Origin of the sequence: Acinetobacter sp. 8I-beige, from assembly GCF_902505955.1 — a bacterium.
Lineage (GTDB): Bacteria > Pseudomonadota > Gammaproteobacteria > Pseudomonadales > Moraxellaceae > Acinetobacter > Acinetobacter johnsonii.
In genome coordinates this window covers 1076416-1191758 of the sequence record NZ_LR732790.1, presented here as the reverse complement: position 1 = coordinate 1191758, position 115343 = coordinate 1076416, and the positions used below count along the sequence as shown (strand labels likewise).

General features: G+C 41.0%; 112 protein-coding genes and 1 pseudogene (2 of these 113 only partly in view). 40 read left to right on the top strand and 73 right to left on the bottom strand.

Annotation, left to right across the window (positions count from 1 at the left end):
* Nucleotides 1-1063, top strand: the 3' portion of a protein-coding gene (locus GVX98_RS05670; protein ID WP_078388861.1) for an acetyl-CoA C-acetyltransferase. The gene continues 455 nt to the left of window position 1, outside the view; 1063 of the gene's 1518 nt are visible here — the last part of the coding sequence; its start codon lies off the left edge, out of view; its stop codon occupies nucleotides 1061-1063.
* 129 nt (nucleotides 1064-1192) lie between these two features.
* Here GVX98_RS05670 and GVX98_RS05665 read toward each other — a convergent pair whose 3' ends face one another.
* Both GVX98_RS05665 and aceI read right to left on the bottom strand, forming a co-directional pair.
* Entirely contained in the window at nucleotides 1193-2308 is a 1116-nt protein-coding gene (locus tag GVX98_RS05665) for an OmpW family protein (protein ID WP_004984775.1), read from the bottom strand.
* A gap of 235 nt (nucleotides 2309-2543) precedes the next feature.
* Nucleotides 2544-2969 (bottom strand): chlorhexidine efflux PACE transporter AceI, encoded by a 426-nt coding sequence (aceI, locus tag GVX98_RS05660; protein ID WP_004984778.1) that lies wholly within the window; start codon nucleotides 2967-2969, stop codon nucleotides 2544-2546.
* A gap of 99 nt (nucleotides 2970-3068) precedes the next feature.
* Between aceI and GVX98_RS05655 the strand changes: the two genes are divergently transcribed.
* The 4 genes from GVX98_RS05655 (at nucleotide 3069) to GVX98_RS05640 (ending at nucleotide 7057) form a co-directional block, all read left to right on the top strand.
* Nucleotides 3069-3956 carry a LysR family transcriptional regulator gene (locus GVX98_RS05655; RefSeq protein ID WP_004984780.1) on the top strand — a complete coding sequence of 296 codons (888 nt, stop codon included), beginning with the start codon at nucleotides 3069-3071 and terminating at the stop codon, nucleotides 3954-3956.
* Nucleotides 3957-4048: 92 nt separating this feature from the next.
* Entirely contained in the window at nucleotides 4049-5035 is a 987-nt protein-coding gene (gene tal / locus GVX98_RS05650; protein ID WP_159127486.1) for a transaldolase, read from the top strand.
* A gap of 70 nt (nucleotides 5036-5105) precedes the next feature.
* Complete coding sequence (gene leuE / locus GVX98_RS05645) at nucleotides 5106-5756, top strand: leucine efflux protein LeuE (protein ID WP_159127485.1); 651 nt, start codon at nucleotides 5106-5108, stop codon at nucleotides 5754-5756.
* A 125-nt stretch (nucleotides 5757-5881) separates the two neighbouring features.
* On the top strand, nucleotides 5882-7057 hold the full coding sequence (locus GVX98_RS05640) for a benzoate/H(+) symporter BenE family transporter (RefSeq protein ID WP_010326831.1): 1176 nt from the start codon (nucleotides 5882-5884) through the stop codon (nucleotides 7055-7057).
* A 66-nt stretch (nucleotides 7058-7123) separates the two neighbouring features.
* Here the strand turns inward: GVX98_RS05640 and GVX98_RS05635 are convergent, their stop codons facing one another.
* The 3 genes from GVX98_RS05635 to GVX98_RS05625 all read right to left on the bottom strand — a co-directional run bounded on the left by GVX98_RS05635 (nucleotide 7124) and on the right by GVX98_RS05625 (nucleotide 9127).
* Nucleotides 7124-7681: a TetR/AcrR family transcriptional regulator gene (locus GVX98_RS05635; protein ID WP_159127484.1), complete on the bottom strand. Its 558-nt coding sequence runs from the start codon at nucleotides 7679-7681 to the stop codon at nucleotides 7124-7126.
* A 5-nt stretch (nucleotides 7682-7686) separates the two neighbouring features.
* On the bottom strand, nucleotides 7687-8031 hold the full coding sequence (locus GVX98_RS05630; RefSeq protein WP_005401176.1) for a multidrug efflux SMR transporter: 345 nt from the start codon (nucleotides 8029-8031) through the stop codon (nucleotides 7687-7689).
* 82 nt (nucleotides 8032-8113) lie between these two features.
* Nucleotides 8114-9127 carry an alpha/beta hydrolase gene (locus GVX98_RS05625; protein ID WP_159127483.1) on the bottom strand — a complete coding sequence of 338 codons (1014 nt, stop codon included), beginning with the start codon at nucleotides 9125-9127 and terminating at the stop codon, nucleotides 8114-8116.
* Nucleotides 9128-9429: 302 nt separating this feature from the next.
* Here GVX98_RS05625 and GVX98_RS05620 point away from each other — a divergent pair, with 302 nt between their 5' ends.
* Nucleotides 9430-9873 carry a universal stress protein gene (locus GVX98_RS05620; protein WP_004696902.1) on the top strand — a complete coding sequence of 148 codons (444 nt, stop codon included), beginning with the start codon at nucleotides 9430-9432 and terminating at the stop codon, nucleotides 9871-9873.
* A gap of 85 nt (nucleotides 9874-9958) precedes the next feature.
* Nucleotides 9959-10402, top strand: coding sequence for a universal stress protein (locus GVX98_RS05615; RefSeq protein ID WP_004696899.1), 444 nt, complete (start codon nucleotides 9959-9961; stop codon nucleotides 10400-10402).
* 67 nt (nucleotides 10403-10469) lie between these two features.
* Here GVX98_RS05615 and GVX98_RS05610 read toward each other — a convergent pair whose 3' ends face one another.
* Entirely contained in the window at nucleotides 10470-10685 is a 216-nt protein-coding gene (locus GVX98_RS05610) for a hypothetical protein (RefSeq protein WP_004696898.1), read from the bottom strand.
* Between the two features lie 246 nt (nucleotides 10686-10931).
* Entirely contained in the window at nucleotides 10932-13541 is a 2610-nt protein-coding gene (gene pepN, locus GVX98_RS05605) for an aminopeptidase N (RefSeq protein ID WP_159127482.1), read from the bottom strand.
* 424 nt (nucleotides 13542-13965) lie between these two features.
* Between pepN and GVX98_RS05600 the strand changes: the two genes are divergently transcribed.
* The 3 genes from GVX98_RS05600 (at nucleotide 13966) to thiM (ending at nucleotide 16460) form a co-directional block, all read left to right on the top strand.
* Nucleotides 13966-14223: a hypothetical protein gene (locus GVX98_RS05600; RefSeq protein WP_004696895.1), complete on the top strand. Its 258-nt coding sequence runs from the start codon at nucleotides 13966-13968 to the stop codon at nucleotides 14221-14223.
* 186 nt (nucleotides 14224-14409) lie between these two features.
* On the top strand, nucleotides 14410-15573 hold the full coding sequence (locus GVX98_RS05595) for a hypothetical protein (protein WP_078390407.1): 1164 nt from the start codon (nucleotides 14410-14412) through the stop codon (nucleotides 15571-15573).
* A gap of 11 nt (nucleotides 15574-15584) precedes the next feature.
* A complete protein-coding gene (gene thiM / locus GVX98_RS05590) occupies nucleotides 15585-16460 on the top strand; it encodes a hydroxyethylthiazole kinase (protein ID WP_159127481.1) in 876 nt (291 codons plus the stop codon).
* Nucleotides 16461-16484: 24 nt separating this feature from the next.
* On the opposite strand, the gene GVX98_RS05585 is transcribed toward thiM, so the two are convergent.
* Entirely contained in the window at nucleotides 16485-17216 is a 732-nt protein-coding gene (locus tag GVX98_RS05585; protein ID WP_159127480.1) for a hypothetical protein, read from the bottom strand.
* A 244-nt stretch (nucleotides 17217-17460) separates the two neighbouring features.
* The gene (locus GVX98_RS05580; protein ID WP_004696888.1) at nucleotides 17461-18987 is read right to left on the bottom strand and encodes a TerC family protein; all 1527 of its coding nucleotides are present in this window, start codon (nucleotides 18985-18987) and stop codon (nucleotides 17461-17463) included.
* Nucleotides 18988-19526: 539 nt separating this feature from the next.
* On the opposite strand from GVX98_RS05580, the gene GVX98_RS05575 reads away from it, so the two are divergent.
* Nucleotides 19527-19844 carry a hypothetical protein gene (locus GVX98_RS05575; RefSeq protein WP_004696886.1) on the top strand — a complete coding sequence of 106 codons (318 nt, stop codon included), beginning with the start codon at nucleotides 19527-19529 and terminating at the stop codon, nucleotides 19842-19844.
* A 153-nt stretch (nucleotides 19845-19997) separates the two neighbouring features.
* Nucleotides 19998-20462: a MarR family winged helix-turn-helix transcriptional regulator gene (locus GVX98_RS05570; protein WP_004696885.1), complete on the top strand. Its 465-nt coding sequence runs from the start codon at nucleotides 19998-20000 to the stop codon at nucleotides 20460-20462.
* A gap of 5 nt (nucleotides 20463-20467) precedes the next feature.
* Here the strand turns inward: GVX98_RS05570 and GVX98_RS05565 are convergent, their stop codons facing one another.
* The 4 genes from GVX98_RS05565 to GVX98_RS05550 form a co-directional block, all read right to left on the bottom strand.
* Complete coding sequence (locus GVX98_RS05565; protein WP_004696883.1) at nucleotides 20468-21130, bottom strand: SOS response-associated peptidase family protein; 663 nt, start codon at nucleotides 21128-21130, stop codon at nucleotides 20468-20470.
* 260 nt (nucleotides 21131-21390) lie between these two features.
* Nucleotides 21391-23553 carry a malate synthase G gene (locus GVX98_RS05560; protein ID WP_159127479.1) on the bottom strand — a complete coding sequence of 721 codons (2163 nt, stop codon included), beginning with the start codon at nucleotides 23551-23553 and terminating at the stop codon, nucleotides 21391-21393.
* Between the two features lie 362 nt (nucleotides 23554-23915).
* Complete coding sequence (gene zapE, locus GVX98_RS05555) at nucleotides 23916-25067, bottom strand: cell division protein ZapE (RefSeq protein ID WP_004984806.1); 1152 nt, start codon at nucleotides 25065-25067, stop codon at nucleotides 23916-23918.
* An 85-nt stretch (nucleotides 25068-25152) separates the two neighbouring features.
* Nucleotides 25153-26160 carry an AraC family transcriptional regulator gene (locus tag GVX98_RS05550; RefSeq protein WP_159127478.1) on the bottom strand — a complete coding sequence of 336 codons (1008 nt, stop codon included), beginning with the start codon at nucleotides 26158-26160 and terminating at the stop codon, nucleotides 25153-25155.
* A gap of 148 nt (nucleotides 26161-26308) precedes the next feature.
* Here GVX98_RS05550 and GVX98_RS05545 point away from each other — a divergent pair, with 148 nt between their 5' ends.
* Together GVX98_RS05545 and GVX98_RS05540 are read left to right on the top strand one after the other, a co-directional pair.
* Nucleotides 26309-27814 (top strand): NAD(P)/FAD-dependent oxidoreductase, encoded by a 1506-nt coding sequence (locus GVX98_RS05545; protein WP_159127477.1) that lies wholly within the window; start codon nucleotides 26309-26311, stop codon nucleotides 27812-27814.
* A 45-nt stretch (nucleotides 27815-27859) separates the two neighbouring features.
* A complete protein-coding gene (locus tag GVX98_RS05540) occupies nucleotides 27860-28768 on the top strand; it encodes a lysine exporter LysO family protein (protein ID WP_004984813.1) in 909 nt (302 codons plus the stop codon).
* Nucleotides 28769-28895: 127 nt separating this feature from the next.
* Here the strand turns inward: GVX98_RS05540 and pyrF are convergent, their stop codons facing one another.
* The 28 genes from pyrF to GVX98_RS05400 form a co-directional block, all read right to left on the bottom strand.
* Complete coding sequence (pyrF, locus tag GVX98_RS05535) at nucleotides 28896-29591, bottom strand: orotidine-5'-phosphate decarboxylase (RefSeq protein WP_171056743.1); 696 nt, start codon at nucleotides 29589-29591, stop codon at nucleotides 28896-28898.
* A 223-nt stretch (nucleotides 29592-29814) separates the two neighbouring features.
* Complete coding sequence (locus GVX98_RS05530) at nucleotides 29815-30180, bottom strand: lipopolysaccharide assembly protein LapA domain-containing protein (protein ID WP_004696867.1); 366 nt, start codon at nucleotides 30178-30180, stop codon at nucleotides 29815-29817.
* Nucleotides 30181-30197: 17 nt separating this feature from the next.
* On the bottom strand, nucleotides 30198-30503 hold the full coding sequence (locus tag GVX98_RS05525; protein WP_004696865.1) for an integration host factor subunit beta: 306 nt from the start codon (nucleotides 30501-30503) through the stop codon (nucleotides 30198-30200).
* A 161-nt stretch (nucleotides 30504-30664) separates the two neighbouring features.
* Complete coding sequence (gene rpsA, locus GVX98_RS05520) at nucleotides 30665-32341, bottom strand: 30S ribosomal protein S1 (RefSeq protein ID WP_004696863.1); 1677 nt, start codon at nucleotides 32339-32341, stop codon at nucleotides 30665-30667.
* Between the two features lie 113 nt (nucleotides 32342-32454).
* On the bottom strand, nucleotides 32455-33138 hold the full coding sequence (gene cmk, locus GVX98_RS05515; RefSeq protein WP_159127476.1) for a (d)CMP kinase: 684 nt from the start codon (nucleotides 33136-33138) through the stop codon (nucleotides 32455-32457).
* A 17-nt stretch (nucleotides 33139-33155) separates the two neighbouring features.
* Nucleotides 33156-33587, bottom strand: coding sequence for an SRPBCC family protein (locus GVX98_RS05510; RefSeq protein WP_078388689.1), 432 nt, complete (start codon nucleotides 33585-33587; stop codon nucleotides 33156-33158).
* A gap of 75 nt (nucleotides 33588-33662) precedes the next feature.
* Entirely contained in the window at nucleotides 33663-34163 is a 501-nt protein-coding gene (gene tadA / locus GVX98_RS05505) for a tRNA adenosine(34) deaminase TadA (RefSeq protein ID WP_004984825.1), read from the bottom strand.
* Nucleotides 34164-34168: 5 nt separating this feature from the next.
* Nucleotides 34169-35290 (bottom strand): enoyl-CoA hydratase/isomerase family protein, encoded by a 1122-nt coding sequence (locus GVX98_RS05500; protein WP_159127475.1) that lies wholly within the window; start codon nucleotides 35288-35290, stop codon nucleotides 34169-34171.
* On the bottom strand, nucleotides 35287-36000 hold the full coding sequence (gene ung / locus GVX98_RS05495; protein WP_004696856.1) for a uracil-DNA glycosylase: 714 nt from the start codon (nucleotides 35998-36000) through the stop codon (nucleotides 35287-35289). The genes GVX98_RS05500 and ung overlap by 4 nt, the downstream gene beginning before the upstream one ends.
* Nucleotides 36001-36041: 41 nt before the next feature.
* Complete coding sequence (locus tag GVX98_RS05490) at nucleotides 36042-36638, bottom strand: 6-carboxytetrahydropterin synthase (protein WP_159127474.1); 597 nt, start codon at nucleotides 36636-36638, stop codon at nucleotides 36042-36044.
* 122 nt (nucleotides 36639-36760) lie between these two features.
* Nucleotides 36761-37711, bottom strand: a complete 951-nt coding sequence (gene gspK, locus GVX98_RS05485; RefSeq protein ID WP_159127473.1) for a type II secretion system minor pseudopilin GspK — start codon at nucleotides 37709-37711, stop codon at nucleotides 36761-36763.
* Between the two features lie 78 nt (nucleotides 37712-37789).
* On the bottom strand, nucleotides 37790-38410 hold the full coding sequence (gene gspJ / locus GVX98_RS05480; RefSeq protein ID WP_004984837.1) for a type II secretion system minor pseudopilin GspJ: 621 nt from the start codon (nucleotides 38408-38410) through the stop codon (nucleotides 37790-37792).
* Nucleotides 38407-38808 carry a type II secretion system minor pseudopilin GspI gene (gene gspI, locus GVX98_RS05475; RefSeq protein ID WP_159127960.1) on the bottom strand — a complete coding sequence of 134 codons (402 nt, stop codon included), beginning with the start codon at nucleotides 38806-38808 and terminating at the stop codon, nucleotides 38407-38409. The genes gspJ and gspI overlap by 4 nt, the downstream gene beginning before the upstream one ends.
* 34 nt (nucleotides 38809-38842) lie before the next feature.
* Nucleotides 38843-39412: a type II secretion system protein gene (locus GVX98_RS05470; RefSeq protein WP_159127472.1), complete on the bottom strand. Its 570-nt coding sequence runs from the start codon at nucleotides 39410-39412 to the stop codon at nucleotides 38843-38845.
* A 12-nt stretch (nucleotides 39413-39424) separates the two neighbouring features.
* Nucleotides 39425-40039, bottom strand: a complete 615-nt coding sequence (locus GVX98_RS05465) for a TetR/AcrR family transcriptional regulator (protein ID WP_004696845.1) — start codon at nucleotides 40037-40039, stop codon at nucleotides 39425-39427.
* A 45-nt stretch (nucleotides 40040-40084) separates the two neighbouring features.
* Nucleotides 40085-40858, bottom strand: coding sequence for a TatD family hydrolase (locus tag GVX98_RS05460; RefSeq protein WP_159127471.1), 774 nt, complete (start codon nucleotides 40856-40858; stop codon nucleotides 40085-40087).
* A 26-nt stretch (nucleotides 40859-40884) separates the two neighbouring features.
* Nucleotides 40885-41226, bottom strand: coding sequence for a PilZ domain-containing protein (locus tag GVX98_RS05455; protein WP_004984850.1), 342 nt, complete (start codon nucleotides 41224-41226; stop codon nucleotides 40885-40887).
* A 14-nt stretch (nucleotides 41227-41240) separates the two neighbouring features.
* Nucleotides 41241-42224: a DNA polymerase III subunit delta' C-terminal domain-containing protein gene (locus tag GVX98_RS05450; RefSeq protein WP_159127470.1), complete on the bottom strand. Its 984-nt coding sequence runs from the start codon at nucleotides 42222-42224 to the stop codon at nucleotides 41241-41243.
* Between the two features lie 19 nt (nucleotides 42225-42243).
* The gene (gene kdsB, locus GVX98_RS05445) at nucleotides 42244-43005 is read right to left on the bottom strand and encodes a 3-deoxy-manno-octulosonate cytidylyltransferase (RefSeq protein ID WP_159127469.1); all 762 of its coding nucleotides are present in this window, start codon (nucleotides 43003-43005) and stop codon (nucleotides 42244-42246) included.
* A gap of 8 nt (nucleotides 43006-43013) precedes the next feature.
* Nucleotides 43014-44018 (bottom strand): tetraacyldisaccharide 4'-kinase, encoded by a 1005-nt coding sequence (gene lpxK, locus GVX98_RS05440; protein ID WP_159127468.1) that lies wholly within the window; start codon nucleotides 44016-44018, stop codon nucleotides 43014-43016.
* Between the two features lie 3 nt (nucleotides 44019-44021).
* Nucleotides 44022-45749, bottom strand: coding sequence for a lipid A export permease/ATP-binding protein MsbA (gene msbA, locus GVX98_RS05435; protein WP_159127467.1), 1728 nt, complete (start codon nucleotides 45747-45749; stop codon nucleotides 44022-44024).
* Nucleotides 45749-46171, bottom strand: coding sequence for a biopolymer transporter ExbD (locus tag GVX98_RS05430; protein WP_004696832.1), 423 nt, complete (start codon nucleotides 46169-46171; stop codon nucleotides 45749-45751). Before GVX98_RS05430 ends, msbA begins: the two co-directional genes overlap by 1 nt.
* 8 nt (nucleotides 46172-46179) lie before the next feature.
* Nucleotides 46180-46833, bottom strand: coding sequence for a MotA/TolQ/ExbB proton channel family protein (locus GVX98_RS05425; RefSeq protein ID WP_151835658.1), 654 nt, complete (start codon nucleotides 46831-46833; stop codon nucleotides 46180-46182).
* A gap of 36 nt (nucleotides 46834-46869) precedes the next feature.
* On the bottom strand, nucleotides 46870-47757 hold the full coding sequence (locus tag GVX98_RS05420; RefSeq protein ID WP_004696828.1) for a ParB/RepB/Spo0J family partition protein: 888 nt from the start codon (nucleotides 47755-47757) through the stop codon (nucleotides 46870-46872).
* Nucleotides 47754-48536, bottom strand: a complete 783-nt coding sequence (locus GVX98_RS05415; RefSeq protein ID WP_004984859.1) for a ParA family protein — start codon at nucleotides 48534-48536, stop codon at nucleotides 47754-47756. The genes GVX98_RS05420 and GVX98_RS05415 overlap by 4 nt, the downstream gene beginning before the upstream one ends.
* A gap of 25 nt (nucleotides 48537-48561) precedes the next feature.
* Nucleotides 48562-49194: a 16S rRNA (guanine(527)-N(7))-methyltransferase RsmG gene (gene rsmG, locus GVX98_RS05410; RefSeq protein WP_004984861.1), complete on the bottom strand. Its 633-nt coding sequence runs from the start codon at nucleotides 49192-49194 to the stop codon at nucleotides 48562-48564.
* Between the two features lie 84 nt (nucleotides 49195-49278).
* Nucleotides 49279-49968, bottom strand: coding sequence for an N-acetylmuramate alpha-1-phosphate uridylyltransferase MurU (gene murU / locus GVX98_RS05405; protein ID WP_087013459.1), 690 nt, complete (start codon nucleotides 49966-49968; stop codon nucleotides 49279-49281).
* Nucleotides 49965-50981 carry an aminoglycoside phosphotransferase family protein gene (locus tag GVX98_RS05400; RefSeq protein WP_159127466.1) on the bottom strand — a complete coding sequence of 339 codons (1017 nt, stop codon included), beginning with the start codon at nucleotides 50979-50981 and terminating at the stop codon, nucleotides 49965-49967. Before GVX98_RS05400 ends, murU begins: the two co-directional genes overlap by 4 nt.
* Nucleotides 50982-51102: 121 nt before the next feature.
* Between GVX98_RS05400 and GVX98_RS05395 the strand changes: the two genes are divergently transcribed.
* On the top strand, nucleotides 51103-53562 hold the full coding sequence (locus tag GVX98_RS05395; protein WP_159127465.1) for an LPS-assembly protein LptD: 2460 nt from the start codon (nucleotides 51103-51105) through the stop codon (nucleotides 53560-53562).
* Nucleotides 53562-54866 (top strand): peptidylprolyl isomerase, encoded by a 1305-nt coding sequence (locus tag GVX98_RS05390; protein ID WP_004696818.1) that lies wholly within the window; start codon nucleotides 53562-53564, stop codon nucleotides 54864-54866. Before GVX98_RS05395 ends, GVX98_RS05390 begins: the two co-directional genes overlap by 1 nt.
* A gap of 111 nt (nucleotides 54867-54977) precedes the next feature.
* Here the strand turns inward: GVX98_RS05390 and hfq are convergent, their stop codons facing one another.
* The 4 genes from hfq to tsaE form a co-directional block, all read right to left on the bottom strand.
* Nucleotides 54978-55496 carry an RNA chaperone Hfq gene (gene hfq, locus GVX98_RS05385; protein ID WP_062032896.1) on the bottom strand — a complete coding sequence of 173 codons (519 nt, stop codon included), beginning with the start codon at nucleotides 55494-55496 and terminating at the stop codon, nucleotides 54978-54980.
* Nucleotides 55497-55589: 93 nt separating this feature from the next.
* On the bottom strand, nucleotides 55590-56534 hold the full coding sequence (gene miaA, locus GVX98_RS05380; protein ID WP_159127464.1) for a tRNA (adenosine(37)-N6)-dimethylallyltransferase MiaA: 945 nt from the start codon (nucleotides 56532-56534) through the stop codon (nucleotides 55590-55592).
* Nucleotides 56535-56540: 6 nt separating this feature from the next.
* On the bottom strand, nucleotides 56541-58481 hold the full coding sequence (mutL, locus tag GVX98_RS05375) for a DNA mismatch repair endonuclease MutL (RefSeq protein WP_159127463.1): 1941 nt from the start codon (nucleotides 58479-58481) through the stop codon (nucleotides 56541-56543).
* On the bottom strand, nucleotides 58474-58950 hold the full coding sequence (tsaE, locus tag GVX98_RS05370; protein ID WP_058951858.1) for a tRNA (adenosine(37)-N6)-threonylcarbamoyltransferase complex ATPase subunit type 1 TsaE: 477 nt from the start codon (nucleotides 58948-58950) through the stop codon (nucleotides 58474-58476). The genes mutL and tsaE overlap by 8 nt, the downstream gene beginning before the upstream one ends.
* Before the next feature lie 121 nt (nucleotides 58951-59071).
* Here tsaE and GVX98_RS05365 point away from each other — a divergent pair, with 121 nt between their 5' ends.
* The 3 genes from GVX98_RS05365 to GVX98_RS05355 all read left to right on the top strand — a co-directional run bounded on the left by GVX98_RS05365 (nucleotide 59072) and on the right by GVX98_RS05355 (nucleotide 60968).
* Nucleotides 59072-59986 carry a pseudouridine synthase gene (locus GVX98_RS05365; protein WP_159127462.1) on the top strand — a complete coding sequence of 305 codons (915 nt, stop codon included), beginning with the start codon at nucleotides 59072-59074 and terminating at the stop codon, nucleotides 59984-59986.
* A 112-nt stretch (nucleotides 59987-60098) separates the two neighbouring features.
* Entirely contained in the window at nucleotides 60099-60434 is a 336-nt protein-coding gene (locus GVX98_RS05360) for a type II toxin-antitoxin system RelB/DinJ family antitoxin (protein ID WP_159127461.1), read from the top strand.
* A 93-nt stretch (nucleotides 60435-60527) separates the two neighbouring features.
* On the top strand, nucleotides 60528-60968 hold the full coding sequence (locus GVX98_RS05355; protein ID WP_126036826.1) for an N-acetyltransferase: 441 nt from the start codon (nucleotides 60528-60530) through the stop codon (nucleotides 60966-60968).
* Between the two features lie 10 nt (nucleotides 60969-60978).
* On the opposite strand, the gene GVX98_RS05350 is transcribed toward GVX98_RS05355, so the two are convergent.
* Nucleotides 60979-61716, bottom strand: coding sequence for a pseudouridine synthase (locus tag GVX98_RS05350; RefSeq protein ID WP_159127460.1), 738 nt, complete (start codon nucleotides 61714-61716; stop codon nucleotides 60979-60981).
* Nucleotides 61717-61852: 136 nt separating this feature from the next.
* Between GVX98_RS05350 and GVX98_RS05345 the strand changes: the two genes are divergently transcribed.
* Together GVX98_RS05345 and GVX98_RS05340 are read left to right on the top strand one after the other, a co-directional pair.
* Nucleotides 61853-62311 (top strand): DUF441 domain-containing protein, encoded by a 459-nt coding sequence (locus GVX98_RS05345; RefSeq protein WP_004696797.1) that lies wholly within the window; start codon nucleotides 61853-61855, stop codon nucleotides 62309-62311.
* Between the two features lie 247 nt (nucleotides 62312-62558).
* Nucleotides 62559-63779 (top strand): MFS transporter, encoded by a 1221-nt coding sequence (locus GVX98_RS05340; RefSeq protein WP_159127459.1) that lies wholly within the window; start codon nucleotides 62559-62561, stop codon nucleotides 63777-63779.
* Nucleotides 63780-63865: 86 nt separating this feature from the next.
* Here GVX98_RS05340 and GVX98_RS05335 read toward each other — a convergent pair whose 3' ends face one another.
* The 3 genes from GVX98_RS05335 to GVX98_RS05325 form a co-directional block, all read right to left on the bottom strand.
* Nucleotides 63866-64849, bottom strand: coding sequence for an ion transporter (locus tag GVX98_RS05335; protein WP_159127458.1), 984 nt, complete (start codon nucleotides 64847-64849; stop codon nucleotides 63866-63868).
* Between the two features lie 101 nt (nucleotides 64850-64950).
* Nucleotides 64951-66666: an AAA family ATPase gene (locus GVX98_RS05330; protein ID WP_010326869.1), complete on the bottom strand. Its 1716-nt coding sequence runs from the start codon at nucleotides 66664-66666 to the stop codon at nucleotides 64951-64953.
* 128 nt (nucleotides 66667-66794) lie between these two features.
* On the bottom strand, nucleotides 66795-68759 hold the full coding sequence (locus GVX98_RS05325) for a hypothetical protein (RefSeq protein ID WP_159127457.1): 1965 nt from the start codon (nucleotides 68757-68759) through the stop codon (nucleotides 66795-66797).
* A 239-nt stretch (nucleotides 68760-68998) separates the two neighbouring features.
* Here GVX98_RS05325 and GVX98_RS05320 point away from each other — a divergent pair, with 239 nt between their 5' ends.
* Together GVX98_RS05320 and GVX98_RS05315 are read left to right on the top strand one after the other, a co-directional pair.
* Nucleotides 68999-70210 (top strand): iron-containing alcohol dehydrogenase, encoded by a 1212-nt coding sequence (locus GVX98_RS05320; protein ID WP_159127456.1) that lies wholly within the window; start codon nucleotides 68999-69001, stop codon nucleotides 70208-70210.
* 192 nt (nucleotides 70211-70402) lie between these two features.
* The gene (locus GVX98_RS05315; protein WP_159127455.1) at nucleotides 70403-71374 is read left to right on the top strand and encodes an alpha/beta hydrolase; all 972 of its coding nucleotides are present in this window, start codon (nucleotides 70403-70405) and stop codon (nucleotides 71372-71374) included.
* A gap of 29 nt (nucleotides 71375-71403) precedes the next feature.
* Here GVX98_RS05315 and GVX98_RS05310 read toward each other — a convergent pair whose 3' ends face one another.
* Nucleotides 71404-72579, bottom strand: a complete 1176-nt coding sequence (locus GVX98_RS05310) for a transcriptional regulator (protein ID WP_005401132.1) — start codon at nucleotides 72577-72579, stop codon at nucleotides 71404-71406.
* A gap of 198 nt (nucleotides 72580-72777) precedes the next feature.
* Between GVX98_RS05310 and GVX98_RS05305 the strand changes: the two genes are divergently transcribed.
* The 4 genes from GVX98_RS05305 to eutC all read left to right on the top strand — a co-directional run bounded on the left by GVX98_RS05305 (nucleotide 72778) and on the right by eutC (nucleotide 78253).
* Nucleotides 72778-74289 (top strand): aldehyde dehydrogenase family protein, encoded by a 1512-nt coding sequence (locus GVX98_RS05305; RefSeq protein ID WP_005401131.1) that lies wholly within the window; start codon nucleotides 72778-72780, stop codon nucleotides 74287-74289.
* 293 nt (nucleotides 74290-74582) lie between these two features.
* Entirely contained in the window at nucleotides 74583-76028 is a 1446-nt protein-coding gene (gene eat, locus GVX98_RS05300; RefSeq protein WP_004984902.1) for an ethanolamine permease, read from the top strand.
* 13 nt (nucleotides 76029-76041) lie between these two features.
* Complete coding sequence (locus GVX98_RS05295; protein WP_159127454.1) at nucleotides 76042-77427, top strand: ethanolamine ammonia-lyase subunit EutB; 1386 nt, start codon at nucleotides 76042-76044, stop codon at nucleotides 77425-77427.
* 10 nt (nucleotides 77428-77437) lie between these two features.
* Nucleotides 77438-78253, top strand: coding sequence for an ethanolamine ammonia-lyase subunit EutC (gene eutC, locus GVX98_RS05290; protein ID WP_078425000.1), 816 nt, complete (start codon nucleotides 77438-77440; stop codon nucleotides 78251-78253).
* 64 nt (nucleotides 78254-78317) lie between these two features.
* Here eutC and GVX98_RS05285 read toward each other — a convergent pair whose 3' ends face one another.
* Both GVX98_RS05285 and GVX98_RS05280 read right to left on the bottom strand, forming a co-directional pair.
* Nucleotides 78318-78914: a 2-hydroxychromene-2-carboxylate isomerase gene (locus tag GVX98_RS05285; RefSeq protein WP_159127453.1), complete on the bottom strand. Its 597-nt coding sequence runs from the start codon at nucleotides 78912-78914 to the stop codon at nucleotides 78318-78320.
* An 11-nt stretch (nucleotides 78915-78925) separates the two neighbouring features.
* Complete coding sequence (locus GVX98_RS05280) at nucleotides 78926-79693, bottom strand: SDR family oxidoreductase (RefSeq protein ID WP_159127452.1); 768 nt, start codon at nucleotides 79691-79693, stop codon at nucleotides 78926-78928.
* A gap of 94 nt (nucleotides 79694-79787) precedes the next feature.
* Here GVX98_RS05280 and GVX98_RS05275 point away from each other — a divergent pair, with 94 nt between their 5' ends.
* On the top strand, nucleotides 79788-80351 hold the full coding sequence (locus tag GVX98_RS05275; RefSeq protein WP_159127451.1) for a TetR/AcrR family transcriptional regulator: 564 nt from the start codon (nucleotides 79788-79790) through the stop codon (nucleotides 80349-80351).
* 116 nt (nucleotides 80352-80467) lie between these two features.
* Nucleotides 80468-81169 (top strand): glutamine amidotransferase, encoded by a 702-nt coding sequence (locus GVX98_RS05270; protein ID WP_159127450.1) that lies wholly within the window; start codon nucleotides 80468-80470, stop codon nucleotides 81167-81169.
* Nucleotides 81170-81275: 106 nt separating this feature from the next.
* Here GVX98_RS05270 and GVX98_RS05265 read toward each other — a convergent pair whose 3' ends face one another.
* From GVX98_RS05265 to tkt, 4 genes and pseudogenes are all read right to left on the bottom strand, one after another.
* Nucleotides 81276-81872, bottom strand: a complete 597-nt coding sequence (locus GVX98_RS05265) for a YceI family protein (RefSeq protein ID WP_004696771.1) — start codon at nucleotides 81870-81872, stop codon at nucleotides 81276-81278.
* A 123-nt stretch (nucleotides 81873-81995) separates the two neighbouring features.
* Nucleotides 81996-82444, bottom strand: a pseudogene (locus tag GVX98_RS05260) (GNAT family N-acetyltransferase).
* Between the two features lie 116 nt (nucleotides 82445-82560).
* Complete coding sequence (locus GVX98_RS05255; protein ID WP_159127449.1) at nucleotides 82561-82776, bottom strand: hypothetical protein; 216 nt, start codon at nucleotides 82774-82776, stop codon at nucleotides 82561-82563.
* 115 nt (nucleotides 82777-82891) lie between these two features.
* Complete coding sequence (gene tkt / locus GVX98_RS05250) at nucleotides 82892-84880, bottom strand: transketolase (RefSeq protein WP_159127448.1); 1989 nt, start codon at nucleotides 84878-84880, stop codon at nucleotides 82892-82894.
* Between the two features lie 719 nt (nucleotides 84881-85599).
* On the opposite strand from tkt, the gene metK reads away from it, so the two are divergent.
* On the top strand, nucleotides 85600-86766 hold the full coding sequence (gene metK, locus GVX98_RS05245; protein ID WP_159127447.1) for a methionine adenosyltransferase: 1167 nt from the start codon (nucleotides 85600-85602) through the stop codon (nucleotides 86764-86766).
* A 95-nt stretch (nucleotides 86767-86861) separates the two neighbouring features.
* Here metK and GVX98_RS05240 read toward each other — a convergent pair whose 3' ends face one another.
* On the bottom strand, nucleotides 86862-87107 hold the full coding sequence (locus tag GVX98_RS05240; RefSeq protein ID WP_005401120.1) for a hypothetical protein: 246 nt from the start codon (nucleotides 87105-87107) through the stop codon (nucleotides 86862-86864).
* Nucleotides 87108-87421: 314 nt separating this feature from the next.
* Between GVX98_RS05240 and GVX98_RS05235 the strand changes: the two genes are divergently transcribed.
* Nucleotides 87422-87634, top strand: a complete 213-nt coding sequence (locus GVX98_RS05235) for a hypothetical protein (protein ID WP_004984928.1) — start codon at nucleotides 87422-87424, stop codon at nucleotides 87632-87634.
* On the opposite strand, the gene GVX98_RS05230 is transcribed toward GVX98_RS05235, so the two are convergent.
* Together GVX98_RS05230 and GVX98_RS05225 are read right to left on the bottom strand one after the other, a co-directional pair.
* Nucleotides 87596-88237 (bottom strand): LysE family transporter, encoded by a 642-nt coding sequence (locus tag GVX98_RS05230; RefSeq protein ID WP_159127446.1) that lies wholly within the window; start codon nucleotides 88235-88237, stop codon nucleotides 87596-87598. The two genes, GVX98_RS05235 and GVX98_RS05230, sit on opposite strands and share 39 nt — an antisense overlap.
* A 132-nt stretch (nucleotides 88238-88369) precedes the next feature.
* Nucleotides 88370-88951, bottom strand: coding sequence for an FxsA family protein (locus tag GVX98_RS05225; protein ID WP_035327338.1), 582 nt, complete (start codon nucleotides 88949-88951; stop codon nucleotides 88370-88372).
* Between the two features lie 122 nt (nucleotides 88952-89073).
* On the opposite strand from GVX98_RS05225, the gene ruvC reads away from it, so the two are divergent.
* The gene (gene ruvC, locus GVX98_RS05220) at nucleotides 89074-89619 is read left to right on the top strand and encodes a crossover junction endodeoxyribonuclease RuvC (protein WP_004984936.1); all 546 of its coding nucleotides are present in this window, start codon (nucleotides 89074-89076) and stop codon (nucleotides 89617-89619) included.
* Nucleotides 89620-89622: 3 nt separating this feature from the next.
* Here the strand turns inward: ruvC and GVX98_RS05215 are convergent, their stop codons facing one another.
* The 5 genes from GVX98_RS05215 to GVX98_RS05195 all read right to left on the bottom strand — a co-directional run bounded on the left by GVX98_RS05215 (nucleotide 89623) and on the right by GVX98_RS05195 (nucleotide 93894).
* Nucleotides 89623-89949 (bottom strand): hypothetical protein, encoded by a 327-nt coding sequence (locus tag GVX98_RS05215; RefSeq protein ID WP_159127445.1) that lies wholly within the window; start codon nucleotides 89947-89949, stop codon nucleotides 89623-89625.
* 107 nt (nucleotides 89950-90056) lie between these two features.
* A complete protein-coding gene (locus GVX98_RS05210) occupies nucleotides 90057-90887 on the bottom strand; it encodes a hypothetical protein (protein WP_159127444.1) in 831 nt (276 codons plus the stop codon).
* A 142-nt stretch (nucleotides 90888-91029) separates the two neighbouring features.
* A complete protein-coding gene (gene hemL, locus GVX98_RS05205) occupies nucleotides 91030-92328 on the bottom strand; it encodes a glutamate-1-semialdehyde 2,1-aminomutase (RefSeq protein WP_159127443.1) in 1299 nt (432 codons plus the stop codon).
* 43 nt (nucleotides 92329-92371) lie between these two features.
* A complete protein-coding gene (gene thiE, locus GVX98_RS05200; RefSeq protein WP_159127442.1) occupies nucleotides 92372-92992 on the bottom strand; it encodes a thiamine phosphate synthase in 621 nt (206 codons plus the stop codon).
* A 518-nt stretch (nucleotides 92993-93510) separates the two neighbouring features.
* Complete coding sequence (locus GVX98_RS05195) at nucleotides 93511-93894, bottom strand: DUF962 domain-containing protein (RefSeq protein WP_159127441.1); 384 nt, start codon at nucleotides 93892-93894, stop codon at nucleotides 93511-93513.
* Nucleotides 93895-94180: 286 nt separating this feature from the next.
* Here GVX98_RS05195 and GVX98_RS05190 point away from each other — a divergent pair, with 286 nt between their 5' ends.
* Nucleotides 94181-95641 carry a CYTH domain-containing protein gene (locus tag GVX98_RS05190; protein WP_159127440.1) on the top strand — a complete coding sequence of 487 codons (1461 nt, stop codon included), beginning with the start codon at nucleotides 94181-94183 and terminating at the stop codon, nucleotides 95639-95641.
* A gap of 395 nt (nucleotides 95642-96036) precedes the next feature.
* On the top strand, nucleotides 96037-97497 hold the full coding sequence (locus GVX98_RS05185; RefSeq protein ID WP_159127439.1) for a CHAD domain-containing protein: 1461 nt from the start codon (nucleotides 96037-96039) through the stop codon (nucleotides 97495-97497).
* Nucleotides 97498-97568: 71 nt separating this feature from the next.
* Here the strand turns inward: GVX98_RS05185 and GVX98_RS05180 are convergent, their stop codons facing one another.
* Nucleotides 97569-98201 carry a hypothetical protein gene (locus GVX98_RS05180; RefSeq protein ID WP_159127438.1) on the bottom strand — a complete coding sequence of 211 codons (633 nt, stop codon included), beginning with the start codon at nucleotides 98199-98201 and terminating at the stop codon, nucleotides 97569-97571.
* A gap of 114 nt (nucleotides 98202-98315) precedes the next feature.
* On the opposite strand from GVX98_RS05180, the gene GVX98_RS05175 reads away from it, so the two are divergent.
* Complete coding sequence (locus GVX98_RS05175; RefSeq protein ID WP_004696747.1) at nucleotides 98316-98711, top strand: DUF3144 domain-containing protein; 396 nt, start codon at nucleotides 98316-98318, stop codon at nucleotides 98709-98711.
* Nucleotides 98712-98832: 121 nt separating this feature from the next.
* Nucleotides 98833-99897, top strand: coding sequence for an amidohydrolase (locus GVX98_RS05170; RefSeq protein WP_159127437.1), 1065 nt, complete (start codon nucleotides 98833-98835; stop codon nucleotides 99895-99897).
* 90 nt (nucleotides 99898-99987) lie between these two features.
* Here the strand turns inward: GVX98_RS05170 and GVX98_RS05165 are convergent, their stop codons facing one another.
* The 3 genes from GVX98_RS05165 to GVX98_RS05155 all read right to left on the bottom strand — a co-directional run bounded on the left by GVX98_RS05165 (nucleotide 99988) and on the right by GVX98_RS05155 (nucleotide 105280).
* Nucleotides 99988-102765, bottom strand: coding sequence for a pitrilysin family protein (locus tag GVX98_RS05165; RefSeq protein WP_159127436.1), 2778 nt, complete (start codon nucleotides 102763-102765; stop codon nucleotides 99988-99990).
* A 146-nt stretch (nucleotides 102766-102911) separates the two neighbouring features.
* A complete protein-coding gene (locus GVX98_RS05160; RefSeq protein WP_159127435.1) occupies nucleotides 102912-103739 on the bottom strand; it encodes a PhzF family phenazine biosynthesis protein in 828 nt (275 codons plus the stop codon).
* A gap of 152 nt (nucleotides 103740-103891) precedes the next feature.
* Nucleotides 103892-105280, bottom strand: a complete 1389-nt coding sequence (locus GVX98_RS05155) for an L-cystine transporter (protein ID WP_159127434.1) — start codon at nucleotides 105278-105280, stop codon at nucleotides 103892-103894.
* A gap of 159 nt (nucleotides 105281-105439) precedes the next feature.
* On the opposite strand from GVX98_RS05155, the gene GVX98_RS05150 reads away from it, so the two are divergent.
* Together GVX98_RS05150 and GVX98_RS05145 are read left to right on the top strand one after the other, a co-directional pair.
* Entirely contained in the window at nucleotides 105440-106045 is a 606-nt protein-coding gene (locus GVX98_RS05150; protein ID WP_159127433.1) for a flavin reductase family protein, read from the top strand.
* A gap of 108 nt (nucleotides 106046-106153) precedes the next feature.
* On the top strand, nucleotides 106154-107356 hold the full coding sequence (locus tag GVX98_RS05145; RefSeq protein ID WP_159127432.1) for a YbfB/YjiJ family MFS transporter: 1203 nt from the start codon (nucleotides 106154-106156) through the stop codon (nucleotides 107354-107356).
* A gap of 216 nt (nucleotides 107357-107572) precedes the next feature.
* Here GVX98_RS05145 and GVX98_RS05140 read toward each other — a convergent pair whose 3' ends face one another.
* From GVX98_RS05140 to icd, 3 genes are all read right to left on the bottom strand, one after another.
* Entirely contained in the window at nucleotides 107573-108124 is a 552-nt protein-coding gene (locus GVX98_RS05140; protein ID WP_159127431.1) for a M23 family metallopeptidase, read from the bottom strand.
* Between the two features lie 350 nt (nucleotides 108125-108474).
* Nucleotides 108475-108648, bottom strand: coding sequence for a hypothetical protein (locus tag GVX98_RS16735; RefSeq protein ID WP_004696738.1), 174 nt, complete (start codon nucleotides 108646-108648; stop codon nucleotides 108475-108477).
* 283 nt (nucleotides 108649-108931) lie between these two features.
* Nucleotides 108932-110185: an NADP-dependent isocitrate dehydrogenase gene (gene icd, locus GVX98_RS05135; RefSeq protein WP_005401098.1), complete on the bottom strand. Its 1254-nt coding sequence runs from the start codon at nucleotides 110183-110185 to the stop codon at nucleotides 108932-108934.
* 197 nt (nucleotides 110186-110382) lie between these two features.
* Between icd and GVX98_RS05130 the strand changes: the two genes are divergently transcribed.
* On the top strand, nucleotides 110383-111171 hold the full coding sequence (locus GVX98_RS05130) for a pseudouridine synthase (RefSeq protein ID WP_159127430.1): 789 nt from the start codon (nucleotides 110383-110385) through the stop codon (nucleotides 111169-111171).
* Between the two features lie 34 nt (nucleotides 111172-111205).
* Here the strand turns inward: GVX98_RS05130 and GVX98_RS05125 are convergent, their stop codons facing one another.
* The gene (locus GVX98_RS05125) at nucleotides 111206-112246 is read right to left on the bottom strand and encodes a DUF2971 domain-containing protein (RefSeq protein ID WP_159127429.1); all 1041 of its coding nucleotides are present in this window, start codon (nucleotides 112244-112246) and stop codon (nucleotides 111206-111208) included.
* Nucleotides 112247-112371: 125 nt separating this feature from the next.
* The gene (locus tag GVX98_RS05120) at nucleotides 112372-114603 is read right to left on the bottom strand and encodes an NADP-dependent isocitrate dehydrogenase (RefSeq protein ID WP_159127428.1); all 2232 of its coding nucleotides are present in this window, start codon (nucleotides 114601-114603) and stop codon (nucleotides 112372-112374) included.
* 513 nt (nucleotides 114604-115116) lie between these two features.
* Between GVX98_RS05120 and uraH the strand changes: the two genes are divergently transcribed.
* Nucleotides 115117-115343: the 5' portion of a hydroxyisourate hydrolase gene (gene uraH, locus GVX98_RS05115; protein WP_058951816.1), read on the top strand. The gene runs 172 nt beyond the window's last position; only the first 227 of its 399 coding nucleotides appear in the window; its start codon is at nucleotides 115117-115119; its stop codon lies beyond the right edge, outside the window.

Sequence of the window (115343 nt, the reverse complement as noted above, 5' to 3'; positions counted from 1 at the left end):
ATGTGTACTAAACACTGCACTTGCACCAGAAACACCTGCTTACGATATTCAACAAGCATGTGGTACTGGCTTACAAGCAGCTTTCTTAGTTGCCAACAAAATCGCACTGGGCCAAATTGAAGTGGGTGTGGCTGGTGGTGTAGACACGACTTCTGATGCACCAATTGCATTTGGTGATGGTTTACGTAAAGCATTGCTTGAACTCAACATTGCAAAAACGGGTAAAGACCGTTTAAAAGCTTTAACTAAAATCAACCTAAAAGACTTGATGGATGCGCCAAAAAATGGTGAGCCACGCACAGGTCTTTCTATGGGTGATCACCAAGCGATTACTGCGCTTGAATGGGGTATTGCACGTGAAGCACAAGACGAACTTGCTGCATCTTCACACCAAAAAATGGCTGCGGCTTACGAAGAAGGTTTCTTCGATGACCTAATCACACCATTCTTAGGTTTAGAGCGTGACAACAACTTACGTGCTGACTCTACTGTTGAAAAACTTGCTAAGCTCAAACCAGCTTTTGGTAAAGGCGATGCGCGTACCATGACCGCGGGTAACTCAACCCCACTTACGGATGGTGCATCTTGTGTGCTTTTAGCGTCAGAAGAATGGGCCAAAGCAAACGGTCACGAAGTGCTTGCTTACTTAACCTTCCAAGAAACGGCTGCTGTTGATTTCGTTGAGAAAAAAGAAGGCTTATTGATGGCACCTGCTTATGCAGTTCCACGTATGCTTGAGCGCGCTGGCATTAAACTTCAAGACTTCGACTACTACGAAATTCATGAAGCATTTGCATCGCAAGTTCTTTCAACGTTGAAAGCTTGGGAAGATCCAAAATTCTGTAAAGACCGTTTAGGTTTAGATGCTCCACTCGGTTCAATTGACCGTACTAAACTCAACGTAAAAGGTTCTTCACTTGCAGCAGGTCACCCATTTGCCGCAACGGGTGGCCGTATCATTGCTACTGCTGCGAAGCTGATCAACCAAAAAGGTTCAGGTCGCGTACTGGTTTCAATTTGTGCTGCTGGTGGCCAAGGTGTAACGGCAATTATTGAAAAATAATTAACTGTTTTCACTTTTGAAAAAAAGACCCTTGGAAATTGTACTTCCAAGGGTCTTTTTATTTTTTATAGCTGAAATGAAACATTATGGTTAGAAAAAGCATTCCTAAATGCTTTTTCGCTGATTAGATTAAAAACGATAACCTACGCCAAGGTAAGTAATTAAAGGATCGATATCGATTTTAGTAGAAGAATGAATTAAACGATTTCCTGTATTTCTATCTATAACATCGATCGTCGTTTTATTATTTAATTTTGAATATGAAACAGACGCCACGCCGTACCAATTAGAAGTTATGTCATATGTTGCACCAAGACTTACGATTGGAGCAAAGGCATCTTCAGATTTTACTTTTACATAAGGAGATGCACTTGATTGCCCCCGATCTAGAGCGGCTCCAGCTTTCCCATCTAGAATATTTTGAATCATATGGCCTGCTGCCACTAAGTCAGCCTTGGTTTCTCCATTCACTTTAATGCTACCAAAATGTGCATACATGATGCCTAAGCCAACATATGGGCGGAATTTATTTATCCCAGACTTACCAAACTGATATTGTGCTTCAAATGCAGGAGTCCAAGCACGGACTGTCGCAACTTTAGACTTACTTCCTAAATTTGTAATTGGAATATCTTGTGCTAAAGGCAAATCAAGACCTATACCTGTATGGCCTATACCTGACATAGGCGCTAATATTTCTCCTTTTCCTTTAATATCGACTTTTGGCGGTATTCCTCCAATCAGCTGTAATGAAACATTATCATTTACATAATAATTCATCATTAAACCGAGCGTATCTGCATCTTGAACTTCAAGGCCACTCCCCCCTGCTGTCCATTGTTCTAAACCGTATAAGTCTGCACTACCTGACAAAGCATCTTTTAAATAGACCTCATCTGTGCCATTCACATTTTTTAACTCAAAGAACTGGCTCAATTCAGGTTCGTTCGGATTTTCTTTATACATATCTCCAAGCATATTAAGAATACTTTTCATAGCATCTGCATTTACATCCGAAGGATCAATTGAATTAACAACAGCATTCAATGAGACCGATCCAATATTTGCATTCCTACCATTTGCAATTGGAGTCGAAATATTAAATGGATTGGCCTTTCCTTGAGGCATAGCATGTAACCACCCCGCAGAAACAGAAAACCGTTTAAAACTTCCACCTGTAGCTGAAAAGCCTGACTGTGTAACACTCAGTAAAGCTATAGATACAACTAAAGCGCCTATTTTCATCGTCTAACTCCTTGTACGATATATTTTTTATTAAGTTTTATAAAAACACTTCTTTGTTTTTATATTTAGAAGTTATGTAATAAATGGAGTTATTTATATGATCAAATTGTGATCAATTTTTATCTTTTGTTAAAATATAAAGTATTTAATATCAATAAAGGCCTTACTTTATCAGATGGCCTTACTTTATCAGATAAGGCCTTTATGACTAATTAATGGATTTTTTAATTAATTATTAATGATATTTTGGTTTGTAGCCTAACTGTTCTTCTAGGCAGTCATAACACCACTGGAAAATAAAGGTATAAACCAAAATACACATGGTTAAACTAAAGTCGAGCACGATGGCTTGCCAAATACTCATTTGCATTGCATATGCGACCATTGGGATGGTTGCAAACATCAAACCACCTTCAAAACCAATCGCGTGAAGAACACGCACACCGATGGTTCTTTTTAGCTTTCTTTTCGCTTCAAACTTTTCAAAAAAATGGTTAAACACCATATTCCATATGACCGAAGTGACAGCCATGGCAATACCGAGTACACCTGTGACTTCTAAAGGCATATGGAATATGAAACTTAAGGCAACAGCAATGATCACCAATAGGATGATTTCATAGCTGAGCGCATGAATAATCCTTCTTTTGGAAATCAACATTTTTAATTACTCTTTCATGATTGGATGTTGGCTATTTTATTTTTATAATATTGATTAATCGAGTTAGGTTCTTTCAATAAAACTGAAAGATAGGAAATTATGAATATCAATCAAGAGCAACTTATTATTTTTAAAACCGTAATTGAGTCAGGCTCATTTTCAGCTGCTGCACGCAAGTTGGGTAAAGTACCATCGGCCGTGAGTATGTCAATTGCTAACTTAGAAATAGACTTAAACTTACAACTCTTCTTACGCGAAGGACGTGAGCCCACAGCAACAGCGCAAGCCCTGACCTTGTATGAAAAGACCGAGCAACTGCTGACCGAAATGAATCAATGGAAGCAACATGCCTATGCCCTAAGCCACGGTTTGGAGTCCTCGCTCAACATTGTAGTGGTATCTGAGCTTCTACATATGCAATGGATCGACTACATCGCAATATTAGAAGCCGAATTTCCCAGTCTACAAATCAATATTTTTTCTGCACCTCAAGAAGATGCGCAGAAAATGTTACTCAATGGCACAGCACAACTGGCACTGATGTTTGAACGTGAGCAACTGGAAAGCAGCGAACAGTTTGTAGAATTAAAACTCGAGACTTTAGTTCCCGTCGCCAATAAAGATTTTATTCTGGCGCAATTTCCACAAGTCAGTTTTGAACAAATTCAACACAGCCGTCAAATCGTGGTTGCCAGTCGTGATAAAAGCATTAAGCCAGAGTTGCTGTATTCCAAGCAGTATTGGCGGACAGACAACCATCACTCTGCTTGCGCCTTAATCATGCAAAACTTTGGTTGGGGCGTTTTACCCTTAGAAATGTTGAATGAAAACCCTCAGCTCAAAAAGCAGCTCAAAATATTAGATTTGCTGGATTTCACACCAAAGTTTGAATATTTTGTGGACTTGGTCTGGAGTCGTGAAAGTGAATTGGGCGCGGCTGCACGTTTTTTAATCCAACACATCCGAAATCAGCGTAAAAAAGTATAATTACTGCTGTTAAAACGTCCGAATCCACTTGGGTTAAAAGCAGTTTGTGTTATAAATAATTTACGGGTAATAACTTTAAGAACGAACGATCAATGACACAAACCGCATTAAACCAATTAAAAAGCTTAACCACCATTGTTGCCGACAGTAGCGATTTAGCGGCGATTAACCAATTTCGCCCGCTCGATGCAACCACCAATCCTTCTCTAATTACAGCAGCTGCAAGTCAACCTGAAAATAAAGAGTTGATTGAAGATGCTTTCGCTCAAGCCAAAGCGGAAGGCTTTGAAGATGACTTACTTATTGAACGCACAATCGACATTCTTACCGTCAAATTTGGTGTTGAAATTCTCAAGTTGATTGAGGGTCGTGTTTCCACAGAAGTGGATGCCGCGCTGTCTTATGATACCAATGCCACCATTGAAAAAGCCAAAGAGCTGCTGGCGTTATATAAAAACTACGGCGTAGATCAAGATCGTATTTTAATTAAAATTGCTTCGACATGGGCAGGTATTCAAGCAGCGAAAGTGCTGGAAGCTGAAGGTATCCATACCAACTTAACGCTTTTGTTTGGTGTGCATCAAGCACATGCTTGTGCGGAAGCGAATGTCACTTTAATCTCACCTTTTGTTGGACGTATTTTAGATTGGTACAAAAAGGCCGAAGGCGTGGACAGCTATCCCGTTGAAAAAGACCCTGGCGTACTGTCTGTGAAGCAAATTTACCAGTTCTATAAAGCACATGGGGTTAAAACAGAAATTATGGGCGCAAGCTTCCGTAGTATTGACCAAGTGTTGGGACTAGCTGGCTGTGACCTGCTGACTGTTGCACCTAATTTATTGGCTGCACTTGAACAAGACACGCGTGAAGTCAAAGCACAACTGTCAGCAAGTGATATTGCACCAGCGACAACTGCACTTAACGTACTCGGTGAAACTGAGTTTAGAGATCAAATTGAACATGACCTCATGGCAACGCAACTGCTACAAGGGGGTATTGATGGATTTATTAAAGCTCGTCAACAGCTGAACACACTGTTACGTCAGTCTTTTGGTTTAGATGAAGAAATTTCAGCTTAACTTGATTTTTCTTCTTTTAAAAGCCGATTTTGTTATCATGCAACATCGGCTTTTTTATTGAGAATACGTTGTGTTTGGTATTATCGACATCGGTACTTATATCATCGGTACAATTCTAATTGTGATTTTGCCAGGCCCAAACTCTCTTTATGTGATGTCCATTGCCTCACGATTTGGTATTAAGACAGGTTACTGGGGTGCATTAGGTGTTTTCACAGGTGATTTGATCCTCATTCTATGTACCGTGCTGGGTGCAGCATCTCTTTTACATGCTTTTCCTTGGCTGTTTATTTTATTAAAAATTGTAGGCGCACTCTATCTGTCATATTTAGGCATAAAACTCTTGATTGCAGGAGTCAAAACCTGGAGCTCTAGCCCACAACAGCTTGCAGCAAGTACAGATCAGAGCACTTTACAAAACTTACATCCTTTTCGTTCAGCGCTAACCATTAGCCTTTTAAACCCAAAAGCTATTTTGTTTTATCTGTCTTTTTTTGTGCAGTTTGTCGACCCAAATTATGCCTACCCAGCACTAAGCTTTGCCTTACTTTCTATTATTCTGCAAATCATCAGTATGGCTTATCTCAGTATTCTAATTTTTTCAGGTATTAAGCTGGCGAGCTATTTCAACCGACAGTTTAAAGTTGCCGCCGTTGCGGTGGCGACCGTCGGTCTGCTGTTTTGTGGCTTCGGCTTAAAACTGGCACTTTCCACACTGTAATTTTCGTGAATAATCTCATTATTTTCGATAAAAAATCCATCATGTGCTGTTTTCTTTTTCAAGAACCAGCGTATGATCCTTGAACAATAGTAATTTTCACTCATTCAAATTATGTTTTGATCTTCATGCAAAAATTATTTCAAGATTTCTCAGTTCCAGCAGTATTCGCAGGTTTTATTACCTTCCTCATTGGCATTAGTGTGTCTTCAGTCTTGGTCATTCAATCCGCCCAAGTCTTAGGTGCAAATACCGCGCAAATCAACTCATGGTTCTGGGCTTTAGGTCTGGGTATTGGTTTGAGTGGCCTGCTTTTATCTTGGAAACTTAAATATCCTGTATCGACCTCATGGTCTACGGCAGCACTGGCCTTAATTATTGCGACAGGCAGTGGTTATAGTTTGCATGAAGCGATTGGCGCATTTTTGGTCTGTGGTTTAGTTACTGCCATTTTGGGCTTTTTCGGTATCTTTGAAAAAGTACTGACGTATATCCCGCAAAGCCTAACCAGTGCCATGCTGGCAGGTGTGTTATTGAAGTTTGGTATTTCATTGTTCGCCAGTATGCAAGACCATTGGGGTTTTATTTTATCCATGCTGGCGGCTTATATTGTTTCTAAGCGACTTACCCCACGTTATTGCATTGTCATTACAGTGATTGCAGGCTTGTTACTCTGCCCGTTATTCTTAGACTTCCATACTCCTCAAATCACATGGAGCCTAGCGCAACCTGTTTGGATGGCACCTGAGTTCAGCATGTCTGCTATTTTAGGTTTAGCGCTGCCTTTGTTTGTGATCAATATGGCATCGCAATACTTACCGGGTATTGCCATGATTAAAAGCTATGGCTATAACCCCCACGTCAATCAACTGATTGGATGGACGGGTACCGCTCAAGCCTTACTCGCACCCTTTGGCTGTTATAGTGTCAATACCGCAGCAATTAGTGCAGCTGTCAGTTTAGATGAACAAGTTCACCCTGATCCATCAAAACGTTATATTGCGGGCATGAGCTGCGGTTTCTTCTATATCTTAATGGGACTATTCGCCGCCACCCTGACCAGCCTTTTACTGTCTTTCCCTGCGATTTTTATTACAGCATTGGCTGGTATTGCTTTGTTTGGCACGATTAGTCATAACATCGCGATTGCATTTGAAGCGGTATCAGACCGTGAGGCAGCCCTCATGACGTTCTTATTCAGCGCATCTGGGGTACAGTTCTTTGGCATTGGCTCTGCCTTTTGGGGACTACTCTTTGGTTTTGCAGTTATGCTTATATTTAAGTTTAAAGCCAAAAAAGTTTAAGCCCTCATATAAAAAAGCACCCTCGATGGGTGCTTTTTTATTTTCAAATATTGCTAACTTGAAAAATTAATGCTGATAACTTCGTTGAATCAATTCTTGCTTAAGTTGCATGGTCTCAGACAAATTTTCCACCTCGGTAAATGCTGTGAGCCAAATGCCATCTGCAGCATAGCGCAAAATTTTAAGCTCCAAGTCATTGTCTGTATCCTGATGTCGCGCTAAACGTTTTTCTAGCCACTCAATCCAATACTCATTAAAGGTCCGATCCGTCAGCATAATCATCGAAATAGCTGACCAAGAATGCTCTAAGCCTAGCACCTGCCTTTCCAAAGTAATCTCGATATAGGCTCGGGTAAAGCAACCATAACGATCACGGTCTTGACTAATCAACTCATCGACTACACGATCTAATTGTTCAAGCTGTTCCACAACCATCGCTTCTAGTAGCTTTTGTTTGTTTGGAAAATGATGAAAAACACCACCCTTACTCACGCCAACCAAATCAGCCACTGCTTGTATGGAAACCCCAGTCACGCCTTTTTCAGCAGCCAAACAGATCGCATGTTGTAGAATACTTTGGCGAACCTGTTCCGGTGCCTTTTTACGTGGACTTGCTTGTTGCATCGAACTTAATGCCCTGTTGAGTTTGAAAATAAGTTAATTACGACCACACCAGAAACAATCAGTGCAATACCGATCATTGCTGCAAAATCTAGACTTTGTCGGAAAACAAAGTAACCAATCAGAGCGGTTAAAACAATACCAACACCCGCCCAAATCGCATAAGCAATACCCAATGGAATCACTTTAATCACTTGAGACAATAAATAAAATGCCAACGAAAATAAAACTACCACCGCCAGTGAAGGCAATAGCTTGGTAAAACCTTCCGACTTTACCAAAAAAGTTGAACCAATCACTTCAGAAATAATTGCCATCGCCAGCAAAGCATAAGCCATTAATATAGGATTCATCAGAAACTCAACAACAAACATACCAATCGGTCGGTATGTTATTGAAATAGCAAAAACTAAACAAGGCTTTCTGCATACTTTTTTATTTTGTTTCAGTCGGTATTGAGGTCTGTTTTATAAAATCAATGGTTCGATCAAAGGTGATCTGGCTGGCTTGTTTACTCATCATAAACTGATATTCATGCACCAAAAACTCCTTAGAGTCTGGATAAAAAGCCTCCGTGACTGCAACCTGATGCTGCTTCAACACCTCGACGAAAGGTAAAGACTGGCTCTTGGTTAAAAAGTCTTTATTTCCTCCACTGATAAAGACAGATGGATACTGTGGCGTAATATGTTCACTGGTTGAAATTGACTTTAAAAACTCTGCATCCTCTTTACGCTCCCCTGTATAAGCTTGTACCAAGTTATAAACGCCCCATTCAATAAGCCTGAGTTCCTCAGGAGTCGTGTTTACAAAGCGATATAAGTCATAAATACCACAATGCAAAATTAGCCCTTTAAGCTGTTTCGGCTGAATGCTCGGCTTAAAATTGGATGCTTGAGCAAATGCGGGATTCGTCAAAAGTGCAGCATAATGACTGGCAATATTGGCTCCAGCAGAGTCTCCTGCTAAATACAGTTGGTTCGGGTTAATATGATACTGAGCAGCATTCAATTGTAAGAAATTCAGTGCATGATCGACTTGCTGCAACTGAGTGGGATAAATAGCCTCCGGTGCAAACTGATACTGTACCGAGACCACGTTAAAGCCTTGATTAGCTAGAAGTTTGAAATAACCTCGCGCATGCTCTTTCGACCCCGAAACCCATCCGCCGCCATGAATCCAAACCACCGTGGGCACTGTGTTTAATTGTTCAATATTTTGGGGTTGATAGATATCAACATTCAGCTCAGGGCTAGCTTGATATGGAATATTATTATGTACGATGACATCGGGAGGCGCAAAGCGATCTAGCATTTTCATTTGAATATTGGTCGCTGTATTGAACGTTCCCTCAATCAGTTTGGTATTCTTTTCTACACTTTGACACGCGCTCAGTAGCACAATCATGAAAGCAGTACTAAGTACTTTTATTATTGATTGAAAAATCATACTGTTCGGCTCCACCCTTTTTTCAAATGATTCTAATACAATCTCTATCGCATCGCATAATTAAACAGGTCTCATTTCAGCCTCATTTAAACACTAGAAGCATCTTTTAAAGAATATTGCTTTAAATCTGAAACTTGAGTTTTTTACTCAAGATTTTGGACACGTAAATTGGCTTTTTTTTGAATTATTTTCTTTAAATTTCATGAATTTTCAATTTTTAGCCCGATCAAAATTGAACATTTAATGGCAGTGTGTTATCAATAAATTAAGAACTAAATCTTATACAAAAAGGAGTCCCTCTGATGGCTTACCAACATATTTTAGTCCCTGTTGACGGTTCACAAATTTCTTTTTCTGCGGTTAAACAAGCGGCTGAAATTGCCAAAGTTTTTGGCAGTCAACTTACATTGATTAGCTTAGTTGCTGAAGACCCACTCAAAGATGCTGATTTTTACTATACTTCTCCAATCATGAAAGACTATTTCATACAAGCCTATAACAATGCTGAGAAAGCCCTTCAGGATGCGGTTCAAATTGCACAAGAACAAGGTGTAACGGCACAGTCTAAAATCATCAAAGGTGAAGTCTCTGAAGATGCTGTGGTCGAAGCGGCCGCTTCACTAAAAAATGACTTGATTGTGATGGGTTCACATGGCCGTAAAGGCTTTCAAAAATTCCTATTAGGCAGCTTTGCTCAAGATGTTCTCAAGTCTACTGAGCTCCCAGTTCTCATTGTTAAAGCTTAATCAACTATAACGCGTCTTTATATGAATTGATTTCGCATGTACTGCAAAATAATCCGCAAAAAGACGTACCCTTAAGGAGAAAATAATGAGCTACAAACACATTTTGGTTGCCGTCGATGAATCACCGATGTCTTATGCTGCTGTTGAACAAGCACTTGAGTTGGCCAAAGATTTAAATAGTCGTGTGACGCTCATGAGCGTGATTGCAGTTGATCCATTTGTTGGTGTTGACTTCTATAAAGTTGCACCAGCCATCACCGACTATTTCCTACATGCTGAAAAAGTCGCTCAAGACCGTTTAGCCGAAGTAAAGCTCTCATTTGACCGCGATGAAATTGAGGTGGATACCAAAGTGATTCGCGGCATCTCTCCTTCTGAAGGTATTATTCATGTGGCCGATGAAGTCGGTGCAGACCTAATTTTGATGGGCTCACATGGCCGTACAGGCTTTAAAAAGATGATGTTAGGTAGTGTGGCGCAAAATGTTCTCACACAGTCTCCGATACCTGTGCTGATCGTAAAAGTTTAAGCATTTATTTAAAACAAAAAAGACTGCCGAAGCAGTCTTTTTTGTTTGGCAGAACTCGTTCACTTTATTAGCTTTTACTAATCTGCTGATGCAAATTTTGCAAATAATGCTCTGCTGCCGACTGTTGCATAAAAGTTTTTTGAAATAACCCCGAAGCCTGATGGTTATGCGGACTATATTCAACATTGACTTGAAATGTTCCCAGTTCAGCACTTTTCGCAATACGAATAGCAATAATATGAACGGTATTTAAATAAAACCCATCTTCAATTTTAACTAACATATCTGTTTACACTCTACATGTTTGTCTGCCCAATAGCCTGTATACATAAGCCGAAAAAAATACAGAATATTGAGCTAATCATCTGTTATGCCATAACATTATACCCATAAAATGCGATTCATTTCACACTATTCACATGAATGTTCATTATTTAGAAAAATACCAATGTGCACTCTTCATGCTGTTATTCTTCAGTTCGCATAAAAAAGCCAGTCAGTAGACTGGCTTTTTTTATGTGTAGATCAGTTAAATACTTAACATGCCACTCAAAGTCTCACTGACATTTTTAGATTTCACTAGTGGTTTTAAAGCCTCAAGCTTTGCTTTCACTTCGCTACGCTGTGGCTCTGCCAATGTGTACCAACGTGACAAAACCTGAAGTAAACGAGAGCCAACAATTGGGTTTTTCTCATCTAAATATTTTGCCAGTCCAATGAAATGATCCACACCAAAACTCCATGTGTTCACTGGGTTTGCATTTAAGCCACCGCTCACTGAACGAATACGGTTCGGCACGCCCAAATCATAATCGGCATGCGAAGTGAGGTATTGAATGGTTTCCGTCGTAGCACAAGGATGTGCCGCTTGAAGTGTGAACCACTGATCTAGTGACAAAGCCTCATCTTTAAACCGTAGGTAAAAATCACGTAAAGCCGCTTCTGCTTGCGGTGCATCATTCCAAACCAAGACACGTAATGCGCCTAAACGCTCAGACATATTGCCTGTAGCTTCATATTGCTGATACGCCAGTTCAAAAGCACTTTCATCGCCTTGACGCGCCATCATACTAAGCATGATGTTTTTCAGCGCACGGACACCCATGGCTTGTGAGAACTCTTTTTGCAAATCTGGGTCTAAAGCCAAATAAGTGTCTTTACAGAACTCACCTAACTCACGTGCTAGTTTTTCAATTAAAGCATTACGCTGTTCTTGAATCTTCACAGGTTCGTAGTCGGTGTCGATACGACTACCCAAATAACCTTCGCTTGGTACATCAAATAAACGTGATGCCAAGAGTGGATCTTGTTCAACAAGATCTGGTAGCGTGTTTTTAATGGCTTGAATATAAATATGCGCATCATGACCATTGAGTAAAATACGCTCAAGCAGTGTTTGCGTTGCTTGCCATTGGTTAAAACCATTGGTTTCGTATTGAATCAGGAACGCCAACTCTTCATCGGTATAGTTAAATTCTAAGTTGACGGGCGCAGAAAAATTACGCAGTAATGACACGACAGGTTTCGTGCTTAAACCACTAAACACAATGCTGGCTTGGTCTTGATCGAAAAGATACACACCGTCTTTGACTGCATTTTCAAATAAACTGTCTGAGTTTAAAACCAATTGCTCACCTGTTGCAGCATCGAACAGTGCTAAAGCGACAGGAATTGGAACAGCTTGTAGGTTCGGATACTTAGTATGTGCTTTTAAACTTTGCTTAAAATTTAAGGTATAAGTTTGTGCAGCAGCATCATAATGCCCCTCAGCTTCTAACTTGGGTGTACCCGGTTGGTTATACCATGTTAAGAAATTGGATAAATTTACGCCTGAACCTGCGCTTAAAGCGGCTACCCAGTCTTCAACTGTCACGGCCTGACCATCATGGCGTTCAAAGTATTCATCAGTTCCTTTACGGAATTTTTCTTTGCCTAATAAGGTTGCCATCATGCGGTTAATTTCCGCACCTTTTTCATAGACCGTTGCAGTATAAAAGTTATTGATTTCCACAAAATGGTCTGGACGCGGTGGATGAGACAATGGGCCTGAATCTTCTGGGAACTGATGCGCTTTGAGTACCGCAACGTCATCAATACGTTGAACCGCAGCAGACTGCAAATCTTCTGAGAAAGATTGATCACGGAAAACCGTTAAGCCTTCTTTTAAACACAATTGGAACCAATCACGGCAAGTAATGCGGTTGCCTGTCCAGTTATGGAAATATTCATGGGCAATGACCGACTGTACACGCATAATCGCTGCATCTGTCGTGTATTCTTCATCCGCCAATACACATGATGTGTTAAAAATATTGAGACCTTTATTTTCCATCGCCCCCATGTTGAAAGCACTGGTAGCCACAATCATATAGTTGTCTAAGTCATAGGGGCGACCATAGTGTTCTTCATCCCAACGCATTGAATGCTTTAAGGCTTCCATTGCAATATGACATTTCGGAATATCTTTTTCTTCGGCATATATTTCCAAAGCCACATCACGGCCTTCAGAGGTCACATAACGGTCTTTTAAAACAGCCAAATCACCAATCACACAAGCAAACAAATACGCTGGTTTTTTGGTTGGATCTTGCCAAATGGTATAGTGACGACCTTCGCCTGCCTCGCCCGCTTCAATCAAGTTACCATTGGCAAGGAGCACTGGATATTTTTTGTCAGCTTCTACACGTGTGGTAAAGACTGAAAGGACATCAGGACGGTCCGGGTAAAAGGTAATTTTACGGAATCCTTCAGGCTCATTTTGGGTAACAAACAAATCTGATGCGGCTTGGTATAAGCCTTCAAGTTGTGTATTTGACTCAGGATGAATGATCACCGATGTCTCAAGCTTGATCTGATTTGGTGCATTACGAATCACCAACTGCTCTGCATCAAGCACATATTGCTCTTGGCTAAGTTGCTGACCATTCAGCACTAAACTTTTCAGCTCTAAATCACGACCGAGTAAAACCAAATCACCCTCAGTTTGGCGCGTCAGCTCCAGTACAGCATCAACTTTGCTATGCTCATCATAGACTTGAATATCGAGGTGAATGCTATCTACTAAAAAAGATGGTTTTTGATAGTCTTTTAAATAGACGGTTTGATCTGCTTCAATAATTGGATTTGCCGCAATATTCATGTCATGTCCTAATGCTATTGGTCTACAGCTTTATATTGTGTATGTTTTGATCATACGACAAGTTTGCCGTACTGTCTGTGTATGTTGAATGATATTTATATGGGCACGTTGAACAGGCTTTTCAATTCTATTGTTCTTATCCCGCGCATATGACTGCACCAAGTGAATAATAAACAAACAACTCCTCACATCGTGCCGTGCTTGTCTAGCAATATTTGCACCAGCCTTTAGACTTGCACAGTGCCATTAGCTCTCTACCATTCAAACGCTGAGAAACTTAAAGACATCGATAAGATATAAAGCCAGCTCTTTTCAAATATCTAACTTAATTTTCAAATCGGCTACATTTTGTGCACAGTTTTTGCTTGTATCTAGATATGCATAGCGCATGATAAAACCTAAGCAAAACAAATAGAGGTGTGAGATGTACTTAAAAGACCATATCGTCCGCGTCGAAAATATAAAAATGCTGCAAGCAATGCATGCTGCAAAAATTGATCATAAAGTCATTGCCCTGTTCATGAGCTGTGAAGGAATGCCTTTACAAGCACACGATGTCAGTAGCATTTTAAATCACTACGACACACTAGGGAGTAAAAAGTTGCCGAGCAAAAAAGTTCAAGCCATGATTGAAGCTAAAAAATTAGGTATGGAAGATGACTCTCTACCTTGCCCCGTTTAAATTCTACTTCTACAAAAAATACGGTGCATGCCGTATTTTTTTTGCCCTATATTCGCCACTGCGTTGCTTCACCCGTCTAGCGTTTACAAAGCACCTCTGCTTGTTCAATTACACTGCAATTTACAACGCCTTTCTGAAATTTTAGCGTGTATAATTTGAGAAAATCCTGAGTCTCAAATTCATCTTATGTCGCTTCAAATTTTGCACAAACAACTTGATGAAAGCACGCCTTGTCCACTTTGTCAGGCGGCCATGTTTTGGGTGGATGCTGAACAATACGACAAAGAAATTAACTTTCATGAATGTAGCCACTGCCAACATCGTGTTTTTAGCAATTCAAATCTAAATTGCCACTGCGACAGTTGCTTAGCACAGCGCAAAAAAATATTGAAAGAAACTCGTCAGCAAGAACAGCGTAAAACCAAAACCAAAACCAAGGACATTTATGAGTTTGAACTGGGTCAACTCAGTTTTATGCATAAATTATTTTTATTGGCCCTGTTAGATGACTACGCACAAGAACATACACAACATCAAGAGTTTATTGATTGGGAACAGATCAAATATTTTAGTATCACCCCCAATTATCTATTTCAAAATAGTCTCGTCAAACAACTGGTAAAAGAACAGATCCTCGTTGCCAAAGATTTTGCCAGTGAAGCCCACCAGTATTATATTAATGTGCGTTTGGACGGCTATTCTGAACCCAGCCTATTTAGTGTTACGCAGCAGTTACGCTACTGGTTTTATGAAAATCTTAGCCTTGGTGTGCCTTTTAAGACTGCGGATGAAGTCAAAAATGCCTTGTACCAATTACTCTATCAGGAAATTATCCAATTTATGCAGTTTTACTGCCGCACTTGGGGCATTCAAATTGCAGGAAATAACAGCTTCCAAGTGTTTTGTTATCGTTTACTCGATGTACTCGCGGTCGGACAAATTTATTATTTAATCCAAACTGCATTGGAGTATTTATATGAACGTAAAGCCTTACAACCCAGAAATGAAAACTTCATCAATACCAACTTGTTGAAAAAAACCTTACAACAATACCGTGAACGCAGTGTGGCTGAAAAATGGGAAACTTCAACGCTGCCTCGACCGCATAACCTACCATTCAGCAAAATGAGCGAAGTCTTATTTTTCCGATTTTTAGGCTATGACGAAGCCATTTTCTTTCAGCCTGTCTCTCGTTCATGGCAAAAAATTGAACCACGTTTGAGTTTCTACTCACAAAAACGCTGTATGTACTGCGGTTCAAATGAGCTCACCGTAGATTATGATGCCGACCAATATGTGACTTTATTTTGTCGCAAATGTAAGCATCAAGACCACTATTTCACCAAATAAGGGCATCCACTATGACCCAGCTTTTAGACCTGTCCTTGCTTAACACAAAACAATCGATTCAAGACCAAACCGATGTCTTGGTGGCATATGTTGCTGAAGCTTGGACTGCCCTGCAAACGCAACAACCTTTGGTACAATGTATCACCAACAGTGTGGCTGCCAACTATGCAGCCAATGTTTTATTGGCTGCGGGCGCCTCACCTGCCATGATTGATAATCCCTTTGAGGCGGAAAGTTTCACTCGTATTAGTGCGGCGCTCAGTATTAACCTAGGTACGCCAACCTCTGAACAGATGCAAGCCATGCAAATCTCGGCACAAACCGCACAGCAGCAAAACATACCTTGGGTATTAGACCCTGTAGGATATGGGCCATTTTTAAAATGGCGCTCTGAAATGGTAGATCAGCTTTTAGCTTTTCAACCTACCGTTATTCGTGGCAATGCATCGGAAATCAGCACACTTGCAGGGAAGCAGATCGAAACCAAAGGCGTTGACAGTACGGCAAGCAGTGCCGATGTCTACCATCAAGCAAAAACACTTTTAGCACAGGCTGAAGTCATTGCCATTTCTGGCGAGTTTGACTACATTCTCTCAAAACAACTTGATGCTGTAATCCAAGTCAATGGTGGTTCGCATTTACAACCCAAAATTACTGCTACAGGTTGTGCCCTTGGTGCATTAATTGCAGCCTATAGCGCAGTCACCAATCCTGTCATTGCAGCGCTGTGTGCGCATGTCCACTTTGCCATTGCGGGGCAACTTGCTTATACCCAAAGCCAAAGCACAGGAAGTTTTAATGTAGCGTTTATGGATCACATTCATCAAATGAAAGCTGAAACCATTTATGAATATGCGGATATACAGCTTATCCGCACCTCAGCCTAAATAAAGTATGGCGAGAGTTTCTGCTTAAGCAACTTCTCGCCCTAAAAGCACGTTCATCGCCGCTTCCAGCAGAGTCAACAGATCTAATTTACAGATACACATCAAGCCCATACCAATAAAATAATCAGGCGTATGTTGCATATAAAAGTTGATATGACGGCTGGCCCGATTTCGAAGCCGTATCAATTGTTCAGGCGTGGTCTGTGGCAGTACACAAGGATGCACAAACACATCATCACTGCGTTGTTGCACATTCACATGACGGTTTTGTATGAGATCAAGAACCTGTAAATAATCCTCAGGCATTGGCACTTCTGCACGTGGATAAAAACGTTTTGAACGTGAAACAAACAGCCGATATACTTTTGGCTGCATCAAACTCGAAACAAACCATAACTGACGCGTAGGATATTTTAAACGATAACCTAAAGTTACTCGAATTGCAGATAAAAGTGTTTTGTTTTGATTTCGGTAGTCAGGTAAAAAAGCTGCACGCGAGCTAAGAACATATAAGGGTTGATGCGCTGTCTTAAGCTTCAAGATGGCAATAATATTTTGCCCAACTATTTTTCCGCGATGATAAAAACGAATAATTGGTAATGCCACTACATCAGGGTTATACAACAATTGATGCAGTTCTGCTGGGATTGTATTTGGGAAAATTTGTCGATCAAAATTTTCAAGCTCTTCAAATAGAACTTGTTTTTTCTCTACTGAAAGCTTTTTAAAATCAACGACCTTTTCCATAAGTTGCATGAAGTGTTTCCATTCTTATTTTGATCACTTATTTTACTGCTATAGTCTAAATGCAATGCTTTGATGACCACAGGGATAGAAAAAACTGTCTTCACCAACCAGGTAATTTCAAATACGAAATACGACAGCCCAATTGCGGGCATAGAATAACTGCTTTTTATTTAAGTGCATAGCGCTTATTTTATAAGCAGAAAAAATGCCAGCACAAAGCTGACATTTTTCTCACAATCTAGTTTTGCAATGATTAAGCAGTACGATAGGTGATATTGACTGTCTTAATTCGATTTGAATCCAACTCAAGCACTTCAAAGTGAACACCACGGTAGTCCAATTGAGTTCCAACGTGTACATCACCGTGGGTTTTATCTAGGATTAAACCAGCAACACTAATATAGCCCGCATCTTCTTCAACCAAATCGATCATCCCAAGTTCCAGTTCAAGCTGATATAAATCCAGCATGCCTGTCGCCTTCCACGTCTGATCATCAACCTTCACCAAATCAAGTTGCTCATCGGCATCGGGGAATTCACCAGCAATCGCCTCAAATACGTCAAGCGGTGAAACAAGGCCCTGCACATTACCAAACTCATCGCTCACCAAAACCAATGAACCTTTAGACGTTCTTAACGTATTAATCGCATCAATGACTTTCATTTTTTCAAAAATGTAAATTGGGCGATGACGTTTGATCAGGTCTTTCAATTGCTCTTCATCATCTAAGACATCGAGCAATTCTTTGGCGCGCGCAATGCTGATCACTTTATCTAAGCTACCGCGGCACACAGGAAATAAACTGTGCGGCACAGACAATACCTGTTCACGAATTTTCTCAGGTGAATCATCAAGATTGACCCACGAAATTTGACTACGCGGTGTCATGATCGACGCGACTGAACGTTCAGCCAATGTCAGTACACCACCAATCATATAACGCTCTTCATCCGCAAAAGTTTCTTGCGCTTGAAGCTGATCAGGGTCTTCAGCTTGGAGCTTGCCGCCCATGAGTTTTAAAATAGAATCCGCAGTACGATGACGCAGTGGAATTTTCGCTTCATGTTTTGCCGCATTGCGCTCACCAAACTGGTTAAAGGCTTCAATTGCAATGGCAACACCAATACCCGAATAGATATAACCTTTAGGAATGTGGAAGCCAAAACCTTCCGCAATCAGGCTGATACCAATCAACAGTAAGAAGCTTAAACACAAGATGACCACAGTCGGATGACGGTTTACAAAAGTCATTAATGGTTTCGACGCCAACAGCATGACCACCATGGCAACGACCATAGCCACCATCATCACATTAATGTTGTCGACCATACCAATCGCTGTAATCACCGAATCCAGTGAGAATACCGCGTCAAGGATCACAATCTGTGCCACAACTGCGGTGAAACCCGCATAAACCACATTGGTGGTCAGCTTAACTTCTGGCTTACCTTCAATTTTTTCATGCAATTCGGTAACGGCTTTATAGACTAGGAATAAGCCACCAAATAAAAGAATCAGGTCTCGCCCAGAGAATGTCCAATCCAACACAGTAATCAGCGGTCGAGTCAACGTGACTAACCAAGTGATGATAAACAACAAGCCCAAGCGCATTAAAAGTGCAAGCGAAAGACCAATGACACGCGCTTTATCGCGTTGCTCAGGAGGAAGTTTTTCAGCCAAAATGGCAATAAAGACTAGGTTATCAATACCTAAAACAATTTCTAATATAATAAGCGTAAGTAAACTTACCCATATTCCCGGATCTAATAAAAATTCCATTATTTCATTACCCCAGAATTATGTTTCTGTTTTAAAAGCATAGACCTGCACGGCGACGGATCCATATTTGTGACCTGTTCAACTAAAGATGAAATAATTATGCCTGAGATGTTTGGCTTGTAATAATTTTTTTATGGTTTTTAACAAAATTTTAATATTCGACCACTTATTATGCAAAAAATACATAAAAATATCGAAATCACTGTTTGAAATTTTGTCACTTAATGCCAATTGTCGCATTCTATAAAGATTAGACGCCACGGTCATTTTTTAGTTTTTCTAATTAAATCCATCGCAAATAAAAACCAAATAATTGTTTTTATTTAATTATTTATTTTAATAATAGTTAAAAAATATCAATTCACTACATTTATGATTTCCACAAATGACACTTTTTGTTAAAAACACTAGTTCACAAATCCATTTTTTTCACTAAAATGAAACACGACCAGCATTGTTGTAAAAGTGGTCAATCACCCAAACCAAGGATGCGCGGATTGACAATCCGATCAAAGTAATCGAAGACAGGATTCATCGCTATGAACAATGAAAAAGCATTGACCTTCAATAAGACGTCAAAAATGCTTGCCAATACTAGCTATGAAGGCGCATATCTGCATTTAGACTCCTCATTTGATCAGCATCAAGTTAAAGTTGTGGTTTCGCATAATAACCAAAAGTTTGAAATGCACTTGCCTATCGTTCTACAGGACGGTGTTCCCATGGCTAAACTCTCTTTAGATTCTCACCAGAATGCTGAAGTCGAAGATGAAGTTGTACAATTTGCTCAAAGTATTGTGAGCTTCCATCAAGATAAAGACGGCTATACCCTGTCTCTTCTAAACAACCACGCTTAACTTTTCTTGATTACTGGCCAAGGCTTTCTTTTAACAGATTTCCTTTATGATGACAAATCCAGTAATTTTGTATTGATAAGTGTATGAGTGTTCACATAAAATGTGTTCAAATGATCTATAAAATAAAAATACGATTCACGGGGAATCCGTCATATGACCAAAAAGTACAGTAAGTTCCTACCAGGTTCTGAAGATTTTTCTTTAGAAAGTTTTCCATTTTACTGGGTAACACAAGTACATGCACAGTATGTACTCAATGTCGATCACGCTTTAAAAAAGTATGGTTTAGATAACTCACGTCGTCGTATTTTACTGGCTCTAGATTCAAAGCCACATGCCAGTGTTTCTGATTTGTCTGACATGGTGGTCTCTAAAATGTCGACAACCACCAAAATTGTTTATCGCTTAAAGGATGAAGGATTGGTTGAAACTTATTCTTGTGAAGATGATGCACGTATCACCCGTGTTCTTCTCACCGAAAAAGGTGTTGAAATGACCAATAAGATCAATGATCTCACCAGTGTTGTGCTTGAGCAATCATTTGAAGGCTTAACGCCTTTGCAAATTGAAAAAATGATGGAAAGCTTAAAACACGTGTTTAAAAATTTAGCTCGCTAAACCGTTTAAAAGTCGAAAAAGTTGAGTTGGGGACTCTCTTTTTCGACTTTTATTTTCGGCACATGTGAACATTCAAACTCTTCAACAGGAAAGCCTTGTACAAAGGATTGAATATTTGGTGATTTCCAGCTGAGCCAGTCCTCTAAGCGTTCATGTGGAATCACGATCACTGAGCGCTTCACATCCCCCGGCTCATGAAACTCCCGCATCATTGGATGATCTATGGCATCCATCGTAATCATGGTGGCTGAACGGACTACCTCGCCTGCTATACGACAGATTTCATATAGTGCAGCAACAAAAATGACCTGCCTATCCTGTCGTCTGACACCCCATCTCTGCGGCTTTTGTTCTATATATTTGGACTCATAAAATTCAAAAACGGGAATCACCCCAAACTGATATTTGGAAGTCGCTTCAATAAAACTGGCCTTTTGCAGAAGTGTCTCACTTCGAGCATTATAGGTTTTGCTTGCAATACTCTTATCTTCAGCCCATTTCGGTATTAAACCAAAATGTACCTTACGCCACTCAAATCCTAAATTTGATTTGAACAATAAAGGCAACTCATAACCAGGATAGACTTCTTCGACATAATCAAAAGGAATTTCAGGGAGACCAAACTGTTGTACTTGAGCAAGGGTTAGAGGTTTAAAATTAGCGCACATGGATTTTCATCCAACTTGATGGTTAACAATAGTATGATGAGCTTTATATAGTGAATTGTATAAGGCTTTTATCCGCAGCGTCTAGTCGAGATACTTATTTCACACTAGGCTTAAACCCATTCATAGCTCTAAGCAAGCGCCAATCTATAGATCACTATTACCCAAAATTAAATCAGTCTTATTGTTTTTCTCCATAGACATAGTGCGACTTATTTCAGCCAATAAAAAAGCCTCCGAAGAGGCTTTTTTAGCTTTACAGATTAGTCACCTGTATAACCTTTTAACTTCAAACGTGCAGCATGCAGAAGTGGCTCTGTATAACCTGATGGCTGCTCACCGCCTTTAAACACTAGGTCATACGCTGCTTTGTATGCATAACCATCGAAGCTTGGCGCCATAGGTGTGTAAAGCGGATCGTTTGCATTTTGTTCATCAACGATTTTCGCCATACGCTGCATCACTTCTTCAACTTGCGCTGCAGATACGATGCCGTGACGCAACCAGTTTGCAACGTGTTGAGATGAAATACGTAAAGTTGCACGGTCTTCCATTAAACCAACGTTGTTGATGTCTGGAACTTTCGAACAACCTACACCCAAGTCAACCCAACGTACAACATAACCCAAGATCCCTTGAAGGTTATTTTCAAGCTCTTTGGTTTTCTCTTCTTCAGTCCAGTTGGTATCTGTTGCTAAAGGCGGTGTTAACAAATCATCTAAAGATAAAGGCTCTGTATTCAATAATTCTTTTTGACGCTCAGACACGTTGCACTGGTGGTAGTGAATCGCGTGAATGACAGCACCAGATGGAGATGGAACCCATGCACAGCTTGCGCCCGCTTCTGGATGTTCAATCTTGGTTTTATACATGTCTAAAAGCATGTCTGGTTTTGGCCACATGCCTTTACCAATTTGTGCTTTACCACGTAAGCCCGCTTGAAGACCGATCATCACGTTACGGTTTTCATATGCTGGGAACCAAATTTGTGATTTCACTTCGCCCTTACGAACGAATGGACCTGCTTCCATAAAGGTATGGATTTCATCACCTGTACGGTCCATAAAACCTGTATTAATGAAGATCGTACGGTCTTTCGCTTGAGCAATACAGTTTTTCAAGTTTACAGAAGTACGACGCTCTTCATCCATGATACCGATTTTTAACGTTTTTGCAGGCAGGCCAAGCGCTTGTTCTGAACGCTCAAACAACTCAACCGCAAAAGCAACTTCTTCAGGACCATGCATTTTAGGTTTTACGATGTACATTGAACCTTTACGAGAGTTCTTGTTTTCGTTTTCACCTTTAACGTCTGCAAAAGACAAGAGCGGAGTGATTAATGCATCCATGATACCTTCGTAGATTTCAGCACCATCTACAAGAATCGCAGGGTTGGTCATGAGATGACCCACGTTACGAAGAAGCATCAATGAACGGCCATGAAGTTTCGTTTCACCACCGATCAAGTTTTTGTGTGTACGGTCTTTATTCAAAGTACGCGTAACAGTTTTACCATTTTTCTCGATAGACTCTGAAAGCGTACCCTTCATCAAACCTAACCAGTTACGGTAGCCTTCAACTTTCTCTTCTGCATCTACAGCAGCGATCGAATCTTCTAAATCCTGAATAGTCGTTACAGCAGCTTCAAGAACTAAATCTTTTACGCCAGCGGCATCTGTTTTACCAATTGGGCTGTTCGCATCAATTTCAATCACAACGTGTAAGCCGTTGTTTAAAAGTACGATTTCTGTTGGTGCAGCTTCATCACCATTGAAACCAACAAATTGTGCTTCTTTAGCCAAAGTCGATGTTGAACCATCATTTAACGTCACAACTAACTTTTTGCCTTCAACTGCATATTTTGTCGCATCAGCATGCGAACCATTTGCTAATGGGAAGGTTTCATTTAAGAAGTTTTTAGCAAATGCAATAACTTTGCCGCCACGTACAGGGTTATAACCTTTACCCTTTTCCGCGCCACCGTCTTCTGGGATCACGTCAAAACCGTAAAGTGCGTCATATAAAGAGCCCCAACGTGCGTTTGCAGCATTTAGGCAGTAACGTGCATTACGCACAGGTACCACCAATTGCGCACCAGCCAATAATGCGATTTCTTCATCTACATTTTCTGTGCTGATTTGGAAATCTTCTACTTCTGGTACTAAGTAGCCAATTTCAGTAAGGAAAGCTTTGTAAGCTCCAAGTTCAAATTTGTTGTTGCGGTGCCATTCATCGATCTTCGCTTGAATGTCGTCACGCTTAGCCAATAGTGCTTTGTTCTTTGGGCTAAGATCGACAACGACTTGTTCAAAGTTTTTCCAGTAAGTTTCACTGTCCAAACCTGAACCTGGAAGTGCTTCATTTTCGATGAAATCGTAAAGTTCTTTAGCAATCGCTAACTTGCCTTTTTGAATACGTGCAGTCATTGTCTTTCCTGATATTGCTACTTTTTATACAAGAGATTCTAGTATACCGATTTAAACTTGGCTGAATAGTAATATCACCGTGCGAAATAGTGATCATTTTTTATTTAATAAAGTATACAAACTACCAAATAAAATACTGCTCAAGGCACAAGCATTATCAATTTACAAAATGCTCTTTAGTAGTTTATTAAGTTTTTGAAATGCCGAAATTAGACTTAAGTGCAGTTTTGTATATTTTTTACACTTAAAACCAATATTCTCCCTATTTTCAATCCTGATTAAGCCATGATTATTCAAAAAAGTCGATAAATTAATCGATGAAAATGCACATAAAAAAAGCACCCTTTTGGGTGCTTATATTTTTAAATTTCTTCTTGTTGTTTACTTGCTTCAGCTTGTATTTGTCGATGCGCTTCATTCAAGTAATCATCTGATTGCATTTCCAATAAACGTGAACGCGTGCGTTCAATTTCAAAGGCTAATTTATCACCAGAGTACAAATCGATAATTGTATCTTCTGAGGTTAAAATCAGTTTTACCCCACGGTCATAAAACTCATCGACCAGATAAATAAAACGACGCGTCCCTTCAGAAAGATAATCGGTCAAATGCGGAACATTACTCACCAACACCGTATTATAAATATTTGCAATTTCGATAAAGTCAGCAGGACTACGTGGTTTTAAACACAGCTCTGAATACTCACACCATAAAACATCTTCAGTATGCCCGACCGTTTCTACAATACGATTATTAATAATAATCGGCTCATCTGAAATGCTTTGGGTCTGTGTCAATGCGCTAAAACGCTGTGCAATCCAACGTTGGTGCTCATGTGTTAAAGGAGATTTAAAGAGTTGCGCTTGTTTTAAAACACGTAAACGGTAGTCCACGCCTGCATCTACATTTAAAATCACACACTGCTGTTTCACCATTTCAATGGTTGGAATGAAACGATCACGGTGAATGCCGTTTTTATACAAACCATCTGGCGCAATGTTTGAGGTTGCCACCAAGGTAATGCCACGTGCAAAAAGCTTTTGGAACAAATCACTGAGAATCATGGCATCCGTAACATTCGAGACGAAGAACTCATCGAAACAAATGACCACTGCTTCTTTATAAATTTGATCCGCAACCGCATCTAAAGGGTTACGCTGACCTGAAAGCTTGTTGAGCTCACGATGTACATGTTGCATAAAATGGTGAAAGTGCATACGTGTTTTACGACGAAATGGAATTGAGTCATAAAACTGATCCATCAACCATGTTTTACCACGGCCTACACCACCCCACATATACACACCACGGGGAGAAGTTTGACGACGGAAACGACGGAATGCTTTTTTAGATGCCTTAAAACGTTGAATTAATTCATGCCAAACGCGATCCAGCTCATGAACGGCCTGAGCTTGTGCCTCATCAGACATGAACTGCCCAGATGCTAAGGCTTGCGCATAGCGCTCTGCAGGAGATAAAGGACTGAATGCGGTAGGTGAATTAAAATCTGACATATCATTTAATACTGTTTTTAGGCTATATCAATTATAGCGGAGTGGAAAAGTTAATATATAACACTTTGGCATAATTATGCTTAGGCTATTTCCCATATTGTCGTGGACTGTAACCAAACCACCGTTTAAATGCATGATTAAAGGCTGCAGGCTCCGAGTAACCCAATAACTCTGCAATCATTTCAATGGAATATTCCTGATATTCCATCAAATGTAGTGCACGATCTTTCATTAATTGCTCACGAATTTGTTTATAACTGCTATTTAACTGTTGCAACTGATGTCTTAAGGTTCGCTCTGGCAAATTCAAAGCTTGCGCGGTTTCAGCCATGGTCGGCAGTAAACCTCGTTGCAACTCCAAATAATCTTGTACACGTTGAATCAGACTCGGTTGCTCTGCCGTTTCTTCCAAACGCTGCAATTCCACCTGACATTTGCCTGCATAAACGTTAAATGTCATCAAATCTGCTGAAGGAATTGGTACATTTAAAACCCACTCATCAAACCAAAATTCAGCTTGCTGCGTACCAAAACTCACTTGCTGACCATAAACCTGCTGGTAGAGCGCCAGTTTTTTCGCATCTTCAGGTCGTGCAATCGGTAATGTAATTCGAATCTCAGGTATCTCCAGCCCAATCATCTTATAAATATCTAGTAAAAACTTATAGGTTCCCGCTATTTCAGAATGTGCACGCAACTGTCCCACAGGTGTTTGTAGGTCTCTCGGTAAATAACACAGTGCAACTTGATCATTTTGTTTTTTCAAACCCAATAAGCCACTCAAATGCGTCAAACTTTGATAACGAATACCTTGCTCTAAAGCGGTGTGTGTCGTTGGACTGGTCATCAATAACATCAGTAAGGGGCCATATCCTGCCAAAACATAATGCTGACCAATAAACAAGCCTTGCTCAGGCTCAATATCCTCTGCAATGATTTTCAAAATATCCCACTCTAGAGCAGGATGAATGATCGCATTCGGATCAAGCGACTCCACACGTAAGCCAATGCTTTGTAACTTTTGATCGACTGCGACTCCTGCTTTACGCATTCCTTGAATCAAATACATCAAGCCAAGTACAGAACGTTTCATAATCAATTAAAAGCAAAATATTGGCCTATGTTTTACTACAGCCACCTAGCGTACAACAATTGCCGAATCTATCAATTTTCTTGTCAGGGCTATCATAGACCTTCTGGATAGTTGCTCTACAATAAAGTAAAACAAAAAGGAAAAACAAATGCAGGCAGCAAATTCAACAACCCCTCAGGTAAAAATCGCCATTATTGGTGCAGGCTTTGGTGGCTTAGCGATGGCTATTCGTCTTTTACAAAACAATATTCGTGATTTTGTAATTTTGGAAAAAGCCAGTGTAATAGGTGGCACATGGCGTGAAAACCAATATCCGGGCGCTGCTTGTGATGTACAGTCACATCTCTATTCCTTGTCTTTTTCACCCAAGACCGACTGGTCTAAACGTTATGCTGAAGCACCTGAAATTTATCAATACATGCAAACACTTACCGCTGAGCATCAATTGCAGTCTTATATCCGCTTTAACACCGAAGTCTGTGCTGCACATTACTTAGAAAATCAGTGTTTATGGCAACTTACTCTCAATCAAAATAAAACTCTAACCGCTCAATTTGTCATTTTCGCATCTGGTCCGCTGCATGTACCACAAATTCCGCGTATTGCGGGTATCGAGAAATTTAAAGGCAAAGTTTTCCATTCATCACAGTGGGATCATGACTATAACCTCAGCAATAAAAATGTTGCCTCTATTGGCACTGGGGGGAGCGCGATTCAATATATTCCTGAAATTGCAGAAAAAGTGAAGCAACTCTACGTAATACAAAGGACAGCTGCATGGGTTATTCCTCGGGATGAACGTCGTTATTTACCCATTGAAAAAACACTGTTTAATCGATTTGATTGGTTTCGAAAAATTCATCGAGCTCGTCTGTATTGGACAAATGAATCTCGTGTAGTTCCCATTATGAAACCACAGGTCATGAAATATGCACAAAAACTAGCAGAAGCCTATATTCGCCATCAAGTCAAAGACCCTGTAACCGCAGATAAGTTAATTCCCAACTATATTATGGGTTGTAAACGCATTTTGGTCTCCAACAAGTATTACCCAAGCTTTAACCGTAAAAATGTTGAATTGGTTACCGATGATATTTTGGAATTAACTGAGGACAGTATCATCACCAAAGATGGGAAAAAGCGTGCAATTGACTGCCTCATCTATGGCACAGGTTTTGTGACTGACCCACGTATTTATCTTAAATCCTTTAGCTGTACAGGACTGAATCATGTCGAGCTTACAGACGCATGGAAAGATGGGGCCGAAAGTTACTATGGAATTAGCACCAAAGGTTTCCCAAACTTATTTCAGCTTTTAGGGCCTAATACGGTCTTAGGTCATAACTCGGTTATTTTTATGATTGAGTCACAAGTAAATTACATTCTACAGCTCATCGAGATGGCACAAAAAACCCAATCTCAAGCGATCGTTGTGAAAGCAGATATTCAAGATCAATTTAATCAGCATTTACAAAGTCAATTTACAGATACCATTTGGCAATCTGGCTGCGTCAGCTGGTATCAACAAGCGGATGGGAAAAATTTCTCTTTATGGCCCAGCTATACATGGAAGTATTGGCTAAAAACACGAAAAGCCAATCCAGCAGACTATCGTTTTTTAAATTCTAAGCAAGATAGTCAAGCAATAAATTAAGATCGCGGTCATAATAAGTTAGTATTTATTCACACTTTATTTGACATGCAATCGTTTTGGTTGATTTTTCAGCTTCTTATTTGTTTAGCACTTGGATTTGTTTTGGCGCGTCGTTTACCCAAATGGCTTGAACGACTTGCCTTTCAAATCCTGCCCTATTTTACGTATATTCTCTTAATCGCAATTGCGATTGAGTTTTCAACGACTTTGCATAGCATTGCCGAACCTTGGCAGATACTCAATCATGCAGCGCTTTTAGCAGTTATGACCAGTATCGGTGCTTTCGTCTGTTGTTACATATTATTTAAACTTTTGGGCTACCAACCGAGTCATGGCAAAGTATCCATGAGCCTTGTGAGCAAGTCATTAATCAATATCAGTTATGCATTTATCGCACTGGCCTTGGGTTATGGCTTGGCAGAGCTATCTTCAGGTTTCGGCTATACACTTCATATCAGTACATGGAACTTGTTACTGGTTTTCATGTTCCTGATCGGGCTTGATTTGGCCTATTCACCACTTGATCGCTCATGGTTGAACTGGAAAATACTGCTCGTTCCACTTGGTTGTATTCTGGGTTCAATTATCGGGGCGTTTGTAACAGCCTATTTTGTGCCGAGCATTCAACTAAAAGACTTGATTATGTTATCTCAAGGTTATGGTTTCTACTCCATGACTGGCATTGTGGTCACAGAGTTAAAGAATGCACATTTAGGCAGTATTGCACTGATGAATGATTTGTTCAGAGAAATCTTTGCGATTGTGTTTATGTATATCATTGGCTGGCGTTACCCCCGCTCTGCGATTTCATCTGCAGGTGCTACAGCAATGGATGTTACACTACCGATGGTCAAACAAGCCTGTGGGAATGACTTTATTCCACATGCCATGGTGAGCGGTTTCATCCTGTCAGTTTTGGCACCAATTGTCGTCAGCGTATTGGCTGCACTATAAAGCGTAGCGCTCTATTCAATGCTGTCTTTTTATTTTGCTATTGCCACTTCGCTCACCAACAATTCTTTTTAAAATTTAATCCATAAAAAAGCCTTTCGAATGAAAGGCTTTTTAGATTTCTAGTCGCTTAAAGCGTCGCTAAAATATCTTTGAGCATCTGACACGGGTTTGCAGACTGTGTAATTGGTCGACCAATCACTAGGTGTGTTGCACCGTCTAACATTGCTTGTTTTGGCGTTACAATACGCTTTTGGTCATCCGCACTTGAACCCTCAGGGCGAATGCCCGGCGTCACCAAGGCAAACTCTGAACCCAAAGCCTCACGCAGCATTTTTGCTTCTTGCGCTGAACATACCACACCATCTAAACCACTGTCTTTAGTCAGTTTTGCTAGACGCTTGACTTGTTCAAATGGTTCAATATCTAGACCAATATCGGCTAAATCTTCACGGCCCATCGAGGTTAACACCGTTACTGCAATTAGTTGAGTATTATAATTGCCAGCCTTTAAGCGCTCAACACAGGTTTCCATCATTTTACGGCCACCTGAAGCATGGACGTTTACCATCCAAACCCCCATATCTGCAGCAGCACATACCGCTTGCGCAGTCGTATTTGGAATATCGTGAAATTTTAGATCTAGAAAGACTTCAAAGCCTTCACCATGTAAAGCTTTAACAATAGATGAGCCTTCATGGGTAAATAATTCTTTACCGACTTTTACACGGCATAATTGAGGGTCTAATTGCCCAGCAATCGTCATTGCGTCATAATGACTTTTTGCGTCTAAGGCAACAATAATACTCATGGGGAGACCCTTCAAACTCACAAAATTATGGCATTATACGGATTAAGCCTAAAACGACCAAGACTATTTTTCTAAAAACCATTTAAAATTCAAACTAAGTTCTTTATTCATATGCTTTTTATATAGTTATCAATATTTTAAAGCACAATAAAAAACGCCTTTGGCTATATATCCAAAGGCGTTTAAATCAAACTTTCTTCAATACTTCTAAGATAGAAATCTTACTTCATATTGTGGCTTAAAGCGGTGTAGATGGACGATCATTAGGATTGATATCTAACACTGTTTTTTCATGTCTTGTATGTGCTGCAGCTTCAGCAGCAGCCAACTGAGCGGATTGAATCTGCTCTTTACGAAGGTGATCAATGTCTTTACGTAGTCGCTTAATTTCCCAACCTTTCTGGAATACACGAAATACCTGAACACCAATTAACAAACCCAACACAATCCCTAAAGCCATTGTTAATAATAACAATAGGCCTAAACGCATTGCTGGAACCTGTATAAACAACAGATCAACGGTTAGCTCAGTTCCGTTTTGTAGCACTAAAGCTAGGCAGTAGCCAAACAGTACAATTAATAATGCGAATAATACGTAACGCATAAGCACCCCAATAAATTTTATTCGCCTGCAGTCTCGTTTACTGCATCACGTAATGCTTTACCTGGTTTGAAATGTGGAACAGCTTTAGCAGCCACTTCTACCGACTTACCCGTTTTAGGATTACGCCCAACACGAGGTTCACGGTGATGGAGTGCAAAACTACCAAAACCACGAATTTCAATACGATTATCAGAAGACAAAGATGCAATCATTTGATCAATCATAATCTTAACAGCTTCTTCCACTAATGGCTCTGCTAAGTGCGGGTTTTTAAGAGAAATACGCTCTATTAAGTCAGACTTATTAAGTGCTTCAGTAGTCATCTGCGACCTCTTTAATTATCAAGCTACCTTGTAGATAGATTGATAATAACCTGTTTAAATACAAAACGGTAGCGTAATAAGTGAATACTACGCTACCGTTTATTGTATTTGTGTAAAAAGTATTAGTTAACTTACATTAACAATACAATTCAAACATCTACTTAGTTGCCCATTTGAGCTTTGATCAAATCACCAATAGTCTTAGGACCATTGTCTTGACCAGTAGTTGCTGTCTTCAAGTTAGCAACTGCTTCTTTCTCTTCAGCTTCGTCTTTCGCTTTGATAGACAAGTTGATAGAGCGAGATTTACGATCTACGTTGATGATTTTCGCTTCAACTTCTTGACCAACTTCAAGGAACTTAGTTGCATCTTCAACGCGGTCGCGGTTGATTTCAGATGCTTTAAGAGTCGCTTCAACTTCGTCAGCTAACTTAAGTGTTGCGCCACGAGCGTCAACAGCAGTTACAGTACCTTTTACAAGTGCACCGCGTTCGTTAGCAGCTAAGAAATCGTTGAACGGATCGCTGTTCATTTGCTTGATGCCAAGGCTGATACGGTTGCCTTCAGCGTCTACAGACAAGATAACCGCTTCAACTGTGTCACCTTTCTTGTAACGACGGATAGCTTCTTCGCCTTGCTCGTTCCAAGAAATATCAGACAAGTGAACTAGACCATCGATACCGCCTGGTAGACCGATGAAGATACCGAAGTCAGTGATTGACTTGATCGTACCTGAAACTTTTTCACCTTTGTCGTGGTTCTTAGCAAACTCTTCCCATGGGTTAGCACGAGTTTGTTTGATACCAAGAGAAATACGACGACGCTCTTCGTCAACTTCAAGAACCATAACATCAACTTCATCACCAATCTGAACAACTTTAGATGGGTGGATGTTTTTGTTAGTGTGGTCCATTTCAGAAACGTGTACTAAACCTTCAACGCCTTCAGCGATTTCTGCGAAACAGCCGTAGTCAGTTAAGTTAGTTACGCGAGCTTTAACGATTGAACCTTTAGGGTAACGATTCATGATCGCTAACCATGGATCTTCGCCTAATTGCTTAAGACCTAAAGATACGCGGTTACGTTCTTTGTCAAACTTAAGTACTTTAACAGTAACTTCTTGACCAACTTCAACAACTTCTGATGGGTGCTTGATACGTTTCCAAGCCATGTCAGTGATGTGAAGAAGACCATCAATACCGCCAAGGTCAACGAATGCGCCGTAGTCAGTAAGATTTTTGATAGTACCAGTAACTGTTTGACCTTCTTCAAGCTGAGCAAGAAGAGCTTCACGGTCAGCTGAAGATTCAGCTTCCATAACAGCACGACGAGATACAACAACGTTGTTACGTTTAGCATCAAGTTTGATTACTTTGAATTCTAACTCTTTACCTTCTAAGTGAGTAGTATCACGAATAGGACGAGTATCAACTAAAGAACCTGGAAGGAACGCACGAACTGGACCGATGTCAACAGTGAAACCGCCTTTAACTTTACCAGAGATAACACCAGTAACGATTTCGCCGTCTTCAAAGATTTTTTCAAGTTTAGTCCAAGTTTCAGCACGTTTCGCTTTTTCACGTGATAAAACTGTTTGACCCATGCCGTTGTCAAGCGCTTCAACAACAACATCAACAGTGTCGCCAACTTGAACTTCAAGTTCGCGTTGTTCATTTAAGAATTCAGCGCGGTCAACAATACCTTCTGATTTAAGGCCAGTGTCAACTGTTACCCAATCAGAATCGATGTTTACTACAACGCCTTGGATGACAGCACCCTTTTCAACGTTGAGGTTTAATTCGCTTTCTTCAAAGAGGGCTGCAAAAGATTCGGTCATGATATACCTGATAAAGTCAGCGGTCTTGGATCAGACAAGGCCGGTTTAGTTAAGCGTCTACATAGTCCATTTTGAACTGATCAAGCTATGCTTCTGCTGAATATAAAAATTCGTTAGTTTGCTAATTGCTTATCGATATAAGCCGTCATAAGCTGAAATACCTCATCAATGTTCAATTCAGAACTATCAATGATGTAGGCATCAGCTGCTGGTCTGAGTGGAGCAACTTCGCGCTCCATGTCACGTTTATCACGCGCCTCAATATTAGCTAAAATATCGTTTATTTTAGCATCCAGCCCCATACCCTGCAACTGCTTTACTCTGCGTTCAGCACGAGATTGGGCTGAAGCGGTTAAATAAATCTTGGCTTGAGCCTCTGGAAAGATAGATGTTGCCATGTCTCGGCCATCTGCAACCAAGCCTGGCGCTTGTGCAAAAGCATGCTGACGATCGACTAGCGCAGCTCTAAGCTCAGGAATTGTTGCAACTTTTGATGCAAACTCACCAACTCGCTCAGTTCGAATGGTTTGACTAACATCCTCACCATTGAGCAAGACTTGTGTGCCTTGTGCAGAACTTAAAAATTGTATGTCTAAATGTTTAGCAATTTCGACACACTGACTCAGTTCGCCTGACAAAGCATCCAACAAATCCTGTTGATGCAATGACAGGCCCAACAAGCGATATAACGCTCCCGAATCAAGTAAATGGAATTGATAATGGGCTGCTATTTTTGCAGCCAGTGTGCCCTTACCCGAACCACTTGGACCATCAATTGTGATTATTTGAACTGTCATTGCTTACCCAAAGTTTGTTATACAGATTTAGCGAGTTTTGAAAAACCTAGTTTAATCGCAGATTTAAGCTGTGCAAGGATTAATTTACTTACAAAAGGTGCACGTGCCTGTAATTCAATCGTATAGGTCACTAAAGTTTTATTCGAGTCAATCGGCTCAAACTCAATAATACCCAAATGATGTTTGATGAGTGGATTTTTAATAATCTTGTATTCAATACGCTCATTCACATTCATTAATGTGATTTGCTCTTGTAGTGGTTTAATTGGACCAAAACCCATACGACGTACAGAACCAAGTCCATCTGGACGTTCTGGATCTGCCGAGTCTTTCACTCGCACCACTTGAACTGGTGCAAAAGCGACGTTATAGGTTGAGTGTTTAGAAAGTAAATCAAACACCTGCTCTATGGGTGCATTAAATTCTTTTTTAATCTGAATATTGTTCATGATTGTTCCAGCGCCTTATTTGACAATAATTATTGTCATTTCATTTTACATGAAATTATTATTTTACGAATTCATTCATCCCTTTTCTTGTAGACGGGATAGTCGCTTTTGTTCGCGGCGCATTTTAAAAAAGTGACTGAGCTGCTGCGAGCATTGCTCATGTAAACAACCTGACTCAACCAAGAACTGATGATTGTAATAGCCTGTTTCAAATAATTTACGTGCACTTATAAGAGAACCCGCTTTCGGCTCTGTCGCACCAAATACGACTTTTGAAACACGTGCATGCACCAAAGCGCCCACGCACATGGTACAAGGCTCGAGCGTCACGTACATGACCGCATCATCAGGCAAACGATAGTTTTGTGTATTTTGACAGGCATCGCGCAGTGCTTGAACCTCAGCATGTGCGGTAGGATCATTTAGCGTAATAGGCGCATTAAAGCCCGAACCAATAATTTTATTTTGACTCACAATGACTGCCCCAACCGGGACTTCACCTTTTGACGCCGCAATAGCAGCCTGCTCTAAAGCAAGCTGCATCCATTCACTATCTGTTTTTAAAACATCAGTCATAAAGATTAGATTACATCATAATGTTTAAGGAGTTCATTCCAGCTTTCAATACTCGTTGTTGGTGGATTACCAGCGAAAATACCCTTTAAGCTATTACTAGCCCCTTGTTTCCAGGCTGGCGATAAGTCTTTATCCACTAAACGCGCACGCACACCCTCAACAAAGTCTGCATGACGAATTTTCCAGTCCGAAATTTGCGTTTCAAGCTCAAACACTTCATTCCAAGAATGAACCTGCTTGCCCCACTGCCATAGCAACCATGTTAATGCAGCCGTTGTTGGTGAGCCTTTTTGTAAGTTCTCACTGGCTTGACGAAGCCAATCGCTACGCGCATCACTTAAACCAACAATAGCATCATAATCATGCTCGAAGTTCACACCACGACATACACTATGAATGACATCCAAAGAGTTCTGTAATGGACCTGGGCCTACCGGACGGTGCATACTGTTTAATGTGTCATCAATGGCTCTAAAATCACCTGCTGGATAATGACTCCAGTCTATATTGATGACTTTCTCAAGCACCGTATTACGCTGCGCATCACAGATGTGTGTTGCCCAACCAATACCATATGCGCCCGCAGCCGTCATGATTGAACCCGTTAAGCCCGTGAACAAACCAATTGCACCACGATCCGCCAAGAAACGCGTTGCACCCACATCTGGGTACAAACCAATATTAATTTCAGGCATCGCTAAACGTGAATGCGGTGTCACCAAACGAAATGGCGCTGCCATAAACAGACCTAAACCACCGCCCATGACATAGCCTTCACCCCATACCAAGACAGGCTTAGCATAGTTGTGTAGTAATAAATCTAACGCATATTCTTGCTCAAAGAACTGATTAGCTGTTTCAACTTCATCGTTAATCACCAGTTGACGAAGTTTACGTACATCACCGCCCGCACAGAACGCTTTTGGTGTGGTTGAATCCAACCAAATGGCTTTTACTGCATCATCGCTATGAAAATCTTGAAACACTTCAAATAAAGCTGAAACAATCGTTTCATCTAAAGCGTGAAGTGATTTTGGTCTATTCAGACGAACAATGCGCCAACCATTTTTTGCTTCTTCTACAATCAAATCTGGATGGTAGTTTTTAGAAACGGAAGAATATGTCATGCGTCCAGCTGCCAATCTATAGGCTCAATGCCATGTTGTTTAAGATAATTATTGGATTTTGAAAAAACTTTACAACCGAAGAATCCACCACGGTTTGCTGCCAAAGGTGACGGATGTGCCGCCTTTAACACCAAATGCTTTTCTTGATCAATCCGTTGTCCTTTCCGCTGCGCATATGCTCCCCAAAGAATAAAAACAATATGCTCACGCTGTTCATTTAAAACATCAATCACATGATCGGTAAAATCTTCCCAACCTTGTTTTTGATGTGATGTGGGTTGACCAGCTTCAACGGTTAATACACTGTTCAACAGCAAAACGCCTTGCTGCGCCCAACGAGTTAAATCCCCATGTTTAGGAATATCAATTCCTAAATCTTTATTTAACTCATGGAAAATATTACGTAAAGATGGTGGTAAAGCAAGCCCCTTTTGCACAGAGAAACTGAGCCCATGTGCTTGATTCGGCCCATGATATGGGTCTTGTCCGAGTATTACCACTTTTACATTCGCCAAAGGCGTCGTATTAAATGCATTAAAAATCAGCGCATTTGGCGGATAAATCACTTTATTCGCTTTTATTTCTGTAACAAGAAACTGCTTTAACGCATCCATCTTAGTACTAAGCAAAAAGTCACTTAATCCATGTTTCCAACTGGCATCCAGCTGAATTTTATCAAGCTTGGTTTGCTGTTGTTCTGTTAAAGACATACTTGCGCCTTATTCCCTTACTGTATATTCCGTGACAAATTTCACAGTTTCACTTGCAATTCTACATTCGGATTGTGAAATTGGATACCTTCTTTTAATTTGGTATACATTTCAGTGTCCGCCCATTCCGCTTGGATTTGTTCTGAAAACTCGATCTGGCTTAAATCTAAAAGCCCCATCTGTACATTTTCAATATCTTCAATAAAACTCTGCGCATAGCCCGTATCGGTCTCATGCACAATCACCGAGTACACCTCTACATCGCCTTCACCGTTTTGAGTCACGGTCGATGCGAGTACTTGTTGTGCAAGATAAAAGAAAATACGTGAAAATTGTTCAGCCGATGGCGAAACAGGTAGCGACACCCAACGTGCACTAAATGTTTTACATGCTTGGATATATTCTGGATCATCGTTTTGCCAAAAACAAATCGCATGATCAAAAGAGTCATAAAGGTCTTTAATCACCCCTTTCAGCAAGCCAAAGTCATAAACCATTTGACCATGATCTAATTTCGATGCTCTGAGGAGTAATTCAACTTTATAACTATGACCATGAATGGAGCGTTTACAACGATCCGATGTACAATTGCGTACAATATGGGCATTTTCAAACTTAAATAACTTACGAATTAACATATGCCGTAATGCAATCAAACTTTCTGAGAATTGACTTTAATTATAAAGCAAAAGTAAACCTATGCTCATTTATTTTATTGTTCAATCCAATTGGTAAATCATATCAGCCTTACATTTAGCCTTTAAAAAGGTGACATACTGCGATAAGCCACATATACCGCTTGATCTTTTCGCACCAAATCACTACTAAACTGACGCTTACGCTCACTCAGCAGCACTTCAATTCTGGCTTTAAAATAGTTCGATTGAACCCCGAGAAAATCATTAACAGCAGCCCGCTGAGCCTCGTCCACTTGTTTAAATGGATCAACCTCCCACAGTTCATTAACATTGGAAAAATGCTCCAAATTGGCCTGTCTTTGCCTTTGTAAATTTTGAATAGCAGATACATCCAACTTAGGATCAATGCTGGCCAACACCAGCGCAGGTGCAGTATTTACATTCACCTTTAATTCATTACTCGGTAAAGCACTCACATAAGGTGCAATCAGTTGATAGTTACGCCCCTCAAACCCACGCACCAACTTCAACTGTTCAACATTATAAAAAGCACGATTTGGCGCCAAGTAACCCTGAGCTAAACTTTGATAATAAGCAGATTCAGCACCCATCGGCCCACTGACTTCATCATCTTCATCTTGCCAATCAATCACTGCTTCTGAAAGTTGCGCAGGTAACCCAACACGTACCAATAGCTTTTCAAACCAAAGTTTTGCAGCCTCATTCGGCTTTTTATCCGACTTAACTAAAGCATTTAAATTAAATTTTCCTGACTCATCTTCTAAACGCCCAGAAACAAAACCATCTTCCACTGGAAAAGCAGGCATGGGCTTCGCCCACGTTTCTTGTAGATGATCGACCTCTGCTGCATTTTGAGCATCATCCACCAACAGCTCAGAAAAAAAAGCTTCAGCACTTTTTGCGTATAACAGAGCTTGGTTTTGTCTCATTAAATAAGCCGTACTCTCTGCGGTATTGTGCTGATGTTTCGCAATCGTAGCCGCAAGGATGGTTGCTAAAGCCACCATCACCAAAATGGTGATCAATGCAATGCCATGCTGATAGCGCTTCAAAACATCCACCTATTTACAACGAAGACATTTAAGGAAAAATGGTTTTGCATAGAGTCCGTGAGTTTCATATCCTGCAACTTAATTTTTTTGTTTTAAAAAGTCTGTATTTAATAAACTAAACACCCATTCATAACTCACTTCATTGACAGTGAGGTTTATTTTTAAACCGCGCGGTAGTATTTTTGCCTGAGTTACATCATTTTCACTCAATGCCACCTCAGGCCATTGTGCCATTTCATTGGGATTGAGTAACATAATTTGAAATTGATCAACTGAATCAAGTAAAACACTGGTTTCAGGTTGATCATTACCGGTTTGATTTAAATTTTTATATTTATAACGGTACAGTTTTTTTTCATCTGCTTTATAAATATATTCAACTCGCTCTTCAGGCGGTATGCCTTGCATCAAAGGATCAGTCACGCCAGTTTTACTAAAGGTTAACTGACCATTTTGCAACATGACTGCGGGTTGAACCTGCCCTGCAACATTGGCAGTAATTGGAACAATTTGCACCGTGTCACGTAACACTTGCTGATATGCTTCTTGTAGCTGACCTAAGCGTTGTTCATGTTGGGTATTTCGCTCTTTAATCTTGATCAGATAATCAAAAACCTTCCAACCCAGAGCTGAAAGCACAGCAAAAATCGCGATTGCCACCAATAACTCAACCAAAGTAAAGCCTGAGCGTTTTGTCATGGTTGGGTTCCATCACGATGGTTAAAAAAAACTAAACTCGTAACACCCGAATCTACTTTTCCAGTTTCAGTATTCACCAAGCTCACTTGTACATTGACGCGTTGCACATTAGTACTAATCGTTGCCTGCGCTGATTTATCAATTTGCCAAGTTTCACCTTGTTGGGTGATTTGTTTAGAGGCCGTGCCTTGTAGCCAATCACGATTGATTTCCATAATCGAAATTTCATTCAAGGCAACAAATTGTGCCTTGGTACGCAAGATGGCGTGGGCTGTAGACTGAGTATATTGCATACCCACTTTGGTTAAAGCGACCGCTGCTGTAGCAAAAATAGCCAGTGCCACCATCACTTCCAGCAATGTAAATCCTGAGTGAGGATTAATGAAATAATGTTTCATCCGAGCACAAGCTGGCAGACTATTCTTTAAATCTTTAGCTCGCATTTATTTTACCCAAATGATCAATTTCAATTTCTGCACCCACGGGCTCATTGGCATAATAAAATTGAATACGAACAGGTTTTGCTTCGCCATTCCCCAACCAAATCAGTTTAGGTGCATTCTCTTGGGTTAAATCATCGTTTCGGGCTTGGGAAACATCATAGTCTAAGGATTGCACAGCAAAAGAAACATTTTTGGCTAACACTTGCTGTGGGAACTCATTATATTTTTGCCATTTTTGTTGATTAAGCATTGCATTATGTTGTTGTTCTGTGGTTATGCTAAATTGAGGATTTTTATATTCAACAACAGCATAAGAAAAATCAGCCACATCGGTCGCAGGATGAACCTCTAGTGCCAAAACACGTGCTTGATCATTTGCCTCACGTGCAATTTTCTGTACATCCATGATAAAAAAATCACGGGCTTGCGCTGCTTTACGTTGATCGACCCCATTGATATTCAACATCACCAATGACGCCATAATAGCCATAATAACAATAACCACCATCAATTCAACCAGTGTAAATCCTTGAATCCTTGAAGGTGGTTTCTGTTTCATACATCCTATCCGCTAAGCAAGATAACCTGCTGCGCCCGTTTGTTTAGGCATTGCCAGAGCTTGGTCAATGTAGGCCACGCGCAAAGTATCACGCGAACCCAAATATCGTTGATAAAAACTAGAGTTCAAAATCGCAGCTGCACCATGCGTTAAAGACCAAATCGATGCCAAATAATCACGAACTGTCATTTGACTCTCTATCGACTCCAAATACCGCTCGGTCATACGAATAATTAAACGTAGACGTTGCTTTCGAATTTGATAAAGTTCAGTAAATAAATGATAGATCCCAACACCCGTGGTCGATAATCGCTCTTCTATTTGATGAAACAACACCGTGCGTTCAGGATGATGCAAATGATGTAACATAAAAAATGCTAGATGTTCAGGGAACTGCTTATCCGTATCTTTAATCATTTCAAGCAACATTTGCTCATTACGAATAATGAGCAACATATAGAGTTCATCTTTACTTTGAAAATGTTTATAAAGCGTACCTTTTGCTAGATCTAATTCCGCAGCCAATGCATCAAGGGTCATCCCTGCTTCGCCATTTTCTAAAAGCAACTGTTCAGCCACTTGGAAAATTAACGCTTCTCTTGCTCGAAACTGAGCCTGACGATCCATTTTCACCCTAGTACTCTCTTATACGCTTTTATCGTTTCAATTTATTTACTTCATGTTGAGAAGGTTTTCAAAGTTCTGTGTTGTGATGAAAGCCATCTCTTCCAAGGACTTATCATATACATCTGCCAAGGCTTTGGCTACATAAGGAACGTACTTTGGCTCATTAGACTTTCCTCTATATGGCATCGGTGCCAAATAAGGACTATCCGTCTCAATTAATAAGCGATCCAAAGGAACTTGCTTCGCCACATCACGCAGGTCTTGCGCATTTTTAAAAGATACAATCCCTGAAAATGACACATAGTAACCGCAGTCTAAAACAGCTTTAGCCGTTTCCCAGTCTTCGGTAAAGCAATGCAAAATTCCATGGGTCGATTTTTCGGCGCGAATAATATCGACAGTATCGTGCTTGGCAGAACGGGTATGCACAACAACTGGTTTTTTTACAGCTTGTGAAGCATGAATATGTCGTGCAAAACAGTCTTTTTGCTCAGCGATGAAATCTGTACTATGAAAATAATCGAGCCCAGTCTCACCAATTGCCCAAACTTTTTCAGGCTGTGCCAACTCAATTAAATAGTCTGTGGTCGCGCGGGCCATGGTTTCAGGATCTTCACAAGGATGCACCCCGACGCTATAGCCCACATCATCATGCCGTGCCGCAATTTTTGCTAGCTCAAGATGATCATCAAGATCAACCGAGATACTCATAAAGCGATGAACGCCCGCTGCACGTGCTTGCGCTAATGCTAAATCCAAATCCCCATCATAAGGGGTTAAATCCAGCATGGTTAAATGGCAGTGTGTATCTACAAACACAGGCATTTCCTACTTCATATACTTAATTACATAGTGTAACTAGTTCGCCCTTCAGACTTAAGACCTGCAAGCAACTTTTCCACTTCTGATTTGTAATAAACCCCTTTCTCCCCAGAAAGTTGAATACCAAATCCTTGGAGTTTGATTCCATTTTGCTTTTGCGAGATCCAAATCACTTTACCTGTGAGAGGAATTTTCTGTGCTTGCTCTGGCAATGTTGCCAAAACAAAGACCTCCTCTCCCATTTTTACAGGTTGTTTGGATGGAATAAATAAACCTCCACCAACCACAAAAGGCATATAGCTTGCATATAATGTTGCTTTATCTGGAATATTGGCTTGAATGATTCCGCCCATACGTGGTTGCATAAAATTCCCCTGTTTTAAACATCCATCAACCGAATACACAATTGGTCGAGCACTAAATTAGTTTGTACGTTTTGTTCAATATATTGTTTTGACTGTTGCAACTCAGCATAAATTGAAAACAAAGTTTCAAGTGAATACCGTTTTGCCAGCACACTAAAATCCAAATCAGTGTTTTTTAATTGCTGATTTAGCTTGACACAAATCAAATCTGACAACAAGTACTCAAACATTTGACTAAAATCACTAAATGCTAGCGCTTTATTCCACTTGGTCGCAATTGCCATCGGCATATTTTTATCCATCACCAACTTTTGCCAATCTTTTAAAAATTCAGCACGTTGAGGGATCCATTCACTCTCGGACAATGTAATTGCCTGCAACGGCATATGATTGGACAAGTTCATCAACAAATGTTGCTGTGCCAAATCGCTATGGGACAAATGCTGATTTAAAAATTGCTCTGTTTGCTGCTCATTTATGCGATCCAAAGCAAAATGTTGCAAACGACTGCGAATGGTTGCAGGCAGTTTTAAATAATGATCTGCCAATAAAATGATAACAACACGATCACCTGGTTCTTCAAGCGTTTTCAATAAAGCATTGGCTGAAGCTGTATTTAAAGCTTCGGCTGGTTCAATAATGATGACGCGCCAACCATCTACCGTTTGCTGCACAAAAGGTAGCAGATCACGAATTTTCTCAATTTTGATCTTGGCATTTTGTTTCTTATTGTCTTCATCGGTAGTGATGTGCACATAATTGGGGTGTGTATCCGCCTTTAACCACTGACAACTCCCACACTCTCCACAGGCCAAATGATTTGGCTGCCGCTTCGCACATAAGACCCAAGCAAGAAACTGCTCAGCAAAAATCTCTTTACCACAACCTTTTTTGCCATAAAACAATAAGCCATGACCAATATTGGGAAATCGCGTGGTTAAAGTTTCCCAAACATTTTGATGCCACGGATAAATCTGCTCAGGCAGCGTTTGCTTCATGTATACGACCTAAGTTCTATTATGCAAAATGAGCCACATCCATGGCATTTAAACGATCTAAATCTTCTTGTGTATCTACACCCGGTGGTAAGTTTGCTTTTGCGATATCAATAGCAATACGATGTCCATTTTCCAAAACACGTAGTTGTTCTAGGCTTTCGAGCTTTTCAAGTGTACCCATATCCCATGTCACATACTCTTGGAGCAATTTGACACGGTAAGCATATAAACCCAAATGACGGTAGGCTTGATTATGCAACGTTTGTTCCACTTGTTTTGCAGCATCACGGTCATATGGAATAGTGGCGCGACTAAAGTAAAGTGCTTGTTTGTACTTCGACATCACCACTTTAACAATACTGTCACGTTTAAATTCATCTAAATGCTGAATTGGTTCGCACAAAGTCGACATTGAACACTCAGCTTGTGACTCTAAAAGCTGCGCGACTTGCTTGACCAAAGCCGCTGGCAATAAAGGCTCATCACCTTGAACATTCACAATGATATCTTCACTGGCCCAGCCCTTAATTTTTGCCACTTCACTTAGACGGTCTGTTCCCGAAGGATGATCCGCTGAGGTCAACACCACATCCACGCCTTCTGCCATGCAAAGGTCATAAATTCGCTGATCATCCGTTGCGACGCAGATATCATCAAAACCTTCCACTTTCTTCGCCTGATCAACGACCCGTAAAATCATTTCACGGCCATGAATTTTAAGGAGTGGTTTTCCAGATAAACGTGTGCTTGCGAAACGCGCAGGAATAACAATATGATTCATAAAAGACCTTAAGAAATTTCAATACCTACAGCGGCGAGCTGTTGATGTAAGGTGTCATAACACGCCATCGATAACACAGCATCGACAGGAACAACCCAAATATCACGGGCAAAACTAGGATTTTGTTTGAGCAACGCTAAAATTTTCACTGCATCTTTTTCAGTGGTAATAATGGGATTGGCATCGTCAAAAACCAAATCCTCTAACTCATATTCATAATGATCGGCAAATTCATGACACTGGAATTGCTGTACTCCCATACTCTCTAAAGTACGATAAAAACGTTGCGGAAATCCTATCCCCACGACCGCATAAAAATCATCGTGCGGATTGAAAGCTTTTGCTTCAGTACTGTTCAACAGGTAAGGCTCTGCAACTTCTAAGTGCATGTGCATACTACGAGTAGGCTGATCTGCATGTTCGATGACTGTACCTTGATCCAATCTAGACTTTGGCTCTCGTAAATAACCTTCGGGCAATAACTTTTCATTGCCTAGTCCACGATTATTATCTAGGACAATCCATTCAATTTGGCGATTCAATGCCCAATGCTGCAGCCCATCATCACTAATAATCAAATCAATGGGGTAGTGAGATAAAAGCAGTTCAATACTTTCTTGGCGATTTGAACCCACTGCCATCGGTACATCAGTGGATTGCACAATGAGTGTTGGTTCATCACCTACATTTTCAGGCAATGAGTTGAGATCCACCATAGTCGGAAATGGGCCCTTAGCACCATAACCACGACTGATCACACCCACTCGAATATTCTTACTTTGCAGATAACTCACTAAGTGAATGAGCAGAGGGGTTTTGCCACTCCCACCCACAGTAATATTACCAATCACCATAACAGGTACAGGAGCCGTATACGCTTTTTTAATATTGCACCGATACAACTTACGGTTTAAAAGAAAACCGCCTCGATATAACCAAGACAGCGGACGAAGCACAATTAACCACTTTGCCTGTGAGTTCCAAGCATCCTGAATAAACTGTGCACCTGACATGACTTAGTTTTCCTCAAAATTACGCTGATGGAGTTGATAGTAAGCACCCTGCTTAGCAATAAGTTCAGCGTGTGTACCTTGCTCTACTATACGCCCTTTATCCATCACCACAATGCGGTCCGCATTCTCAATAGTGGATAAACGATGCGCAATCACAATCGTGGTCCGATCTCGCATTGCAGCTTCGAAGGCACGCTGAATAAAGTACTCTGATTCATTATCAAGCGCACTGGTAGCTTCATCTAAGATCAGTACAGGCGCATTTTTCAAAATCGCACGAGCAATGGCTATACGTTGGCGTTGACCACCCGATAAATTAAGACCTTGTGCACCTAACTTGGTATTGTAGCCTTGTGGTAAAGCCATAATGAAGTCATGTGCATAAGCTGCTTTTGCCGCTGCAATCACCTCTTCATCCGAGGCATTTTCAAGCTGCCCATAGGCAATATTGTCACGTACAGTGCGGTTAAATAAAACCACTTGTTGATTGACCATCGCCACTTGGGTACGCAGACTATTGATTTCAATATCCTGAATATCAATACCATCAAAGAGGATTTGGCCCGAGGTCGTATCTTGAAAACGCACCAGTAAATTTACTAGAGACGTTTTACCAGCACCAGACCGCCCAACTAAAGCAATGGTCTCACCTTCTTTGACACTTAGATTAAAATCATGCAGCGCTTGATAACCATCCACATAAACCAAGTTCACATGTTTAAAGTTAATATTACCTTTCAGCACAGGAGTTAAAGCCCCAGTATTTTTTTCTTCAGGTAAATCTAAAATTTCAAAAACTGAATGTGCTGCTGCCATACCCCGTTGAATCTTTTCATTCACGTCGGTCAACGCTTTAATTGGCTTACTCAACATACCTGCTGCAGTAATGTAAGCGACAAATTGACCTGCACTCGTATCCTGTAAAATCTCTGGGCGTAGTGCGATCCACATGACGATGCTCAAAGCAATGGACATGATCAACTGTACAATTGGGCTGTTTAGCTGTTGTACAACCACCATTTTCAGGCCGCGACGTAAATTTTCTAAAGAGGTATCTCTAAAGCGTTGTTGCTCATAAGCCTGTCCACCGAAGCCTTTTACCACCAAGTGACCATTGACCGTCTCTTGTACCACGTGGTTGACATCCCCCATGGTATCTTGAACTTGAATAGAAAGCTTACGCATACGCTTTGCTGCTTTACGGATAAGTAAGCCAATCAACGGCGCAAAAATCAAAATACATAAAGTCAAACGCCAGTTGCTATAAATCAGGTAACCCAGCAATGCAATGGTGATTAGGCCTTGTTGAACAATAGTTTTTAATGATTCTGAAGATGCAGCGGTAAGCTGCTCCACATTAAACATAATCTTCGCAGTGATATGACCACTGTTATTGTCCAGATAATACTGCGAAGGAAGACGTAATAATTTAGCAAAGACTTCTTGGCGAATGTTAAAAACCAAGTTTCTTGAAATAACCGCAGTAAAATAACCTCCCATGAACAAACCTAGGCCACGGAAAAACATCACAACAACAACTAAAATTGGGAACAAGGTTGTAAAGCCTTGATCACGATGTTGAATTGCTTCAATAATTTTTTCAAGTAATTTAGCAACAGAAACTTCTGTCGCCGCATTAATAGCAAAACCAACCACCACAAGAATCGCTACGCCCCAATACGGTTTTAAATAGCTTAGTAGACGTAGATAAACTTTTAAATCGTGTTTCACTAATAACCTCGAGAAGGCACTTTGGTACTAATATTGATATTTACAAACCCCAACTGACCGGCCACATCCATCACACGGATCACATCCTGATGGGTTGCTTTTGCATCCGCAGCAATCACAAACATTAGATCACGACGGTCATTGGAAATCTGTTTAATTGCGGTATTTAATTCTGAAACATCTTTCGATGCAATAGACTGACCATTAATTGAATAATGCCCTGTGGAATCTACCACCACTTCGATTTTATGATCAAATGTTTTCGGCGGAACCCCTTGCGCATCAGGCAAGGTTAAATTCATACGACTAAATTGATTGAATGTGGTGGTCAGCAATAAAAACACCAAAATAAATAATAAGCAATCAATCATTGGTGTAAGGTTAATATGAACATCTTCAACTTGTGAACGCTTGAATTTCATACTTCACCTTAGCTCGCTTGCTTCACAACAACATCATCATGGTTTTCAAGCACAGTTTCTGTTTGCTTATAAAATAAAGCCGCATGAAATAAAGTCGATTGTTGTTCTAATTCAGCAACATACTCTTGAACCAAACGCTGAAAATAACGATAAGCAAATAATGCAGGAATCGCAATGAACATTCCTGCCGCAGTTGTGATCAATGCTTTAGAAATCCCTGGAATCATCAGTGTTGGATTACTGCTATTACCAATATCAATCATTAAAAATGACTCAATAATCCCCAGTACCGTTCCCAACAATCCCAAAAGAGGCGCGACAGCGCTCAATGTTCCCAAAAAATTGATATTTTTTTCAAGATAACCAATTTCCTGAGAAGCCGTTGCTTCCATCTGCGCACGTGCAAACTGTTCACCTTGTGCCTTACTTTGGTAACCAGCTTCCAAAATACGACCTAATGTCGTTGCCTGTAAATTCTGATTTTGTTTAAGTTTAGGCAAAACCATTTGTACGCTTTGCGCTGAATTTAATAGCAAATCTTTCGGTAAAATAGTGGGTCTCTTCAAGCGGATAAAACGTTCTAAGCTAATCGCAACAGTAAAGATCGAACAGAGCACAAGGGGCAGCATAAGCCACCCACCTGCTTTTACCAATTCCCACATTACACTTCCCCAAGTATTTAAAAATAGAAAATAAAATTATTCAGCTAAGCAAATATTCAAAATACCATCTAACTCATCGAGTGAATGATAATGAATCGTGAGCTTGCCTTTCCCTTGTTTATTATGATCAATTTTGACATTTGCACTAAAACGATCTGTTAAGCGCTGTGTCAATTGTTGAAGATCTGGTGCAATTTCCGTTTTCGATTTTTCTTGTTTCGGCGCATTGAGATCACGAACATATTGTTCAGTTTGGCGAACAGATAAACTCTTCTCTATCACCAATTCTGCGACTTTCAGTTGATCTTTCCCTTTCAAAGTCAAAATGGCACGAGCATGTCCCATGTCTAGTAAACCTTGCTGCATAAAGTCTTTAACTTGCTCAGCTAGACTTAATAAACGTAATAAATTACTCACCGTGGTACGTGCTTTGCCTACAGTATCTGCAATTTCTTGATGACTTAAACCAAACTCTTCATGAAAACGCTGTAAAGCCATCGCCTGATCAATCGGATTGAGATCTTGACGTTGAATGTTCTCAATCAACGCCAGTGCAATTGCAACTTGATCTGTTAAATCGCGAACAATGGCTGGAACTTGCGTTAACCCAGCAAGTTGAGCCGCACGCCAACGACGCTCACCTGCAATAATTTCATAGGGGTGCTTTTCATTATCAATTGGACGAATCACAATCGGCTGCATCACACCGTGTTTTTCAATCGATGCCGCTAACTCTTGTAAGTCTTGCTCATTAATAAAACGACGTGGCTGATATTCACCACGTTGTAATAGATGCACATCGATTTGTTTTAGCTGACCGTGATCAAGAGCTTGTGCTTCAAGTTGTAATTTCTCTTTTTGAATGGAACCGAGTAAGGCATCTAAACCACGACCTTTTGCCAGCCCACGTTTTTTAACGGTCATGCGTTACTTCCTTTTTTCACTTTGCTTTTCTTAATCATTTCAGCTGCTAAATGTAAATAAGCAACTGCTCCCTTCGAGCTTTTTTCAAAATAAATCACAGGTAAACCATGCGCAGGTGCTTCAGCTAGACGCACATTACGTGGAATGACCGTGTCATAGAGTTTTTTGCCAAAGTATTGTTCTAATTCTTCAGACACATCACGTGTCAGCGCGTTACGTGCATCATACATGGTGCGTAGAACACCAATAACTTTTAACTCAGGATTTAATGCTTGTTGAATGCGATCAATGGTCTGTGTTAAATCTGCCAAGCCTTCCAAAGCATAATATTCACACTGCATTGGAATCATCACACCATCCACCGCTGCCAATGCATTAACCGTGATCAAGCTTAAGCTTGGCGCACAGTCCACAATGATGTAATCATATGCTTGTTCAATTTCTTGCAACGCATCACGCAGAATAAACTCACGCCCTTCTTGCTCAGCAATCGCAAGTTCAACTCCTGCCAAATCACGGTTTGCACCCAAGACCTTATAACCCACTTCCGCCTTGGTAATCGCAGTCTCTATAGGTACTTCACCCAGTAAAACATCAGTCACTGAATACAGTAGGTCATTTTTTTGAATGCCTGAACCCATGGTCGCATTGCCTTGCGAGTCCATATCGACCAATAAAACCCGCTTTTTAAGTACTGCTAAAGATGCAGCCAAATTTACTGCGGTTGTGGTTTTACCTACACCACCTTTTTGGTTCGCAATCGCAATAATTTGTGCCATGACCCGCCCAATCCTTTGAATTTTTTTAGATACGTTTTAATAAAAGTAAGTGTCGTTGTTCGTCCAAACGTGGAACTTTTAACGCAATAATGTCACAACTAAATTCGTTTTTGAACGCTTCAACTTCGTCATGTGGAACCAAGCCTTTCATAGATGCAATAATGCTGTCTTGGTGCATATAAGGCTTCGATGCATTGATAAAATCGGTTAAAGAAGCAAATGCACGACTGGTAATCACATCAAACTGACCCAAATCATGGATGCTATCTTCATTTTCAACACGCGTTTGAACCGCAATTACATTGGTTAATTTTAAGTCTGCAATAAACTGCTTTAAAAAACGAATTTTTTTGCCATTGGAATCAAGCAAAACACATTGGCGCTCAGGTTGGCATAGAGCAATAATCATGCCTGGCATACCACCGCCTGTACCAATATCCAACAAACGACCTTTCGGCAAATCTTTTAAAATACTTAAACTATCTAATAAATGCTTCACCAGCATTTCTTTAGGATCACGAATCGCTGTTAAATTGTAAGCTTTGTTCCAAAGCACAAGTGCGTCTTGATACTTCAGCAATAAATTTAATGCTTCTTCACTCAAATCTAAGCCAAGCTTTTGACTACCTTGCTTTAAGTCTTGAAAAAATGGATGCATAAAGAAGACATCTCAATAAAATTAAACTGAAGTATACCGATTTCTCAGCCGTGGAACAGTAGCTAACGCTTAGTGATTATGCACTTAAACGTACATACCTTGACGAATCTGTAGATCTAGATCACTTAATCGCTCAGGTGTGCCAACATCCACCCATGCGGCTTGCATTTTCTCGGCAGAAATTTTTCCAGCAGACATCGCTTCTTTTAGCAATGGAGCCAACGGGCGCTTACCTGCTTCCAATCCCTTAAACATCTGTGGATGTATAACTGCAACACCACTATAAGTCAGTGCTTCGCCTGACTGCTCTTGTTCAAAGGTATAAGCACGCCCTTGATTTAAGATAAAGTCGCCTTTGGGATGTTGTGTCGGGTTGGGTACAAATACAAGATGCGCAAAATCGGCGTCCAATTGCACATCAAGTAAAGATGCAAAATCAAAAGTGGTCCAAACATCGCCATTCACTAAAATAAACGGGTCTGTGCCCAAAAGTGGTAGAGCATTAATAATACCACCTGCTGTTTCAAGCCCTTCTTCTTCACGCGTCCAACGAATAGTCACGCCAAACTGTGAACCATCACCAAGCGCACCAATCAACACATCGGCCAACCATGCAGAATTGATCACAATTTCTGTGACCCCAATTTGCTTGAGTTTTTCAATATGCCAAACGATCAGTGGTTTGCCACCAACTTCAAGCAGAGGTTTCGGTTTATAGAGTGTTAAAGGACGCATGCGGTTTCCAAGCCCCGCGGCCAAAATCATTGCTTTCATGCTGCAACAACCTCATATTTGCCATATTTTGCTTCAAATTTCGGCATCACTTTATCGCAAATAAATTGCATGAAAGGTTGTAGTTCTGCATATGGTTTGCTTTCTTCGAGTAAATACCACATCACACGTGGCAAATCTTTGAGATAACCTGATTTTCCATCACGTTCAAATAAACGCACAAAAATACCTAAAATTTTAATATGACGTTGAATTGCCATCAGGTCAGCGTCTTGCTTAAACTGTTCAAAGTCACGCCCTTCTTTGGCAGAAGCTGGCAATAGGTCATAAAACACTTTAAACCAATGATAAACGCGCTCAGAATTCCACTGTACATACGCATCACGTGTAATTGAGATCAGATCATAAGTATCTGCACCTATCACAGCATCCTGAAAGTCAATTACGCCTTGCTCTTGCTCATCTACCAAAAGCATGAGATTACGACTATGGAAATCACGATGTACAATCACTTGAGGCTGAGCCAAAGCAGCATTGGCTAAAATTGCAAATGTACGTTTAATCAGCGCAGACTCATCATCAGAAAGTTGAATCTGTAAACTTGGCAATAACCAATCTGTCAACAACGACATTTCGGTCATTAACTTTTCATAAGAATAAGCTGGGAAATGACCTACGCCATCAATAGACTGCAATTGAATCAACTGCTTAAAACTTTGCTCATAATGTGCATCGACAGTTTTGTCATCGAGCTGTGTAGACAGTAGCACATCACCAAAATCTTCAAGCAATAAGAAGCCTTGCTCTAAATCTTTCGCCACAATATGTGGTACACGAACACCGTTCGTATCAAAAAATTCATCAATCGTCACAAAAGGCACACAATCTTCTTTTTCTGGTGGTGCATCCATCAACATAAATGTTTTATTATTCAACTTGATTCGTGCATAACGACGGAAACTTGCATCGCCTGCTAAAAAGTTAATTTCAAATTGATCTGAACCAAGTACAGATGAAATCCATGTTTGTATCAATTGTTCACGTTGTGTATTCATTTGCGATAAATTCTAATACAGGCTGAGTTTTTAAAGTGCTAAGTGTAGCCACTTATCAACTTTTTCTCTATGATGCGACAATAATTAATTGCGTTTTAAGCATACTTGGTAAATGAGACACATGAAGCATCAGTTTAAATTTAATCCTTTAGCGACTGCGATATTTACCCTTCTTTGTGGTAGCTCAATCACAAGCTATGCTGCAACACCAACCACGTCTATTTCAGACGAACAACAATCGCTAAAACAAGCACTACAAGAAAGCTATCCTGGGCAAAAGTTTTTCGAACAATACTACGTCGATAAGTCATCTCCTGAAGCTCAACAGCGCCAAGGTCGTTACTTAAGCTCCGCGTATTGCCAAGGCACATGGCTAACCCCTGTAAGCCCTGAAACCAAAGCCGCTGACGCAGCCAATGCGACATCTACCATTACAGCGGACTATGGTCACTACAACCCACAAGGTGACTCTGTTCTTGAAGGTAATGTCCTGATTGATCAAGAAGGTCGTCAAATCCGTGCCGATAAAATTACAATTGATCAAACCCAGACCTTTGCCAATGCTGAAGGTCGTGTGCAAATGGCGCAAAGTGGCTTATTAGCGCAAAGTGACCAAATTAATTACAACCTAAAAACTCAGCAAGGCGATCTGAAAAACAGTTTCTATATTTCAGAAGAACAACATGCGCATGGGCGGGCTGACCAAATCCTACGTGAGTCACAAACGACCACCACGCTAAAAAATGCAACTTATAGCACCTGTCCACCAGAGCAATCGCCAACATGGAAAATCCAAGCAGACGAAATTAAGTTAAATCAAGAAACTGGACGTGGTGAAACACGCGGTACAAAGCTTTATGTCAAAGATGTACCCGTTCTAGCTGTACCTTATTTTAACTTCCCGATTGATGACCGTCGTACTACCGGTATTTTGACACCAAGTTTTGGCTTCACTAATGATGGTGGTGTCGAGCTTGCAGTGCCTGTTTATCTCAACTTAGCACCTAACTACGACGCGACTGTTACGCCACGCTATATCAGCGACCGCGGCCCAATGTTTGAGGGTGAGTTCCGCTATCTAACCGAAAACTTTGGTTCAGGTCAAATTTGGGGGGGTTACTTAGCTTCTGACCGAAAATATGACGATGAAGACCGTAAAGATTTGCACTTTTTACATAACTGGCAAATCAATGAACAGTTCTCAACCAACCTTGAATATAACTATGCTTCAGACAAAGACTACTTTACTGACTTAAGCAATAACCCAAACACCAAGACAGACTTAAACCTGCGTCGTGCTTGGGAGTTAAACTATAAAAATGGAATTCCTGGTCTAAAAGCCCAACTGAAAGTTGAAGACTTCCAAACACTAGACGAAACTACACCCTACGTTGACCGTCCGTATGCACGTTTACCACAGTTCTTACTCAACTATAAAGCAGGCAACGCTCTCGGTTTAGAGTACGAGTTCAACAACGATACGGCTTACTTTAAAAAGGACTTTGGGACTATCGATGGCGATACCAACGATAGCTTTGAACCAAGCGGCACCCGTGTCTATAATGACTTTTCTGTACGCTATAACTACCGTACACCGTGGGCTTTCGCCATTCCTGAAGTATCTATTCGTAATGTAAACACATTCTACGATCAAGACACCATCAATGAGTTTGACAACACCAACCGCTCATCGAATGACAAATCTTATGTTGTGCCACAGGTGACTTTTGATGCAGGTTTAACTTTCGAAAAAGAAGGCACTTTCTTACAGACGTTAAGCCCACGCATGTTCTATGCCTATGCACCCTATAAAAATCAAGATGGCGCACCAAACTTTGACTCAGCAACAGCATCGATCAACTATGATCAGTTATTTAGTGCAAATCGCTTCTATGGCCATGACCGTCTAGAAGACAATAACTTCTTGTCACTGGGCTTAAGCTATAGCTTATTTGATACGGTGGGGCTAGAGCGCTTAAAAGCCAGTGTAGGCCAAAGCTATTATTTCGAAGACCGCCGCGTAACGCTTGACCAAACAGCAGACGTCTTTGACAGAGAAAATCACTCTGGTCCGATTGTCAGCGTATCTAGCCAACTCTCGCAAAACTTTACTCTCGGTGCAAACTCAGCATGGATGGCAAATGGCGATAATGCGCAACGCGACTTACAACTTTACTTTACGGGTGATAAAGGCAACCTCTATAACGTTGGCTATTTCTACCGTAAAGAAATTGCAGACCGTCAAGAACATTACGACCAAGTGGTTGCATCTTTTGTACAACCGATCCATAACAACTGGCGTATTATGGGCCATGCTCAATATGACTTAGACAACAATGTCGCTCGTGAATACCTCCTTGGTGTCAATTACGAGTCTTGCTGTTGGGGAATCTCCGTTTATGGTCGTGAGTACTATAACGACTTGGATGACGTCAATGCTGCAGGTGTAGAACCTAAACGTGCAATTATGGCCGAAATTACACTTAAAGGCCTAGGCGGACTCAACAGTAAACTTTCATCATTACTAGAAAATCGTATTCTAGGCTTTAACAATATTAATCAGACTTGGACAGACCGTTAATGAAGACAAAACAGTTCAAACAATTTTTTAAAGCGAGTGCTTTGGCTTTAGCTCTCGCAACCGCTATTCCAACTTTTGTACATGCGTCGGATGAAGTTGTTGCTGTAGTCGATAACAGTGTCATTTTGAAGAGTGACTTAGAAGCAAGCATGGCTGAGCTCAAACATCAACTTGAGAGCCAAAAAAAACAAGTCCCACCAGAGCAATATTTGGCACAACAAGCATTAGAGCAACTGATTATTCGTCAGACTCAGCTTGAGCAAGTGAAGCGTTACAACATTCAACCTGATGAAAAAAGCTTGAATGAAGCGGTTTTAAATGTTGCAAAACAATCTGGTAGCACAAGCCTAGAAGCATTCCAACAAAAGCTCGATAAAATGGCACCAGGAACCTATGCTTCTTTGCGTAGTCGCGTTGCTGAAGATTTGGCAATCAATCGTTTGCGCCAGCAAATTGTTACCTCTCGTATCCAGATTTCAGATCAAGACGTTAAAAACTTCTTAAATACACCACAAGGCCAAGCAGCACTCGGTAACCAAGTGCATGTGCTACATGTGCGTGTTTCAGGTGACAATGCTGACGCTGTGGCTAAGCAAGTTAAAACGGTACTAGCAAACGACAACGATGTCGCTGCAATCGCTAAAAAGTTCAGTACTGCTGGCACCAAAGTTGAAGGTGCAGATATGGGCTTTAGAGCACTTTCTGACATCCCTAGCGAGCTTGCAGCACGTGTGAGTCCACTCCAAGTGGGACAAACCACAGATTTAATTACAGTACGAGATGGTGTACATCTTTTAAAATTAGTTGAACGCAAAGGGGCTGAGCAAAAAGCGATTGTACCTCAATACAAAGCACGCCATATTTTGATCCAACCGTCTGAAGTGGTTAGCCCTGAAAATGCTAAACAAATGATCGAAAGCTTGTATAACCGCGTACAAAAAGGTGAAGACTTTGCCGTTTTGGCTTCCACCTACTCCAATGACACAGGTTCAGCACGTGATGGCGGGAGTTTGGGTTGGGTCAGCCCAGGTGTGATGGTTCCTCAGTTTGAAGAAACCATGAAAAATACACCGGTAGGTCAAACCAGTAAACCTTTCCAAACCCAATTTGGCTGGCATATTCTTCAAGTGACTGAAACACGTCAACAAGACATGACGGCTGAATACCAAGAACGTATGGCCCGTCAAATTTTAGGTGAGCGTCAATTTGATGCTGAGCTTGATAGCTGGTTACGCGAAACACGCAACAGAGCTTATGTCGAAATTAAAGATCCTAACTTAGACCGTAAGAACAACAAGTCATAAGTTTGAACACATAAAAAGACCAGCATTCATGCTGGTCTTTTTTCGCTTGGACGCAAACTAAAAATTTGGCATAAAAAAGCCTCTCATGTGAGAGGCTTTTTTAACAATCAATTAACGATTATTTTCGTCATCTTGAGTATCTTCAAATTTTGATTCGCCATCAAAACCTGTCGATTGACCACCGAAGCCACCTTGACCACCAAAGCCACCTTGACTACCAAAGCCACCACCTTGACCACCGAAGCCACCTTGACCACCGAAGCCACCTTGACCACCGAAGCCACCTTGTTGACCGCCAAAGCCGCCTTGTTGACCACCAAAGCCGCCTTGTTGACCACCAAAGCCGCCTTGTTGACCGCCAAAGCCGCCTTGTTGACCGCCAAAGCTACCTTGTTGACCAGCGCCAGCAGGTGCACCAGCTGGACGTGGGTTACGTGCAGGAACAACTGTAGAAATTGCATGCTTGTAAACCATTTGGCTTACTGTATTTTTTAATAAAACAACATATTGGTCGAAAGATTCAATATGACCTTGTAACTTAATACCGTTTACAAGGAAGATAGAGACAGGAATACGTTCTTTACGGAGAGAATTTAAGAACGGATCTTGCAAAGTTTGACCTTTAGACATGTTATAACTCCAAAAAAATTTAAAAATCAGCGCAAAAAACTATCTTTATTTTTCAATTAAAAATTATAAAAAAGATAGTAGCTAAATTTTGCTTTATCCGTAGCAGTTTCGCAAGTCTTCTTGTGCCTGCGTGATAGTAGAATACGTTGTAAATTTATGTGCCTCTTGCAAAGATCTTAACCAAGTGTATTGACGTTTGGCAAGTTGTCGTGTCGCAAAAAGTGCTTTATCCTCCATTTCACGTTGTTTTTCGACAGTTTTATCTCCTTTCTGTAAAAATTCGAGTGCTTGTCGATACCCAACTGAGCGCATAGAGGGTAAATTTTCATCTAAATCGTATTTTTTCATAAGTGCTTCCACTTCATTCAAAAATCCGATGTCCCACATAATTTTCAAGCGTTGTGCAATTCTTTGGTGCAATTCGGCACGGTCTGGCATCAAAGCATAATTATGAAAATTATAGCGATAAGGCACGTTTTTAGGTTGTTCAGCTTGAAGTTTAGTAATGGGCTGCCCTGTCAATTTGTAAACTTCTAAAGCCCGAATAATCCGTTGTTTATCACTCACTTTAAATTTTTCGCCCGCCAGTGGATCCACACTACATAATTCAGCATAGACCGCAGACCAACCCTCACTTTCACCTTTAGCTTCTATTTCAGCACGAACAGCATAATCTGCGCTCGGTAAATTGCTTGAAAGACCTTCTAAAAGTGCCTTGAAATAGAGCATAGTTCCACCCACCAAAATCGGGGTTTTACCTCGTGCATGCATATCATCAATTAGACCACATGCATCTTCAACAAAGTTTGCAGCCGAATATACCTCTAATGGGCTAATAATATCGATAAGGTGATGTGGATATTGCAGCAGCTCTTCCTTGGTCGGCTTTGCAGTACCAATATCCATATCTTTAAAGACCAATGCTGAATCTACAGATATCAGTTCAAAATTTCCTCGCTCATAGAGCTGACATGCCAAAGCAGTTTTACCACTTGCAGTTGGCCCCATTAAATTGATGACCGGCAATTGAGTTGACATGTACAACTACTCTCCTCGAGCAAAAAGCTTATCTAGTTGAGCCAATGGAAACGCACGCCAAGTTGGGCGACCATGGTTACATTGGCTGGCAAATTCAGTTTGTTCCATTTGACGAAGCAAAGCATTCATTTCAGAAAGACCCAAAATGCGATGGGCGCGAACAGCACCATGGCAGGCCATACCCGCTAGAATTTGATCACGCTTTTGCAGTAAGCCCTGCGCTTCATCATTTGGATCCAAATCGTTCAGTAATTCAGGTACCAGCGCCTCAAAATTGGCTTTATGTAAAATCGCAGGCACACCACGAACAATCACTTGTTCATCGCCATATTGATCAATTTCAAGACCTAAGCGCGCCAATTGATCTTTGAGCTCTTCCACGCGTGTCGCTTGCATTCGCGTGATATTAATCACTTTGGGAATAAGTAACTGCTGAGAAGTCCAAAACTCTGGTTTATCCCACGCTGACTTCATTTGCTGTAGCAGAATACGCTCATGCGCTGCATGCATATCAACAATAATCAGCCCTTCTGTATTTTGAGCCAGCACATAAATACCATGCAATTGTGCAATGGCAATTCCCAACGGATGTTCATCGACTTTAGGGCTTTGCACTGCAAAATCAGCCAAAGGCTGAGCTTGATCAACACCAGATGATGTATCACGCAGAGGTGCTAAATAGCTTTGCAAGGTATTATTGAGCTGTTGTGAGCCCTGATAGCGTGAAGGTTGCGCCGAATAATGGACGCCTTGTGGTCGATTTGAACTAAAGCCAGTGAGCACATCCGATGGGGCTTGCTCACTGGCTTGTTCAGGCTCAACACGACGATGCAACTGCAAAGGCTCTTGATAGCGAGGCTGCACAGACATCGAAGCTTGATTCTCTGCAATCTTCATGGCATCAGATAAATCTGCGGTTGCCGTTTGAAACTGCGATAAAGTCTCTTTGGCATAATGACGTACAAATTCATGTACTTCACGTTGATTCAAAAAGCGAATTTCATGTTTGGTCGGATGTACATTGACATCAATATTTTCAGGGTCTACTTCCAGAAAAAGCAAATAACCCGCATGCTGATGTCCATGCAAAATACCATCATAAGCCATACGCAGCGCATGAGAGATGGTTTTATCTTTAACAATTCGACCATTCACATAAACATACTGCAAGTCAGCCTGAGCCCGCGCATCGGAGGGATGTCCCAACCAACCTGTTAAACGCATGTTGATGCTATCTGCATCCATCCAATAAGCATTTTCAGTAAATGCGCGCCCTAGCAACTGCTGTACGCGCTGAAAACGTAGCTCACCACTATCTGCAATCGGCAAGTTCAATTTGATGCTTTGATTATGTTCAAGCACAAAACGAATATCGAAATGCGTCAGCGCTAAACGTCGGACGATTTCCTCAATATGACCAAACTCTGTGCCAGGTTTTTTGAGGAATTTTCGACGTGCAGGCACATTAAAAAATAAATCTTGTACCCGAATATGCGTACCTTTCGGTGCAGCTATAGCCTGAATCTCTTGATGGTCAAATGCAGTTCCATTGACTTCAACTTGATAGCCAATTCCATCATCCGCTTGACTACTGGTCAAGGTTAAACGCGACACCGCTGCAATAGAAGCCAATGCCTCTCCGCGAAAGCCTAAACTGACAATTGCATGTAAATCTTCAGCGGTTTGGATTTTACTGGTCGCATGTCGCATCACCGCCAAAGGGAGATCTTCAGCGTGAATCCCTCGACCATTGTCCATGATTTCAATTAAAGTACTGCCGCCTTGCTCTACCCGAATAATCAGCTCTGTCGCACCTGCGTCAATCGAGTTTTCAAGTAACTCTTTGACCACAGACGCTGGACGCTCAATGACTTCACCTGCTGCAATTTGGTTGGCTAGAGCAGGATTCAAAGTATGAATACGACGTATCTTTAAATCATCACGCATTGTTTAATTGGCTCTCTAATGCTTGTAATAATGCTACTGAATGGAAACTTAAGGTAGCAGACCGCGTCAGTTCATCTTCCGATTTTTGGATATCAATAATTAAGTCCGCCTCAGGGATCTCATCGCCCCCTTTAGACGGCCATTCAAACAAAAACAATGCATTGGGCGTTTCCAAATAGTCACGGATACCCATTAACTCCAGCTCATACGGATCGTTTAAACGATACAAGTCAAAATGGAAAATATCACGCCCTTGAATTTGGTACGGCTCAACCAAAGTATAGGTTGGACTTTTTACGGAACCCTGATGACCTAAATGCTGTAAATAATGACGCGTTAAGGTGGTTTTACCTGCCCCCAAATCGCCAATTAAATACACTACACCCGTCGTAAAATGCTGTGCCAAAATTTGCGCTAAATTTTGGGTATCTTGTTCATTATTGAGCGTTAAATTAAATGAATACTGCATAATACTCACGACAAGTGACAAAAGAACAATTATGATAGCACTGGACTCACAAAATGCCCAAGCCACAAGCTTGAAATCTCGTATTTAACTGCGCCAACCGATTACATATTGCCTGCACATCATGCTCAACATAAAACCTGCTGAATTTTGCCCTCCTATGCTCAATGGCGTGAGCGCAAGTAAAGTGTTCCTGCCTAAATTGAAGCCGTCACCACACACCGTATTGGCGTATTTATCTGACCAATTTCCGCATATTGAAGCAACTGAGTGGCAGCAACGTTTTCATGATGGCTTGGTCTATGATGCTGTAGGTAATGTACTCCATACAGATTCGGCATATCTTGAAAATCAGCATGTGTTTTATTACCGCTTTTTAGCGCATGAAATTGAAGTGCCATTTCAGCATGAGATTTTATTTGAAAACGATCATTTATTAGTGGTGGATAAACCGCACTTTCTGACCATCAGTCCCACGGGGCAATATGTTCAACAAACCCTATTGGTGCGGCTGAAAAAACAAACAGGCATTGAGCATTTAACGCCCATCCACCGCCTTGACCGTGAAACCGCTGGCTTAGTGATGTTTTCCAAATGTATTCACAGTCGAGGGCTGTATCAGCAAATGTTTGCAGATCGACAGGTTCAAAAAACCTATCATGCGATTGCACCGTTTAACCGCGAACTCAACTTTCCACGCATAGTAAAACTGCATATGCAAAAAGGTGAACCGTTCTACACCATGCAAGTCCTATACAAAGCACCGAACAGTGAAACCGAGATCTTGCTTTTAGAGCATGATGCAACAGGGGCAAAATATGAGCTTAAACCCAAGACAGGGAAGCAACATCAACTCCGTGTACACCTCAACTTCTTAGGTCTCCCGATTAGAAATGATCCGTTCTATCCTAAAGTTGTACATAAAGCCGACGATGATTTTAGCCAGCCTTTACAACTCTTAGCTAAGCATCTTTCATTTAAAGACCCAATAACTCAACAGCTTATGCAGTTTAGCTCTAACCTTGAATTGACATTGTAATCTGCTTGTCATTACAAAATAATTTAAAATTCCATTGTATGAATATTGAAATTACAATGAAATTGATTAAAATAACTTCTACCCTTAAGTCGTTCAAATTATTTAAAAAATCATGAGAAAAACAGAAGTCTATCAAATTCGACTCGATTCCCAAGAAAAGAAACAAGCTTTTGCAGTGTTTAAACAACTGGGAATTACGCCTGCGCAAGCCGTTCGTTTGTTCTTCAAACAAGTGGTTTTAACCAAATCCATCCCTTTCTCGATTGAAAACCAGAACATCAATATTGAACAGCTGATTAAACTACGTAAGCTCAAGCAAGAACAGAAAGCGGTTGAACACATCACTACTGCAGACTCAACTGCAACCAATGATTTATTTGCAGACGATGAACATATTGATCTTTTTGAGGAATTAGCTGCAATTTTAGGAGAAAGTGACAAAACTTAACAGTGTTGCATTTATAAACAAATTTTAGAAATATCCCTTTCAAAACTTAGGTATGCTTCATGTAAACATTATAAATACAGCATGGAGTAATACATGATCGTTAGACGTGCCACTTTAGAAGACTTAGAAAAACTTGCTGTATTATTTGATGAATATCGCCAATTTTATGGTGCATCTTCCAACTTAGCCCTTTCTCAAAAGTTCCTTAAACTTCGCCTTGAAAACGAACAAAGCGTAATCTTCATTCATATTAAAGATGATGTGATTACAGGTTTTGTGTTGCTGTATTTAGGTTTTTCTTCTGTGGCCTGCGCAACTTACTATATTTTAGATGATGTTTATGTTTCTCCACCGCATCGTCGCCATGGCTCAGCAAAACAATTGATCGATACCGCGATTTTGTTTGCGCGACACGAAAAAGCCATTCGTATTACGCTTGAAACTCAAAAGAATAATTATCAATCCCACAGCTTATATGAAGCCATGGGCTTTGTAGCGGATAATGAGTTTAAGACATATCATTGCTTTCTATAGTATTCAGCGTCTAAAGACTACCTTTACTCTCAAGATCATTACGTGTCTTGGCTAAAGCCACTTGTTCGGCATTTAAATAGATCCAATGCCCTTCGACTAAATCTGGCATACCCGTTAAGTCGAGCGCCCCAATTTGCTGACGATGCAAGCTCTCAACTTTATTTCCAACTGCCGCAAGCATACGTTTCACTTGATGATACACCCCTTGATGCACGGTCATTTGCAGTTCACATTCAGCTAAGCGTTTTACATCTGTTGCAGCAAAACTCCCTTTTTCATTTCGCAGCTCCACCCCTTGCTCCAGCTGTTGAACTTGTTCATCTGTAACAGAGTCGGCCGTTTTCATCCGATACACTTTTGCCACATGCTTTTTAGGGTGTGTCAGCGCTTGTAAAAACTGACCATCATCGGTGAGTAACAATAAACCTGTGGTGTCTTGATCTAGACGACCTACACACTGAATACCACGATTCAAGAGCACATCGTCAAACAAATCAAAAACACTAAAATGATGCGTCGCCTGATGTGAACATTCATAGCCTTGTGGCTTGTTTAAGGCGATATAGACTTTTTCACGGTATTCAAAGCTCTTCCCATGTACCTTGTAGTGCAGCGCATCCAATTTGAGTTTATGTTTAGGGTCAGTAATGATCTGCCCATCAATTTCAATGGCTGCATTTTTAATCAACTGTTGGCAATGCTTTCGCGAACCAAATCCTTGCGACTGCAACATTTTTTCCAACAGCATTAGCACACCACATTTTTAAATAAAGGCTCATTTTATACTGAAATACAGGAACATCAATCAAAGGACTCGGATCATACGGCAGAGTGGCTAAAAAAACGTTACAATGCACATGTTTTTTTGACCAGTCTCGCCCCCTATGCCGAACTTAGATTTGAACTTGATCGTCCTCCTGATCCTGCTGGCTTGTGGTATTTTCAGTCACAACTCTGCGGTAACCATTGCTGCTGCAGTACTCATTATTTTACGGATGACACCACTGAGTGAATACTTCCCACTAATTCAACAACATGGATTAAATATCGGTATCATCATTTTAACCATTGCAGTTTTGGTACCTATTGCAAGTGGCAGAATTAGCGGTGAAAGTATTTTTAAATCTTTTTTAAGTGTTAAATCGTTACTTGCTATCGCCATTGGTGTTTTGGTTGCATGGCTAGGTGGCCGTGGTGTGAAACTGATGTCAAACCAACCCGATGTTGTTGCAGGCTTGCTGGTCGGAACCGTTGCAGGAGTTGCTTTACTACGTGGCGTTCCAGTCGGCCCACTCATTGCGGCTGGTTTACTTACCCTAATCATTGGTACAGGACAGCCCTAGCCTAGCGAATACAAAAACAAATCCAAATTCTCAAGCTAGGTTGGATTGATCTGTATTTGCTGCCTTTTAATTTGGTTTCTTTTATAGAATGATCACTTAATGTAGCACTATGAATAAATATTCATCGTGTAGAATCTTCAAGGTTCGTATGAATATTATGCTTGCTTAGTTTACTTATAACTTTTTTGAACAACCAAATTTTCATGTGATAAAGAACGTATAATACTTTTCATTTTCTCCTCTATTTATGTCCTCTCAAGAAAATAGCATCTCTCCAACAAGCCACTTATCTGTCATTATTTTGGCATTGGCACTCGGTGGTTTTTGTATTGGGACTACTGAGTTCGTTGCGATGGGACTCATCCAAGAGATCTCACAAAGTTTCAAGCTCAGTATTCCTGTCACAGGGCATTTTATTAGTGCTTACGCTTTAGGCGTGACTATTGGCGCACCTGTGATTGCCATTTTGGCCGCAAAGGTTCCGCGTAAAATGCTCTTAATTGGACTCATGCTATTTTATGGTATCGCCAATGCCAGTACAGCACTCGCAAACAGCTATGAGTCCATGTTGGTCTCACGTTTTATTGCAGGTTTCCCTCACGGCGCTTACTTTGGTATTGCCGCTTTGGTGGTTGCAGAGTTTGCAGGAAAGCAAAAGCGCGCTTCGGCTGTTGCAATGCTCATGATGGGGCTGAATGTCGCGACCGTGATTGGTGTGCCTTTTGCGACATGGCTGGGCCAGCTGTATGGTTGGTGTGCAGGTTTTGAATTTTCTGCATCTATCGCATTTTTGACCGTGGTCGCAATTTGTTTTGGCTTACCTAAAATGCAGCTGGATCACACAGCCAGTATTCAAAATGAACTACGTGGACTTAAAAATACACAAATGTGGATCACGCTTGCTGTCGGTGCAATTGGATTTGGTGGACTATTCTCTGTATATAGTTATGTATCGCCTATTTTGACTGAATACACGCATGCTAGCATTCAAGTCATTCCGTTTGCGTTGGCGTGTATTGGCCTCGGGTTGGTCATTGGTGGTGTTGTCGCAGGACACTTTGCCGATAAAAACTTAAACAAGGCGATTATTTGGGTCTTAGTTTCCAACGCCTGCTCTTATGTACTTTGTGCTTTATCTATGGATCACCTTGCCACTGCTTTTATTGCACTCTTCTTGGTCAGCTTCAGTATTGCAGGCTTGGGGCCTTTACTACAAACCCGCTTAATGGATGTCGCTGGTAATGCACAAGGCTTAGCCGCTTCGCTGAATCATTCTGCATTTAATATTGCCAATGCTTTTGGTGCATTTCTGGGCGGCTGGTTAATTAGCCAAGGTTTAGGTTGGCTAGCTCCAATCTGGGTCGGGGTTCTACTAAGTTTGGGTGGGCTAATTATTTTGCTAGTGGCTTTTCAGCATGAGAAAAAGTCGATATCCGCATGTAAAAGCGATGCAAATCAGACTTGTTAGACCAATCTAGATCTCTATTCAGATAAAGTAAGGCATGTGTATAAATGTACAATTTTAACGTTGTTCACATGCCTTTTTACACCGATTTATTCAGGTAGTTTCTTCCCACAGTGTGGACAATAGGCATATTGCTCACGCTCTTGCCTTAAAGATTCTTCTTTTTGTTCACGAATGAGCTGTAAAATAATATCGTGTGTTTGCTCTTTGGTCAGCCCAACTTCTTTACGAACTTCTTCAATTTTTTCTGTTTCTAAAACAAAATCAATATCGCTATTTTGGATTAGTTCTCGAAATCTGAGTTCAAGTTTTTCTTTACGCTGCTCAAGTTCATTGGCTAAACCATTCGCCAAAATACCCGCAGGCAATGCCGCTAAACCTACCCCTAAAATGGTAATAATCGCACCAAGAAAGCGTCCTAACGGCGTAATAGGTGTCACATCGCCATAACCCACGGTCGTCAGTGTAACCACGGCCCACCACATTGAAGCTGGAATAGAGCTAAAAACTTCAGGCTGTGCCTGACTTTCAATCAAATACACCCCTGCAGCCGCCATAATGATCATAATCATTAAGATGAAAATAACTGCTTGAAATGAGCCTTTTTCGCGCTCGATGACTCGTAATAAAATTTGTAGAGAAACAAAGTAGCGGGTTAACTTGAGCAGTCGGAGCAGACGAACAATTCTTAAGAATCGTAAGTCAAACTGAACAAAGAAGTTTAAATAGGCAGGTAGAATAGCCAAAAGATCGATAATCGCCCCACCACTTTTGACCCAATTTAGACGGTTTTTCCAATCCGACTCAAAACTATTAGATTCAGCAATTGACCAAAAACGTAAGAGATATTCGACGCTAAAAACGACAATAGAAAAGATTTCAAAATAATAGAAAAAGTGTTGATACAACACATAGTACTTTTGCACCGACTCCAGCAAGACCGCAGCAGCATTACTCATAATCAGTGCGATGAGAAAATAGTTCAACCCTCGACTTAAGGGTGTCTCATAATCCTCATTATGCAAATTGTTATAAACAAATTTGCGTAGCGTGTACCAAGCTGTCAATTTCATTACGATTCTAAGTTATTCTTATCCCTTAAAATTCAGTTTAACTGAAGTTCTGAGCAATGTAAGTAAGAAATTTCTGCACGAAATGTCTTAGTTTTAAGATGTTATTCAATATATAACAGCGCTAAGCGAACTTGGTCATAGCCCATACGTGGATTAGTCAGTTCCACAATTGGACGAAGCTTAATCGCACCATCTTCACTAAAATGTTCTGTTTGCTGACGCTTCATTAAGCGTTTATAAATTTTCCGCACTTGCTCCACCACTTCTTCCCCAGGATGTGCCACGGAAATATCCAGACCTTGCTCTTTATGCAACTTTGCTAAATGGTTGATAATGGTTGCAGCTGTCAAACCGCGCTCTTGTGCGATATCTGCAATTTCATAACCACCTTCAAACAATTCACGTGTTTCATCGAGTGTTGCAGAAGCATAGTTGGCTTTGCCTGCATTACGGGCAATTTTCTTTTCATTACGCTCAATCTCAATTTCATTGAGCGTTCCGCCACAGTGACGAATAAAGGCCTTGTGTTGTGGTTCAAGATCAATGGCCTCGAAATGTGTTTCGGCTTCATCGGAGAGTTCTTGGAAGCGGCGGTCTGCTTTAATGGCAAGACTATCTAACTCCAACGCTTGTTCATTAAAACCTAACAACCTTAAACCTTCCAAAGTCTTTAAGCGAGACAAAGCCACATAGCCCTGTCCTTTTTCAAAAGTATGACTAAGATTAATTTCCGCTGCCGCCAAAGTCATCCCTTGTGACTTATGAATGGTGATGGCCCATGCCAAACGCAATGGAATTTGCTGAAAACTGGCAATGGTTTTGCCTGCATCATTGTCCACTGACCATGTTTCAGGCTCAACCACCAGTACCGTGCCATCAGTCAGTTTGACTTTAGGCAATATCCCAAAGTCATCATCTTCTTCAAAGCCCACTACTTCGCCTAAGCTACCGTTGATATAGCCCACATCGAAGTTGTTCTTTACAAACATCACTTTGGCATTTTTTTTGAGGGTTAGGTTTTCAGGTGCGCGCACAGAAGACTTTAAGGTTTCAATAAGCTTGTCATTGCCATCACACACCGCTTCAAACTGTCGGCCTTCATTTTCAATTTCATTCAAATGTTTGAAGTTGATGGTGTCCACGTCCATATTATGCGTATATAAACGTGTAAAAATTTCCCCAATATCTTGCTGACGTGTAGCTTGTAAAGCCTGCAAGTGCTGAGAGTTAATACTCTGACTGCGAATGGCATTTAGAATATCATTGAGATAATCATTGCCCTGACGGTGCTGCTCGGTCAAATAGCACACACGAAACTTGGCTTCCACCCAAGCATCAGACATAAAACAGAATTTATCGCGATTGCGTTCTTCATTTTTACCGACTGGCGGCAACTGGAAGAAGTCACCCGCGACGATCACTTGAATTCCGCCAAATGGCTCTTCACTTTCTTTAAAGAACTTAAGGACTTTATTGACCAAATTGAGTTGCTTAGCATGCAACATCGAAATTTCATCGATGATTAAGACTTGGGCATTTTCTAAATGCTCTTTTAAGTATTTACGTTCTTTCATGCGTTTGAGTTCATCTTCCCCCAACGCATCCTTAATTCCAATGCCGGCCCAAGTATGAATGGTCATGCCATTCATATGCGTCGCGGCAATACCTGTGGAAGCAGTAATCGCCACAGGCACTTTACGGGCTTTTAAATAGTTAATGTATTGGTTCAGCGTATAGGTTTTTCCTGCACCAGCGGAACCGGTTAAAAAGACATTTTCGCCCGCTTTTAAGAGTTTGAGTGCAGTTTCTTGCTTCATAAGACCTATACCATTGATGAACGGCTATAGCCTACCGAGTTTTTGCAAAAAAGTTAAGCAGATCTCGTCACACAGTAAATGATGTGCGACAAATTAGGTCCATTGTTGTTTAAATTTTAAGAGCTTGGTTATTGGGTTTGGTTCAGCATGGCAATGAATTGTTCAGCGACGACAACATCATTGGGTAGCGCTTTTTGGTTGTTTGGATATTCAAGCTGATCAAATAACAGTTGCCCTGCAATATAATGACAACCGAGCGTCAAGTGCCGCTGTGAATCGGTATGACTCATATGAAATGCAGCATATTCGCGCACAATAATTCGCTCAGCAAAACTGGCTGCTAAACAATGTTGAAAGCGACGTGACTCTGCAATGATGCGATCAATATCTTTGAGCTCCTCAAGCACCCAACTCTCGATAAAATAATAAGCTTCATGACTGATCGGTTGCCATGAGACATAACCAAGCTTTCGTTTCAGTTCAGCGAGCAACTCTTGGCTATGCAATTGATCATGCCACTGCACAGCCTGATGAAATAGGCTCTTCCATGTAACGTTTTTTAAAACCTCCTTTTGTGTCTCAAAATGTTCAGGCAAATAATCGCGCACATAAGCATCAAACACCGAAATTCGTAAAGGCGGCCGATTTAAATAAAACAACTGTCGAAAGCTTTCAATATGCAGTTTATGTTGCTTTAACTGAAGATAAAAATCACGGTGTTGTTGCTTGTCTTCGCTAAAATAAATCACTAAGTCTTCAGGAAGTTCCTGCGCAATTTTATCTAGATGCTGAATATAGGCCTGCATTACACGACTCAATTTTGTGTAGACCCGTTTCCCCCATTCAGGTTGTTGTTCGACCACACGGTGCAGCAGTTCGAGCCATTCATCTAAATACAAAATAGACGGGCTGATTGCTATCCGCTGATCATCCATATCTTGGCGTCTATTTTTTAAGACCACATGCTGGTTGGCCTCCAGCTCAAACCAGTGCTGTTGTAAGGCATGTTCATAGGAACTTTGTATAAATAAGCGCGCCGCCACATGTTGGAAGTACTTTAAGGTAGTCACAATAATTTCGGGATGATAAGACTGTGTATCGAGATAACTCAAAGCCGTTACGGCAACGCGAATACTACTGTGCTGAATATTTTGACTAACCCAGTCTGTCACCACCGCTTTTTGTTTGAATAACCAATTTACGGTACGGCTTTCATCAAAAATCGGGAGTTTTGCGACCTTCTTTTGCCATGTCTTGGTCTCAGTTTTTAAAAAATGCTGCTTTGACAACAAATCACGCGATGTCCAAAGATCCCGATGCATAAGCCGCACAAAGCCAAGCATATGGGGCTGCTCTATAGCATGCGGATATAACAAGTGAATGTCGTGCGTATGATCCATCAACTCTTGTAAAGAAAACCGTTCAGGAAATGCCGTTTGTATAATGCGATAAACATGTGGTTCTAAGAATTGATTGGCACTGCAACACAGCTCATCATAACTATTCATCAAAGACTGTAAGGGTAAAATATCTTCCGCCTGATCTGCATCTAATTTACATAAGCGCTGCAACTCGGCCAGCAAACTTCGCTCAGAAGCTGGATCAGCTGTATTGAATTCAACTTGCTGGCATAACTGTTGAAAGAGTTCTGATTGCGTTTCCCGTATTTCAGTCAAAATTGTTTGCACGCGACTCGGTCCATCGAACAAAACAAACACTTGTTGAAGAATTAGCTGACGCAGCTGTTTAACTTTATTGCGCAAATACAAAGAATGTTGTGGGGACTGATCACCCACTAAAAACACAATGTCGTGTAAACAAAACTCTTCGAGTGCTTCCGCATAGTGCCCTTGATAGATAAACTGTGGAACACACAGCTCCGCCTGTTCCGTCGGTGTATAAAACTGAATATGAAAACAATGATTTAAAATTTGAATCCGCTGTTGTTTTACGTCGACACTTAAAACGTTTTGCACATTGAGTGTGGAAAGAAAAGCGGCCTGCTCGTGATAAAGCTGCTGAATACTCGGAACAACTTGTCTTAACTGTATAGCAAAACTTTGATATTGCTTAAGCTTATCGTTTTTCTCCACGGCTTTTCCTCTTTGAATTTGGCTATTTTCACCACAACTTCAAAACCAATATAAACAAATCCTGAACCACAGGCTATGCCTTTTATCGATAGCCATTTTGTTCGTTGAAGCCATTTCTCCTCATTCCCTTACTTAGGGTAGGTATTTGGTAGGTACACAAGTTTTTTGAATCATTCGATACTCTAAAAACGGTAATGAGCACCGATAACAACATAAATAATGGTAGAAGGAATCGCACCATGGCTTTTAAAAATATTGCAGATCAAACCAACGGTTTTTATATCCCTTGTGTTTCACTTTTTGGCCCAGGCTGTGCCAAAGAAATTGGTGGTAAAGCACAAAACCTCGGTGCAAAGAAAGCACTGATTGTAACCGACGCAGGTTTATTTAAATTTGGCGTAGCCGACACCATTGCGGGATATCTCAAAGATGCAGGTGTTGATAGCCACATCTTCCCAGGTGCAGAACCGAACCCAACTGACATCAATGTCCACAACGGCGTGACTGCGTATAACGAACAAGGTTGTGACTTTATTGTGTCCTTAGGTGGTGGTTCTTCCCATGACTGCGCTAAAGGTATTGGACTCGTGACTGCGGGTGGTGGTCATATTCGTGACTACGAAGGGATCGATAAAAGTACGGTTCCAATGACCCCTCTTATTGCAATAAACACCACGGCAGGTACAGCATCAGAAATGACACGCTTCTGTATTATTACCAATACAGATACCCATGTAAAAATGGCAATTGTGGACTGGCGCTGCACTCCACTAATTGCAATTGATGACCCTAAACTGATGATTGCAAAACCTGCAAGTTTAACGGCAGCAACGGGTATGGATGCATTAACCCATGCAGTAGAAGCCTATGTTTCAACAGCCGCAAACCCAATCACGGATGCCTGTGCTGAAAAAGCCATTTCGATGATTAGCGAATGGTTAAGTCCAGCAGTTGCGAACGGTGAAAACTTAGAAGCACGTGATGCAATGAGTTATGCACAATATTTAGCAGGTATGGCATTTAACAATGCATCTCTAGGTTATGTCCATGCCATGGCGCACCAACTGGGTGGCTTCTATAACCTACCTCACGGCGTATGTAATGCAGTCTTACTTCCACACGTCTGTGAATTCAACTTAATTGCCTGCCCTGACCGTTATGCACGTATTGCAGAACTGATGGGAGTTAACACCACAGGCTTAACTGTGACTGAAGCTGGGTATGCTGCCATTGACGCAATTCTTGAACTATCTGCATCGATTGGTATTCCATCGAGCTTATCTGAACTGGGTGTGAAAGAGCAAGATTTGGGTGTTATGTCTGAAAATGCGCAAAAAGATGCCTGCATGCTGACGAATCCACGTAAAGCAAACCATGCTCAAGTGGTCGACATCTTCAAAGCTGCACTCAAATCTGGTGCTTCAGTGGTCGATTTTAAAGCAGCGGTCTAAGTTCTCTCCTTAACTTTTAGTTTGCTTTGACAATTTAAGTGGAATGAAACAGACGTCCATACTGTTTCATTCAGGTAAGCCTAATCCTTGCTTACCTGTGCACTTAAATTGTCTTTTTTTATTTGTGGTTGACAAAGTTTTGCACTTCATCAAGGATAAGAAAACTCATGACAATAACAACCAGAGCAAATTATGTCAGCAAATCAAACTCATCCTGCGTATACACCTGATGTCCTCGGCGAAGGCTATGAACAATTAAAACTCAGTTTTCCAGACGATTATGAAGGTGCTGTATGCGCAACCCTCGTACGCAAAAAAGCACCGCAAAATACTCAAAAAGCTGTGCTGTATATCCATGGCTTTATTGACTACTTTTTCCAAACCGAAATGGCTGAACAATTTAATCAGCATGGTTATGATTTTTATGCGCTCGATTTAAGAAAATATGGTCGTTCTCACTTGAGCCATCAAAAATACTACAACGTCCATGATCTCAGCGAATACGATGCTGAAATTACCCAAGCCTTAGAGATCATTGGCAATGAAGGCCATACTGCGGTGCTGCTTGCAGGGCACTCTACGGGTGGCTTAATCACGACTTTATACGCTGCACACAATCCGAAGCATCCGCTAATCAAAGCACTTTGGGCCAATAGCCCTTTTTATGATTTTAATATGCATCCCATTAAGCGCAAACTTGGCGTGCCGCAGCTCAGTCGACTCGCAAAGCATTTTCCTGACCTCAAGTTTCCAAGTGAACTGAATAAATGGTATGTACCGAGCCTACATCAAAACGAGCATGGTGAATGGAACTTTGATTTGGAGTGGAAACAACCAAGCTATTCTATGGTTCGGATCAGCTTTGTACGTGCAATCCATGAAGCACAGAAAGAAATTCATCGCGGTGGTTTAAAGCTCTCTGTTCCTGCACTCATTATGCATTCACATCAAACGCTCAACCCGAAGAAATGGGGCGCAGCCGCTCAAACCAGTGATGTGATTTTAGATGTTAAAGACATTGAAAAGCAGGCTAAAAATTTACAAGGTGACGTCAGTGTCGTGACCATTCACAATGGCTTACACGACTTAGTCCTCTCTGCACCTGAAGTTCGTGCTGAAGTTTATGCTGAGCTGTTCCAATGGCTCGAGCAAAAAATAGTGTAAATATACCTTTCCAATGCAATTAAGAATTCTTAAATTTTATATTTCTCGAGTAGCTGATGCGCAGGATGTCCATTCGGTGTCAGCTCAATGAGTCGCTCAACGGCATCAATCGCCTCTGGGTAACGTGCAACATGTTTAAACAACATATCGGTTTCATTGGCTTTAAAAATCGCACTGCTTAAACGTGACTCCAAACAATCGCGCCATGCACATAGAAATGGACTTTCCGTTTTAGGTAATAAAACACCTGAACACAGCTTCAATGCGGTCTCGATATACGCAGCATCTAAAGCCTGCTCGGCTTGTAAAAAATCGGCCTCGATATGCGCCAAGATCCGATAGGGACGAGATCCCAACATACCACCAAGCAAGTCACGCAGTTGCGACATTTCGGCCTTAAGTGTTCCCACACTCACCTTGCGCTCGCCATATAAAGCCTGATGCAAAGTATCTAAAGTCATGCCCTGTGGGCACAGTGCCAAGATGGTCAAAATTTCAATTTGTCGCGGTGTGAGTACCATCACTTTGCCATTAAAATGTACTTGTGGCACACCAAAAGCACGGATATATAACTGTTGACGCTGATATTCTAAGAGTGCCGTTTGGATGATAGATGCACAGCGCTCTGCTGCGAGTAGACCAAGGCTATTATGATTTTTCCATGTGGTGGATAAATCAATCACCCCAAGGACGTGTTTTGAGTAAGGGTCGATGATCGGCGCCGCATAACAAACCCAATCATGAATGGAGCTCATGTAATGTTCATTTGAAAAGACACAACTGGACTGTTGCGTTTTTAAGGATAAGGCCAATGCATTGGTCCCCACCAATTCCTCTCGCCACTGCCCGCCTTCAACAAAATGTACACTTTCTGCCGCATTACGCATTTGTCTACTGGACGCACTCCAAATAATGGTACTACCAATATCACCTACAGCGACCACCATCGAAGACTGCTGTGCAATGTGTCTCAGTTCATCTGCACAATAACTCAAAGCATGCTGTAGCGCTGAACCTTGTGACATAGAACCTTCCGAAATGGGTGCAGCAAAGCGATCTTTTGGAATTTCTGCGGAGTTAGAGCGCTGCCATGAACTTGCAATACTTTTTCCCAGTTGTTCAGCTTGTACCGTCGAAATACTACTACTGGTTCTAAGCTTTTCTATTTCTTGTCTTTTCTGTATTAAATGTTGCATTGCCATCATTCCTTATTCTCAAAACAATTCCTGATATACGTCCACTGTATTACTTGGTTGTAAACATTTGTCAAAGGCTTGTAAACCTCCTTCCTTCCAACCTTTTTCCAACCTTATATTAGTTATGCTACTTAAATATTGTACAGATGTACCTTATACCAAAGCTGTAGATGCTTTTAAAAAATCAATAAGCAAAGGAACTTCAATATGCGCTATGTAGACCCTAACCAATCTGGTTCTAAAGTAGAATTTAAAGCACAGTATGACAACTTTATTGGTGGCGAGTGGGTTGCTCCAGTAAAAGGTGAATACTTTGAAAATATATCTCCTGTCGACGGTAAAGTTTTTACAAAAGTCCCTCGCTCATCTGTCGAAGACATCGAACTTGCACTTGATGCTGCGCATAAAGCCAAAGAACAATGGAACAAATCTTCTCCTACTACACGTTCAAATTTACTCCTTAAAATTGCAGATCGTCTAGAACAAAATCTAGAAAAATTGGCTGTGGCTGAAACATGGGACAACGGTAAACCGATTCGTGAAACGCTCGCAGCGGACATTCCTTTAGCCATTGACCATTTCCGCTATTTCGCAGGTTGTATCCGTGCACAAGAAGGTGGCATTTCTGAAATTGATGAAGATACCATTGCCTATCACTTCCACGAACCATTGGGTGTGGTAGGGCAAATCATTCCATGGAACTTCCCAATTTTGATGGCGACATGGAAAATTGCTCCTGCACTTGCTGCGGGTAACTGTATTGTTTTAAAACCTGCTGAACAGACGCCTGCGAGTATTTTGGTTTTAATTGAACTCATTCAAGACTTACTCCCACCTGGTATTTTAAACATCGTCAACGGTTATGGTGTTGAAGTGGGTCGTCCACTCGCAACCAATCCACGTATTGCTAAAATTGCATTCACTGGCTCAACAGCTGTGGGTCAAATGATCATGCAATATGCCACTGAAAACGTGATTCCTGTAACTTTGGAATTAGGTGGTAAGTCTCCAAACATCTTCTTTGAAGACATTATGGATCAAGACGATGAGTTCTTAGACAAAGCCCTTGAAGGTTTTGCCATGTTTGCGCTTAACCAAGGTGAAATCTGTACGTGTCCATCACGCGCTTTAGTTCAAGAAAGTATTGCGGATAAATTCCTTGAAATGGCAGTTGAACGTGTGAAACGCATTAAAACGGGTCACCCACTCGATACAGAAACGATGATTGGTGCGCAAGCTTCACTTGAACAGCAAGAGAAAATCTTGGGTTGTATCGCAACAGGTCGCGGTGAAGGTGCACAAGTACTGACAGGTGGTAGTGAGCGTAATGAAGTAGGTTCTGGTTTCTATATTGAACCAACCATCTTCAAAGGCACCAATGACATGAAAATTTTCCAAGAAGAAATTTTTGGGCCTGTGCTTTCAGTGGCAACATTCAAAGACTTTGACGATGCAATTAAAATTGCCAACGACACTATTTATGGTTTAGGCGCTGGTGTATGGTCACGTTCAGCACATACGTCTTACCGTGCAGGTCGTGCAATTCAAGCGGGTCGAGTTTGGACCAACTGTTACCACATCTACCCTGCACATGCCGCTTTCGGTGGTTATAAAAAGTCAGGGATTGGTCGTGAAAACCATAAAATGATGCTTGATCATTACCAACAAACTAAAAACCTACTTGTGAGCTATGCAACTAAGCCTATGGGCTTCTTCTAAGCTCTTAGCTTATTCGTATTCTGTTTTCTATGTGTTTAGGGTGATTCGTTACCCTGAACACTCTCACCATCAACCATCAACCATCAACCATCAACCATCAACCATCAACCATCAACCATCAACCATCAACCATCAACCATCAACCATCAACCATCAACCATCAACCATCAAAACAATAATTCAAAACTGTGTCATATAAACATTAGACAGGACGTCTAGTCGCTTGGTACTGAAATTGCATAAATATTGCATCCATCAAGCCATCTATAAAAACTCAAGATATGGAGCTTCACATGACCGATTCTCCCATTAACAGCTCAACGACTCCACTCTCTACTTCAACTGTAAGCACATCTGACGACTATTTTGAAAAAAGGCAACTGAAACAAGGTGCTGTAGGCTGGCTATTATTAGTTGGTTTAGGCGTGGCTTATGTCATTTCAGGCGACTTTGCTGGCTGGAACTTCGGTCTTGCTCAAGGTGGCTGGGGCGGTATGTTTATCGCAACGGTTGTCGTAGCCATCATGTACTTATGCATGTGCCTGTCGATGTCTGAAATGGCCACCATGCTGCCCACTGCGGGAGGCGGCTATAGCTTTGCGCGTACCGCATTTGGTCCATTTGGCGGCTATCTCACAGGCACGGCGATTTTAATTGAATATGCCATCGCCCCTGCGGCTATCGCATGCTTTATTGGTGCCTACTGCGAGTCCTTATTTGGTGTCGGTGGATGGATCATTTATCTCATCTGCTATCTGGTTTTTATGGGTATTCATCTCAAAGGTGCAGGTGAAGCCCTCAAGATCATGTTTGTAATTACCGCCATTGCAGCCGTAGCTCTTTTTGTCTTTATCATCGCAATGGCACCACATTTTAACAGCGCCAACTTATTTAACATTACACCGACTGAAAATATCGGTGCAAGTAGCTTCCTACCGATGGGTTATATCGGAATTTGGGCGGCGGTGCCCTATGCCATTTGGTTCTTTTTAGCGGTGGAAGGTGTTCCACTGGCAGCAGAGGAAGCCAAAGATCCATCTAAGTCCTTACCACGTGGTTTGATTGGTTCGATGCTGATTTTGGCCGCTTTTGCCCTACTTATTCTGTTCTTAGGTGCTGGTGCCGCTGGCGCAGAACAACTTAAAGAATCAGGCGCACCCTTAGTTGATGCACTGGTAGCAGTCTATGGTCAAAACAGCTGGTTAGGCAGTTTTGTCAATTTTGTCGGTCTAGCAGGTTTAATTGCGAGTTTCTTCTCCATCATTTATGCCTATTCACGTCAAATTTTCGCCTTATCACGTGCGGGTTATTTACCAACTTCATTATCACTGACCAATAAAAACAAAGCGCCCTATTTAGCAATTATTATTCCCGGCATCATTGGTTTTTTATTGTCGCTGACAGGTGAAGGTGATCTGCTCATCCTGATGGCGGTATTTGGTGCGACCATTTCTTATGTCTTGATGATGCTTTCTCACATTAAACTGCGCATCAGCCGTCCAGAGTTGCATCGTCCCTATAAAACTCCAGGTGGGATTCTCACCTCATCGATTGCTTTGGTTTTAGCCAGTATTGCGGTGATTGCTGGTTTTGTGGTGGATCCTAAAGTTTGGTTTATGGCTGCCGCTATTTATGCGGTCTTTATTGCCTACTTTATTTTCCATAGTCGCCATCGACTCGTTCAAGGTACACCTGAAGAAGAGTTTGAAAGTATTCGTAAGGCAGAACAAGACTTATAGAAGGACCTATGACATGGCTTATAAAACGTTGATTGGACATCAGCACTATGTGTTTAATGATTTAAAAACTTTAATGGCAAAAGCAACCCCGCTGCGCTCAGGTGATCAACTTGCAGGTGTTGCAGCGGAAAATGCCACTGAACGTGTTGCCGCACAAATGGCATTGGCCGATGTTCCATTGAAGCAGTTTTTAACTGAAGTGTTGATCAGCTATGAACAGGATGAAATAACCCGCCTGATTATCGATGAGCACCGTAGTGATTTATTTGCGCCGATTTCACATTTTACCGTAGGAGACTTTCGTAACTGGCTACTCAGTGAAGATGCGACTACGCAGAAATTACAACAACTTGCGCTCGGTTTAACCCCTGAAATGGTGGCTGCGGTGAGTAAGATTATGCGCAATCAAGACCTCATCTTGGTTGCAAGTAAATGTGAAGTCGTCACCCAATTTCGCAACACCATCGGATTGAAAGGTCATCTCTCGACCCGTTTACAACCGAATCACCCAACCGATGATCTCTTGGGAATATCGGCCAGTATTTTGGATGGCTTGATGTATGGCAATGGTGATGCCGTCATTGGGATTAACCCTGCAACCGATAACCTACAAAATTTATCGGAGCTACTCAAACTACTCGATCATGTGATCCAAGAGCATCATATTCCAACCCAATCTTGTGTGCTGACGCATATCAGTTCGGGGATTCAACTGGCAGAGAAAAATGTGCCGATTGATTTAATGTTTCAATCGATTGCAGGTACACAGCGCGCCAATGAAGGCTTCGGTATTAATCTCGGATTACTGCGTGAAGGCTATGAAGCGACACTTGCACTCAAGCGTGGGACTGTAGGACAAAATGTGATGTATTTTGAAACAGGTCAAGGCAGTGCTTTATCTAGTAATGCACATCACGGCGTAGATCAGCAAACCTTAGAAGTCCGTGCCTATGCGGTGGCTCGTAAATTCAACCCACTGCTGGTGAACACTGTGGTTGGCTTTATTGGTCCAGAGTATTTATACAATGGCAAACAAATTATCCGTGCAGGCTTAGAAGACCACTTTTGTGGCAAGCTCCTAGGCTTACCTATGGGCTGCGACATTTGCTATACCAACCATGCCGATGCCGACCAAAATGATATGGATGTGCTACTCACCCTATTTGGCGCAGCAGGTTTGAACTTTATTATGGGCATTCCAGGCTCGGATGACGTCATGCTGAACTATCAAACCACGTCGTTTCATGATGCGCTGTATTTAAGGCAACTTCTGGGCTTAAAAGCCGCACCTGAGTTTGATCTGTGGTTGGCGGAACAAGGCATTTTTAAACAACAGCAGCAACACATTCTCTGGCCGGAACATATTCCGCCACAATTTGAAAAACTTTTGCATATATAAGGAGCAACTTATGTCACTTGTTCCTCTAGAAAACTATCAATCTGAACAGCATCAGGATGTTTGGGAAAACTTAAAAAAATTTACCGATGCACGTATTGCCATTGGTCGCGCTGGTTGTAGCATCCCGACCCATGAACTGCTGAAGTTTCAACTGGCGCATGCGGAAGCGCAAGATGCGGTACATCAAGCTTTAGATGTCGAACACTTAGTTGCAAGTTTTAATACACTAGGTTTGGATAGTCTGACGGTACACAGTCAAGCTGAAAATAAACAAGAATACTTAAAACGTCCTGACCTAGGTCGCCTGTTAAGTCCAGCTTCACAACATGGCTTAGAGGTCTTTAAAGCCAGCAACCCGCAAAACTATGATGTCTGCATTGTGATTGGTGATGGACTATCTGCACGGGCAATTGAAGAAAATGCAGTGCCTTTTATTCAACACCTTATCCCGCAGTTGCAAGCGGAACACTGGAGCATTGCACCGATGGTTATTGCTACTGGAAGCCGAGTCGCTTTGGGTGATCCAGTTGCAGAGTGCCTACACGCGACTATGCTCGTGATGCTGATTGGCGAAAGGCCTGGCCTAAGCTCACCTGATAGTATGGGCATTTACTATACATGGAAAGCAGCCTCAGGTACGTTGGATGCTAAACGGAACTGTATTTCAAATGTTCGACCTGCGGGCTTAAGCATTCCTGTTGCAGTACAACGGCTAATGTCTCTCATGCGTGGCTCTAAGAAACTCGGTTACTCAGGTGTAGACTTAAAAGATGAACATAAAATGGTGAGTCTAGACACGGAACATGCGCCTAAGCGTTTATTTTAATTTAAAGCAGATCAGCCGTAATTTTATGGCTGATCTTAAATATCGTGTTCTTTTAACTTGTATTTTAGCTCGCTTTATTCAGCGCTTGTTCTACAAAATGTAGGCGATCTTGGCCCCAATACATTTCATCATCCACAAAGAATGTCGGTGCGCCGAAAAGGCCACGTTGAATGGCCAATTCTGTTTCAGTGATCAGTTTTTGTTTCACCACCTCCGACTGAACCATGCTCATAATATCTTCTACAGAAAACCCACTTGGTTCTAACACTTCTGCCAAGACAGTAGGTTCATTCAGATTTTGTGGTGTACCAAACATCGCATCGAATAAAAGTTTTAAAACTTGCTCAAACTTTTCTAGATGCAACAATTGAACGCCTGTCAAAATGCGCATTAGGGTTAAAGTGTTCATCGGGAAATGCGGATTCATTTGCATTGGGATCTGGTAATACTCCGCCCAGCGTTGCATATCTAAGATTGAATAAACCCCTTTGACAGGAATCTCTATCGGACTACGATTGCCTGTTGCTTTAAACACCCCGCCCAATAAAATAGGCTTATACACAATCTGAATCTCTTGCTGCTCTGCCATTTGCAATAACCGATAGTAGGCCAAATAGCTATACGGGCTACCTAAATCAAAATAAAATTCTACTGTTTTCATGCTTTGTCCTTTTACCACGTTTCCATCCAAGGTCTTAAATCTAACTCATGCGTCCATGCATCGCGCGGTTGCTGCGACAAATGCCAATAATTTTCTGCAATATGCACGGGATTTAATATGCCATCGTGTTCTTTGCGCGCGTACATGTCAGGAAAAGTGTCTTTAATAAAATCGGTATCAATTGCACCATCCACCACCACGTGTGCCACATGAATATTTTTCGGGCCGAGCTCACGCGCCATACTTTGGGCTAAGGCACGCAGTGCATGTTTCGCCCCTGCAAAAGCGGCAAAGTTTGCAGCACCCCTTATTCCAGCAGTTGCACCCGTGAAAATAATGCTGCCGTGCTCACGCACGACCATACGCTTCGCCACTTCACGCCCAGTCAAAAACGCACCGAAGCAAGCCATTTCCCAAATTTTAAAATACTTACGTGCAGTTTCTTCTAAAATACTACATGGCACATTCGCCCCAATGTTAAACACTAAAACATTGATTTCACCAATATTGGCTTCAATTTCTTCCACCAAAGCGATGACTTGATCTTCTTTACGTGCATCAGAAGCAAAGCCATATGCAAGACCACCTTCGGCTTCTATCTCTGCAATTAAGGGCTGGAGTTTTTCGGCATTTCTTCGCGTCATGCAGGCGATGTATCCACCACGTGCAAAACGTTTCGCGATTTCGCCCCCTGTAGCATCTCCTGCGCCAATCACTAACGCGACTTTCTTTTTAGCATCAGCCTTTTGCAACTGCTGTTCTGGCTGTAATTCATCCATAAATACACTCCCTCTATAAAATAACGATCGTTATCATAACGATCACTATGTTATAGTTTTCAGCATCAGTCAATTTTATTTTGATGAAACTCCTATGCGCTATAAAACAGGCTATAAAGAAGAAAAACGTCAAGAGCTGCTTAAAATCAGTGCTCAACTGGCCAAGAAGCAAGGCTTTGCCAATACGGGTATCGACGGTTTTATGAAAGCGGCTCAAATGACCAGCGGTGCTTTTTATTCGCATTTTTCATCAAAACATGAATTATTTGAAGCACTGATCGAGTCCGAGTTGCAACACAGCTTTCAAGCATGGCAAGCCAATCCGCATGACAACCTCGAAGAGTGGATTGACTTCGAACTTGAACGTTATTTAGCCCTTTCTCATGTGCAACGTCCAGATCAAGGCTGTGTTATTCCCTCTCTTGCAGCCGAAGTAGCACGTAGTAGTGAAACAACAAAACTGTGTTTTCAACAGGAAATGCTTCGTGGTCACGCACTCTTTACACAACACCTAGGCAGTGAAACACAAGCTTGGGCGGTACTGTGTCAACTGGTCGGTGCAATCGTCATGGCGCGGAGCATGGCAGATGAACATCTACAACGGGAAATTTTAAGCTCAAGCAAATGGATGATTAAAAACATGCTACAGCTCAAGTAAAATCTTGGATTGAATTTATAGTTTTTTTCTGCATCTTTTCTGATTTATTGCCTTCAACTTCTACGCATTTCCCTGTACATTTTTATACTTCTTTAACCCCTGTGAACGAGCCAGCTATGACGACACTACCCGATACCATATACGCGATTCAGCATCTTGCTTTTGAAGATTTGGGCGCATGGGAAGATGTGTTATATCAACTGGGTTATCGGGTACGATATTTCGAAGCAGGCAAAGATGACTTAGCTAAAGCGTTAAACTACACAGGTCTAACCGTCATTTTAGGTGGACCGATTGGAGTATACGAAACTGAAGACTACCCTTTCTTACAACAAGAAATAGACTTACTCAAAGTTCGCTTAGAAAAGAATTTACCGACTTTAGGCATTTGCTTAGGTGCACAGTTGATTGCACATGCGCTCGGTGCAAAAGTATATGCAGGTCATAGCAAAGAAATTGGCTGGAGTCAGTTACAGCTCAATACCGTTGAACATAACCCTCTACAAGCACTCGTAGGAACTGAAGTGCTACATTGGCATGGCGACACCTTTGAACTCCCTGCTCAAGCTGAACTGTTGGCCAGCTCAGAAGTTTATCCCAACCAAGCTTTTCGTGTAGGCAAAACTATTCTAGGCTTACAGTTCCATCCTGAAGTCGCAGCGGACGGTTTAGAAAAATGGCTAATCGGGCATACTGCTGAACTTCGTCAAGCGAACATCAACATTCCAGCATTGCGTGCAGACAACCAACGCTGTGCAGCTCAACTAGAATATGTTTCTGGACAAGTTTTGACAGCGTATTTAAAAGCACTGGTTTAACAATTCAGCCATAATCCGCTCAATGCATCTTTTGCTCTAACTTTTAAGTTTACAGCAGACATAAAAAAGCACCTCTATGAGGTGCTTTTTTGGGGGTAGATATCGCTTATTTTGCAGCAGCTTTAGGCTGTGGAACTGATGCTTCAGTGGTGATATTCACAGTGATTTTATCACCCACGTTTGGCACGTATGCGCCTACACCAAAAGCAGAACGGTCAAATGAAGTGGTTGCGTTGAAACCAATTGACTGTGCTTTGGTCATTGGGTGCTCACCTTGCTTATTCAACACTGCATCTAAAACGACAGGCTTTGTCACATTTTTAATGGTTAAATCACCTGTGATTTTGTACTTATTCGCGCCTACAGCCTGTACTTTTGTACTTTTAAAGGTGATGGTTGGATATTTTGCTGCATCAAAGAAATCAGCCGCCTGTAAGTGTTCATCTAAAGCTTTTACGTTGGTGTTTAAGCTAGATAAAGGAATCGTTACATTCACCGACGAGTTTGCAGGTTTTGCATTATCAACATTAATCACACCCTGAATGTCGCTGAAGTTTGCAGATGGCGTTGAAAAACCAAAGTGGCTCCATGTGAAAACTGTTGCTGTATGTGTAGGGTCAATTTGATATGCCACAGGTTTCGCCATAGCAAATGTAGTCGCAGTTGCAACAGCCAAACCGATTGTTAAAGCTTTAAAGTTCATGTTTTTATCTCACATTGGAATACTGCTTAGTCTATAGAGTTCTACAACGAATACATCTATAAAGATAAAACGATATGTTGCAACTTTAGAACGATATAATTGTTTTTAAATGTAGCGACTTACCTACACCTGATATTGAATAAAACCAGTCTTCTTCACGACTTTATTATAAAGTTGCTGTGAGACTAAATTATCCTGATGGGTGAGCCAATAGACCCGATCATATGCTCGCTTTTCGGTATACATTTTGACGTGTTCGATTAAAGCTGTTGCAACACCTAGCCCACGATAGTCCTCATGCGTAAACAAATCTTGTAAGTAAGCGTAAGGCTTTAACGTCCAACAGCTATCATGCTCTATCACATGCACAATGCCTACAACCCGACCTGCTATAGTGCAGCAAAACCATACATATGCTCACGCTTAGAATCAGTCAATTTATGCCACGTGTTTTCAGATATCTGCGCCAATAAATCAGCCTGATAAAATGCCTGATAAGCTTGCCATAATGTAACCCAGATCGACTGATCGATTTCTGTCAGTGGCACAATTTGAATATTTCGTACTTCCATTTTGTTATCAAAGTGATGTTTATTTTTTTGTAAGGCTTATATTTAAACTGAAATCACCACAAAGAAAAAGCCTTATTGAATCGCTTCAATAAGGCTTCTTTTGGACGTGACAACCATCATAGTTTTTCAATCAGAATCCGATCAATCAACTTCATACCTGTCTGCTTTTCATGGTTTTTACGACGGATCTTAATTTGCTTATCTTCTGCTAAATCTTGCAATAACAGTTCAACAGCAAGCATCGCCTCCAAAGGTAGATCTGGTCCAATCCACTTCTGTTCGCCCGCATCCATCAATACAACTTCATCATGAATTTGATCGTACAAGCTCATATCATCACCTAAAATTTATGCAGCTACTTCAGCAGCAGCTTGCATATTATATATGCCATTCAAAATAAAAGACGCCCCTAAACTGGAGCGTCCTTCAAACAGTTAATTTTAAAAATTAAGCTGTCAATTCTTTTACCGCAGCAACAACTGCTTCAGTCGTAATACCGAAGTATTGGTATAAGTCTTTCGCAGGTGCAGATTCACCATAAGTCGTCATACCAATTACACGACCGTCTAAACCTACAAACTTCCACCAGTAGTCTACGTGCGCTGCTTCAACAGCAACACGCGCACGAATGCTTGATGGAAGAACCGCTTCACGGTACGCTGCATCTTGCTTCACAAATTCTTCAGCACACGGCATAGACACGACACGCACACCTTCAAGCTGCGCATAGGCTTCCATCGCCAATGAAACTTCAGAACCCGTGGCAATAATAATCGCTTTTAAATCGCCTTTTTCTTCAGCCAATACATAACCACCTTTCGCTACATTTGCAATTTGTGCATCTGTACGTGTTTGGAATGGTAGGTTTTGACGAGAGAAGATCAAGGCTGTTGGGCCTTCTGAGCGTACAAGTGCAGACTTCCAAGACACAGCGGCTTCAACCGTGTCACATGGACGCCAAGTATTTAAGTTTGGTGTACCACGTAAAGACGCAATTTGCTCTACAGGTTGGTGCGTTGGACCATCTTCACCCAAACCAATTGAGTCATGTGTATATACATGGATTACACGTTGTTTCATCAACGCAGACATACGTACTGCATTACGCGCATATTCCATAAACATAAGGAATGTTGCAACGTAAGGAATGAAACCACCGTGAAGCGCAACACCATTTGCAATGGCAGTCATACCAAACTCACGTACGCCATAGTGTACGTAGTTACCTGCTGGATTGTCCTGAACGCCTTGGCAACCTTTCCAAAGTGTTAAGTTAGAACCAGCCAAGTCCGCAGAACCGCCTAATAATTCAGGCAATAATGGACCGAAAGCTTGCAATGTGTTTTGGCTTGCTTTACGTGTAGCAATGGTTTCAGCTTTTGCATTAGTGTCAGCAATAAACGCATCTGCTTGAGCAAGGAATTCAGCTGGCAATTCACCTGAAAGGCGACGTTTTAATTCAGCTGCTTCAGTTGGATATTTTGCTGCATATTGAGCAAATAATTCATTCCAAACCGCTTCAGAAGCCGTCCCTTTTGCTTTTGCATCCCATGCTGCATAAACGTCAGCAGGAATTTCAAATGGACCTTCAGTCCAGCCCAATGCTTCACGTGTTAATGCGATTTCGTCATTACCTAACGGCGCACCGTGACAGTCTTCTTTACCTTGCTTGTTTGGTGAACCTAGACCAATAATCGTTTTACAGATGATGATCGTTGGTTTTTTCGTTTCAGCTTTTGCTTGCAAAGTTGCAGCACGTAATGCATCTGCATCATGACCATCAGCTTTAAGTACTTGCCAGCCATAAGCCAAGAAACGTTGCTCTGTATCGTCAGAGAACCAACCTTCTACTTCACCATCAATCGAAATACCGTTGTCGTCATAGTAAGCAATCAGTTTACCTAGACCTAAAGTACCTGCAAGTGAACATGCTTCGTGAGAAACACCTTCCATTAAACAGCCATCACCCAAGAAACAGTAAGTGAAATGGTCAACAACGCTCAACTCATCTTTGTTGAACTGCGCTGCTAAAGTTTTTTCAGCTAGAGCAAAACCAACTGCGTTTGCAATCCCCTGACCAAGCGGGCCAGTCGTAGTTTCAATACCTGGTGCATAACCTAATTCTGGGTGACCCGGCGTTTTAGAGTGCAGTTGACGGAATGCTTTTAAATCTTCAATTGATAAATCATAGCCCGTAAGGTGCAATAACGCATATTGCAGCATAGAGCCATGACCATTTGATAGTACAAAACGGTCACGGTTCGCCCATTGAGGGTTAGTCGGGTTATGGTTGAAAAACTCACGCCATACCACATCAGCGATATCAGCCATCCCCATTGGCGCACCTGGATGTCCAGAGTTTGCTTTTTGCACAGCATCCATTGCCAATACACGAATTGCGTTTGCAATACGACGTTCGTTAAGCGGGGTTGTCATAGGTCAGAGTCCAAACAAATGATTTAAAGAGTAAGATGAATAGAATTCAAAGATAGGTGTATTGTCTTAAAAAAAGAGGAATGGGTAAAGCCTAATGGACAATATTTCGCTATTTATTCATCATCAATGTCCAATAAATGCGGGCATTGCCTAAAATCACAACAATTTCACTCGGAAATGTCTCTCTAGCTTTTCTCTGGATCAAACTCCACACGATAGAATCGTCAACTTTTAAAATAGAACGGAACTCCCTTATTCAACAATCAAAACAAGTCGTTATCCTTTAGCATCTGATACTACGCAGGATACATTTGTATTTTTTACATACAATTAAACATTCATGGTGAATTTTATTCACTTTTTTAAATTATTCATGAATTAGTACAAATTGTTGATTATTTTCTAATGCTTATTTTGAGCATTTTTTATTTATCAACTTAACACCCAAGCCAAAAAAAACTCAAGCAAACTATTGTTTTCAAATTAGATATAATCAAAACACAAAACCTCATGATACGCACCCATAAACTTTGAATAAGAACCCGTTACTTTGTCATTTCGAACTAAAAATAAACGCTATATCAATTTTTTAGATGCTTATATCAGATAAAAAGTCGTTGAATTGAAATAAATTCAGTCATTTTGGTCGCGTAGAACTGGCTCAAACGGCTAAGTCGATGTACCATATTGCGTCTTTTAAATTAACTGTGATAGGACTTATGCGCGAGTACGCTGTATTTACCTCGGAATCTGTAAGCGAAGGCCATCCAGATAAAATGGCTGACCAAATCAGTGATGCTATCTTGGATGCGATCTTAAAAGAAGACCCATATGCGCGGGTTGCTTGTGAAACGCTTGTAAAAACGGGTGCGGTAGTACTTGCAGGTGAAATCACAACAACTGCAAATGTGGACTTCGAAGCGATTGTTCGTCAAACCGTAAATGGCATTGGTTACCACCATTCTGACCTTGGTTTTGATGGTTCAACGTGTGCTGTGATCAACATGATTGGTAAACAGTCACCAGAGATTGCTCAAGGTGTAGACCGTCAAAAGCCTGAAGATCAAGGCGCGGGTGACCAAGGTTTAATGTTTGGTTATGCAAGCCGTGAAACTGACGTGCTTATGCCTGCTCCAATTTCATATGCACATCGTTTAATGGAAAAGCAAGCTGAGCTACGTCGTAGTGGCGCTTTACCATGGTTACGCCCAGATGCAAAAAGCCAAGTGACTTTTGCTTATGAAAATGGCATGCCTGTTCGTTTAGACGCAGTCGTATTATCTACCCAGCACGATCCTGAAATTTCTCAAAGCAACTTAAAAGAAGCTGTGATTGAAGAAATCGTGAAAAAAGTGATCCCTGCTGAAATGTTCCATGCAGACACCAAATTCCACATCAACCCAACAGGAATGTTTGTGATTGGTGGTCCAGTGGGCGACTGTGGTTTAACAGGTCGTAAAATCATTGTAGACACCTACGGTGGTATGGCACGTCACGGTGGTGGTGCTTTCTCTGGTAAAGATCCATCTAAAGTTGACCGTTCTGCTGCTTACGCAGGTCGTTATGTTGCGAAAAACATCGTAGCGGCGGGTCTTGCAGACAAATGTGAAATTCAAGTGTCTTATGCCATTGGTGTGGCTGAGCCAACGTCTATTTCAATCAATACCTTCAATACAGCAAAAGTATCTGAAGAGCTGATCATTGCATTAGTCCGTGAACACTTCGACTTACGCCCATACGGTATCACTCGTATGCTTGACCTCATTCAACCGATGTATAAGCAAACTGCTGCTTATGGTCACTTCGGTCGTGAAGGTTCAGATACTGCATTTACTTGGGAAAAAACAGACAAAGTGGAAGTGCTTAAAGCTTCAGCTGGTCTATAAGTTTGATCCTAAAAGAAACCCGCTTAATGCGGGTTTTTTTATTTTCACTGATGGAAAATAGCCCATCAGTTCAGTCGTGAAGTCATTGAACCTCACTACTTAGGTTTGTTGTCATGATTGAGCACATCAAAGAGCGAAGTCACGGCAGCTGGTTCGCTGTTGCGGTCGGCCAAATAGACTTGTACAGATTTAACGATAATCGCTGCAGCAAGACATGCAACAATACAGAAAATCCAAAATCCAAAAGGACTTCGAATATTATGTGATCCACAGTTTGGACAGTCTTTATCTGTTGATGCGACAACTGTTTCACAACATGCGCAGTGGTATTGATAGAGCATGGCTTTACCCCCTTGTTTTTGTCCTTTCTTGTTTTTATTGTCCATCACCCTGCCTCACAGAATGTTAGATTCATTTATCTTATGTGAGTATTTGTTGAGACTCAAGCGTAATTCACCTGAAGTGATGTCAGCAACGGCTTACATTGAAAGATTAATCAATTGATTTAACGCATATTCCTCTTTATAACACCGAATCATGACAATTTCATTTTGTAACATAATAGTTTTTGACGTATTCCGTCATATTTGCTGAAAACCCTTTAGTTTTCTCGCGATTGTTTATTAAAATAAGATGCAAAGATGAGGAAGAAAGAATGGTTCAGTTGATTAAAAAAGGCGGTTTACGCGAACGTGCCAACCGCAGTCGGAGCTATAAGGGCTCAGAAAATACCGAAGCGACATTGCAGCCCAACCGCTATGCGCAAAGTAAAAAAGACGAAGTGTCTATCTTGGAACAGGCTCCATCATCTAAAGAGCTTAAAAATGACTTAGATGTAGATTGCGAGAGCATCGTACCAAAGCCATAAAGCAAAAATCAGAAACAACCCGCCAGAAAAAATGTCAATATAACTTCCTGAACGCTGATATGCCGCTTTAATTTTAGGTAATGATAAAAGCAGCATCAGCAGTGCAAAAGTCATAAAAGTTTGGATTGGAATAATGACCGCAAGTTGCATTTTTAAATAAGGACTTGCACTAGAACTTAAGGCTAGTGAAAACACACTACTGAAATAAATCAGCGTTTTCGGGTTAGACAAGTTCGTCAGTAAACCTGACATGAAATAATGGTTGGCCTTGGGTGTAGGCAGTTTTTGACCATCATCTAGCAAAGCTTCTTGCTGCATCGTGTTGAGGCCTGCTTTCAACATCAGCCAACCCATACGTGCAAGGAATACCCCACCAATCACCATCAATACCTGTTGAATCCACGGCATTTTATCGATGAGTACGGTAAAACCTAACAAGGTTAAAACCACCCAAACTACAATGCCAACGGAAATACCTAAGATAGTTTTTAAAGTATTTTTTTTTGTGGTCGAAGCTGAACTTTTGGCAATCAGCAAAACATCAGGACCGGGACTTAGCTGCGCAACAAAATGCAATGCGCAAATCGTGAAAAGCAATGACATAAAAAAGCGGCATAAATTTTAAAAAATAATTATATCGTTTGTTATATTTATTTTAAATCATAAGCATTTAAAACATTTTCATAAAGATAAAAAAAGCCGAGTTAGAACTCGGCTTTAAAATTAGGTATGAAATTATTTATTCACATCTTTCATTTCAATTTTTTTCGCATCTGGCGTGACTTCTCGTGCTTCGCCATCAATAATACTAGAGTCACGATAAGCTGAACCACCCTGCTGTTGCTGCATTTCTTGCATCTGACGCATGATATCTGCAAATGGGTTTTGACCTTGAGCACCACCGCCCATGCCATTCATATCCCCCATCATGCCACCCATCATTTTTTCCATCATCGCTTGCTGACGTTTCATCATCACGTTCATCAGCGCGCCCGTCATGGCTTTTTGTACTGCTGGAATAAGCAATAACACGGCAACCACATCTGTCACCAAGCCAGGAATCAATAAAAGAAAACCCGCAATGATTTTTGGCAGATTGTTTGTTAATGCAGGATCTGCACCCATCTGGCCCGCTTGCATTTGCTGCATTTGTGGCATTAAACCTGCTGAATACTTACGAATCAGGCTCATACCAATAAAGAAAGCGGCAATAAACCAGAAGAACACGTACCACATGCTACCAACGAGGTCGCCCACGCCGATCCATACGAAGACTTCGAGAATGACACCAGCTAATATAAAAAGAAATAATTTCATGAAAATTAATCTAATCTCAACAAAATGAATAAGGTGCAAGAATCAAGTGCTCAATCTACATCAAGCTTTTTTGATACGCTTATGTAACAATATGGGCATATTATTTTTTTTAAAGGGCAAGCATGTCATTAATTATTGGTATTGACCCCGGTTCTCGCCTCACAGGCTACGGTATTATTCAAAAAGAAGGTCAAAAACTAATTTTTGTCGATGCTGGCACCATTCGTACCGAAGCTGCTGATATGCCTGAACGGCTAAAACGTATTTTTGCAGGGATTGATCGTATTGTAAAATTTCATGGCCCAACCGAAGCCGCAGTTGAGCAAGTATTTATGGCACAAAACCCTGACTCCGCACTGAAGCTGGGGCAAGCACGCGGGGCTGCTATTGCTGCACTGGTCAACCTTGACCTACAAGTTGCAGAATACACCGCACGCCAGATTAAACAGTCGGTGGTCGGTTATGGCGCTGCGGACAAAGAACAAGTACAAATGATGGTGATGAGACTCCTAAACCTGAGCATCAAACCACAGCAAGATGCCGCCGATGCTCTCGCTGCTGCCATCTGTCATGCGCATGCTTCAGGCAGTATGACCAAACTTGCTGTACTCAATGCTTTAGGCGGTATGGCGCGCGGACGCAGCCGTAGTAGCTCTCGTCGACGCTAAGCATTAAGTGACATAGTTTTTAAAGTCTTTACGCATTTCACGTACCGATGGTGCTTTGGGATAAGTTGCTATCAGCATTTTTCCCGAAATGCGTAAATTTTTCTTTTGAGCAGGATCGATACGAATAAAGACCAATTCTTCTGGCTCATTGCGGTGATTGATCTCACAAATCATAATGGTATAGTTTTTTTCGATCACTTTATAACGACTAAATGCCTGCTGTACGATTTGCTTAAAATTTTTCTGTCCGCCTGCTGGTGCAAGTTGGGTATAAATCACCAACAGTATGCATGCACCAACCACCAAGGCCACCAGTAAGTATTTATCCATTATTCCTCCCCTCTTTTACCATTATTCGAAGTCTTTAAATTTTAGGCTTGATTGCGTTATATCGTGTTTTCTTACTACATAATAGTTCTTATGCTACTTCAATATTCTTACTTGGAAGCATTTACTTGATTTTCTTCTATCTGAAAAGAATTAAATAATTTTAAAGAATCACGCTGAATTTTTTCCCAATGTGGCAGAAGCTCCGCATGGAAATCTATATCTAAACTACTCGTGTTAAAGCCATAATTTGGTACATGACTATTTAATTCACACGCCGTAGCACCACTTGGATATGAAGCACACGCAATGACTACACTAATGCCTTTCCCATTTTCTTCTTTCCAGTAAATTTTTTTAGAAATATTATCTTGCTCTCCCAAATCTATTTCATAAAGTGACAAACTTGAATTAAATTTCTTCTCTGAATTAATCTCACTTATGCTCATATCTTTTCGAGCACCCATTCGTTTACTCAAATAAAATTTCAATGAAGGCGTATAATCAAAAAACGTTTTGTCGTCTCCCCACTCATCCTTCCAAATACTACGTTGTGTTAAAGTGAAAGCGATGTCACTGTGTTGATTTGAGGAAAGCCTAAAACCTTCTGAAGGATGCATTTCTGGCCATTTCACAAGAAATGTGGCGTTACCGATTTGATCATTACAATCTTTGGTATTATGCAGCTCTCTATAGCCTTTCTCCCAGTAACTGACATCTTGATATTCAACTCTTGCAAAAAATAAATATCGTCGATCTATACGCATTTTCTGATCGCCAAAACTTCCGCACTCATAAGGTTTTTCTTTTAAGCTCGGTATATCACTTGGTTCTAACACGCTAACAATAACGCTCAAAATGACGATAATGATTGGTGACAATAGTATAAAGATCAAAAAATGTTTTAGCTGAATGGGCTTTCTAAGAAAATCTAAAATCATAAGTCATCTTATTTAATTATTAATTTTTTCATGTACTCCTAAAATTAACATAAAGTATTTGAGATATAGTATTTTTTATTCAAAATACCCATCATATAAAATACCCATCAAATGAGATGGGCTTTTTAGCAAGGACAAATACTTACTTCATGCTTGCAAAAACTTCTTTCGCTGCTTGCAGGGTAAATTCAATATCTTCATCAGAATGAGCAGCTGAAATAAAGCCAGCCTCAAATGCAGATGGTGCAAGGTTCACACCACGGTCTAACATACCATGAAAGAACTTACGGAATGCATCGATATCACACTTCAGCATCGAGTCGAAGCTGGTAATGTCTTCTTGATCGGTAAAGTACAAACCAAACATACCGCCTACTTGTTGTGTTTTAAAAGCAATACCCGCTTCATCAGCTGCGGCTTGTAAACCCACAAGCAGTTTTTCTAGCTGCGCTGTCAATTTTTCATAAAAACCATCTTGGCGCAGGTGTTTAAACATCTCAATCCCTGCACGCATTGCAAGTGGATTCCCCGACAGTGTTCCAGCTTGGTAAACTTTACCCAGTGGAGCAATACACTCCATCACTTCTCGTTTCCCACCAAAAGCACCAACGGGTAAGCCTGCACCAATAATTTTACCCAAGGTGGTTAAATCAGGAGTCACACCATAGTGAGCTTGTGCACCCCCCAATCCAACACGGAAACCAGTCATCACTTCATCAATGATAAAAACAGAACCATGTTCATCACATACATCACGAATCGTTTGTAAGAAGCCTTCGATTGGTTTCACAAGGTTCATGTTCCCTGCCACAGGCTCCACAATCACCCCTGCAATCTCTGAACCAAACTTCGCAAAGCACTCTTTTAAAGTGGCTATATCGTTATATGGAAGAGTCAGTGTGTGTTTGGCAAAGTCGGCAGGAACACCGGCTGAAGTCGCTTCGCCTTCACCGCTGGTTAACAAACCTGAGCCTGCTTTGACCAACAGTGAATCTGAGTGACCGTGGTAACAGCCTTCAAATTTTACAATCTTGTCACGACCTGTATAACCACGTGCAAGACGAATGGCGGTCATGGTTGCTTCAGTACCTGAGTTGGTCATACGAACCAGCTCAATTGACGGCATAATTTCGCAAATAATGTCGGCTAAAGTCGTTTCATGCACGGTAGGCGCACCGAAACTTAATCCATCCACAGCAGCATTTTGAACTGCTTTAATAATTTCAGGATGAGCATGACCTAAAATCATTGGTCCCCATGAGCCCACATAGTCTACATAGCGCTTACCATCCACATCGTACAAGTACGCACCTTGCGCCTTTTCAATAAAGACAGGCGTTCCGCCTACGCTATTAAATGCACGTACAGGTGAGTTCACACCACCCGGAATATGTTTGCTTGCTTGTTTAAACAATTGTTCTTGCTTTGGAGATAAGCTCATGAAGTTACTCAACTCAAAAAATAAAAAAAACATCTAAAAACGCTTAAGCTTTAGATGCAAATAAATCAGCCCACTGTTCTATACGATCAGGAATCGCAGACATTGATAGCCCTAATATATCACTAATCACTGCGCAAAGGTCGGCACCAGCATCGATCACTTCACTTGAATTTTCAACTGTTAAGCCACCAATAGCACAAATCGGCACAATCAATTTGGCTTTGGCTTCTTTTAAAGTCTCTAAGCCAATATTGCCAGCTTCTGGCTTGGTCTCAGTTGCGTAAATTGCACCAAAAGCGACATAAGTTGCACCTTCAGCAATCGCCTTTTCAGCCAGCTCAATCGAGTTCAAACACGTACGACCAATCACCGCATCTTTTGGCAGACGTGCGACAGCTTCGGCAACTTCGCCATCACCTTGCCCTAAATGCACACCAACGCCGTATTTGACTGCCATTTCTAAGTCATCGTTGATCACAAAAGGAACACGATACTCAGCGCACATCGCTTTCATATACTCGACTTCGTAAGCCTGTTCTTCTTTGGGTACTTTTTTACGGCGATACTGCAAAATGGCAACCTCACGTGTTGCCATTGCACCTTCCAACTTAGCCAAAAGTAGCTCTAAAGGATCATCATTTGTAATTAAATATAAACCGCGCATTTAACTCTACCTTTGGGTTATGTCATTCTATTATAAAGCTAAAGGTGACTGATGCTTTAATGAATTGGAGCTGAAAATGCGTTGCTTTGCACAAAAATCCCGCGACCAAGCCCAAGCTATATAAAAATACCTATTTTCAGTGATAGTCGCCCCACCGCTTTCGCAGTTTAATGGATACAGAAAGCAACAAGAATAAAATAAAAATAACAACTTTATAACAAGAATAAGAGACACGCAGCGATCTGATACGGCTTTTTAGCTTTTTAAACCAGTGGTGTTTGAACAACATCATAAAAGCTAAAAAGCCGCATATTTTATTTAAAATCCACATAAAAAAAGCCTAGAGAAGGTCGCTCTAGGCTTGGAAAACTAAAAGCACTTTAAAGTTCAAAGCACTTATATATTATTTGATGAAAATATAAACAACGACATCATTATTAGAACATTAATTCAGACTTTGCAACTGTTAATTTCAAGCTTTTAATAAAACTTTCATAATGAAATCACAAAGTGCTTCACTAACTTGGAATTTTATCCAAAGCACGATCTTGTAAGCTTAAATTTCCACGTAAAACATCGGAAAACATGCGCCAGTCAGAAATAAAACTATACAAAGGTTGTTTAAAACTAGCTGGCTTATTTTTTTCAAAAACAAAATGACCTACCCACGCACAGGCATAGCCAGAGACTAAGCCGTATATAAAATAACGCGGCTTGCGTTTAAGTATGGCTTTAGAGAAAAAGTACAGTCCAATTGAACTGCCCGCGACGTGTAGCCGACGACTCATGATGTTGCGGTGCTCTGTTAGATAAAAACGATAAAACTGGTGATAGTCCTTAATCGGCAATTGAAAATTTGGTTCAGCATCGTGTTCCTGTTTCGGTTCAACCTGAGTATTCATATGTCATCATCCTGATGGTTTTTTATCAACATAGCTGAAAATATGCAGTCAGGAAAGTACAATCGCCTCTGGCAGCATTTCCACTAAAAGCAGAATTGTTTTTTGATCAATCTCACACTGCAACTTTGTTTTATTGTGTCGTCAAGTCTTACATACTGTCTCTTTTTCGCTACAATCCAGTGGTCCATTGGTGTGCCTTTAGTGCACATAAAAACAAACTACAGATCATGCATCTAAATACATAAAGGCTTGGCACTGACCTAGCCCCTCAAATTAGGAATTTTTCATGGTTGAAATTGAATTAAAATTTCAGATTAGCGAAACACGACGTACCGCCCTTCTTAAAGCTTTAGATCCTAAAAAATCTGAAACGATTCAACTTCAAGCCAAGTATTTTGACACGCCTGATCGCCTCTTGGCCCAACACGGCGCTGCTTTGCGTCAGCGTCTTGAGGGTACTAGCTGGATTCAAACACTCAAAGCCGCAGGTAAAAGTCATTTACACCGTTTTGAACATAATCATAATTTGGGTGAGTTAGAGTCATCTCCTGAACTGGACTTAAGCATTTATCAAGCTATTCCAGAGGCTCAGCAAATTTTAAACCAAGCTTTAGGAGTGGACGCAGCTGCGTTAAAGCTAACCTTTGAAACGGACATCCAACGTACCTATCGCGTCATTGAGTTTGAAGATGCTGAAATTGAAGTCTGTTTGGATGTTGGTGTGGTTCGTGCATCTGGTCGAGAACAGACCATCCATGAGGTAGAGTTTGAACTCAAATCAGGCTCTGTTCAGTCGCTTTTGGCTTTTAGTTTTGAATGGGTGAAGAAGTATCAACTGTGGTTAGATGTCCGCAGCAAAGCCGAAATGGGTAATCTACTGGCACTTGAGCAAACTGTAAGTCCAGCACGTTTTGAAAAAGAGTTTGTCTTATCGAAAAAAGAAAGTGCGGCACATAACCTGAGTTTGTTGATTGGTCAGCAAATGCAGCATTTACTGCCGAATATTGCTGCAATTTCAGCAGGTGTTGCTGAGCAAAGCCATATTGATCAGGCACAAACCTCTTTAGAGCACTTACAACTAACCTTAGCTTTGTTTAAGGACTGGAATAGCAATATTTCTGATAAATGGGCGATGCAACTTGCCGCATTTAAGCATCAGTTTGATCATTTACAACATTTGCAGCATATGCAAAGCACCCTAGGCGCTTTTCTTCAGAATCCAACCACTACAGAAAATCTTGCCAAAGACATTTTATATGCTCAAGAAAAGCTTGGAAATTTAGTTAAATCGACCCAAAACGTCCATCATTATCTTGAGTTATTAACCTTTAGTTTAAGCTCACATGATCATGTGCAGAAGCAGGATTTAAAAACCTATGCGCACAATACCCTGCAAAACCAATATCGACAGCTACAGGAAAGCTTAAATGCTGCGGATATTAGTCACTTTGAAAGCTTAGATGTATTGGCGCAGAAAATTAAGGAATTGAAGTTTAGCTTTCCTATTTTAACGTCAATTTATGATGTGAAAAATTTGCAGAAATACAGTAAAGCGTTGAATGATGCCCAACAAGCTGCACATGAATATCAAATCTTGGCGACTTCAGCTGCATACATTCAACAGACCGAACTTGAAGCCAGTGATTGGTTTGTTTTGGGTTGGCTCACAGCAAAGCTTGAAGTTTATGCCGATAAACTTTTAGAAGCGACAGAACAGTTCTTAGTTAGCCGTAAATTCTTAAAATAACGCTCTGTATACCAAAGCAGTCATGTTAAATACATGACTGCTATCGTCCCCCACAAAGCCTGATAAGACCTAAAACCATGATAGAAAATCATGGTTGGTCGCTTCAAACCACTAATTTATCTATGACAAAACGGCCTATTATCAAAACAATACAGGCTTTATATTCATTTTATTCTTAAAAAGTAAGCCTATACATTCCTACTCAATGTAAATTTATTATCACTTCGAAGTAACCATCTGTACTTATTAACTCTGGATATTTCTAACCACCATCTCATTTTAAAAGTGACATCTAGCCCACTATTTCTGCTCTTTTAGCTTATACCTATTCAAATCTGGCCTTTTTTTACTCAATTTAGCATATAGTAAAACGTAGGTTGTCATGAGTCAGGGCTATGCAAGAGATTGAGTTTAAGTTTCAAGTTCCAGTTAAGAAGCGTAATGCATTGCAAAAAGCGTTTACACTGCTCAAGGCTGAGCCGATTCATTTAGCAGCCCAATACTTTGATACAGCGGATCAAACACTTGCTAAGCATTGCATCGCGATTCGACGTCGGCAGGAAAATGATGAATGGAAACAAACTTTCAAAGCAGTGGATACCGCAAAAGTATTGAGTCGCTTGGAACTTGAATTTGATATAGCGCCACCTGAAACGACTAGACTCGACTTAGATAACTATAAAGATTATTCCGCTGTCTACAAAAAATTAAAACGCGCTTTGGGGCTTCCACTTCCAACCCTTGAATTGCTCTTTGAAACCAACATCCAACGTTTACGCGTTTTGCAGGATGTTGGAAGCAGTACAGTTGAAATTGCTCTCGATATTGGCAAAATTTTTAAAGAACAAAACAGTGTTGATATTTTCGAGATCGAATTTGAATTAAAACAAGGATCAACAGAGGATTTGATCGCATTTATACGACCTTGGGTTCAAAAATACCAACTAAGTCTCGACACCCATAGCAAGTCAGACTATGGCCTTCAGGCCGTTCGTCAGCAAAGTTCCTTTTCTGCGCAGTATCAAATACCTCTTGTACTGAACAGAAGTTCAAGCGAAGTTGAGGCTCTACAAAGCATACTGGCCAATTGCCTACAGCACTTACTTCCCAATGCCAGTTCAATTGCTCGACAGCAGTACTCCAGTGAGCATATACACCAAGCCCGCGTGGCAATCCGCCGTTTACGTACCGCACTGAAAAGTTTTGCTGCATGGTCGGAGGACATTCAACCACACTGGAACACGGAACTCACCACTATTTTTCAAGCCTTAGGTGGAACCCGCGACATCGATGCGCTGAACGAAGATTTACTCCCCCAACTGATTGAGGCAGGTTATCTATTAGACCATCTTGCACCAAGTACAGAAGCAATCTCTGATGTCTGCGCCCTGTTCCAACGACCAGAAACGACGCAACTTTGGCTTGAATTAATTTTATTTACAGAGCAAGAACTAGATTCGCCTTCAAAAAGCAAACTAAAAAAACATGCACTCAAAGTGATACAGGCTTTACACCATAAAATACGCGCACATGCCGAGCACTTTAGCCAGCTTGAAGATGAGGAAAAACACCGCATTCGTAAACAAGTCAAACAACTGCGTTATAGCGTTGAGTTTGTGGCGTCTTTACTCGATGCAAAAGCTTTAAGAACCTATTTGAAAAAACTCAAAGCAGTTCAAGAAAGCTTAGGGCACTATAATGATTTAGTCGTTGCAGACGCCTTATTTCAACAAGCCCCTGAACCAGAAGCCGCTTATAGTTTTGCCACAGGATGGATCGCCGCGGAAAAAAATAGAATGCTGAAATTGGTTGAACAACAACTGATACAGTTTAGTCAAACCAAACCGTTGAAATAGTCTTTTAAATCAAAATATCCATCAGCAGCGAAAAATTTCTTCTATAGGTTAATTCCCTGTCTACACCTAAGTTAACGATACTTTCCATACACTTTCCACGTATTGTTATCTGCTAAGGGATCGTTATAACTATCACTGCGCTGCTTACGTGGTTTGTCTCGTGCATCAACCAGTTCAAAGTGTGCTTCGGTACTTAACACGATACCATTTACATAAAATCGGGTACGGGTGTATTCACTCTGTCCATGTTGAAAGACATAGGTTCTGAGATCGATAAACTCACGATGTGCAACCAAGGCTGCGTTATCGTCGCTGTCTAACCAAGCGCGCATAGCTTGGATTTGCTCTGGTTCAAACTGCCCACATTTTTCGATTAGACTTGCAATACCGCGAAAACTTTTAGACTCTTTGGCGCGGGTTTTATTGATCCGAATACGATCGACGTGAAAATAAAACAGCGGTAAGTTCAAATGACTGGGTAAATGAATTGCATCCAACACTTCATCTTCCATAAAAGGTTGGAACAAGTCTTGTGCACGCTCAATCAAACCCGTCCACTGACGGTAGTAGTCCTCAACTTCCGCTTTCGTTCCATAGTAGATCGGTAAGCCTTCGACATTGGCTAGATTTTGTGGCGGCCAAATGTTTTGACGCAATAAGGCAATATCACTTTTTAAACTTTGTACCGCAATCGCGTCTTGCATGGATATTCTCTATTTTATTGCTTAGGCTATTTTTAGATTAAGGCAAAGGTTTAGTTTCTGCAAGGCTTTGCCTATAATGCAGTCTGAGTTATTTATGTATTTTAGGACAAGTTCATGGTTCAGAAGATTGAAGCAACAGATGTAACCGAAGAAGAAGCGTTGAATGCTGCTTTTTTTGAACGTGCAGATGAATTTATTAAGCAAGCAAACGATTTTTGTCGCACTGAAAAAGGTTCACAAGTGAAACCTGCTGAAATACGTGGCCAAGTGAGTGCTGCGATGTTGTTTGGTACAGCCCGTTTTAACACATGGGTGGCAGCCAACAATTTTAAAGATGGCGATGAAATGCGTGATGCCAAAGAGCAAGTGATGTCTTATATTTTGCAACAGTTCCAAATGATGCTTGAAGACAACTATGATGAATATTGTGAACAGTTTGAGAACTACCTTCGTTTCCGTCATAACGAAGAATTTCATGCCAACAAGCATGACCACAAACACGATCACTGATCAATCCAAGCCTGCCTCGTGCAGGCTTTTTTCATTTCGTCATATTTGAAACGAAATACAATGTTGCAACACCTCAATTTACAGTAAGGTAATCGCTAAGGAATATGACTTAGGGAAGAACATGCAGCATTTGGACTTTGCACTCATCGATCCACACATCCACCAGTGGGATCCCTATAACACGCCACATGCAGCGGCTTTGGCAGTCAAATTATTGGGCAAGCATCCTAAGCTTTTGGACAAAATGGTTCGTTTGGTGAAACCTAAAGATCTGATTGAAACCATCGGTCTAACCCGTCATATCACACGTCCTTATTTGCCCCAAGACTATAAACGCGATACTGGCCCATACTCAATAGAACAAGTGGTACATGTTGAAGCCAGTTGGCATCACAGCAAAGGCAAAGGTGTGGTTGAGGAAACTCAGTTTATCGAGTCTTTAGCTTTTGGGGTAGATACGGTCAAATTGGGTGGCATTGTCGCAACAGCTGACCCACGTGATCGTAACTTTAAAAAGATCCTAAAATTACACCATAAAGCTTCACCACACTTTCGTGGTATTCGTAAAATGGCGTCTTTTCATGAAGACAAAGAAATCCATGCGTGGACAGATGAGCCACACTTATATCGCAATAAAAAATTTCTCAAAGGCTTCGAAGTACTGTCCCAATACAACTTGAGTTTTGATGCTTGGGTTTATTCGACACAGCTTGAAGATGTGATTTATCTGGCCAAGCAGTTCCCAGAAACTTCCATTGTGCTGGATCATTTGGGTACACCCGCAGGTTTATTTGGCCCAATTGGTGCAAATACAGGGATGACACAAACGGCGCGGGAAAATATTTTCTTCCGTTGGAAAGACGACTTAGCTGAACTTGCAAGCTATCCGAATGTCTATACCAAAATGTCAGGGCTTTTCATGCCTGTATTAGGACATCGTTTTCATAAAGAAGGCCGACTGGCTTCCAAACAAGAAGTCTTTGACTTTGCACATCCCATGATTACACATGCCCTCGCCTGTTTTGGCACCTATCGGGTGATGTTTGCCTCTAACTTTCCGATGGATTCGGTCAGTACATCGTTGGTGAATATTATCGATGCCTTTAGCGATGTCGTCGCAGCCTATGACCCTGATGCTTTAAAACGCGTATTCCATCACAATGCCAAACAGTTTTATCGGCTTTAATTGAAAAAATAAGAAAACTAATTTCTAAAAGCTATAACAAAAAGAACCCCTCAATTTTGAGGGGTTCTTTTTAAATGAAAACTGAAATCTTTACTTTTTCAGCGCTGGTTGCGCTTTGCCATATTGGTCAGCCATCACTTCAACCAACTGATCCAGCTTAATATACTTCTGAATCACCGCATCAACATCGGCTTTACTAATTTTTGCCAATGCTAAATCACGTTGTTCACGATCCAGTAAAGTACGATTACGCTTCATTTGAGGAATCAACATGCGATGGATATTGCGACTATCTTCAAGTGCAGTCACACGCTTTTTCAAAATATCAGCCTTGGCAGCTTCCACTTCCTGTTCAGTAACGCCTTTTGCCAGTAACTCATTCAACACTTTATAGACCGCCTGAGACACTTGAGCCGATTTGCCTGCGCTATAGTTTGCATCAATCGTTAGCGCTCCTGACTCCGTCCAGTCATCCAGCGAAATACTACTGCCAAAACCATAGACCAAGGCATTCTTTTCACGTAGCTCTTGCGCCAAACGAGAAGACAACTGCGACTCACCTAAGATGTGCTCGAGTACCTGTAAAGCAGGTGCATCTGGGTGGTATGTGCCCACAGGGAACGTCATAATGCTCTGATAGCTACCAAACTCACGCTGCTCTGACAGTGCATGTACACGCTGTGCTTTATATGCAGTAAAGTCAGAAGTAATCCGCTGATAAGGCGCTGCCGAGTTCCAGTTTGCAAAAGCCTGATTTAAAGTCTTTTTCATCTTTTTCGTATCAATCACACCCGTCACCGAAATTTGTGCATGATTCATCGCGAAAAACTGCTGATACAGCTGTTTAACCTGAGCTTGTGTTGCGGCCTGATACTGCTTCTTGACATATTCAGGCTCGAAGTGATGTCGAATATCCCCAATTGGATAAGTTTCAAGTAAACGAGCAATGGTTAAAGCCGCTACAGTTTCAGGTTCTGTATACGGTCGATCCAGACTTGCTAAGCTTTGTGACTTAATCAAATCAAACTGGCTTTGTTCAAAGGTTGGATTTTTAAGTACATCGATCACGAAGTTAAAAAATTCATCAAACTTTTCTTTCTTCGCCACGATTGAAATATTAATCCCATTGCCATTACTTGCTGCACTTGCACCACCACCCGCATCTATAGAATGATCGGCAATATCTTGCAAGCTATATTGAGTTGACGCTCTGAGCAGTAAATAAGAAGTTAGGTCTAATAACTCTGCTTTATTAAACAAACTTTCTGCAGTACCAAAATCAATCGAAATGGTGGCATAAGTCTTATCATCACGCGTAGTACTTGGGTACAGCGCATATTGCATGCCATTTTTTAACTTGCCACGCTGAATTTGTTTTTCAGCACTTTCTAGATATTGCTTTGAGCTTTTTACATATCCAGCCACTTCTGCCTTATACGCACTGACATCTTTCAATGGTTCTTCAGCCACGGCTTGTTGGTCTAAAGTTTTTGCTGGGGTCGCTGCTGCCGCTTGTTCAAGTGCCTTTTTCTGATCTTCTGGGGTCGGTAAAATAGTGCCTGAAATACGATGCTCAGGTACTAAAAAGTCATCTAAGCGTTGATTGACTTGTGTAACGCTGAGCTGTTGTAACTGTTGCTGATCTTTAAAGTATTGTGTCCAATCACCATTGGCAGAAACCACGTAGTCACTGAGCATGCCACCGACTGCCGTTGCGCTGCTGAACATGCTTTCTTGGGCATTTTTAATCATGCTCTTCACGCGGTTGAGCTCAACCTCGTTGAAGCTTGGTGTTTTTTCTACCCCAGTAACCAAAGCTGACTCGACTTTCTTTACATCATGGTTAGGTGCATAAACTGCGCCCATAAACACCATATTGAAATCTTGGTCTAACCATGTGGTTGACTGAACTGCTGTCGCCGTTCCCGTTTCTACAATGCTTTGGTACAAATGCCCACTGGGTTGCATGGTATATAAATACGGTGACACCGCCAACGCGGTCTTAATGTTCTCGTTTTTACCATTCAGGTAAATATTATATTTGGCTAAGTTACTGCCTTTTTTCACCACAAACTGGCGATCTTGAATCTTGCTGGCATCTAAGACAGGTACTTTAACTTTCGCAGGCACAGCACGCGCTTTAATCGCACTAAACTTTTCATCAATCTGCTTCAGTACAGCAGCTTGGTCAAACTTACCCGAAATGACAAACACCGCATTATTCGGTGCATACCAGTCACGATAAAACTTATTTAGTTCAGCCATTTTGATTGACTGTAACTCGTTTAAATCACCAATCGGTAAACGCCCTAAATATTGATTGCCATAAGCGGACTTCCACATCTGATCCATGAGCACTGAAAAAGGCTGATCCATACGGACTTCACGTTCACGTTTCACAATCGCGATCTCAGACGGTACATATTTTTCTTGGAGCACCAAGCCATCCATACGCTCGGCTTCAAGATGAATCAGCTCATTAATCGCATTTTGTTCAGGACGAACCACATTAATATATTTGGTTGAATAATAGTCCGTGCTGGCATTATTCATTAAACCGTATTGATCTAAACGGCGCTGAAACTCGTCCCCTGGAACATTTTGAGTTCCCTTGAACGCTAAATGTTCCAGTAGGTGCGCTAAACCGCCTTTACCTTTGGGATCGTTCAATGAACCGGTCAAATAGACCATATTCATATACACTTTATTTTCTTTATCGTTTGGCGCAAGAATAATACGTAAACCGTTATCTAATTTATATTCTTCAATTTTCTGTTCCGATTTTACCAATACGGGTTGTGCCCATACTGTGCCCCCAAAGCCAAGTAGCAATACCGACAAACTCAATGTTTTAAAACGCATTAACATTATTTTTCCAAATAATTCGACAAAATATGAATGATTCTCAACATCATAGAGGAAAGTGAAATTATTTTTATAGTAATTTGGTGAAAAATAGCATTTTAATCAATACTTATTTTTCACCAGTAGTTTTAATTTAAGAGAATTGCAACTTAATCTAAGTAAAGTTCAGCCGTCATATATAACTTGGCATAGCCAGAAATTTGGATCCGCGTTTCAGACTGAATATCACAGTACAGTAATCCACCACGACTTGATGCCTGATAGGCAATCAATGAGGTTTTACCCAACTTCTCCGCCCACAGTGGTGCAAGACCTGTATGCATGGAGCCTGTCACAGGGTCTTCATTGATACCTTTATGCGGTGCGAAATAACGCGCGATATAATCATAGTCTTGAGACGTTGAAGTCAGGGTAACATCCAAGTTTTCGGCAGTAATAGCAGTACTGACTTTGTGCTTTTCTGCCATTTGACGAATTTTATCTAAGTTCGGTTTGGCATCCTTAACCGCCTGCTCAGACTCACACACTAAAATATAAGCCTGTGGGTTTAAATAGACTTCTTTAATTTCACAATCGACCAATTCATGAATTTCCGCAGGATAGTCTTCTAACTTTTGCGGTGCACGAATTGGAAAATTCATATGAATCTTGCCGTCAACATCTTGATCAATGATAAAAATACCCAAGTCTTTTACATGAAACTGGATACGTTTAGCATCGGTATAATCCCGAAACAGGACGAAACTACTGGCTAAAGTCGCGTGCCCACAAAAGTCCACTTCAACCTGAGGGGTAAACCAACGAATTTCATAGTTTTCAGCATCAATGACTTTCACAAAAGCCGTTTCTGCCAAATTATTTTCCAAGGCAATATTCTGCATCAAATCTACTGCTAACCATTCATCACGTACAATCACAGCGGCAGGATTACCTTTGAATAATTCAGTTGTAAAGGCATCGACTTGATACATTTTCATCGTTTTTCTCCTAAATTGAAGCTTTATTTTGCAAAAAACTGCGCAAAAAAGTAGATACAGTTTTTCGTCATTTATGGATACACGCCCAATAAAAAGAAGCCTAATCATGAAGATAGGCTTCTTTTCAGTTCATAAGCTATATATTTCTCAGCTTAGACTTCTTTTAAGTCCACATTGTCTTGCTCAAAAATACGCTTATCCGTTTGACCTAAGACTTGGCTGGTCACGACACCTGCGGTCATAGAACCATTCACATTCAAAGCTGTACGCCCCATATCAATTAAAGGCTCAATTGAAATAAGTAGTGCAACCAAAGTCACAGGCAAGCCCAACATCGGCAGGACAATCAGTGCTGCAAATGTTGCTCCACCACCTACACCTGCCACCCCAATCGAGCTCAAGGTCACGACACAAACCAAAGTCAAAATCCAAAGCGGATCGAGCGGATTAATACCCACTGTCGGTGCAACCATAACGGCCAGCATCGCAGGATACAGCCCCGCACAGCCATTTTGCCCAATGGTCGTACCAAATGATGCTGAAAAGCTGGCAATCGACTCAGGCACGCCCAGACGTCGTGTTTGCGCTTCAATATTTAAAGGAATACTCGCAGCACTTGAACGGCTGGTAAATGCAAAGGTCAGCACAGGCCAAACCTTTTTAAAGAACTGAATTGGGTTCATACCTGTGAGCGCCAAAATCACGGCGTGCACGATAAACATAATCGCCAAACCGATATAAGACGCAACCAAGAAGCCACCTAAGTTTAAGATGTCCGCCATTTTAGAATTGGCCACAATATTAGTCATGAGTGCGAACACACCGTAAGGCGTGAGCATCATAATTAGACGCACCAACTTCATGACCCACGCTTGCAAGATATCAATTGCAGACAACAGTTTTTGTCCTTTATCAGCATCCGCTTTCATGAGGTTCAAACCTGCAATGCCTAAAAACACTGCAAAAATGACTACACTGATAATTGAGGTTGGATGTGCCCCTGTCAGCTCAGCAAAAGGATTGCTCGGAATAAATGACAGAAATAAATCAGGCACTTGCAAGTCAGCGACTTGCCCGACATAGTCAGTTTGAATCGTATTTAAACGTTCAGTTTCTTGTGTCCCTTGTACCAAACCTGCCGCGGTTAAGCCGAACAGATTGGTCACTACCACACCGACAAATGCAGCAATCGCTGTGGTAAATAACAAAGTTCCAATACTGATAAAACTAATTTTACCCAATGAACCTGCATCGTGTAGCTTAATCACAGCGCCTAAAATGGAAACAAATACCAAAGGCATCACCACCATTTGTAGTAGTTTGACATAGCCTTTACCGACCAAATTAAACCACTGTACCGACTCTTGTAGTACAGGCGAATTCGTACCATAAAACCCATGTAAAGCGAGACCAAAAACAATACCAAGACAGAGACCTGCCAGTACTTTCTTCGCTAAACTCCAATCGGTTTTACGGGTTCGGCCCAGTAAAAAAAGCAATGCAATAAAAATGATGACATTGACGATTAAGGGGATATTCATATTGTTTCCCTAAATAATGCTGTCATAATTATAAATCAAAATTTAAACGGGCTTACTGTTTTGAGCCATATTCCACGCTGAATGTACAAATTTAGACTGAATTGGCATTTTTAGAATGTGGTATAAAGCATTTAAACGGCTGTTAAAGTGTTCTTTTACATGAATCAATCTCTGCTTAATCCCCACATTCTGCCCGTCCCTTTAGAAAAAGCATATCGGCTACTCAACCACGGCCCAACCGTGCTGGTTTCCAGTCAAGATGATGAAAGCACCGATGTCATGGCCGCGGCTTGGGCATGCGCCCTAGAGTTTAGCCCAGCCAAAGTGACGGTTGTACTGGATAAATCGACAAAAACCCGCAGTATTATTGAAAAATCGGGTTTGTTTGCGCTGCAAGTCCCTACACTTAAACAGCTGAAAATGGTCTACGCACTGGGCATGATCAGTCAATATGATGCTCCTGAAAAGTTACGTCAGTGTGGAGTCGAACTTTTTCAGTTTGGTCACAGCCCAATTCCAGTGGTTGAAGGCTGTAGTGCATGGATTCTGTGTGAACTTATTCCTGAACCACATAATCAACAGCAACATGACTTGTTTATTGGCAAAGTCATTGCCGCTTATGCAGATGATCGGGTTTTTAGAGATGGCCATTGGTACTACCATGAAGCCGCAGATGAATGGAAAAGCATCCACCATGTTGCAGGCGGACATTTTTATACCATTGGTAATGCGGTGGATATCAATACACTTAAAGACACAGAGTAAATTGACTTCACCTTTACTCCGCTCGACTAAAGGCGAACATCACTCGATTGTTTTATTGTAAATTTCATCTTATAGTTCAAGTGTATTTTTTAAACAAATAGTCAAATTATGATGAACAGGACGTTCTCAAGCACCGTACAACTGAGTCTCTTTCTCTGCCTGAGTATGTGCTTGGGAATTGGCATCTTACGTTTTTCTTATACCGCGCTACTGCCGTCCACACGCGAAGCCTATGAATGGTCACACAATTTCGCCAGCCTACTCGGTAGCGCCAATCTGCTGGGTTATCTGATCGGAGCATTTTGGGCGATGAAGTTGCCACAGAATGCAAAAATGCCGATCTATATCATTTTTGCTGCGCTCTTTGGTTCAATCAGCCTGTTTGCCTGTGCATTTGCGCATTTTAACGAAGTTTGGTATTTGGTGTGGCGCATCATTTCAGGTATCGGCGGTGGTTTGCTGATGATTCTATCGCCCAGTATTGTGGCGCAGTGCAGTGAGTTACAGCACCGTTTTAAAATTAATCTCATTGGATTTAGCGGAATAGGAATTGGTGTATTGGCAGCCACGCTGTTTATGCCGTATTTAGACCGTATTGCAATCAGTAGTGCATGGTTCATTCTCTGTGGCTTTGCATTTGTCATTACATGGTTATTATGGATACTTGTTCACCCTTTCCAAAAGCAACTGCACAGTATCCCTACAAGCCAGCCCCAGACTTATACAGTGAATAAAATTTACTATAGCTTACTCATTGTTTATGCCTGCAGCGCCTTTGCGTATATTCCCCATTCTTTGTTTTGGATTGATTATTTAAGCCATGTGTTAACGCTAAATTTATATTGGATCAATTTTAACTGGATTTTATATGGCTTAGGCAGCGCTTTGGGTGCAGCGACAGCTTATGCTTTAGCGCGTAAATTTGGCAACTTTCTGGCTTTAAAGATTTTATACAGTGTCTATATTGCGGCAGTTTTTATTGCGGTTCTGAGTTTTTCGCCTGTATTTACGCTCATGTCCTCATTTCTCACAGGCCTACTGAACCCTGCGGTGGTCTTTCTCACCTCCTACACTATCTTACAACTCTACGGCTTGGCCTATAAAAAGTTGTGGAGTATGGCAACACTCAGCTTTGCAACGGTCCAGCTGGTCGGTGGTTTAAGTTTTAGTACCTTGCAGCATTTGGGTTGGTCATATCACTTTCAGTTTATGCTTGCTGCGGGAGTACTCGGTTTAGGAACACTGCAACTATTTTATTTTACTCGTAGGACATCCACCTCCAATCCAACAACTAAAAAAGAGCCCTTTTAAGCTTTCACATAAAAGGAAATCGAAAAAGAGTTGTAACTTACGTTAGTAGGTTACGTTATAGAGAGTCGTCCTTGTTAAATACCTGTGGTATTTTTAACTTATCTCTAAATACTACAAATGAACAATGTAAGAATAAGAAAAGAACCCAGTTGTGTACCTTCTATGACCAATACAATGAACGCATTCAAACTTTTACAGCTGTAAATCAAAGCTCGGTTATTTCAATGCATTTAAAGTTAAATATGGATAAGGATTCACAGCTCCTTTCCCAGTCATATAAATTCCATAGTGCAAATGTGGTGGTGTATTCTTGGCATTGCCCGTGTTCCCGACATAGCCCAAGACCTCTCCCACTTCAACCCAATCACCCGCTTGAATATCAGGCGCATAAGCATCTAAATGTGCATAGTAGTGACGGCTTAAGTTTGGTCCCATTACCCATACTACTTGTCCACCTAGACTATTGAGGCCGACATCCAAGACAATGCCTGATGTAGCACTTAAGACAGGTGTACCACGTTTAGCGAAGATATCAATACCTTGATGTTTTCGTCCCTGACCACGTGCTGCTCCCCAAGTATCTTGTATCTGCTTATGGCTTACACCTTGTACAGGCACATTTAAATTCTTTGCTAAAGGCGTATTATATAACTGCCAATATAAATATGGATAACTCAAACCTGCTGCTTCACCCGAAGCGGGTGGCTGACATCCACTCATCAGCAGACTTATACTTAAAATAGCTCCAATCAGAACTAAACGAGGCATGATTCAACTACTCAGCTAATTTTTAGATATTAAAATAAGATAAAGTTACCTTTTCATACTAAATGCCTCATATATTGAAAGATATCTTATATATGTAACGGCAAAGCCCTCATATAAAATGAGGGCTTTGCTTCGAATAAACCACGTAAAACTACTTACGCTTCTTCAGTTTTTTCTCTAAGGCTTTCAGCTTAGACTGATGCTTAGAGATCTTTTTTAAACGTGCTTTGATCTTCTGTTTTAATGTTTTCACGACATTATTCGACATAGGATCCTCCTTTGGTTCAACTCCCTTTGATCGATTCTTCCTTGAAATGCCTTTAACATTCGTTCATGAAATAGCAATACGCCTAGCGTTGTTGCTGATCTGGGTTCGGTTGGTTTTGATTCGGCTGTTTTTGCTGGCCTTGATTTGGTTTGGGTTGTTGTTGCTGTTGTTGCTGGTCTGGTTGTTCTTGCGGTTGATTCGGTTGTTGTTGACGTTGCTGCTGATTGTTCTGCTGTTGATTTTGTTGATTAGCCATGAGACTACTCCTTTATCATCTGCCGTAACATTCGACAAAGACCACCATACATCACTCAGCTAAAAACCCAAGCTATAAGCTGTATCAAAGTACTTCATTGTAATTACATATATAAATTGTGGTTAAGAATCAACTCTCCTTTTTATTTAACCTTACCTATACTCACTGAAAGCACAAATCCTTTAACCTAGTTTTACATTGCAAACCTATTTCCAGAGCTATTTTCAACACAACAAAAGAAAACCCGCAGTATGTGCGGGCTTCTACCAATTCAGCTTAAAACTTATTCCATATTTGCAATGATAGCCTCTCCAAACTCCGAACAACGCAATAAGGTTGCATTCGGCATTAATCGCTCAAAATCATAAGTGACTGTTTTCGCCTCAATTGCCCCTGAAATCCCCTTAATGATCAAATCTGCCGCCTCTACCCAGCCCATATCTCGTAGCATCATTTCAGCAGAAAGAATAATAGAGCCTGGGTTGACTTTATCTTGACCGGCATATTTTGGCGCTGTTCCGTGCGTGGCTTCATAAACAGAAATCGCCCCACCAATATTCGCACCCGGCGCGATACCAATCCCTCCGACTTCAGCAGCCAGCGCATCAGAAATATAGTCACCATTCAGGTTTAAAGTCGCAATCACTGAATAGTCCGCAGGACGCATTAAAATCTGTTGCAAGAATGCATCGGCAATCACATCTTTAATGATGATGTCTTTACCATTTTTTGGGTTTTTAATTTTTACCCATGGCCCGCCATCAATGAGCTCACCACCGAAACGGTCCATCGCAAGTTCATAGCCCCACTCTTTAAACGCCCCTTCGGTATATTTCATGATATTGCCTTTGTGAACCAAGGTCACACTCGGCTTATCATTATCAATCGCAAACTGAATCGCTTTACGCACAAGGCGCTGCGTTCCCTCTTTCGATACAGGCTTAATCCCGATACCACAGTTATCTTCAAAGCGGATTTTAGTCACGCCCATTTCTTCTTTGAGGAACTTAATCACTTTCTTTGCTTCAGGAGAGTCGGCTTTCCATTCGATTCCTGCATAAATATCTTCTGAATTTTCACGGAAAATGACCATATCGGTCAGTTCAGGGTGCTGAACAGGTGATGGTACCCCTTCAAACCAACGTACAGGGCGTACACATACGTACAAATCTAATTCTTGGCGTAGCGCCACGTTCAAAGAACGAATGCCCCCACCGACAGGTGTGGTTAAAGGGCCTTTAATTGAAACCACGAACTCGCGTAACGCATCAAAAGTTTCTTCTGGCATATAAGAGCCATAAATTTTATTGGCTTTTTCACCGCAGTAGACTTCCATCCACTCAATCGAGCGTTTACCACCATATGCTTTTTGTACTGCAGCATCTACTACAGTTTTCATGGCTGGTGTAATGTCGACACCAATACCATCGCCTTCAATAAAAGGAATAATCGGTTGATTTGGAACATTTAATGATAAATCTGCGTTTACGGTAATTTTACTACCATCCGCAGGAACGATGATCTTCTGATAACCCATTTTGCAGGCGCTCCCTTTTATTATAATTAGCAAATTTAAAAAATAATTGCCGATAGACAATACTTTCCACTCTTCTTATCGCATAATAGCTTAATCGAATTCCGCTGTTTTTGAGATTTATACGAGAAATAACTACATTTCTCTATTAAATAAATCTTGATATTTCTTATTTTATGTAATTACAGAAGTTATTGACTATGAAAATCGTCATCCTGAATAAGCCCTATGACGTCCTCTCCCAGTTCCGTAAAGATGAAGCACATATGACGATGTCTGACTTTGTCAGCGACTCAACTTTACGATTGGCTGGTCGTTTGGATATGGACTCTGAAGGCTTGGTATTTTTAACCGACCATGGTGGTTTGAACCAATACATCACCAATCCTGCCAATAAAAAATTTAAAACATATTTGGTTCAAGTTGAAGGTGATGTCACTGAAGAAGCCCTTGAGCAGTTGCGTAAAGGTGTGGAACTTAAAGATGGTATAACTTTACCTGCTGAAGCATCTAAAGTTGAACAACCTGAGTGGTTATGGGAGCGTGATCCTCCTGTACGTTTCCGTGCGTCTGTGCCGACTTCTTGGGTCGAAATTTCAATTTGTGAAGGCCGTAACCGTCAAGTACGTCGTATGACTGCTGCTGTAGGTTTTCCTACTTTACGTTTAATCCGTACTAAAATTGGTGCAATTGATTTGGTTCAAATGGGTTTACAACCGGGCGAAACCAAAGAAATCGAGCCACTTTTATACCCTGACTTTCAAAACATTCCTGCTGAAGAACCTTATCGTTCACGCTCTTATGTGAAAAAACCAGGTGGTACCGGTGGTAAACCTATGGTTCGCAAGAATAAAGATGGTTCTGTGAAAAAGTCAGGTACAAAGCGTATTTGGCAAATGGACGAAAACGAGAAGCCAAAACGTAAAACTAATGGTACTACACGCCCCAATGCAAAAGCGCCACGTGGTCGCGGACGTAATGGTCGTTAAGATTTGATTGTTTTAAAGCCCACGTCAGTGGGCTTTATAAATTTAATAGATTATAAATTTGATCTATCTCTGCAAGTGAGAAATATCTTTTAATTTGTGTCCAATCCTTCTCAGCCTTGCGAAATCCAGCAAAGATTATTGGCTCTTTTCTATAGCTCGATTGGTCTTTTGAAACATGTATACTATTTATTTCATAAAAATACGGTTCTCTACAAATTATTTCAGCGACTTTATCAAAATAACTTGGGTTTATATTCCAACCATAACCATTGTAGTCAATACATGACTTGTCTAAAAATTTTACATCCGCTTTATATTTCTCAGCATCCTTATATAAATCTTCAACTTGAACATAGTCAAACTCATAAGAATTTGGCTTTAACACCATTTGATAATATTTAACACCCCTGCCTTTTAAAACCTGCATGACTTGCTCTTGACACACTTGAGATAAATGATCAGGTAATTTTGCATTATCTTCATGCAAATCTTGCAATTTTTTCGGCATTCTTAAACCAAAATAAATTGCTTTTACTGCCTTAAAGTCATATTCAACCTTACCAAAATGATCCATGATTACTCTTATTTCATCTTCATGCTGCCATCTTTTTGATTTGGATCCAGATGTAAGCTGTAAAATTTTAATGACATCACTCTGAACACCAATCAAGTCACCGAAGGTTATTTGAGGAATACAACGCTCATATAAAACATCAAAAGAGCCAGCAATTTTGGTCAATTCACCTAATTTCTCTAAATCATATTCAATAGAGAAACCTGTATGAGAATTTGCATAATATGCCCAAAGGAGCTCATCTAAAACTGTCTTACTTAGAGAATAAATACCCACATTTTCTTGTATTTGTGTAAATAAAGTAAAAAAACTTTCAGAAAGCAATTTTGTAGAAACAGAACTCATGCTAGCTAACTGTGCTAAAGTTTGTTCAATACCTGCTACATCAAATAAATTTTCACATGGATCGTTAAGTTTAGATGGATGCGGAGCATAAAAATAATCTTGTTCTAATGACTCTAAATCACGTTTTGAGCCATATCTATATTTATAAACTTTCATCTACTTTTTCTTCTTTAAATCTAAATCCAATACGTTTTACATTAATTATATATTTATTAAAAAAGCCGACGCATTCGCATCGGCTTTTTTTACGTCATCGGTAATTTTACCGATTTAGTTTTGACTTAAATCGCTTCAAGTGTCGCGTTTAAAGTTTCGCTTGGACGCATTACAGCATTTACTTTAGCTGTATCTACAGCATAGTAACCACCGATGTCAGCAGCTTGACCTTGAACTTGAGCAAGTTCAGCAATGATCTTGTCTTCGTTTTCAGCAAGTGCTTTCGCAAGTGGAGCAAACTTCGCTTTCAACTCAGCATCTTCATCTTGTGCAGTAAGCGCTTCAGCCCAGAACTTCGCTAAATAGAAGTGGCTGCCACGGTTATCTAGCTCGCCTGTACGACGTGATGGAGACTTGTCGTTATCAAGTAATTTGCCTGTCGCTTGGTCTAAAGTCTTCGCAAGAAGTTTCGCCTGAGCGTTATCTTCTTTAATGCCTAGCTCTTCTAAAGAAACCGCAAGCGCCAAGAACTCACCTAAAGAATCCCAACGTAAGTGGTTTTCTTCAACAAGCTGTTGTACGTGTTTAGGCGCCGAACCACCCGCACCAGTTTCGTACATACCACCGCCCGCCATTAACGGAACGATAGACAACATTTTCGCTGAAGTACCAAGTTCCATAATTGGGAACAAGTCAGTCAGGTAGTCACGTAAAATGTTACCCGTTACAGAAATCGTATCTAGGCCACGCGCTACACGTTCAAGTGTATAACGCATTGCACGTACTTGAGACATGATCTGAATGTCTAAACCAGCAGTGTCGTGGTCTTTCAAGTATTTTTGTACTTTCTTGATCACTTCATTTTCGTGCGGACGGTATGGATCTAACCAGAAGATTGCTGGCATACCCGAGTTACGAGCACGGTTTACTGCAAGTTTTACCCAATCTTGAATCGGTGCATCTTTCACCTGACACATACGCCAGATGTCACCTTCCTCAACATTTTGAGTCATCAACACTTCGCCAGTTTCTAGGTCAGTGATGTTTGCAACACCCGCTTCAGACATTTCGAAAGTTTTGTCGTGCGAACCGTATTCTTCAGCTTTTTGCGCCATCAAACCAACGTTAGGCACAGTACCCATCGTACGTGGATCGAAGTTACCATTCCACTTACAGAAATTGATCATTTCTTGGTAGATACGCGCAAAAGTTGACTCAGGCATTACCGCTTTACAGTCATAAGGTTTGCCATCAGCACCCCACATTTTACCGCCACCACGAATCATTGCAGGCATTGAAGCATCTACAATTACGTCGTTTGGTGAATGGAAGTTTGTGATGCCTTTCGCCGAATCAACCATTGCAAGTGCAGGACGGTGTTCTTGGCAAGCGTGTAAGTCTTCAATGATTTCTTCACGTAAAGATGTCGGTAAAGTTGCGATCTTCTCGTAAAGACCAGCCATACCGTTGTTTACGTTAATGCCTAGCTCATCGAACAATTTACCGTGTTTTTCAAAAGCATCTTTGTAGTAAATTTTCACACAGTGACCGAAAACGATCGGGTGTGAAACTTTCATCATGGTTGCTTTAACGTGTAAAGAGAACAAAATGCCCGCTTCTTTACAATCATCAAGTTCTTTTTCATAGAAATCGCAAAGCGCTTTCTTGCTCATGAACATTGAGTCGATGATTTCGCCGTCTTGAAGTGCAACTTTTGACTTCAGAACAATCGTTTCACCAGACTTGGTGATGAGTTCCATTTTCACATTACGTGCACGGTCTAAAGTCATCGATTTTTCACCGTGGTAGAAGTCGCCTTCATCCATGTGAGAAACGTGAGTTTGAGACCATTGCTTCCACTCGCTCATAGAGTGCGGGTGTTTTTTCGCATAGTTTTTCACTGCAGCTGGTGCACGACGGTCAGAGTTACCTTCACGTAATACAGGGTTTACAGCTGAACCAAGACATTTGCCATAGCGTGCTTTAAGCGCTTTTTCGTCTTCAGTGGTTGGGTTTTCAGGATAGTCAGGAATCGCGTAGCCTTTTGATTGAAGCTCTTTGATACATGCTGTTAACTGAGCAACAGAGGCACTAATATTCGGGAGTTTGATGATATTAGTATCTGGATCTTGGGTAAGACGACCTAGTTCTGCAAGATTGTCTGGGACTTTTTGCTCTTCTTTTAGGTATTCAGAGAATTCTGCGAGAACACGTACGGCAACAGAGATATCAGTTTTAACGATCTCTACACCAGCAGGTTTAGTAAAGGTCTCAATGATCGGCAGTAGCGAATAAGTCGCTAGCAATGGCGCCTCGTCGGTCAGTGTGTAAATGATGGTTGACTTTCCACCAGCCATATATAGCCCCTTGCGTTAGATTGAGTTTTTTAGGGTGATGAGCTTTTGGCTCAACCCCTGCGAACCGATGTGCTTGAATAAAACCCTGAAAGTATCGTCCCTCAGGGCTTTACAGTCAACGTAATATCCAGTGATAACGACATTTCGCCAGAAAATACCACTACAGCCTTCGTTTTTCAAAATCACGTCTTTCCACAAGGCTTTAGCTTTTGCTTACTAAATAAACAATTTTTTAGCGAAATGTGTTATTTAACTCATTTAAACGACAACATCAGATACTTTTCACATAATACAGTCTTCAAATCCTTTTTATAGTCTTATAGCCCTACATGCATCAGAATGACTTTTTTCAGCACTAAATTTAAATCGGCAGAGCCATTCAACATGCTGCAGCTTAAATATTGATACATAAACCCTCTATGCGTACTCCCCCATTTTTACATTTTTAAACCTATGATTTTTATATGGTTGGTTAAACTGAATCTTTTTTCTGCAACGGTAAGGGTCAATTCAATGCTAAAAATGCTGCTTCCGCTCATTGGACTTGGTTTTTCTTCTTGGTGTTTTGCTCAAAATCCATTGAGCGTACATGTGCTGAATTTGGAAAATGGTCTCCCTTCTGCCAATGTCAAAGTGACACTTGAAGCCCAACAAAATGATAAATGGACAGAAATCAGCTCAAGTACGACCGATGACCAAGGTCGAATCAATGATTTATATCCCAAAGATACGGCCTTACA

Excerpts from the sequence above, each read along its gene's own strand:
- GVX98_RS05665 (WP_004984775.1), bottom strand. The coding sequence starts at position 2,308 with ATGAAAATAGGCGCTTTAGTTGTATCTATAGCTTTACTGAGTGTTACA.
- aceI (WP_004984778.1), bottom strand. The coding sequence starts at position 2,969 with ATGTTGATTTCCAAAAGAAGGATTATTCATGCGCTCAGCTATGAAATC.
- GVX98_RS05655 (WP_004984780.1), top strand. The coding sequence starts at position 3,069 with ATGAATATCAATCAAGAGCAACTTATTATTTTTAAAACCGTAATTGAG.
- tal (WP_159127486.1), top strand. The coding sequence starts at position 4,049 with ATGACACAAACCGCATTAAACCAATTAAAAAGCTTAACCACCATTGTT.
- GVX98_RS05640 (WP_010326831.1), top strand. The coding sequence starts at position 5,882 with ATGCAAAAATTATTTCAAGATTTCTCAGTTCCAGCAGTATTCGCAGGT.
- GVX98_RS05635 (WP_159127484.1), bottom strand. The coding sequence starts at position 7,681 with ATGCAACAAGCAAGTCCACGTAAAAAGGCACCGGAACAGGTTCGCCAA.
- GVX98_RS05630 (WP_005401176.1), bottom strand. The coding sequence starts at position 8,031 with ATGAATCCTATATTAATGGCTTATGCTTTGCTGGCGATGGCAATTATT.
- GVX98_RS05625 (WP_159127483.1), bottom strand. The coding sequence starts at position 9,127 with ATGATTTTTCAATCAATAATAAAAGTACTTAGTACTGCTTTCATGATT.
- GVX98_RS05620 (WP_004696902.1), top strand. The coding sequence starts at position 9,430 with ATGGCTTACCAACATATTTTAGTCCCTGTTGACGGTTCACAAATTTCT.
- GVX98_RS05615 (WP_004696899.1), top strand. The coding sequence starts at position 9,959 with ATGAGCTACAAACACATTTTGGTTGCCGTCGATGAATCACCGATGTCT.
- GVX98_RS05610 (WP_004696898.1), bottom strand. The coding sequence starts at position 10,685 with ATGTTAGTTAAAATTGAAGATGGGTTTTATTTAAATACCGTTCATATT.
- pepN (WP_159127482.1), bottom strand. The coding sequence starts at position 13,541 with ATGAATATTGCGGCAAATCCAATTATTGAAGCAGATCAAACCGTCTAT.
- GVX98_RS05600 (WP_004696895.1), top strand. The coding sequence starts at position 13,966 with ATGTACTTAAAAGACCATATCGTCCGCGTCGAAAATATAAAAATGCTG.
- GVX98_RS05595 (WP_078390407.1), top strand. The coding sequence starts at position 14,410 with ATGTCGCTTCAAATTTTGCACAAACAACTTGATGAAAGCACGCCTTGT.
- thiM (WP_159127481.1), top strand. The coding sequence starts at position 15,585 with ATGACCCAGCTTTTAGACCTGTCCTTGCTTAACACAAAACAATCGATT.
- GVX98_RS05585 (WP_159127480.1), bottom strand. The coding sequence starts at position 17,216 with ATGCAACTTATGGAAAAGGTCGTTGATTTTAAAAAGCTTTCAGTAGAG.
- GVX98_RS05580 (WP_004696888.1), bottom strand. The coding sequence starts at position 18,987 with ATGGAATTTTTATTAGATCCGGGAATATGGGTAAGTTTACTTACGCTT.
- GVX98_RS05575 (WP_004696886.1), top strand. The coding sequence starts at position 19,527 with ATGAACAATGAAAAAGCATTGACCTTCAATAAGACGTCAAAAATGCTT.
- GVX98_RS05570 (WP_004696885.1), top strand. The coding sequence starts at position 19,998 with ATGACCAAAAAGTACAGTAAGTTCCTACCAGGTTCTGAAGATTTTTCT.
- GVX98_RS05565 (WP_004696883.1), bottom strand. The coding sequence starts at position 21,130 with ATGTGCGCTAATTTTAAACCTCTAACCCTTGCTCAAGTACAACAGTTT.
- GVX98_RS05560 (WP_159127479.1), bottom strand. The coding sequence starts at position 23,553 with ATGACTGCACGTATTCAAAAAGGCAAGTTAGCGATTGCTAAAGAACTT.
- zapE (WP_004984806.1), bottom strand. The coding sequence starts at position 25,067 with ATGTCAGATTTTAATTCACCTACCGCATTCAGTCCTTTATCTCCTGCA.
- GVX98_RS05550 (WP_159127478.1), bottom strand. The coding sequence starts at position 26,160 with ATGAAACGTTCTGTACTTGGCTTGATGTATTTGATTCAAGGAATGCGT.
- GVX98_RS05545 (WP_159127477.1), top strand. The coding sequence starts at position 26,309 with ATGCAGGCAGCAAATTCAACAACCCCTCAGGTAAAAATCGCCATTATT.
- GVX98_RS05540 (WP_004984813.1), top strand. The coding sequence starts at position 27,860 with ATGCAATCGTTTTGGTTGATTTTTCAGCTTCTTATTTGTTTAGCACTT.
- GVX98_RS05530 (WP_004696867.1), bottom strand. The coding sequence starts at position 30,180 with ATGCGTTACGTATTATTCGCATTATTAATTGTACTGTTTGGCTACTGC.
- GVX98_RS05525 (WP_004696865.1), bottom strand. The coding sequence starts at position 30,503 with ATGACTACTGAAGCACTTAATAAGTCTGACTTAATAGAGCGTATTTCT.
- rpsA (WP_004696863.1), bottom strand. The coding sequence starts at position 32,341 with ATGACCGAATCTTTTGCAGCCCTCTTTGAAGAAAGCGAATTAAACCTC.
- cmk (WP_159127476.1), bottom strand. The coding sequence starts at position 33,138 with ATGACAGTTCAAATAATCACAATTGATGGTCCAAGTGGTTCGGGTAAG.
- GVX98_RS05510 (WP_078388689.1), bottom strand. The coding sequence starts at position 33,587 with ATGAACAATATTCAGATTAAAAAAGAATTTAATGCACCCATAGAGCAG.
- tadA (WP_004984825.1), bottom strand. The coding sequence starts at position 34,163 with ATGACTGATGTTTTAAAAACAGATAGTGAATGGATGCAGCTTGCTTTA.
- GVX98_RS05500 (WP_159127475.1), bottom strand. The coding sequence starts at position 35,290 with ATGACATATTCTTCCGTTTCTAAAAACTACCATCCAGATTTGATTGTA.
- ung (WP_004696856.1), bottom strand. The coding sequence starts at position 36,000 with ATGTCTTTAACAGAACAACAGCAAACCAAGCTTGATAAAATTCAGCTG.
- GVX98_RS05490 (WP_159127474.1), bottom strand. The coding sequence starts at position 36,638 with ATGTTAATTCGTAAGTTATTTAAGTTTGAAAATGCCCATATTGTACGC.
- gspJ (WP_004984837.1), bottom strand. The coding sequence starts at position 38,410 with ATGACAAAACGCTCAGGCTTTACTTTGGTTGAGTTATTGGTGGCAATC.
- gspI (WP_159127960.1), bottom strand. The coding sequence starts at position 38,808 with ATGAAACATTATTTCATTAATCCTCACTCAGGATTTACATTGCTGGAA.
- GVX98_RS05470 (WP_159127472.1), bottom strand. The coding sequence starts at position 39,412 with ATGAAACAGAAACCACCTTCAAGGATTCAAGGATTTACACTGGTTGAA.
- GVX98_RS05465 (WP_004696845.1), bottom strand. The coding sequence starts at position 40,039 with ATGGATCGTCAGGCTCAGTTTCGAGCAAGAGAAGCGTTAATTTTCCAA.
- GVX98_RS05455 (WP_004984850.1), bottom strand. The coding sequence starts at position 41,226 with ATGCAACCACGTATGGGCGGAATCATTCAAGCCAATATTCCAGATAAA.
- GVX98_RS05450 (WP_159127470.1), bottom strand. The coding sequence starts at position 42,224 with ATGAAGCAAACGCTGCCTGAGCAGATTTATCCGTGGCATCAAAATGTT.
- kdsB (WP_159127469.1), bottom strand. The coding sequence starts at position 43,005 with ATGAATCATATTGTTATTCCTGCGCGTTTCGCAAGCACACGTTTATCT.
- lpxK (WP_159127468.1), bottom strand. The coding sequence starts at position 44,018 with ATGTCAGGTGCACAGTTTATTCAGGATGCTTGGAACTCACAGGCAAAG.
- GVX98_RS05430 (WP_004696832.1), bottom strand. The coding sequence starts at position 46,171 with ATGAAATTCAAGCGTTCACAAGTTGAAGATGTTCATATTAACCTTACA.
- GVX98_RS05425 (WP_151835658.1), bottom strand. The coding sequence starts at position 46,833 with ATGTGGGAATTGGTAAAAGCAGGTGGGTGGCTTATGCTGCCCCTTGTG.
- GVX98_RS05420 (WP_004696828.1), bottom strand. The coding sequence starts at position 47,757 with ATGACCGTTAAAAAACGTGGGCTGGCAAAAGGTCGTGGTTTAGATGCC.
- GVX98_RS05415 (WP_004984859.1), bottom strand. The coding sequence starts at position 48,536 with ATGGCACAAATTATTGCGATTGCGAACCAAAAAGGTGGTGTAGGTAAA.
- rsmG (WP_004984861.1), bottom strand. The coding sequence starts at position 49,194 with ATGCATCCATTTTTTCAAGACTTAAAGCAAGGTAGTCAAAAGCTTGGC.
- murU (WP_087013459.1), bottom strand. The coding sequence starts at position 49,968 with ATGAAAGCAATGATTTTGGCCGCGGGGCTTGGAAACCGCATGCGTCCT.
- GVX98_RS05400 (WP_159127466.1), bottom strand. The coding sequence starts at position 50,981 with ATGAATACACAACGTGAACAATTGATACAAACATGGATTTCATCTGTA.
- GVX98_RS05395 (WP_159127465.1), top strand. The coding sequence starts at position 51,103 with ATGAAGCATCAGTTTAAATTTAATCCTTTAGCGACTGCGATATTTACC.
- GVX98_RS05390 (WP_004696818.1), top strand. The coding sequence starts at position 53,562 with ATGAAGACAAAACAGTTCAAACAATTTTTTAAAGCGAGTGCTTTGGCT.
- hfq (WP_062032896.1), bottom strand. The coding sequence starts at position 55,496 with ATGTCTAAAGGTCAAACTTTGCAAGATCCGTTCTTAAATTCTCTCCGT.
- miaA (WP_159127464.1), bottom strand. The coding sequence starts at position 56,534 with ATGTCAACTCAATTGCCGGTCATCAATTTAATGGGGCCAACTGCAAGT.
- mutL (WP_159127463.1), bottom strand. The coding sequence starts at position 58,481 with ATGCGTGATGATTTAAAGATACGTCGTATTCATACTTTGAATCCTGCT.
- tsaE (WP_058951858.1), bottom strand. The coding sequence starts at position 58,950 with ATGCAGTATTCATTTAATTTAACGCTCAATAATGAACAAGATACCCAA.
- GVX98_RS05365 (WP_159127462.1), top strand. The coding sequence starts at position 59,072 with ATGCTCAACATAAAACCTGCTGAATTTTGCCCTCCTATGCTCAATGGC.
- GVX98_RS05360 (WP_159127461.1), top strand. The coding sequence starts at position 60,099 with ATGAGAAAAACAGAAGTCTATCAAATTCGACTCGATTCCCAAGAAAAG.
- GVX98_RS05355 (WP_126036826.1), top strand. The coding sequence starts at position 60,528 with ATGATCGTTAGACGTGCCACTTTAGAAGACTTAGAAAAACTTGCTGTA.
- GVX98_RS05350 (WP_159127460.1), bottom strand. The coding sequence starts at position 61,716 with ATGCTGTTGGAAAAAATGTTGCAGTCGCAAGGATTTGGTTCGCGAAAG.
- GVX98_RS05345 (WP_004696797.1), top strand. The coding sequence starts at position 61,853 with ATGCCGAACTTAGATTTGAACTTGATCGTCCTCCTGATCCTGCTGGCT.
- GVX98_RS05340 (WP_159127459.1), top strand. The coding sequence starts at position 62,559 with ATGTCCTCTCAAGAAAATAGCATCTCTCCAACAAGCCACTTATCTGTC.
- GVX98_RS05335 (WP_159127458.1), bottom strand. The coding sequence starts at position 64,849 with ATGAAATTGACAGCTTGGTACACGCTACGCAAATTTGTTTATAACAAT.
- GVX98_RS05330 (WP_010326869.1), bottom strand. The coding sequence starts at position 66,666 with ATGAAGCAAGAAACTGCACTCAAACTCTTAAAAGCGGGCGAAAATGTC.
- GVX98_RS05320 (WP_159127456.1), top strand. The coding sequence starts at position 68,999 with ATGGCTTTTAAAAATATTGCAGATCAAACCAACGGTTTTTATATCCCT.
- GVX98_RS05315 (WP_159127455.1), top strand. The coding sequence starts at position 70,403 with ATGTCAGCAAATCAAACTCATCCTGCGTATACACCTGATGTCCTCGGC.
- GVX98_RS05310 (WP_005401132.1), bottom strand. The coding sequence starts at position 72,579 with ATGATGGCAATGCAACATTTAATACAGAAAAGACAAGAAATAGAAAAG.
- GVX98_RS05305 (WP_005401131.1), top strand. The coding sequence starts at position 72,778 with ATGCGCTATGTAGACCCTAACCAATCTGGTTCTAAAGTAGAATTTAAA.
- eat (WP_004984902.1), top strand. The coding sequence starts at position 74,583 with ATGACCGATTCTCCCATTAACAGCTCAACGACTCCACTCTCTACTTCA.
- GVX98_RS05295 (WP_159127454.1), top strand. The coding sequence starts at position 76,042 with ATGGCTTATAAAACGTTGATTGGACATCAGCACTATGTGTTTAATGAT.
- eutC (WP_078425000.1), top strand. The coding sequence starts at position 77,438 with ATGTCACTTGTTCCTCTAGAAAACTATCAATCTGAACAGCATCAGGAT.
- GVX98_RS05285 (WP_159127453.1), bottom strand. The coding sequence starts at position 78,914 with ATGAAAACAGTAGAATTTTATTTTGATTTAGGTAGCCCGTATAGCTAT.
- GVX98_RS05280 (WP_159127452.1), bottom strand. The coding sequence starts at position 79,693 with ATGGATGAATTACAGCCAGAACAGCAGTTGCAAAAGGCTGATGCTAAA.
- GVX98_RS05275 (WP_159127451.1), top strand. The coding sequence starts at position 79,788 with ATGCGCTATAAAACAGGCTATAAAGAAGAAAAACGTCAAGAGCTGCTT.
- GVX98_RS05270 (WP_159127450.1), top strand. The coding sequence starts at position 80,468 with ATGACGACACTACCCGATACCATATACGCGATTCAGCATCTTGCTTTT.
- GVX98_RS05265 (WP_004696771.1), bottom strand. The coding sequence starts at position 81,872 with ATGAACTTTAAAGCTTTAACAATCGGTTTGGCTGTTGCAACTGCGACT.
- GVX98_RS05255 (WP_159127449.1), bottom strand. The coding sequence starts at position 82,776 with ATGAGCTTGTACGATCAAATTCATGATGAAGTTGTATTGATGGATGCG.
- tkt (WP_159127448.1), bottom strand. The coding sequence starts at position 84,880 with ATGACAACCCCGCTTAACGAACGTCGTATTGCAAACGCAATTCGTGTA.
- metK (WP_159127447.1), top strand. The coding sequence starts at position 85,600 with ATGCGCGAGTACGCTGTATTTACCTCGGAATCTGTAAGCGAAGGCCAT.
- GVX98_RS05240 (WP_005401120.1), bottom strand. The coding sequence starts at position 87,107 with ATGCTCTATCAATACCACTGCGCATGTTGTGAAACAGTTGTCGCATCA.
- GVX98_RS05235 (WP_004984928.1), top strand. The coding sequence starts at position 87,422 with ATGGTTCAGTTGATTAAAAAAGGCGGTTTACGCGAACGTGCCAACCGC.
- GVX98_RS05230 (WP_159127446.1), bottom strand. The coding sequence starts at position 88,237 with ATGTCATTGCTTTTCACGATTTGCGCATTGCATTTTGTTGCGCAGCTA.
- GVX98_RS05225 (WP_035327338.1), bottom strand. The coding sequence starts at position 88,951 with ATGAAATTATTTCTTTTTATATTAGCTGGTGTCATTCTCGAAGTCTTC.
- ruvC (WP_004984936.1), top strand. The coding sequence starts at position 89,074 with ATGTCATTAATTATTGGTATTGACCCCGGTTCTCGCCTCACAGGCTAC.
- GVX98_RS05215 (WP_159127445.1), bottom strand. The coding sequence starts at position 89,949 with ATGGATAAATACTTACTGGTGGCCTTGGTGGTTGGTGCATGCATACTG.
- GVX98_RS05210 (WP_159127444.1), bottom strand. The coding sequence starts at position 90,887 with ATGATTTTAGATTTTCTTAGAAAGCCCATTCAGCTAAAACATTTTTTG.
- hemL (WP_159127443.1), bottom strand. The coding sequence starts at position 92,328 with ATGAGCTTATCTCCAAAGCAAGAACAATTGTTTAAACAAGCAAGCAAA.
- thiE (WP_159127442.1), bottom strand. The coding sequence starts at position 92,992 with ATGCGCGGTTTATATTTAATTACAAATGATGATCCTTTAGAGCTACTT.
- GVX98_RS05195 (WP_159127441.1), bottom strand. The coding sequence starts at position 93,894 with ATGAATACTCAGGTTGAACCGAAACAGGAACACGATGCTGAACCAAAT.
- GVX98_RS05190 (WP_159127440.1), top strand. The coding sequence starts at position 94,181 with ATGGTTGAAATTGAATTAAAATTTCAGATTAGCGAAACACGACGTACC.
- GVX98_RS05185 (WP_159127439.1), top strand. The coding sequence starts at position 96,037 with ATGCAAGAGATTGAGTTTAAGTTTCAAGTTCCAGTTAAGAAGCGTAAT.
- GVX98_RS05180 (WP_159127438.1), bottom strand. The coding sequence starts at position 98,201 with ATGCAAGACGCGATTGCGGTACAAAGTTTAAAAAGTGATATTGCCTTA.
- GVX98_RS05175 (WP_004696747.1), top strand. The coding sequence starts at position 98,316 with ATGGTTCAGAAGATTGAAGCAACAGATGTAACCGAAGAAGAAGCGTTG.
- GVX98_RS05170 (WP_159127437.1), top strand. The coding sequence starts at position 98,833 with ATGCAGCATTTGGACTTTGCACTCATCGATCCACACATCCACCAGTGG.
- GVX98_RS05165 (WP_159127436.1), bottom strand. The coding sequence starts at position 102,765 with ATGTTAATGCGTTTTAAAACATTGAGTTTGTCGGTATTGCTACTTGGC.
- GVX98_RS05160 (WP_159127435.1), bottom strand. The coding sequence starts at position 103,739 with ATGAAAATGTATCAAGTCGATGCCTTTACAACTGAATTATTCAAAGGT.
- GVX98_RS05155 (WP_159127434.1), bottom strand. The coding sequence starts at position 105,280 with ATGAATATCCCCTTAATCGTCAATGTCATCATTTTTATTGCATTGCTT.
- GVX98_RS05150 (WP_159127433.1), top strand. The coding sequence starts at position 105,440 with ATGAATCAATCTCTGCTTAATCCCCACATTCTGCCCGTCCCTTTAGAA.
- GVX98_RS05145 (WP_159127432.1), top strand. The coding sequence starts at position 106,154 with ATGATGAACAGGACGTTCTCAAGCACCGTACAACTGAGTCTCTTTCTC.
- GVX98_RS05140 (WP_159127431.1), bottom strand. The coding sequence starts at position 108,124 with ATGCCTCGTTTAGTTCTGATTGGAGCTATTTTAAGTATAAGTCTGCTG.
- GVX98_RS16735 (WP_004696738.1), bottom strand. The coding sequence starts at position 108,648 with ATGGCTAATCAACAAAATCAACAGCAGAACAATCAGCAGCAACGTCAA.
- icd (WP_005401098.1), bottom strand. The coding sequence starts at position 110,185 with ATGGGTTATCAGAAGATCATCGTTCCTGCGGATGGTAGTAAAATTACC.
- GVX98_RS05130 (WP_159127430.1), top strand. The coding sequence starts at position 110,383 with ATGAAAATCGTCATCCTGAATAAGCCCTATGACGTCCTCTCCCAGTTC.
- GVX98_RS05125 (WP_159127429.1), bottom strand. The coding sequence starts at position 112,246 with ATGAAAGTTTATAAATATAGATATGGCTCAAAACGTGATTTAGAGTCA.
- GVX98_RS05120 (WP_159127428.1), bottom strand. The coding sequence starts at position 114,603 with ATGGCTGGTGGAAAGTCAACCATCATTTACACACTGACCGACGAGGCG.